This is a genomic window from Streptosporangium sp. NPDC051023 (assembly GCF_040689595.1).
Taxonomy (GTDB): Bacteria; Actinomycetota; Actinomycetes; order Streptosporangiales; family Streptosporangiaceae; genus Streptosporangium.
Genome location: NZ_JBFBCE010000018.1, coordinates 1 through 115,343, shown reverse-complemented (window position 1 = coordinate 115,343; position 115,343 = coordinate 1). Strand labels below are relative to the sequence as shown.

Below are 115,343 nucleotides of genomic sequence, written 5' to 3'. Positions count from 1 at the left end.
GGGGAGCGGCCAGGGCTGGGTCACCGCCGAGTACGCCATGCTGCCCCGGGCCACGAACACCCGTAACGACCGTGAGTCGGTGCGCGGCAGGATCGGCGGCAGGACGCATGAGATCTCCCGCCTGATCGGCCGCTCGCTGCGGGCCTGCGTCGACTACAAGGTTCTCGGCGAGAACTCGATCGTCATCGACTGCGACGTGCTCCAGGCCGATGGCGGCACCCGTACCGCCGCGATCACCGGTGCCTACGTGGCGCTGGCCGACGCGGTGCGGTGGATGCGCGAGCGGAAGATGTGCAACGGCGATCCGCTGATCAACTCCGTTGCGGCGGTCTCGGTCGGCGTCGTCGGCTCGACGCCGCTGCTCGACCTCTGCTACACCGAGGACGTCGCGGCCGAGACCGACATGAACGTGGTGATGACCGGGTCCGGCGAGTTCGTCGAGGTTCAGGGCACCGCCGAGGGCAAGCCGTTCAACCGGGCCGCGCTGGACGAGCTGCTCGACCTCGGCGCCGCCGGGTGCGCGGAGCTGACCCGCCTGCAGCACGAGGTGCTGGCGTGAGCGCCGCCCGCCCTGAGGGTGTGACCGCGAACAGGCTGGTCCTGGCCACCAGGAACGCCGGGAAGATCACCGAGCTTCGCCAGATCCTGGCCGACGCCTCGGTGCCGGTCGAGATCGTCGGCCTCGAGGATTTCCCCGAGATCGGCGACGTTCCCGAGACCGGCCTGACCTTTGCCGAGAACGCCCTGTTGAAGGCCAACGCGGTCGCCAGGCAGTCGGGCCTGCCCGCGATCGCCGACGACTCGGGCCTGTGCGTGGACGCGCTGAACGGCATGCCGGGCATCTTCTCCGCCCGCTGGGCGGGCAAGCACGGTGACGACGAGGCGAACCTGGAGCTTCTGCTTGCCCAGGTGTCCGACGTACCGAAGGAGCACCGGGGCGCCCACTTCGCGTGCGTGGCAGCACTGGCGCTGCCGTCCGGTGAGGAGCGGGTGGCCGAGGGCGCGATGCACGGTGTCATCGTCGAGGTGCCACGCGGCACCAACGGCTTCGGCTACGACCCGATCTTCGTGCCCGAGGGCGAGATCCGGACCACGGCCGAACTCCCGGCGGAGGAGAAGAACGCCATCAGCCACCGAGGCCGCGCCTTCCGCGCCCTCGCCCCCATCATCGCCGAAGTACTCGGCTGACCCCGTCCCGGCGTTCGTAATCGGCGCGTAAGAATCGGCCCCGCTCCCCAGGCGTAACGTCTGAAGCATGGAGAGCAACAGGCGCGTGCCCATGTGGGCGGCGGCGCTGATCGGTCTGGTCACCGGCGCGGTCGCGGTCGGGATTTCCCTGCTGGTCGCGGGGGTGGTGAAGGCGTCAGCGTTCCCCGTCCTCGCGGTCGGCAACGCCACCGTCGACCTCGCCCCCGCGGGGGCGAAGGAGTTCGCGATCCGGACCTTCGGCGAGAACGACAAGAACGTCCTGGTCGCGGGCATCCTTGTGGTCCTCACCGTGATCGCCGCCGCTCTCGGCCTCCTGGCCGTCCGGAACATCCGGTACGGCTTCGCGGGGCTGGCCGCCTTCGGCGTCGTCGGTGTCCTGGCCGCCCTGACCCGCCCCGACGCCGGTCTCGCGGACGCCGTTCCCACGCTGGCCGGTGTGGCCGCCGCCATGGTCGCCCTCCGGCTCCTGGTCAGGCGGGCACTGCCCGCCCCGGCCGCTCCACCCGCTGGCGCCACCGCCGCGCCCGCCGCTCCTGCCACCCCAGGTGTTCTCGGTGCTCCCGTCGCCTCCGACGTGCCGGTCGGTGAGGAGGCGGGAGCGGAAGCGGGCACGGCGGCCGTGGAGCCCGTCTCCGGCGCGGAGCCTCCGCAGGGTACGGCTGCCACACCCGCCGCGCCGGGCTCGCCCGGTACGGCGGAGCCGTCCGGAGCGGAGACCGGAGAACGGCACGAGCCCTCGCTGCCACCCGTCATGCGGACGGGGGAGGATCTTCACGCGTTCGACCGGCGCAAGCTGCTGATCGGAGCGCTCGGCGGCATCGCCGTAGCCGGGGCGAGCGGCGTGGTCGGGCAGATGCTGTCCGGGCGCTCCGCGGTGAGCGCGGCCAGGATCGGCCTCACGTTGCCCAGGGCCGCCGTTCCCGCCCGGCCGATTCCCGCGGGCGCCGACCTGAGGATCAGCGGGCTGTCGCCGTTCGTCACCCCCAACCACGACTTCTACCGGGTCGACACCGCCCTCGTGCTGCCCCAGGTCGACCCCCGCGCCTGGACCCTGAAGATCCACGGCATGGTGGACAGACCCGTCGAGCTGACCCTCGCCGACCTGATGAAGCGGCCCGTCATCGAGGCCGACGTCACGCTGTGCTGCGTCTCCAACGACATCGGCGGCCCGTACATCGGCAACGCCCGCTGGCTGGGAGTCAGCCTGGCCGGGGTGCTCCGTGACGCGGGCGTGCACAGGGACGCGGACATGCTGCTCAGCACCTCGACCGACGGCTGGACCTCGGGCACCCCGGTCGACGTCGTGCTCGACGGCCGCAACGCGCTGCTGGCCTTCGCGATGAACGGCGAGGCGCTCCCCGTCGAGCACGGCTTCCCGGTCCGCCAGGTCATCCCCGGCCTCTACGGCTATGTCTCGGCCACCAAGTGGGTCACGGACATCAAGGTCACCCGCTTCGACCGGGACGAGGCCTACTGGACTCCCAGGGGCTGGTCGCCCAAGGGCCCGATCAAGACCGAGTCGCGTATCGACCTGCCGCGGGACGGTGCCAGCCTCCCGGCGGGCCGTACGGTGATCGCGGGTGTCGCCTGGGCGCAGCACAAGGGGATCGACGCGGTCGAGGTCCGGATCGACCAGGGGCCGTGGCGCCAGGCCAGGCTCGCGGCAGCGCCGACCGCCGACACCTGGCGGCAGTGGGTGGTCGACGACTGGGACGCCACGCCGGGCGAGCACACCATCGCGGTACGGGCGACCGACGCCACCGGCTACACCCAGACCGAGGAACGCGCCCCGGTCGGTCCCGACGGCGCCACCGGCTGGCACACCATCGACGTCCAGGTCGCCTGACCGTTCGCTCCCGTGTGACCCCGCCCCGCCGGAGCGGCGCCCCGGCGTTCCGGGGGTCGGGCCCGCCTCGCGGGGATCGAGGTGAGGGCGTTCCCCGATCTGGTCAACTCGCCCGCGCCGCGCGGAGGATCCCCTTAGCATCGGGCCGCGACACGAGGTCGAGGGGGACCGGGTGACTCAGGTGTTTTTGCCCGCGGGGGTCTACAACCCCGTGGTGACCGCCGACGGGCAGCGGTGGCGGGACTTCGAGCTGGAGCATCAGGCGTCGGCCGTCGTGGCGGCGCCCCGGGAGCCGGAGCGGGGGCCGTGGCGGCCGCTCCGGCTGGACAGGTGCAGGCCGTACGGCGCGGGGGGAGGGCTGGCGCGGCCGGACCCGCAGATCCAGGAGGACATGGTCCGGGCCGTGCCGATGACAGGCCAGGGGGTGCCCAGGCGCTTTCCCGACCCGCGGGGCATGTGGATCAGGCTGATCAACGGCGCGGGGGACGCCGACGACCCGTTCCGGGCGACCAACTCGATGGACTGCGCGCTCGCCGTGCTGTCCACCTGGTACGGCGCGCCGACGGCCGCCGCGCCCAGGCGGCCCGAGTACGACCGGAGCGGCAGGCCGTTGCTCACCGGTGAGGCGGGCGGGGTCGCCCGGGCCGAACGGTGGCTCGGGCAGCGCTTCCAGTACGTCGGGCAGGGGAGGCAGGCCTACCTCCCGATCGGGCAGGTGCTGCTGGCGGGGGGACACGGCGCCGCGGCGATCATCGTCAACCGCTGGCCCGCGGGCGGCAGCCACGCCTGGAACGCGGTGAACGCCGCCGGAGAGGTGATCTGGATCGACGCGCAGCATGGTCACATGGCGGTCGAGCCGCTCTACGAGTCGGTGACCGGTGTCTTCTGCGTGGTGATCGACGGGGAGGGGCGGAGGCTGTGAACCTCGACCAGGCCAGGGCGGTCGCGGAAGACTACTTCAACGGGGTCCGGAGCTCAGGCTCCGCCATAGAAATCCGGATTTATGCCTTCAAGGAGGGCTATGTCGCTTGGGTGAAGGAGCCCGAGCCCGACGACCCCGGCGTGCTGCCGGACACGGTCGGCGGCGGATGCGTGGTGATCGACAAGACCATCGGGGAGATCGCCATCAGGCCCCTTCTCACCCCGGAGGCCGTCGCGGACCAGTGGCCGGGACACCGCCCCAGATAGCCGTGCGGCGGGCAGCCGTACCGGGCAGCCGTAGGAGCGTGCGAGACACTCGTGTCACCGGCACACCACCTCCACATGGTCAGGTACCGGGCAGCCGTAGGAGCGTGCGAGACGCCTTTATCGGGTCTCGGACGGAGTGCCGGGCGTTTGCGGACGGAGACCGCCCATGAGCACCGTGAGGTAACTCGCCGCCAGCTCGGATGAGTTCGCTCGTGATCTGGCGATCGCGTAGGTGCACTCGCCGATCAGTGTCATGGTGACGGTGGCGTCGAGGTCGGTCCGGATGGTCCCGGCGTCGCGCGCATGGGTGATCATCTCCAGGAGGACCTGCTGCACGGCCTCTTGCGCGGCTTCGGTGGCCGGTAGGTCGAGGGCCTCCACTTGGGGGTTCATGGTGTGGTGGGCGGCCTGGAAGGCGAGCAGATCGCCGAGGAAGGTCCGGAGCGCCTCGTCGGGGCGTAGGTCGGACAGCAGGTCGCGGGCTCGCTGGACGAGGGGTGTGAGCAGGCCGGAGACGGCGGCGTCGATGAGAGCGTCCTTGCCGCCGAAGGCGCGGACCACGGTCGCCGCTCCCACCCCGGCCTTCGCGGCAATGGCCTCGACGGTGATGACGGCGTTGGGGTCGGTCAGGAGTTCCTTGGTCGCCTCCAGCGCGCGCTGCCGGTTGCGGACGGCGTCCGCGCGGAGTCGGGGATGAGCGGTTGACATCTGGAATGCGTCTTCCATATCTTCTTAACTGAAACGAGCATTTCAGTTAAGTCTAGGGGGAACCATGCCGACGAACAAGCGGATCTTGATTTCCGGGGCGAGCATCGCCGGGCTGACCCTGGCGTACTGGCTGGCCCAGCGTGGCTTCCAGCCCACGGTGATCGAGCGCGCACCCGCTCTGCGCACCGGCGGCAACGGGGTCGACCTACGCCACGAGGCCATCGAGGTAGCCGAGCGGATGGGCATCATGGCGCAGGTCCGCGCGGCCGCGACCGATGTGCGGGGAATGAAGTTCGTCGACGCCGCCGACCAGAGCGTGGCGCGTATCGACATCCCGGACGCCGGCGGGGTGGAGATCATGCGGGGCGACCTGGTCGCCCTCCTGCACCGGGCGGCCGGAGACGGCGTCGAGTACATCTTCGGCGACTCCACCACGGCGCTGGAACAGGACGGCGACGGCGTCACGGTCACCTTCGAGCACGCTCCCACCCGCCGATTCGACCTGGTCATCGGCGCCGATGGCCTGCACTCCACGATCCGCAAGCTCGCCTTCGGCCCCGAATCTCAGTTCCTGCACCACAAGGACCACTACTTCGCCTTCGCCGGCACCGACGCCTCGCTGGGTGAGGGCCGCTGGATAACCATGTACAACCTGCCCGGCAAGATGGTCGGCATCTACCGCTCGGGTAACCACGCTCAGGCGATGGCGTACTTCATCTTCCGCAGTCGGGAGACGATCGACTACGACCACCGCGACGTCGAGCAGCAGAAGGACCTGATCCGTGCGGCCTTCGCCGGCGAGCCGTCGTGGCGGATACGTGACCTGCTGGAGACGGCGCTGGCCGACCCTGACTTCTACTTCGACGCGCTCAGCCAGGTCCGCATGCGGTCGTGGTCCACGGGCCGGATCGCGCTGGTGGGTGACGCCGCCTACTGCGCCTCGCCCGCCTCGGGCGCCGGGGCCGAGCTCGCCTTGGTCGGCGCTTACCGGCTCGCCGGCGAGATCGCGGCTGCCTACGGTGATTACGAACTCGCCTTCCGGCGCTACGAGGAAGGCCATCGCACGCTGGTGGAGAGAAAGCAGCAGATCGGCGCCAATCTCCGCCTCATGGTCCCCAAGACCCGCACCGGCCGATGGGTGCGCGACGCCCTGGTCCGGCTACCGCTGATGAGGATCATGGCGGCAGCGGAGGGCTTCACGCAGGGCAAGAACCGCACGTCTCTGCCCAGCTATCCGGCTTCTTCTCCGGCGGCGAGTTGATCTCGGCGGGAAACCCGCCCTCCGCGTCGGACGAAGCCGGATCGGAACAGGGCGGAAGTGATCGATAACCCGCCATGGGCAGGCACGTCAACGCGTTGACGTGCCTGCCCGGCCATGGACCGGGATCCCGGTCAGCCGCTGGCCAGCGAGTTCACGATCGAGGCGCGTGCCGCCTTGCGGGCCGGCAGTACGGCGGCGAGCACTCCCGCCAGGCCGGACAGCGCCACGAACGCCAGGATCTGCGGCACGGGAAGGGTGAACATGACCTCGGTCGTCGCGGTCTGCGCGGCGGCCCAGCCGAAGGTGATGCCGAGCACCACGCCGACCAGCGCCCCGATGAGCCCCAGGATCAGGGCCTCGACCGAGAGCATCCGCCGCAGCTGCGGCCGGGTCAGGCCCAGGGCCCGCAGCAGCGCCGACTCCCTGGTCCGTTCATGGACCGACAGGGAGAGCGTGTTGGCGATACCCAGCAGCGAGATCAGCACGGCGAGCCCCAGCAGGCCCGTGATGATCATCACGACCATGTCGAGCGCCTCGTCGAACTGGCTCCTGACATCCGTCGAGCTGGCCACCTTCGCCGTCGGGTACGGCTGCGCCGCCGCCTCGACCACCTTGCGCGCCGCATCCGGGCTGACGCCGTCCTTGGCGTTGACCAGGATCCGCCTGTCGTCGACCGCGCCGAAGTAGCGCTCGAACTCCTCCGCGGGCACGGTCACGCCCGCCAGGTCCGTCTTCTGGGAGTCGAAGAGGCCGACCACCGTGAGCTCGACCCGACCCGCCTTCGTCGTGCGCAGCGGGACCCGGTCGCCGACCTTGACTTTGAGTTCCTTCGCCACGTAGTCGGCCATTGCCACGGTCCCCGGCTTGAGGGCGCCGAACGAGCCCGAGGTGAAGTCCGGCGTGAAGTCCGGCGACGCGGTGAACGTCCCCGCCTCGTACGTGCCGCCCTTGCTCCCGACCCTGGCCTCGGTCTCGCGGAGCGCGACGACCGAGGCCAGCTCCGGCCTGGTCCGCAGGCTCTCGGCCAGGGCGCGCGGCAGGCCCGATTCACGGTCCTGGGCCTGGAGCATGTAGTCGACGGGAAACTGGTCGTCGAGCTTGTGGGAGTAGGTCAGCCGCAGCGTGCCGGTGAGGACCGAGATGAGCGTCATCAGCGTCACGCCCACGGTGAGCGCCACCGTCGTGGTCGCGGAGCGTCTGGGGTTGCGCCCCGAGTTGTCCAGGGCGAGCCTGCCGGGCACCCCGAAGACCTTGCCGGGCAGCCAGCCGACGAAGGCGCTCAGCGGTGTGACGATCACCGGGCCGAGGATCAGCACCGCGAAGAAGACCAGCGAGCCGCCCACCATGACCGTGATGAGCGGGATCTGGCCGGGGTCCATGCTCACCCCGGCCACGGTGGTGCCGACCCCCGCGACCAGGAACAGTCCGGCGAAGATCACTCGGACCAGGCCCGTCTTGAAGGTGTGCTCCTCGACCTGGGCGCGCAGCGCGGCGATCGGCGCCACCCTCGTCGCGGAACGGGCGGGCAGCAGCGCCGCGCCGACCGTGACGAGAACGCCGATGAGCATGGCCAGGATGACGGTGCGCGGGGTGAGGGTCGCGGTCGCCTCGGGTAGCGGCGCGCCGATCGAGCGGAGCACGGTGAGGGCTCCCCCGCCCAGGCCGTAGCCGAGCAGCAGGCCGAGGACCGACGACGTCAGGCCGACCACGACCGACTCGAGCAGGATGGAGCCGAACACCTGCCCGCGCGTCGCGCCGATGCAGCGCAGCAGCGCCATCTCGCGGGTGCGCTGGGCGACCAGGATGTTGAAGGTGTTGTAGATGACCAGCGCGGCCACGAACATCGCGACCAGGCCGAACAGCAGCAGACCCATCGTGAGGAACTGGCTGTCGGCGCCGTTGGCCTTCACCATGTCGTCGGCGTACTGCCTGCCGGTCTTGACCTGGTGTCCCGCCCCGAGGGCCGTGGCGATCGAGGTGCGCGCCGCCTCCTGCGTCACGCCCTCGGCGGTCGCGACGTCGATCTCCCTGAAGCCTTGCGCCCCGGTCATCATCCTGGCCGTGTCCGTGGTGTAGCCGACCGCGCCGGTGAAGCCCAGCTCCTGGTTGAGGCCGACGTCGAACAGGCCGACCAGGGTGAACTCGTGCTTGACGTTTTTCGAGTCCAGCACGGTGATGGTCTCGCCCACCGTGAAGCCGCGCGTCTTGGCCGTGTTCTTGTCGAGTACGGCCTGCGTCGTGGTCTTCGGAGCGGAACCGCTGGTGATCGAGGTGCGGTTCAGCCGCCCCTGGACGATGGAGATCCCCGCGGTTGGGTAGTCTCCCACGGCCTTGCCGTCCTTGCCGATCAGCGCGGACGTGCCCTGCACGAGACCCTGGGCGTCGGCAACGCCGTCGACGGCGCGGATCTTTCGCAGGGCGGTGTCCGACAGGAGCGCGGGGCTGTCTTTCTTGCTGGGGGAGGGGAGCACGGCGACGTCGATCTTGTCGGCGGCCGCGCCGAATGTCTGGGTGAAGCCGGCCTGCATGGTGTCGGTGAGCACGAACGTGCCCGCGATGAAGCCGACCCCCAGCGCGATCGCCAGCGAGGTGAGCAGCAGGCGCAGCTTGCGCGCCCTGAGCCCGGCCAGAGTCGTCCTGAGCACCTCAGGCCTCCAGCTTCATCAGCGTGTCCAGCACGCTCTGCGGGGTCGGCCGGAACAGCTCGCTGACCAGCAGGCCGTCCCGCAGGAAGATCACCCGGTCGGCGTACGACGCCGCGACCGGGTCGTGGGTGACCATCACGATCGTCTGGTTCAGCTCGCGCACCGACGTGCGCAGAAACGACAGCACCTCGGCACCGCTGCGCGAGTCCAGGTTGCCGGTCGGCTCGTCGGCGAAGATGACCTGGGGCCTGCTGATCAGGGCGCGGGCGACCGCGACCCGCTGCTGCTGGCCTCCGGACAGCTCGGTCGGCTTGTGCCCGAGCCGGTCACGCAGGCCGACGGTCTCCACGACCCTCTCGAACAGGGCCTGGTCGGCCTGGCGCCCGGCGATCTCCAGCGGAAGCCTGATGTTCTGCTCGGCGGTCAGCGTCGGCAGCAGGTTGAACGCCTGGAAGATGAAGCCGATCCGCTCGCGGCGCAGCAGTGTGAGCTGCTTGTCGTTCAGCCCGGTGAGCTCGACCTCACCGATGTGCACCTGCCCGTGGGTGACCGTGTCCAGCCCGGCCAGACAGTGCATGAGCGTGGACTTGCCGGAGCCGGAGGGCCCCATGATCGCGGTGAAGGCGCTGGTCGCGAAGGAGACGTCAACTCCCCGGAGAGCCTGGACGGCCGCGTCCCCCTGGCCATAGATCTTGGTCAGGCCTCTGGCCACCACGGCAGCCGCCGCGTCCTCCCGCGCGTTCCGCGCGCCGACCTCTCCGGTGATGGTCACGTCACTTCTCCTTGGCAACCGTGCGTCTATGACGTGACAAACGCTATTGCCGGGGGAAACACCCTCCATCAGCCTGCGGGACGGACTTCGCTTCAGCCACGGGATGTCCGCCGTGGGGGCGCTGCTACCTGCGATGTAGCCCCTCATCGGCCATTCGGCTGAGTCCGGGCTCGCGTAGGCGGGGGCCCCGAAAGGTCGGATCGTGCAGGCGGGTCCGTGAAAGTGGGGAAAGATCTTGTGAAGCTACGGCGGGCGGTGCCCCCGCCGTAGCCGAATTCCTCACTGAGCCCGCGAAAACCATTCTTTCTTGTGGGGCTCGGCCGTTGTCCGGCGATTCCCCGCCGGTCAGGGCGGGGGCGCGGTCACTTTTCCGGCGGGGTGACGGCCCGCCAGAGCTGGGCCAGCGACAGCGTGTCGCCCCACTGGCGGACGGGGACCACGTACACGTTGTTCAGCTCGTTGCTCCCCTGCGGGGCGAGGGCGTAGTTGGGGTAGATCTGGGGGACGATCGCGAAATGGTCGGCCCCGACGACGGGCCGCAGCAGGTACCAGACCTGCTTGGACGAGCCGTCGGGAGCCTGGAGTCTGGGGTAGTCCTGAGCCGTCACACCCGCGGTCAGGCAGCGCTTGTTCTCGTAGCTCTTGATCAGGTAGGTGTTGCCGAGAATCTGGGTCGGCTCCAGGTACCACAGATGCCCGAGAAGGCCCTTGGCCGTCTGCAGGGGATCGCCGTTCCACGTCTGCACGGCCTCGTTGGGGTTGTCGTTGTAGTTGTCGGTCTCCAGGTACGTTCCGGTGACCTGGTGGACGAGCATCAGAGCACCATTGAACGGCGTCGACATAATTCGCTTTTTCTCCCGCGTTAATCGGCTTCGATGGATTTACCTCCAGGACCGCCCGCCACGTGCGGCCGTCATGCGAAACACAACCTATATCAACGCTTTTGGTAAATGAAGAGGCGGGCGAAGAGGTTTGCGTCCGAATAACGGGAAAGATATTCACGAAAAACATTCATGAATTCGAGGGCTGCTTTCCTTGAATCCGTCGGCTGCCATGCCCGCGCGAGGTGACGCGTCTCGGCGCGCCGGACAGGCGGGTGCCGGGCGGTGACTGGCCTCAGCCCGCCGAATGAGGGGTGACGAGCCCGGACTCGTAGGCGTACACGACCACCTGGGCCCGGTCACGCAGGCCCAGCTTGGCCAGCACCCTGCCCAGATGCGTCTTGACCGTCGCCTCGGCCAGGTCCAGCCGATCGGCGATCTCGCCGTTGGACAGCCCCCGGGCGACGAGCACGAGCACCTCACGCTCCCGTGCCGTCAGCCCGCCGAGCGCGGCGGGCTCGGCCGTACCGGGAGAGGGAAGGTGCACGGTGAAGCGTTCCAGCAGTCGTCTGGTCGTGCTCGGCGCCACGACCGCGTCCCCGCTGTGCACCGAGTGGATGGCGCTGATCAGGTCGGCGGGCGGCACGTCCTTCAGCAGGAACCCAGAGGCGCCCGCCTTCAGCGCCGCGAACACGTAGTCGTCCAGGTCGAACGTCGTCAGGATCAGCACCCGCGGCCTGTCCGCCGCCGCGCAGATCAGACGGGTCGCCTCGACGCCGTCCATGACCGGCATCCGGACGTCCATCAGCACGATGTCCATCTCGATCGTCCTGGCCGCCTCGACTGCCGCCGCCCCGTCGCCCACCTCCGCGACGACCTGGATGTCCGGCTGCGCACTGAGCACCATGCGGAACCCGACCCGCAGGAGCGCCTGGTCGTCCACCAGCATCACGCGAATCACCGGTCGTTCACCACTTCTCGTTCGCCCGGCCGACGGCTCTCGTCCTTCCGCCGACGGCTCTCTCACCCCGCCGGGTCCACTTCGTCACCGGCCGCTCGTACTCTCTCACCCGTTACGGCGGAGCCTCCGCTCCGCTCACCCGTCACGGTGTCCTCTCCTCTCACCTTGCCATGGCGGGCCCTCCGCTCCGCTCACCTACGGTGCCGACCTTCTCCTCTCGCTCCGTCACGCCGCCCTGCTCTCCCGGGTCTCGCTTATCGGCAGCCGTGCCGTCACCTGGAACCCGCCTCCCGGATGGGGCCTGGCCTCGACGGTCCCGCCGAATATGGCGGCCCGCTCCCGCATGCCGACCAGGCCGTGCCCGTCCGGGCTCATGGGGGCCGCGGCGCCGCGGCCGTCGTCGGTCACCCGCAGCAGCAGCTCCCGCGCGCCGTACTCCATCTCGACCGTGGCTCGGCTGTCCGGCCCGCCGTGCTTGAGGGTGTTGGTGAGCGCCTCCTGGACGATCCGGTAGATCGTCAGCTGCTCCCCCTCGGGGAGGTTCCGCGGGGGACCGGTGACCCGGAAGTCGACGGGCAGTCCCGAGGCCCGCACCTGGGCGACCAGGTCGTCCATCTGCGACAGGCTTGGCTGTGGGGCGTACTCCTCGGGCACGCCCTCGGTCCGCAGGACACCCACCATCCTGCGCATCTCGGCCAGCGCCTGCCGACCCGTGTCCGAGATGGCCCGCATCGCCTCGCGGGCCATCTCCGGATCGCTGTCGATCGCGTAGCCCGCGCCGTCCGCCTGAACGATGATCACGCTCACGTTGTGCGCGACCACGTCGTGCAGCTCACGGGCGATCCTGGTCCGCTCGGCCGCCGCGGCCAGCCGTACCTGCTGGTCGCGCTCGTGCTCGGCCCGCTCGGCCCGCTCCTCCAGGCTCTCCAGATAGCGGCGGCGGGTGTTGGCGTAGATGCCCGCGATCCAGATCGCGATGACGAACACCGAGAGGCTGGCCCAGGTGATGAAGTCCGGGTCGATGACGATCTGCCCGAAGGAGAGGGCGAGCCCCAGCTCCGCCACCAGGCCCGCGGCGATCGCCCAGCGCAGCAGGCACCGCGACGCCACGCTGTACATGGCGATGAGCACGGCCACGTTGAAGGTCAGGGGTCCGATCCCGAGGAGCCACTGGCAGAAACTCCCCAGCGAGATGACCGCGAACACCGTGAGAGGACGCTTGCGCATCCAGAGCAACGGAACGACCGTCACCAGCCCGAACCCCAGGATTGCCCATGGTCCGACGCTCACGCCGGACCATGGGACAGTCCTTATCCCCGCGTCCACCCGCGTGGTGACGAACCACGCGTGTGCCACCGAGAGTGCCAGGAAGGGCGTCAGCCAGCAGGCGTCGACGACACCGGGATGACGCCGACTCCAGTCGAGTAATCTGCCGAACACGTCACCACAATACGTATGCGCAGATCAGTGCCCTTCCCCCTCAGGGGGGAACCGCGTATACGACTCAGGTCGCACGTTGTGCGCGGTTTACGCCCTGCTTACGCCCTGTTGGGCACCATGGTTTTCGGGAGCACCCTCCGGGGTGAGTAAAGGGAGAGATTGTTTGTGATGGCGGATCACAACAATGCCGGGTCGCGCGGTGAAGAGGACGCACCGCGCGACCCGTCGCCTCTCCGGAACGATACGGACTTCACCGTCGCCACCTCGCGATGGCGGCTGCGGCTGCCCAGCACTGATAGGCGCGGAGGTATGGGACACCCGGCGGTGCGGGCTGTCTCGGCTCAGCCCAGCCAGAAAGCGGCGAGTGACCACCTCTGGGCGCCGCTTGTGGAGCCATCGTGCGGCGCGAGCTCGGTTGGCGCGATATATCCCTGGCCGGGCTCCAGGCGGATGCGCAGGCACCGCAGAAGGTATCCGTCGGCGATGTATTGACGCACGTCGTCGGTGTGCGGGCAGTACTGCTCTTGGTCCTGACCCAAGGCGCGACAGATTTCCATGATGTCCCGGTCGCCGACCAGTAGATAGCGGGTGCCAGGTCCCAGGTTGAGGCAGAGGCGTCGGCGGCTGAGATGTCGCTCAGGGTAAGTCCGCCGGTCGAAGTTGTCGATGTGTAGCCCGATCCGGCGTTCGATTGCGGGGTCTTCGGTACTGGTGAGCTGTCCGGGTTGGCTGGCTGTGCAAGCGAGGCGCCTGCGCGGCCAGCGGCCTTCCAGCGGGTTGAGAACAGTCGCGGCGTCCAGGCGGCCCTGTAGATCATCGGAGGCGGACATCGGCAGGGGTTGGGTGACCAGCTCGATTACCATGCTGCTCGGGGTGGCGTCGTCGGGTCGGAGACATTCGGCGTCGTCCTCGCTGAGGGCTGCCCAGTTCCCTTGGGGGACGACGGCCACGCCGTCGTCGTAGCCTGGCGTGTCGCCCGCTTGCCTGACGTCCCCGATGTCGATGCGTTCCTGGAGGTCGCTGAATCGGTCGAATAGCAGCCGTACGCCCATGTCTCCGCCTCTTGTGCAGCCTTAACTAACGGTGATCTCCAGTTCGGCCGCGAACGCCTCGGCAAGGCCGTGGAGCTGCGGCCGATCAACGATGATCTTCTTGAGTGCGCTCACTCCACGAAGGCCGGACAGATCGTTGCCGCGCAGGTCGCAGGCACGGTAGGTGCCGCCGTCGAACTCGGTCAGATGCAGGTCGCACTCGTTGAACGCCACCCCGCTCAGGTCAGACCCGCTGAAACGAGCTTCCCGCAACGAGCAGTCGGCGAAGATCGCCGAACCTACGGTGCGGAGCCGGGTGAAGGCCGCGTAGTCCAGCTTGCACCGTTCGAAGGCCACGTCATCGAACGTGACGTTTTCCCACAGAGCGCCGAGCATCCTGCAGTTGGTGAACGTGACCCGGGAGAGCTTGCTGTCCACCCAGCGGAGGCCGGACAGGTCACAGTCGGAGAATTCCACCGAGTGCAGGCTCAGGTCGTCCAGGCGAGCACGCTGAGTGGTGAGGTCAGCGATGCGCCCGTCCATGAGCTGGGTTCCCGACAAAGACAGCTCGCGCAGACTGGCATTGGCGTATCGAAAGTCGCGCAACTGACCATGCTCGCCTTCCAGCGAATCGACCTCGTCCAGGTCCGCGTCGTCCAGGTCGGGCAGTGTAACGCTCGTCTGGCGTACAGTCCGTGTGTCCATCATCGTGCCTTCCAGGGGAGATGCTTGGTCTCGTCGTGGGCGGGGTGACCCCGCGCCCACGACGGTCATCTGCTACTTCTTCTTGCTCCAGTTGTCCCAGCTCGGCCTGTTATCGAACCCGCCCTTTTTGTTGTCCCAGCTCGGTTTGTTGTCGAACTTAGCGGCTTGAAGCGGATCGGGGTTCTCCAGGGAGCTGGTGCTGATCAGATCATCGATCACCTTCGCACCTGCGGTGGTCAGGTACTCCAACATGGTCATGCCGCGATCTCCTCTTTGGCTGAGGTGTACAGAGCGGTGATGAGGGCTTGACGGGTGAGTCGGCAGTAATCGGTCTCAGTAGTGGCGAAGCTGCCGTTCTCGAAGTAGCGGTTGCACGCCTGAGCACCTCGGCAGAAGTTCCAGAATTCGCATTCGGCTTCGCAGCGCCGCAGGCCGGCCATGAACTCGCGGACGTAGCGCAGCCGGTGGGCATGGGCCAGCATGCTGGCGATGCTCTGAGAGCAGACGTTCCCGGCGAGGAAGTCGCCGTAGGCGTCGTCACTGATGCCCGCCAGCTCGGGCGACATCAGCACCACGTCTCCATCCACCGACACGGTCGGAATCGGATCGAGGCCGTATCTGCACCACTCGTCACGTTGCCCGCTGCGGGCGAGGTACAGATAATCGGCGAGCCGGTCGAGCTCCCGCAGCGCGGGCCCCCCGCTGTGGGTCCTGCGCCAATCCATGACCCGCTTCCAGAACTGCTCGGCCTGGTCCTGGGGGATCCCGCACCGCCGATCGTTGACGCCTTCCATCTCCTCCACGTTCAGGCCGATGGTGTGCGCCTCCAGGTCGGCGAGAGCATCGAGGAGTAACTCCGGCTGTTCAATGCCCTCGGCCCCCACGACGGCGATCACGCTGAAGCGGATGCCGTGATCACGCAGGCGGCCAACGCCACGCACGATCCGGTCGAAGGCAGGCCGGCCACGTAGATCGACCCGCCGGGCGTTCAGAGCCGCCGGGCCGTCGATGCTGACGCCGACACGGACCTGGTGACGAGCGAGCAGATCGCACCACTCGTCGTCGATGAGGGTGGCGTTGGTCTGCACGCAGTGCTGGATCTGTCCCGCGTGACGGAACTGTTCGAACGGCGCGAGCAGCGCGCGGAACTTGCCCAGGCCCAGGGCCATGGGCTCCCCACCGTGCCACACGATTTCCAACGGGTGGTTGGGATCGACCAGCTCCGCAGCCGAGGCGGCAACGGCCTGGGCGACTTTGGGGGACATCTCATTGCTGATGCGCCGGTGCGGCAAGTAGCAGTACACGCAATCGAGGTTGCACAGTGTGGTCGGCTGGAGTACCAGGGTTCTGGCCTGACCGAACCACCGATCGAATTCTAATCCTTCCATTTCATGCCGTTCCTTTCATGGGGAAGGAACCAACCGTGCCTGTGGCCACGAGGGTTGTTGCCCTCCGCGCGCCCCGGGGAGGATGGTTCATTTCGTGGCCACACGTTCGTGCCCGGCGAGCATTGTCGGCCGGGTGAGCTGAGCGAAGATCTGCGTGATACCCCCTCCCATAGAGGAAGAAGCAGAAGGGGCATCACGCCGCGACCGAGGTTCCACGGCACCTCGCCCAGGGCCATGCGATCGCATCGCATCCCTGAACCCGCGGCGGGTGATGGCCGGTCCGACATACCCAAGGTCGCGCAGCATCTCGCCAATGGCGCGGTCAGCAACTTTGCCGACCCGACGGGGAATTCTGTGGCTGGATCTGAAGCGAATCACGACACACCGCCCATCGGGGCGGAGTCACCGCAGGCGCCGTAGCTGATGCCGGTCATCCCGGGGGTCGTGCCGAAGATGAAGTACGGCAGGGCGGTGAAGCGCGTTAGCTGGTCGGGTTCCTTATCGCGGAGTGCGGTTTCGCTAGGCTGCTCGGGGGTGGTCATGCCCACGCCCTCCCAGCACGCTCCTCCTGCTTGGCGATCAGGTCCGTCAATGCTTCGGGGGTGTCTGCGTCTACAGTCCGCCAGCAACCAGCTTTCTCCTGTTGAACGGTGAACCGACAGTCACGGCTGGCGTAGAGATGGTGCTCGTCGGACCAGAACACGTTCCAGCCCGGCACATCAGGCGTGACGACGCGCAGGACCGCAAGCAACTCGGCCAAGCTCTTGGCGCTTCGACGTACCTTTCCCCGCTGCGCCGTCCAGTTTCCCCCGGAGGAACTGAACCTCCAGTCTGGGAACTCGCATTGCGCCTCCTGCCGGACGCGGTCCACCACGACGTCTTCGCGAAGGGGGGGCGCTGCCATGACATGACCGTATGATCATCGTCTTCACACAGCCCGAACCGCTGTGTGCGAACTTAGAGTTCGCTCACTGAAGGATGTGGTGCCGTTCGGCGAGATGGCGCACTTCGGGCGCCCATGACGGACGGGCCCGTCGAGCTAGGGAACGCACCATCTCCCGCAGCAACCGCTTCTGGTCCAGTTCTTCAGGGCATTCCCGCTCGATGCGCAGCAGGTATACCAGGCTCGCCACGTCGTCCCCGATGTCTTCGCAGGCACGGGCGATCTGGGTCAGGTGCGTGGTCCGCCGCTCAACCGAGGGGGCGTGGGTGATGTCGATGTCGTCAGCGACGCGCAGTGCGTCTTCGGGGCGGCGGGTCTCACATTCGACGCTGGCCATGTGGATAGCCACGTTCGTCGGCCCGAACGCCAATCCGAAATGGTTGGTCCGCTCGTTGACTCGCTGCGCCATAGATAGGGTCGGGCCGCGCAGAAGCTCCCGCGCCTGCTGGTCGTCTCCAGATCGGGTCAGGGCGATTGCTGACATCAGGTTCAGCGCGCCGAAGACCGACAGGTGCCGGTCGTCGCCATCAGCGAGCGCGGGCTCAAATCGCTCCATGCCTCGACGGGCGACGTCGTAGGCAACTTCGTGCATGTCGTCGGAGAGCATGGACTGGCCGAGACACCAGTGGGCCCACGCGATCATGAGAGGGTCTTCGGTCTCCTCGGCATAGCGCATGGCCCGGTCGGCGGCCAGGTGTGCTAGGTCAATCCGCCCCAGGTGCTTGAGAACACCCCGACTCAGGATGTAGGCATCGCTGGCGACCCAACATGCGGTACGACGGTCATCCGGCCGACCGTCGGCTTCCAACACGAGCTGTTCAGCATCGCTGATCAGCCTTGGGAGGGTCCGCATGAGGATCGAGTACTTGTTCGGCGAGGTGAACCAGGCGTCACGGGCCGCGCTGATGCGTTCGGCGATCTGCTCGGCATCCGGCGGTTCGAGGTCAGGCGCGAGGGTCTTGTATGTGAAGATCGCCCGTTCGATGTCGCCGATCTGAGGGCGGCCAGGCTCGTGGGAGTCCCGAGGATTCTCGCCGAGGAGAACCGCGGTACGCACTCCGAGGACCTTGGCGATCTGCCGAAGCATCGGAAGGGATGGGGTGCGCTTGCCGTGCTCTATCAACTCGATATGACGAACGGTGCATCCCACCTGAGTTGCGAGTCCTGTGGTACTCAAACCTCTTCTCTCGCGCTCATGTCTGATCAGGTAACCCGTGTTAGCTTCGGCCATAGACCTTGCACCCTTCCGGTCTCCTCACCATCAGGCTAAGTCGCGGGGTCCTTATCGTGTGAGGGTTTCACCTCGCGGAGGCTCACTGGATGGTTCTCCCAGCGTCGCGAGCAGCGGCGAAAGCAGACCTCCCGAAGGGAGGATCCGCCGGGTCACGCCAGTACGGAACATGCGCCGGTACATTCGACGTACTGGCCCTCCAGCGATCGGAGAGCGGCGATCAGTTCGCGAGCCTGCTCGGGCATACCGGTGGACGACCTTGCCCTGAACCACCTAGGTGCCACGGTCAGTGGCGTACAGGGCGGGGCAGCCGTCCGAGCCGCTTGATGTGCCGAGCAGGGTGAGCCTTATGTTCACGTACCTTCCGTGACAAGGTTGGTGCGTCGCCCATGATGCGACGCTGTGCAGGGAAGTGCGTCAAGACGCTTCTTTCTCCCGCTCGGGGCCGAGGAGCCACCGCCACGTGCTGATCCGCTCCCGAACGGGCACTCCCCGGCGGCGACCGTGAGGCTGCCCGGCGTAACGCACACGAGTGTCCCCTCCCTGGCCGCGCCGGGCCATGTGGACCTGGAACAGGCCAGAGGTCTCCTGCAGGGGCTCGGTGCCCTCGCTACCCCGCCCTGGCGCCTGACCTATCGCTATCTGTGGGGCGGTTCCCTCGGCTCCCGCCGCGACGCCATCGTCGCCATCGTCTCCGGTCCGGGCACCCCGACCTTCCTCGCCGTCCAGACGACCTACACCGCCCCTGACGGATCAACAGAGCAGGACCGTCTCGGCCGTCTGGCGGGAGATTCCTCCCGCCCCGTCGGCTGGACCACGACCGTCGGCGGCTCCTCGGACTTCGCGACCGCCGCCGTTTACGTCCCCGGCGGAGCCGGGACCGGCGTCGAGCTACGGGAGGGGGGCAGGACGATCGCCATCGCGACCGCCGACGCCACCGGGCTCGCCGTCTTCTCTCCCGGCCTGCCGCAGGAACGGCTGCGCAGGTGCGAGTATCGCGTCCTGGACGCGGCGGGGAAGGTCGTCCATCGGGGAGGGCTCGACCTCGGTGCCCTCTACGCGGCCGTCATGGGAGGCTCCGACTGGTGAGAGCTCGCCGGGGGCTTCGGGTCTCCCGGCGGGGGCGCCGCGCTCCGCCCCAGGGTGGCTTCGCCCGCGTCACGCCCGGTTTCACCCGCGTCATGCCCGGCGGAGGCGTTCGCGCGGTCGCGTTCGAGGGCGGACTCGCGCAGCAGCCAGATCGCCTCACGTATCGCCGCGGATCTCGACGCTGCCTGTTCGCGGTTGACGTAATCTTCGAGAAAGAAAGCGTCTTGATTCGTCAGAGTGACGCTGACGGTCACGGATTTAAGCGTGACCGCGCTTTTGGTGATTCTATTGTGGGGCCGATGGGATTCGAACCCATACTGCGCGCCACCTAAAGACGCTGCCTCCTGCCGTTGGGCTACGGCCCCTTTGTTTTTCCCTGCGAAGTTCTCTGTCTGAGAATGGCAGTTCGGGCAGAGAAAACGCAAGTTGTTTATTCTGTTGTCGAGCCAGTCGCCGTTGAGGTGGTCGACATGCAACGTGAGCGGCTCGCCCTCCCAGGTGCCCTCGATCTTACAGGCACTGCACCGGTAGGGTACCCCGGCTTCCCGAAGTGCCCGACGCAGCATGGGGGGTTTGGTTCTGAGGGACCCCGGTGGCCGCACACGGAGAACCTGCTCCGGGGACAGGCGTCTGGCCGACCGTCGTCCGCGGTGGTGCGCCTGGCCGAGAAAGTGCGAGGTGCCGATCCCGAGGCGCTTCAGCTGGCGGCTGATGTGCGCGTGATTTCCGCCCGCGATCGTGATGCCGAGGCGGCGCAGGACGTCCGCGACGCTGAAGGAGGCCGCTGCGGCCTCGGCCAGCATTTCGGGGGTGTATTTGTACTTGGCCGGCATGCCCCAAGATTACGGAACGGCGCCGACAATTCCTGGGGCATGCGCAGGTCGTGGTAAATGGCGAAAAGGTAATCAGTCAACACCAAGTTCGCGGCGGAGGCGGGCCACGTGGCCGGTCGCCTTCACGTTGTAGAGGGCCTTTTCGATTTTGCCGTCCGCGTCGATGATGAAGGTCGAGCGCAGCACGCCGACGGTGGTCTTGCCGTACATCATCTTCTCACCGTAGGCGCCGTAGGCCTTGTGGACCTCCAGGCCGGGGTCGGACAGCAGCGGGAAGGTCAGGGCGTCGCGCTCGACGAACTTGGCGAGCTTGGCCGGGGTGTCCTTCGACACGCCGAGTACGGCGAAGCCCGCGGAGGTCAGGGAGGCGAGGCTGTCGCGGAAGTCGCAGGCCTGCTTGGTGCAGCCCGGGGTCATCGCGGCGGGGTAGAAGTAGAGGATCACACGCCTGCCGCGGTAGGCGTCGAGGGACACGGTGGTGTCGTCTGCGGCGGGAAGCGTGAAGTCCGGGGCGGCGTCGCCGGGCTCTAGTCTCATGGGTTTCCTCCGTGGAATTGTTCCCGGGTCAACTTACCGGCCTGCCCGAAGTGCCGTGGGTGGGGCGGACCTGACAGACTGATCAATGTCAAGGGCGATGAGAGGAGAGCCGATGACGGACACCGATCCCGCGGAGCTGGAGCGGCGAATCGAACAGACCCGCGCGGAGCTGGCCCAGACGGTTGACGCCATCGCCGACCGGGTGAGCCCGAAGAAGGTCGCGCGGCGGACCGTCGGCAAGGCCGAGACGAGCGCCAAGCAGTTCCTGGTCTCCGTCGGTGACAGGGTGAGCGACGCCGTGGGGATCACGCCGCGGCCGGTCAGGCTGGGAGACGAGCCGGACGACCTGTGGGCGGAGGAGCAGCCGAACCTGGCTCCGGTCCTGATCGGCGTGGGTGCCGTGCTGGCGGTCACCGCGGTGGTCATGCTCTGGCGGCGCCGCCGCCGCTGACGGGACGGCCGCAGCCAAGGGCGGCCGGAGAGGCGATCGCTTCAGCGGGGGAGCGGGGGCGTCGCCTCGTCCGGAGGCCTGCGGTGGTCAGCGGGGTACGGCCCTCCCCGCGGGTGGTCAGCGGAAGGTACGGCCTTCGCTGAGGGTGCTCAGAGGAAGGTACGGCCCTCGCCGCGGTAGGTGGGGACGGTCTCGACGACCTCGTCGCCGTCGACCAGGTGCAGGGCGGCGAACCGTTCGCAGAGCTCGCCCGCCTTGGCGTGCCGGAACCAGACGCGGTCGCCGGGGCGCAGATCCTCGGCAGCCTGGCCGATGAGCGGGGTCTGGACCTCGCCCGCCCCCTCGTCGGGGGCGTAGCGCAGCCCGCACGGTAGGTAGGGCTGGGGGAGGCGGTCCCGGCCAGGGGGGCCGGAGGCGTGGTAGCCGCCGCCGAGGACGGTGACGACGCCGGGGGCGGGGCGCCGTACGACGGGGAGGGCGAACAGGGCGGCAGGGCGGCCGGTGAAGCCGCGGTAGAAGTCGAACAGGCGCGGATGGAAGAAGCCGGATCCTGCGGCGATCTCGGTGACGACCCTCTCGCGGGCGGTTTTCTCGATGCTGCCGGTGCCGCCGCCGTTGACGAACTCCAGGTCGGTGATCTGAGTGACGGCCTGGACGATGCGGCCCCTGCGCACGACCAGCTCGCGCTGTGAGCGGGCCTGTATCCAGCGGATGGCCCCGGTGAGGGCGGGATTGCCACGCGGGTTGTCGCCGACCCCGGCGATCTGGGCCTCGTAGGCCATCATCCCGACCAGGCGGAAGCCCGGACGTTTGACGATGGCGGAGGCCAGGTCGGCGGCCTGGCCCGGCTCGCGTACCGGGGAGCGGCGGGCACCCACCCTGAACCTGCCGCCGAGCGCCACGAAGCCCGCATCTATATCAAGACATATCCGGATTTCGTGGCGATTGTTAACGGGGCTGACCGCGGCCTCGACGAGGTCCAGCTGCTCGGTGCTGTCGATCATCACCGTGATCTCCTCCGCCGCCCTGGGGTCGGCGGCGAGCTCGGCCAGTGCCGCGCGGTCGACGGTGGGATAGGCGACGAGCACGTCCCGTAGTCCGCGCCCAACCAGCCAGAGGGCCTCGGGCAGGGTGAAGGCCATGATTCCCGCGAAGCCGTTCATGGCGAGGATCCGTTCGAGGACGGCCCTGGACCGGACGGACTTGCTGGCGACCCTGATCGGTTTTCCGCCCGCCCTGCGAGCCATTTCGGACGCGTTCGAGCGCAGGGCCGCCAGGTCCAGCAGGGCGAAGGGGGGATCCAGGTGCGCGGTTGCCCGGTCGTAGCGCTGGCGGTCGTCCATGAACGCAGGATAACCTCACTCCGCTTAATATGAGTAGTGTTCATGTTAGTGGTCCGGCGGTAAATTCTCCGGACAGGGCGCTTCCAAGATCGTGAAAGTTGCCGCTTCGACCCCGCGCGCGATCACGCGGACGCGTAGACCTGACCAGGTGATGAGTACTCTCCAGGACATCATGGCGGGAACGGGCGGCACGACGGCCGGGGAGCACCTGCACGCGGTCCGCCGCAGGTCGGTGCGGTTGCTACGCCCAGAGAGGAACCCGGCGGGCCTCGCGGTGGCCCTGCTGGCCTCGGCCGGCCTCTCACTGGCCGCCGGTGTGACGGCGGGCCTGGCGATGGGCTCTCCTGTCGGGCGCGTGCCGTACCGGAGGTTCGCCGAGGGGATCGGGGTGGTCAGATGGTCCGACCCCGTGGTTTTCGCCGTGGCGCTGGCCGCGATGGCGGCGGGGGGCGTGCTGCTCATGCTCGCCGCTCTGCCGGGACGGACCCGGCTGGTGCCGCTCGAGTCCGCGGACTCCCGGATGGTGATCGGCCTGACCAGGGCCGGGCTTCGCCGTACGCTGCGGGCGGCGGCCGAGTCGGTCGACGAGGTCGGCAGGGCGCGGGTGCGTCTCGGGGCGCGTGACATCGAGGTCACCGTGTTTACCGACGCCGACCGGACCGGCAACTTGCTGCGCCAGGTGGGCACGGTCGTGGGGGACCGCCTGACAGCCCTGGGCGCGATGTGCGGGGGTGAGGTCGTCGTACGGCTGCGCAGACGGGGGGTCTGATGAAGGCGTATCTGGACAACAGGATCGGTCTGGCTGTCTTTGGGACGGTGCTGGCCGGGGCCGGGCTGTACGCGTTCCTGCGGGGGCAGGGGAGGTTCCACTCCCAGCCGCGCGGCGACCGGATCGCGGGCAGGGGCCTGCCCGCCTACCTGGCGGGGCACGCGTGGCTGGGATGGCTCCTCGCGCTGCTACTGGCGCTGCTGGCGTTGCTGGCGATCAGATGGCTGGTACGCACCCTGGGCTGGGGGCGCCTGGGGGGCCGCACCGGGGCCGGTGCCGCGATGCTGGGAGTCGCGGTTAAAGAAGTCGAAGGGCTCGGCCGAGTCAGCGTCAGGCACGTCAAAGGTGACCGTCTTCGGATCGCGATCACCTGCGGGCCCGCGGCCGACGTCGGCAAACTTGTCGCCCGGCTGAACAAGGACGCGGTCGGGAAGGTTCGCAGGACGGTAGGGGACGAGGACCTCGGGGCGGCCGTCCGCCTGCACGTCCGCTGTCGCTGAGCGGCTGTCGATCCGCCTGTCCATGACCGCTGAGCGGCCGTCCGTCCGCCTGTCCGGGGCTGCTGAGCGGCCGTCCGGCCGCCCGTCCGCTCGCCCGTCCGCTCGCCCGTCCGCTCGCCCGTCCGCTCGCCCGTCCGTGGTCGCCGGCCTCCGCTCCCGCGCCCCGAAGGCCAGCCCCGCCGCCAGGCAGGCGAACGGGACGGCCGGCACCACGTAGCGGTGGTCGAAGGCCGCGATGAAGGGCGGCAGGACCAGCAGCACGGTTCCCACCGCCCACGGCAGCAGCACGGCGCCGCCGAGCCGACGCCAGTTGCGCAGGACGCCGACCAGCCCGAACAGCGCGACCACGGCGAGGAAGGGCCCGCGCAGGAAGCCGAACTCCTGGTAGGCGCGCAGCCACCCGGCGTACGGCTCGACGAGACGGGTCTCGCCGGAGGCGCCCTGGTAGGCGACGGTCAGCTCCTCCGCGGTCTTTCCCTGGGAGGCGGCTCCGCTGGGGAAGGGCCTGGCGGCGTCGGGGAAGACGTAGGCGCTCTGCGGTCCCGGGGTCGGGTAGACCCGGCGGTCCCAGTCGAAGATGTGGGCCACGTCGGCCAGGCCCGCGTTGAGGAAGTCCAGCGGCTGGGCCCTGATGGCCTGGGTGGCGAAGGCACCCGCGAGCCTGTCGCGCTCGGCCCAGGTGCCCTTGATCCGGTTCAGCGGTGAGTTGCCGTCCCAGATGTAGACCGGCGGAGCCTTGCGCTCGCTCACCGGATCTGTCGGGCACAGAGCGGCCTCGGGGCCGGTCGGCTTGATCCTGGCGCAGTCGGCGAAGGTGATCGTGCGTGCCCATAGGAAGGCGTTCCCCCTGGTCAGCCCGTAGTTGCCGTACTCGGACCTGAACCAGGCCGCGTAGCCGCCCAGGCCGATCGCGCAGGCCAGCGCGGCGGCCGTGACCGCTCTCCACCCGGTCCGTCTGATCACCATGCACACCAGCACCACGGCGATCAGCGGCAGCCCGATCGTTCTGGTCGCGGTCGCCGCCGCGAGCAGTAACCCGGTGAGCAGCGCCGCCCAGACCGGCGGCCGCCGCCGCCACATCACCAGCGTGACCGCCGCGACCGCCAGGAACTCCAGCAGCAGATCCGCCATCACGAGGTGTTCGAGCTGGACCTGGTGGACGTCCAGCAGCACGGGGAGCGCGGCGAGCGTCGCCCCCCACCCCGGCAGCCCGCCGAGGCGGCGCAGCAGGAGGTAGACGCAGACCGCCATGGCGAGCCCGAGCAGGTGCTGGAACACGACCACCGCCTGGACGCTGGACAGCGGCCGCAGCGCCCACAGCAGCAGGGAGTAACCGGAGGGGCGCGACTCCATGGGCCGGGGGTCGAGCCCGGCGCCGAGGTAGACGAAGGAGTCGGCCCAGAACCACAGCGCCGGCCGGTAGCCGAGCACGGCCAGCGCGCGGACCCCGGCCCCGGCGAGCAGGGCGACCGCGAAGAGCACGTGGGAGCCGGCGAAGCGCAGCACACGGGGGCCGCGGTGATCGTGGGAGAGGGGGAGCGCGCGGTGGCGGGCACGGCTCCCCGGACGCGTTCCCTCCGGTTCAAGAACCTCCGTCGACACCGCGACCTCCCGAGTCTCAGCGACAGGGTCACCCAGCATAGGCGTGGCACGGGAGGTCACCGAGCGAGATGGTGAAATTTCGGGCTGATTGACTCATTTGTCCGATGGTGCTGGGCCCCCCGGTACGGCGGTCAGCACTCGATGACGTTCACCGCCAGGCCGCCCCGGCTCGTCTCCTTGTACTTGTCGAGCATGTCGCGCCCGGTGTCGCGCATCGTCCTGATCGCCTTGTCCAGGGACACGAAGTGACGGCCGTCGCCGCGCAGCGCGATCCTGGCCGCGGCGATCGCCTTGATCGAGGCGACCGCGTTGCGCTCGATGCACGGGATCTGCACCAGGCCGCCGATCGGGTCGCAGGTCAGCCCCAGGTTGTGCTCGATGCCGATCTCGGCGGCGTTCTCCACCTGCTCCGGGGTACCGCCCAGCGTCTCGGTGAGCCCGGCCGCGGCCATCGAGCACGCCGAGCCGACCTCGCCCTGACAGCCGACCTCCGCCCCCGAGATCGAGGCGTTCTCCTTGAACAGCACGCCGATCGCCCCCGCGGTGAGCAGGAAGCGCACCACCCCGTCGTCGTCGGCGTGTGGGACGAACCGGTCGTAGTAGGTGAGCACGGCCGGGACGATGCCCGCGGCGCCATTCGTCGGGGCGGTGACGATGCGCCCGCCCGCCGCGTTCTCCTCGTTCACCGCCAGGGCGAACAGCGAGACCCAGTCCATCGCGTGCAGCGGGTCCTTCTCCGTGGCCTCGCTCTGCAGCCTCCGGTGAAGCTGGTGGGCCCTGCGCTTGACCTTCAGCCCGCCGGGCAGCACGCCCTCCTTGGCGGTGCCGCGCCTGACGCACTCGGCCATGACGCGCCACAGCTCCAGCAACCGGTCGCGGATCTCCTGCTCCGAACGCCCGAAGGCCTTCTCGTTCTCCAGCATCAGGCCGGAGATCGACAGCCCCGTCTCCGCGCAGTGGCCGAGCAACTCGGCGGCCGTGGTGAAGGGGTACGGAAGGACGGTGTCGTCCGGCTTGATCCGATCGGCTCCGGTGGCGTTCTCGTCGACGACGAAGCCGCCGCCGACCGAGTAGTAGACCTTCTGGCGAAGGATGTCACCCGTTTCGGAGAAGGCGGTGAAGCGCATGCCGTTCGGGTGGTGCGGCAGTGAGATCTTGCGTTCGAAGACGAGGTGCTCGCCGACCACGAAGGGGATCCCGTGGGAGCCGTAGAGCTGGATCGTTCCCGAGGCGCGCATGGCGGCCAGCCGGTCGTCCACGGTGTCGACGTCGACGAGTTCGGGCTTCTCCCCGGACAGACCGAGCAGGACGGCTTTGTCGCTGCCGTGGCCCTTTCCGGTCAGGCCGAGTGAGCCGTAGAGGATCACCTCGACCCTGGCGGTCTTGTCCAGGAGCCCTTCCAGGTCGAGACCGCGGGCGAACTTGTGGGCGGCGGCCATCGGGCCGCCGGTGTGCGAGCTGGACGGGCCGATCCCGATCTTGAAGAGGTCGAAGACGCTGATCGCCATTGATCTGTCCCTGCCTTCATGCCATGTCACATCGCCGTGATCATGCGCGCCGGCGGGCGCGCATGATCACGACACAAGCCAAGAGATTTCAGGATTCGCCCGAAGTGAGCGCGGCGTACTCCTCGGGAGACAGCAGGTCGTCCGGGTCGCCCTCAAGGCGGACGCGGAACAACCAGCCCTCACCGTATGAGTCGCTGTTGACCAGCGAGGGGTCGTCCACAACCGCCTCGTTGACCTCGACGATCTCGCCGCTCACCGGCGCGAAGATGTCGCTCACCGACTTGGTCGACTCGACCTCGCCGACCGCGTCGCCCGCGGTGACCGCCGAACCGACCTCGGGCACCTGCACGTAGACCACGTCACCCAGCGCGTTGGCGGCGTAGGCGGTGATGCCCACGGTCAGGGTCAGGCCGTCGTCGATGCCCGAGATCCACTCGTGTTCCTTGGTGTAGTGCAGGTCCTCGGGAATGTTGCTCACTTTTTCCTCCTGTAGAAAGGCAGTTCAACGACCTCGACCGGCTCGTGGCTACCCCGGATGTCCACGGCCAGGCCTGTGGACAGGTCGTTGTCCACGTAGGCCATGGCGATCGGCCTGCCCAGTGTCTGGGAAGGCGCTCCGCTGGTCACCTCTCCGACGACGGCGCCGCCGTCGGAGAGCACCACCGGATACCCGTGGCGGGGCACCCTGCGGCCGGTCGCGATCAGTCCGACCAGGCGACGGGTCGGCGGGACGTCCTTGAGCGGTTCAAGGGCCTGCCTGCCGACGAAGTCACCGGGCTTGTCAAACCTCACCACACGGCCGAGCCCCGCGTCGAACGGAGTGAGCTCTGCGGACAGCTCGTTGCCGTACAGCGGCATCCCGGCCTCGAGACGGAGGGTGTCGCGCGCGGACAGTCCGGCGGGAAGCAGGCCGTACGGCTCGCCCGCCTTGGTGAGCGCGGCCCAGAGCGGCTCGGCGTCCTGCGCGGCCACGAACAGCTCGAAGCCATCCTCACCGGTGTATCCGGTGCGGGCGATGAGGGCCTCGCGCCCCGCCACGGTCGCGGGCAGGCCCGCGTAGTACTTGAGGTTGTCGAGGTCGGCCTCGGTGAGCTCGCCCAGGATGGCGCGGGCCTTCGGTCCCTGGACCGCGACCAGCGCGTATCGCTCGGAGCGGTCCTCGACCGCGGCGTCGAAGGTCCCGGCGCGCTCGGTGAGCTCGGCGGCGACGCGGGGGTAGTTGGAGGCGTTGGCGACGACCATGAACTCCTCGTCCGCCAGGCGGTAGACGATCAGGTCGTCCAGCACGCCGCCCCGAGGGTCGACGATCATCGTGTAGCGGGCGCGCCCCGGCTCGAGGGCGGAGATGTAGCCGACGAGCGCGTGGTCGAGGGCCTGGCCCGCCTGCGGGCCCGTCACGAAGATCTCGCCCATGTGGGACAGGTCGAACAGGCCCGCCGCCTGGCGGACCGCGTTGTGCTCGGCGGACTCGCTCCCGTAGCGGAGCGGCATCAGCCAGCCCGCGAAGTCGGTCAGCGTCGCGCCGAGAGCCTCGTGGACGCCGCGCAGCGGCGTGGGTCGGGACATGTTCGCACCTCAGACAGGGGTCAGATGAGAGCATCCTCCCCCTCTGTCATGGATGCCTGAGAGCTTCGCCCGTTTTTTGCCGGACTTTCACCTTCGGCGAGGCCTCGGGGCCTGCTTTCCAGAGGGCACCTACCCGCACGGTCCTTTGCCTTGAGAGGTTCGCGGGGAGGGCTTGCTCCTTCAGGGGTCCTGGCCTGGATGTCAGGACGCTCTCCCGCGCGGGATTCATCGGTGTCGTGGCCAGCCTAACCGTACGCGAGGGCCGAGCGAAATCCCCGCGCGGCCACAGTCCCTCGCCGATCTTCTCGCTTCGGTACCTTGCGGGGCCGTGACCGCCGCCGTTTCCGGTCACGGCCCCCGCTCGTTTCCGGTCAGGCTCCCCGTCCCCGCTGGTTCGGCGGCTCCCGTGGGACCGCCTCCTCGCCCACGAGTGACCGCGTTCAGGCGCGGGCGTGCCGTACCAGGGCCTCGAAGAGCGCGGACTCGTCGTCGGCCTCGGGGTGCCACTGGACCGCGAGGGCGAACGGGTGATCCCGCAGCTCGACGGCCTCGACCGTGCCGTCCTCCGCGGTCGCGGTCACGGTCAGGCCGGCGCCGACTCGGTCCACGGCCTGGTGGTGGTAGTGGGCCACCTCGGCCGGGCCGGTGCCAAGGATCTCCGAGGTCAGGCTGCCCGGGGTGGGTTTCACCGGCATCCGGCCGTACCTGCCCGGGGCCGGGGCGTGGTCGCGGCCGCCCACCACGTCGGGCAGGTGCTGGTGCAGGCTGCCACCGAGGGCGACGTTGAGGACCTGCAGCCCCCGGCAGACGCCCAGGAACGGCACGCCCCGCTCCAGCGCCGCCCTGACCAGGCCGAACTCGGCGGTGTCCCGGAACTCGCGGACGTAACCCGTCTGCTCGTGCTGGGCCTGGCCGTACCGTGCCGGATCGACGTCTCCGCCACCGGCCAGGATCAGCCCGTCCAGCCGTTCGACCGCCGTCGCGGGATCGCCCACCGGGGGCAGGATCACCGGCTGGCCGCCCGCGCGGGCCACGTGGTCGACGTAGTTGTACGGCAGGAGCGCGGCGGTCGTCTCCCAGACGGTGAACTTCGCGGGCTCGACGTAACAGGTGACGCCGATGATGGGACGGGACATGATCTCTTTTCTGCCTGATGCCGGGACGTGGGGCGCAGGTCCACGTCCCGGCACGTTCTCGATGACAGCCGATGGCTACAGGGGCGTGACGTAGGCGCCCGAGATGCCGCCGTCGACCAGGAACTCGGAGCCGGTGATGAAGCTCGCGTCGTCCGACGCCAGGAACGCGACCGCGGCGGCGATCTCCGAGGCCTCGGCGAACCGGCCGACCGGGATGTGCACCAGGCGGCGCTGCGCCCGCTCGGGGTCTTTGGCGAACAGCTCCTGTAGCAGCGGTGTGTTCACCGGCCCGGGGCAGAGCGCGTTGACCCTGATCCCCTCCCGGGCGAACTGCACGCCCAGCTCCCTGGACATGGCCAGCACCCCGCCCTTCGACGCGGTGTAGGAGATCTGGCTGGTCGCCGAGCCCATCACCGCCACGAACGACGCGGTGTTGATGATCGATCCCTTGCCCTGGCGGCGCATGTAGGGGATGGCGTGCTTGCAGCACAGGTAGACCGAGGTGAGGTTGACCTCCTGGACCCGCCGCCACGCGTCGAGGCCGGTCTCCAGGATCGAGTCGTCGTCGGGAGGCGAGATGCCCGCGTTGTTGAACGCGACGTCCACGCTGCCGTAGGTGTCGAACGCGGTCTGGAACGTCCTGGCCACGTCGTCCTCGCTGGAGACGTCGGCCTTGACGAACAGGCCTCCGGCCTCGGCCGCCGCCGCCGACCCGCTCGCCTCGTCCAGGTCGACGCACACGACGCGGGCCCCCTCCTCGGCGAACCTCCGCACGGTCGCCAGGCCGATCCCGCTCCCCGCGCCGGTCACGACGGCAACCCGGTCCTGCAAACGCCGCATGCTCTACTCCTCGGAAAAGAAGACGTTCTTGGTCTCGGTGAACGCGGACAGGGCGTCCGGGCCCAGCTCGCGGCCGAGCCCCGACTGCTTGAACCCCCCGAACGGCGTCCAGTAGCGGACGCTCGAATGGGAGTTCACGCTGAGGTTGCCCGCCTCGACCGCGCGGGCGACCCGCAGCGCGCGTCCCACGTCGCGGGTCCAGATGGAGCCGCTGAGGCCGTAGCGCGTGTCGTTGGCGATCCGTACGGCGTCCGCCTCGTCGTCGAAGGGCACGACCGTCACCACGGGCCCGAAGATCTCCTCGGTGAACGCGGGATCGTCCAGGCTGTCCGGGGTGAGGAGCGTCGCGGGATACCAGAACCCGGGCCCCGAGGGGCACGACCCGGTGGCGTGCGCCGTACCGGTGACGAACGAGGCCACCCGGTCGCGGTGCTCGGCGCTGATCAGCGGGCCCATCTCCGTGGCCTCGTCGCGGGGGTCGCCAACCTTGACGTTCAGCACCGCCCGGGTGAGCCGTTCGAGGAAGTCGTCGTGGACGGAGCGTTCGACGAGGATTCGGGAGCGCGCGCAGCAGTCCTGGCCCGAGTTGTCGAACACGGCGTACGGCGCGGTCGCCGCCGCCTTCTCCAGGTCGGCGTCGGCGAAGACCACATTGGCGCTCTTGCCGCCCAGCTCCAGGGTGATCCGCTTGACCTGTCCCGCGCAGGTGGCCGCGATCCGCTTGCCCACCTCGGTCGAGCCGGTGAACACGATCTTCGCCACATCCGGATGCTCGACCAGCCGGGCACCCGCGACCTCACCGGCCCCCGGCAGGACCTGGAGCACCCCCTCGGGCAGGCCCGCGGCCAGGGCCAGCTCGGCCAGCCGCAGCGCGGTCAGCGGCGTCTGCTCGGCGGGCTTGACGATCACGGTGTTGCCCGCGGCGAGCGCGGGGGCGACCCCCCAGGTCATGATGACCATGGGGAAGTTCCACGGCACGATCACGCCGACGACGCCGAGCGGCTCCTGGAAGGTCACATCGACGCCGCCGGGCACCGGGATCTGCTTGCCGTGGTTGCGCTCCGGCGCCCCGGCGTAGAAGTCCAGCACGTCGCGGACGTTGCCCGCCTCCCAGCGGGCGTTGCCGACGGTGTGCCCCGCGCTCGCGATCTCCAGTCCGGCCAGCTCCTGCGCGTGCTCGCCCACCAGGCGGGCGAAGGCGCGCAGCAGCCTGGCCCGGTCACCGGGGGCGACGTGGCGCCAGGTGGCGAAGGCCCGCCTGGCGCGCTCGACCGCCCGGTCGACCTCGGCCGCGTCCGCGAACTCCACGTCGGCGACGACCTCTTCCGTCGCCGGATTGATGATCTTCATCGTCACATCCGCTCGAATCCTCGGAACAGCTCCCAGTCGGTGACCGCCGCCTCGAAGGCGGCCAGCTCGACCCGGGCGTTGTTCGCATAGTGCGCCACGACGTCCTCGCCGAAGGCGTTCCCCGCCAGCGTTGATCCCTCCCACAGTCCCAGGGCGTCCCTGAGCGTCTGCGGCACGGTCTCCGCTCCCGATGTGTAGGCGTTCCCACTGAACGCCTCCTCCAACGGCAGCTCGTGCTCGATGCCGTACAGCCCAGCCGCGATCAGCGCCGAGACCGCCAGGTAGGGGTTGACGTCGCCGCCGGGCACCCGGTTCTCGACGCGCAGCGACTGCCCGTGCCCGACCAGGCGGAACGCACAGGTCCGGTTGTCCACCCCCCACCTGACGGCGGTCGGGGCGAAGCTGCCCGGTACGTACCGCTTGTAGGAGTTGATGTTCGGGGCGTAGAGCAGGGTCAGCTCGCGCAGGCAGGCGAGCTGCCCGGCGATGAAGTGCCGCCCCAGGTCCGACAGCCCATACGGCCCCGCCCCCGCCATCACCGGCTCCCCGGTCCCGTCCCGCAGGGAGATGTGGATGTGGCAGGAGTTGCCCTCGCGCTGGTTCGGCTTGGCCATGAAGGTGATCGACCTGCCCTCCTGGGCGGCGATCTCCTTGGCGCCGTTCTTGTAGACGGAGTGGTTGTCGCAGGTGGTGAGGGCGTCCGCGTAGCGGAAGGCGATCTCGTGCTGGCCGAGGTTGCACTCGCCCTTGACCGACTCGGCGTACATCCCCGCGCCCTCCATGCCGAGCCTGATCCTGCGCAGCAGCGGCTCGATCCTGGCGGTGCCGAGGAGGGAGTAGTCGACGTTGTAGAGGTTGGCGGGGGACAGGTCGCGGTAGCCCCTGCGCCAGGCCTCCTCGTAGCTGTCGTCGTAGACGACGAACTCCAGCTCGGTCCCGACGAACGCCTCCCAGCCCCGCTCGGCCAGCCTGCCGAGCTGCCCGCGCAGGATCTGCCGGGGCGAGGCGACCACGTCCGAGCCGTCCTCCCAGAGCAGGTCGGCCATCACCAGGGCCGTGCCCTCCTGCCACGGCACCCTGCGCAGCGTGGAAAGGTCGGGCCTCATCACGAAGTCGCCGTATCCCCGCTCCCAGGAGGACATCGTGTAACCGTCGACGGTGTTCATGTCCACGTCGACCGCGAGCAGGTAGTTGCAGCCCTCGGAGGCGTGGTGCAGCACCTCCTCGAGGAAGTACCGCGCGGACAGTCGTTTTCCCTGCAGACGCCCCTGCATGTCGACGATCGCCAGCAGCACGGTGTCGATCCGTCCCGCCGCCACCTCGTCACGAAGCTCACCGACGTCCACGCAGCCCTCCTCGCCGAAGTTCTATTGGGCTAGTGTCAGACCATTGATGTATACGGAGAATGTCTTGTCAAGGTTTGGAGGTGAATTGAACGAGTCGGTGCATCTGGCGGCCGTGCTGCGGCCGGTCCGCGCGGGCAACGCGTTCGAGGAGACGGTCGAGCGGCTGCTCCAGGCGATCAAGCTGGGCATGGTGACCGAGAAGCTGCCACCGGAGCGTGAGCTGGCCGCGCGCCTCGGCATCAGCAGGGTCACCCTGCGCGAGGCCATCCGCGCCCTGCAGGAGGCGGGCTACCTCGACGTGCGGCGAGGCAGGTACGGCGGCGCGTTCGTCACCTACACCCCGCCACGCCCGAGCCAGACGGACCTGCGCAGGGCCGTCGCCGACATGGGCACCGACGACCTGGCGGACGCGCTCACCTTCAGGATGGCGGTCGAGTGCGGTGCCGCCCAGGTGCTCGCCAGCACGCCGCTCGACCAGGAGCGGCGCGACACTCTGCGGCAACGCCTGCGGGAGGTCAACTCGGCCGGCCCCGACGACTACCGCCGCCAGGACACGGCCTTCCACCTGGCCATCGCGGAACTGACCGGCTCGCCGCTGCTCGCGGCGGCCTGCGCGGACGCCAGGCTGCGGGTCACCGACCTGCTCAACGCCATCCCGGTGCTCCAGCGCAACATCCAGCACGCCGCCGTCCAGCACGAGGCGATCGTGGCGGCCATCCTCGCGGGCGACCCCGACGCCGCGCGCAGGGCGGTCGCCGAGCACCTCGAGGGCACCGCGGCCCTGCTGCGGGGCTTTCTCGCCTGACGGGAGCGCTCTCCCGCCGGCTCGCTCGCGGGGACTCCTGGCGCGATCATGGGAGCCCCTCGCATAATCTGGGAGAGCAGTGGGGGATTTGTTCCAGCAACGGATCGTGGAAACAGGACGGCTACCGCTCTTCTGTTTCTTTGTCGCGCTGATCGGCGCCTTCGTCTTCACCCGGATCAACGTCCGGCTCATCCGCGCCAAGATCGGCTGGTTCGGCAACGTCAACGTCGGTGAGATGCACATCCACCACGTGGTGTTCGGCGTGGTGCTGACCATGCTCGGCGGGGTCTCCGGGCTGCTCGTCTCCGGCGTCTCCCAGGCCTGGTACGCCCTGACGGCGGCCGTCTTCGGCGTCGGCGCAGCCCTGATCCTGGACGAGTTCGCGCTGATCCTGCACCTGCACGACGTCTACTGGGAGGAGGAGGGCCGGACATCGGTCGACGCGGTGTTCATCGCGATCGCGGTCACCGGCCTGCTCCTGCTCGGGCTGCGCCCGCTTGGCTGGGAGAGGTCCGACGGCACGGCGCAGGGGGCGTGGGTGGCCGCGGGCTTCATCGTGCTCAACCTCGTGCTCGCCGTGGTCACCCTGCTCAAGGGAAAGATCTGGACGGGCCTGGTCGGCCTGTTCGTCCCGATCCTGCTGATCCCCGGCGCGCTCCGGCTGGCCCGCCCGGGATCCCCGTGGGCGCACTGGTTCTTCGCCCCCGGCTCCCGGAACCCGCAGCCCCGCAAGCTGGCCAGGGCCCAGCGCCGCGAGGACCGCTGGCGCCGCCCGGTGATCCAGGCCAAGATCGCCTTCCAGGAGTTCGTCTCCGGCAGGCACGACCTCCCCTCAAGCCGCCTGAGGCCACGACGGTAGGCGCGCCGTGCCGGGCCGCGCGCGGTGCTACGGCGGGGCACGTCGGCGTGGGCATACTGGAAGGCGTGAGTGTGCTTCCGTCCCGCTGGGACGGTGTGGAGCGGCGCGTCCCCAACTCCCTGGCCGACCTGCGCGGTCCCGCCACGGGGGTGGTCACCCTGCCCGTCCACCTGGGCTGGTCCGGGCTCATCGAGTTCGACCTGGCAAACCCGCTGCTGCGGATGAGCCTGTACCGCACCGTCATCACCGGCGGCGCCCGCGCGGACGCCGAGTCGTATTTGAACGCCGACCTCCTGGTCGCCGACTGGCCGGCTCTGCGCAGGGGGATCGGGCCGAGCTACCGGAGGGCCTGGGAGAGCAAGATCAGCGGTCTGGGGTGGGAGTGATGTTCCTGCCCCCTTTCCAGCAGCGGATGCTGCAGGCCGTGCTTCCCGCCTGCGACCGGTTCGGCTTGGTACTGGCGGGCGGCTACGCGATGAACGCCCACGGCTTCACCGAACGTCCCAGCGACGACCTCGACTTCGCCACCGCCGCCGAGACCCCGCTGCCGGAGGTCGCCGACGGCATCGCGGAGGCGTTCGAGGAGGCGGGCCTCGATGCCACCGTGGTCGAGGTCACGCCCCGGATGGGACGCCTGGTCGTGAGCGACCCGGTGACCGAGCAGAGCTGCGAGTTCGACCTGCTCAGGGAGGCCTTCCAACGCCAGCCGGTGATCGTCGGAGACGTGTCCGTGCTCTCCCTCGACGACGCGGTCGGCCTGAAGATGCGCGCCCTGCACGAGCGCAGCCTCGCCCGCGACGTCATCGACGTCGCCTCCGTCTCCCACCTGTACGGCTTCCGCGACCTGGAACACCTGGCCCGCCTGCACAACGAGGAGTTCTCCCTCGCCGAGCTGGTGATGCGCCTTGAGTTCGTCGAGCTGATCGCCGACGAGGACTTCGAGGCGTACGGGATCGATGAGGAGCGGATCGGGGAGATCCGCAGGTTCGCCGCCGCGTGGGTCGAGGACATCGGGCTGCGCAGGGCGGAGGAGGGCGACGCCGAGTACGACGACGTCCCGGAACCCGACTGAGACGGGTTCCGGGGACGTGTCCCGAGACGGTCGGAGAAAAGGCGGGGGCGGCCGAGCACGTCGTGAATGTCGGGGGCGTGCGACACCATACGGTCATGGAGCACACTCGATATCTCGATCTGATCCGCGCCGACAGCGACCGTCTGCTCGCGGTGGTTCAGCAAGGTCCGGACAACGCGGTGCCGTCGTGTCCCGGCTGGACCAATCATGATCTTCTGCGGCACGTCGGGGAGGTGTACGACCACAAGATCCTGTGCATGCGGCTGGGGCGCGCGCCGGAGAAAGCCGAGCGGGCGCCGCACGCGGCCGACGCCGCCGCGCTGCCTGCCTGGTTCGTCTCCCTGCGTGACGCGCTCCTCGACCAGCTCGTCGTCCGTGGGCCGGGGGCGACGTCCCACACCTGGTTCCCGCCGGACCAGACGGTCGGCTTCTGGTACCGCCGGATGGCGCACGAGACGGCGGTTCACCGTGTCGACGCGGAGCTGGCCTGCGGGCAGGAAACCCCGATCGATGCGGAACTGGCGGTGGACGGCGTCGACGAGCTTCTCGGGTTTCTCACCCACGACTTCGGGGACAGGACGGAGCAGCACCAGGGCGTCGACCGTACGGTGGCCCTGGGGTGCGGCGGGCGGCAGTGGGCGGTGACGCTGCGCAAGGACCATGTGGAGCGGGCGCCGGAGGGGGCGGTGCCGGACGCGCGGATCGACGGCGAGCCGGGAGATCTCCTGCTCCACCTGTGGGGTCGGCGTCAGGCGGACAAGGGGTCCCTCACGAGCTCGGGGGACGTGGCCGCGCTCGGCGGCCTGTGGGTTCGCCTCCGGGAGGAGACGCAGTAGGACATAGTAGGACACGGTAGCCCGGCCGCTCGTGCTCCGGGAGGAGGACGCCCCGTCACGCGGGGCGTCGCTGTGCCCGTCCCGCGTGACGGCAGGGCTCAGGCGGCTCCGGTGAGGCTCCGTACGGCCAGCCCCAGGCCGAGCACCATCACCACGACGGCGGTGCCGACCGGGACGAGTGCGGACAGGCGGGCCGCCATGCCGTTCCCCCTCGCCGTGAGACGGTCGAAACGTCCCGCGAGCTTGACCAGAAGCAGGCCGGTCGCGGTGAGCGTGCCCGCCATGCCGATGCCGTAGGCCAGGATCAGGGCGACTCCGAACCAGGTGCGGCCGAGCCCGATCGCGCCGAGCAGGACGACGAGCGCGGAGGGGCTGGGCACCAGCCCTCCGGCCACCCCGAGCCCCACCAGCCCGCGCCGCGAGCGGTCCTCCCCTGAACGTCGCCCTGTACGGCCCGCGGGGTTCGCGGCCTCGTCCGGTCCCGTGCCTTCTCGCTCCAGGACGGCGACCCGCGAGCCCGTAAGGGCCGGGTCGTCTGAGTCTTCGCGGGGCTGGGCGCCTGGTTCGGAGAGGTCGGGTCCGTGGCCGCGAAGGTGTTCGTGGCCGGAGCGTTCACGGTCGGAGGGGACGTGTTCACGGTCGTGCTCGTAAGGACGTCCGTTGCCGGAGTGGCCGGACCCATGACCGTGGCCGTGGCTGTGCCCATGACCGTGACCGTGGCCGTGGCCGAAGTGGTCGTGTCCGTGGGCCGAGGCCTCACCGGTGCGGTAGGTGTACCAGGCCGAGCGCAGGAGCCCGGCGCCGACGACGGTGATCAGCAGGCCGCTGACCAGGCCGAGCCAGGCCAGCACCGACTCGCCGCTGAGGGCGGAGAAGGCGGTCAGCAGTAGGCCGATCACCAGGACGCCCACGGTGTGGGTCGCGGTGACGGTCGCGCCGACGATCAGCGCGTCGCGGGGGCGGCCCCTCCTACCCGCCAGGTAGGCGGCCATGATGGTTTTGCCGTGCCCGGGGATGAGGGCGTGCCCCGCCCCCAGGGCGACGGCCATGAGCACCGCCAGCAGTCCCAGCGGCACGGTCAGCGACTCGGTGCCGACCAGGCCGGTGAACGTGCGGTCGAGCCAGGCCAGCGCGTCGCCGACCGGGCCTCCCGAGACCAGTGGCAGCGCGATCGCCGTCGGCCCGCTTCCCGGGACGACGCTCAGCTCCGCCGTACGCTGGTCGAGAGGGCTGGTCAGCAGGTCGTTCGGGTAGGTTCGCAGCTCCCGGCTGACACTCGTCCCCGAAACCGAGGAGCGTGCGAGGCGCATCCCTCCCGAGGCGACCGCGGTGATCTCCCGCCAGCCGATCCGGTCGGCGAGGAAGTCGTCGCTGAAGCCGACCGTCCCCTGTGTCCTCGCGGTGGCGGAGAGTCCGCACGTCAGGCGGCTGGTCCGCAGCCCGCCCTGTCCCTGGGCGTACCCGAAGGCCGCCTCCGTGACCCGCCACGCGACCGGGGCCCCGTTCACGGTCAGCCGCTGCGCCCCGGCGAGCGCGGCGCAGCGGGCGGTGCCGTACGCCGACAGCTCGTCGGCGGAGACCTCGCCGGAGCCGTCGGCGTCCACTTCGGCACGGGCCTGGAGGGTGGGCAGCTCCGCGCTGTCGACGATCGCCGTGTTCTCCACCTGGCCGGGGGTGATCCGCAGGCCGTTGTAGTGGTTGACCGTGAAGTTACCCAGCGGATGCGCGGCCAGGGCGGCCGCGGGCTGGGCGGGCAGTGCGAACGCCGCGCACAGCGCGACCGTCAGGCAGGACACGGCCGAGGCGAGGGCCCTGCGCACGGGCCGCGGGACTTTTCCCGATGTCATGACAACCTCCCGAGGGCGGGCAGATCGGGGGAGAAAGCGGGGTCGGCCTCGTGGGCGAGGGAGAAGGAGCGTTTCGACTCCCTCGTCAGGCCCAGTGCGCGTTCGATCTCGGCGCGGTGGTTGAGGAGCAGGGCGTTGCGCCAGCCGGTCGAGGTGGCCTTCCTGGCGTACGGCAGCGCCTCGCGGTCGCGCCCCTCGCGGTGCAGTGCCCAGGCCAGGGCGTCGGCGGCGACCACGTTGGGGTTGCGGCCGTACTCCGCTTCTGCGTGCCGTACGGCGAGCGCGGGGGAGCCGTGGTCGGCCTCGAACTCGGCCCAGGTCAGGTCGTCCCTGACCCCGGCCTGCTCCGTCAGGACCTGTTGCGCGCGCAGCAGTGTCCACTGCGGCGCGGGGTTCCCGCCCGCCTTGGCGAGCACCTCGCCGTACTCGGTCACGTACTGGGCCAGGGGGAGCCGGGAGACCACGGTCGCGTAGAGGTCCGCCGCCTCCCGCAGCCTGCCGCCGAGCGCGGCGGCCCGCGCCGTCCCCGCCAGGGCGGGGGTGAAGCCGGGGTCCGCCTTCAGCGCGAGACGGTACTGCTCGGTGGCGCCACGCAGGTCCCCGGAGTGCAGGGCCAGCTCACCGAGGTAGTGGCGGCAGTAGGCGATGTCCGAGGGGGCGAAGGCGTCGTCCAGGGCGCGTTCCAGCATCTCGCGGGCCAGGTCGCGCTCACCCCTGATCTCAGCGTCGTAGGAGGCCCGGGTGAAGGCCGTGACGCCGGGGCGAAGCTCCATCATCCTGTCGACCGCCCGGGTGGCCTCGCCGTACCGGCCGAGCTGGGTGTAGGCATCGGCGAGTACCGCCTGGGCGCCCTGTCCGTACGGGTTCACCTCGGCGGACCGCGTGGCCAGCCGCACCGCCTCGGCGAACTCGTGGCGGCCCGCGGCGAGCGCGGCCTGCCCTGTCAGCACGGCGAAGTCGCCGGGGCTCAGCTCGGCGGCCCTGGTCAGCGCCCCCTCCGCCTTGGGATAGAAGGAGGGGTCGGCGGTGACGCGTGCCTGCTGGACATAGGCCATGCCCAGCTGCGCCCAGGCCTGGTGGTCCCTGGGCAGCCTGCGGAGCCGGGCGCTCAGCGCCTCGATCGTGCCGCTGGGTGAGGTGGCCGGGAGCGAGGTCCCGGCGAGTCCCGGCCGGTCCGCCGGAGAGGTGGTGGCCGTGGGCGCCGGCCGCTCGCCGGGGACGAGGGCGGCTCCCAGGGTCAGTGCCACGGCCAGGCCGAGCACGCCGGTGGCGGTCCTGGCCTTCGCGGAAAGCTTCACGGTTGATCCCCCATGAACGGGCGCGGGGCCCGGAGAGACCGGGCCCCGCGCGTTTCGGGTCAGCTCGCGTTGACCGACGTGTTGCCGGGCAGCGGGATGTAGGGGAATCGGGTGTCGAACGGCTTGTCGTTGCCGTTCACCTTGTCCCCGGTGGCCAGCGCGTCGACGAGCTTGCCGGTCTGGGCCGCGCCCGCCATCGCCTGGATCGCGATGTCGATCACGTCGTCCCCGAGGCGGCGGCCGTTGGGGAAGCCCTGCAGGTCACCGGCGAGTACGCCGAGTCGGTTCGGGGTCGCCGCCGGGGGGATCGCCATGTTCAGCCGCAGCATCTCCGAGGGGCGGAGCCTGCCCGCGTCCTTGTTGAGGATCTGCGAGTTGAGGTCGGCCTTGATCGGGCCGTTGGCCTTGGCGATGCCGGTCAGGAAGATCTCGACCAGGTCCTGGCGGGGGGTCTTGGGAGCCTTGAGGCCGTAGATGGCCTCGAGCAGCCTGGGCAGTTCCGGGTCGGTGACGCGCTTGACGACGGCGGGCACGTCCGCGTCCTTGTTCGGGCTCAGCGCGTTGAAGGCGTCCTTCAGGCCCGCCGGGACCACGACCTCGTTGACCAGCGGCTGGCCGAGGCGCGAGACCTGGACGTAGCCTCTGGGGCTCCACTTGTCCACGGTCGACCACACGCCGATGACGGGGTTGCGCGTGGCGTCGCCCTTGAGCGCGACCTCGTCCTTCGGCACCTGCAGCGCCAAGGTGTGGACGTTGTAGCCCTTGAAGGTGTCCTGGCCGACCTCGGACAGGTTGCCGCCGTAGAGGAGGTCGAAGACCCGCAGGTCGGCGAAGAACGCCTCGTCCGACTGGCCGGCGAAGGCCTTGCCGCCCCCGGGCAGATCCTTGATCGACTGGGCGCGGAGCGTGGCGTAGTCGGGCATCGAGGCGGGGCCGGTGTTGCTCGGGGCGACGATGCCGTTCTGGACCAGGGTTCGCACTCCCCCGGACGTGATCCTCTTGAGCGTGTAGCGCTGCCTGAACAGCAGGTTCTCGTCACCCAGCGAGGTGACGGGGCCGTTGTCGTAGAGGAACGTGTCGGTGCCGCGCCTGTCCTCGTCGCGGAACGTCCACTGGTAGACGATGTTCGGCAGCCCGTCGCCGTCGCTGTCGATTTTCACGTTGTAGTGCGAATTGGTGTCGAACTGGTAGAAGTTCGGGCCGCCGTTCGGCTCCTCGAACGGGATGAAATTGGCCAGCAACGTGACCGTTTCCGCCTTGTCGGGGCTGACGAACGCGTACACGTCGGTGTTGTCGTTACGGGGGTCACCCGCGATCATGGGCGCCTCGCGGTGCGAGGAGGCGGTGCTGGGCGCGGCCTTGAGCAGGGAGAACGAGGAGGCGACCAGCACCCCCGCGACACCCAGGCCGATCAGGGCGCGCCGATTGATTCGGTGCTCCATGTCAGTTGGTCCTTTCGATGGCCGGTCGCGTGTGCGAGCGGCCCGTCGGTTCTGGGGAGACAAAGGATCCGGCCGGGTTCCCCGACCATCCATTCGCCGCTGGGATGCTCCTGGATTGGAGAAACTTTTTCCGCGTGGAATCGCCAACAAATGAGCAGAAAATTCAGGGATTTTGCCCTGCGTGAGACGGAAAGGGGACGCGTCTCCTCCTGGTCGCCCTTCCGGCGGGACGCCCATCTTCGTCAACTTCGGTTGACATCTTCGAGTGTGTCAACTTATGTTGACGTCATCGACTTTCGTCTACGAACCCGGGCGAAGTGCTCGAGGTGGGCGCGTGGGCGGTAGATAGGAAACACGTCGATCGGTGGCCGGTCATGTCATCTCAAAGGAGACAAATTTGTCAGAGACCGCGTCATGGCGCCCACTGGTCGCCTATATCCGGCCGCACAGGCCCGCATTGCTGCTCGGCGGAGTTCTCAGCCTGGTCGGTTCGTTCGCCGGGCTGGCGATGCCACTTCTCGCCAAGACGGTCATCGACGCCTTCGGCGAGCATCGGTCCCTGATCGGCCCGGTGCTCGGCCTGACGGCCGCCGTGCTCGTGGGGGCGGTCGTCGGCGCGGTCGGCAGATACGTGCTGGAGCGCATGGGGGAGGGGGTGGTGTTCTCCGCCAGGCGGAGCCTGGTGAGCCGCATGCTCAGGTTGCGGGTCTCCGAGGTCGACCGTCTCAAGCCGGGAGACCTGCTCTCCCGGGTGACCTCGGACACCACGCTGCTGCGCGCGGTGTTCACCGAGGGCGTCGTCGAGATGGTCAGCGCGCTGTTCATGCTCGTGGGCGCCGTCGTGATGATGGCGTTCATGGACGGGCTGCTGCTTGTCGTCACGCTGGCGGTCCTGGTCCTGGTCGGCGGGCTCGTCGGTCTGGTCATGCCGCGCATCCGGCGCGCCTCCACACAGGCGCAGGTGGCGGTCGGCGAGATGGGCGCGGTGCTCGACCGGGTGCTGCAGGCCTTCCGTACGGTCAAGGCCAGCGGTGCTGAGGACCGCGAGATCGCCACCGTGGACGCCGCGGCTCGTGAGGCGAGGGACAGGGGCATCGCGGTCGCCTGGTGGACCTCGATCGCGGGCATCTCCGCCTGGATGGCCGCGCAGCTCGCCTTCGTGGCCGTGCTCGGCATCGGCGGCGCGCGGGTCGCCTCGGGCGCGCTCGAGGTCTCCTCGCTGGTCGCCTTCCTGCTCTACCTGTTCTACCTGGTGGCTCCCATCGGCCAGCTGGTCCAGGGCTTCACCCAGATGCAGAACGGCCTGGCCGCGGTCAAGCGGATCAGGGAGATCGAGGACCTTCCCGCAGAGGAGACCGGAGGGCGGAACGAGGCCGGGACGGCGCCCGCGGGGGTGACCTTCCGGGACGTGGTCTTCCGCTACGGCGACGACCGGCCCATCGTGCACGACGGAGTCTCCTTCGAGATCCCGGCGGGCGGGATGACCGCCCTGGTCGGCCCGTCAGGAGCGGGCAAGTCCACGGTTTTCGCTCTCCTCGAACGCTTCTACGAGCACCAGTCGGGGACCATCACGGTCGACGGCCGCGACATCGGGCAGTGGCCGCTTTCCGACCTCCGCGCCGCTCTCGGCTATGTCGAGCAGGACGCGCCCGTGCTGGACGGCACGCTCAAGGAGAACCTCGTCTTCGCGGCGCCGGGGGCCGACGAGTCCGACATCTGGCGGGTGCTCTCGCTGACCCGCCTCGAAGACCTGGTCGCCCGGCTCCCCGAGGGCCTGGAAACCAAGGTGGGCCATCGCGGCATCATGCTCTCCGGCGGCGAGCGCCAGCGGGTCGCCATCGCGCGCGCCCTGCTGCGCAGGCCCAGGCTGCTCCTGCTCGACGAGGCCACCTCGCAGCTCGACGCGGTCAACGAGCTACGGCTTCGCGAGGTGATCGCCGAGGTGGCGAGGGAGACGACCGTGCTGGTGATCGCCCATCGCCTGTCCACGGTGACCGGCGCCGACCGGATCGTGGTGATGGAGGGAGGCGGTGTGCGGGCCGTCGGCACCCACGGGGAACTGCTCGCCGCCGACGACCTCTACCGTGAGCTGGCCGCCACCCAGTTCCTGCTGCCCACCTGACCCCCGTGCTGAGCCCCGTGGCGCGTCCGGCTGAGCCCCGTGGCGCGCCCGGGCCGGTGGGTGCGAGCGGTGCCCGGGGAAGGGATCGAACTGATCTCCCTCGTTTCGTACCGATCCCGCAAATTTACGTGGTGTGGAGAGCGACGGTTCGGACGGCGGCCCCATTCGCTGGTTGACGGCGCGGGAAACCGGGCATCCCGCCCTGTGCGGAGCCTCTTCTTCGCTCAGGAGCGTCCATCGGGCGCTTGTCGAGTTCGGCCTCCGGTCCAGTCCGTGCGGGGCGAGGGCCAGGACGCAGGTCGATGTGGCAATCGGAAGGATGGGGCGTCCCAGTCATGCGGCCTGGGACGCCCCCTTCCTGTCTGAGGGGCTCTTCCCCCGGACGCGCTCCTCCGGTCCGGCCCCGCCGGTGCTTCTCCGCCTCAGCCTTTCGCGGGAAGGTCGACGGGCGGGTAAGAATATGAATGTGCCTATTCACTTCTGATTCATCTCCGGACGGGGCGGCGCGGGGGAGCCCGGCCCGATCCTCGCCTGTGTTCCCGGCACGGGCGCGATCCGTCGAACAGGCGCGGCCGCGGGGCCGCTCGCGGCCGTCCGGCGGGCATGACGCCCGTCTCCGGACGGCGGGATCTCTGCCTTCCGGTGACCGGATCCCCGGCCGCGGCCGTCTCTTCCACCTCCCGGCGCGGTGTATGAACGACACCGGGGCGACGGGAGGGAGAGGGAATGCCGGTGGAGGATCGAGCGGTTGGAGGGGACGTGGGGGACGGACTCGATCGACTTCTGGAGGGGCGGCGGCTTTCACCCGTGCAACGGCGGATCGCGCGTTACCTGGACGAGCACCTGGCGGAGGCGGTCTTCCTGTCCAGTGTCGAGCTCGCGGAGCGGGCCGGGGTCAGCCAGCCGTCGGTGACCAGGTTCGCCATGCTGCTCGGTTTCGCGGGATATCCCGAGCTGCGGCAGGCGCTGCGGCCTTTCGTCGTGGGCGAGCGGCCCTCCTCGCGGGCCAACGACCTGCAGACCGCGATCGACTCGGAGATCGAGAACCTGCGAAGCGTGCGCGACAGGCTGGCCGACACCTCGGTCGTCGCCGAGCTGGGCGTCGCGCTGGCCGGGTGCGAGCCGTTGCCCGTGCTCGGGTTGCGGGTGTCCAGTGGCCTGGCCACCACGTTCGCCTACTTCGCCCGCCGGATCCACCCCGACGTCCGCCTGCTGACCCACGGCGGCTCCGAGCTGGCCGACGGCCTGCACGCCGCGCGCAGGGCGGGAGCCGCCTGGCTGGTCGCCGTGCTGCTGCCTCGCTACCCGGTCGAGGCCGTACAGGCCCTCAGGCGTGCCAGGGAGCTGGGCCTGCGGACCGCGGTGATCACCGACAGGCGCGACGTGCCGTTCGAGGCGGATGTGATCCTGGACGCCCCGGTCGGCGAGCGCCTGGTGTTCGACTCGCACACGGCGCCGCTCGCCCTGGCCATGGTGCTGGTCGAGGCCATGGCGGACGCGGCGCCGCTGCGGACGCAGGCCCGGCTTGAGGAGTACGAACGGATGATCGACCAGGCCGGGGTCTTCGCCGACCAGGCGGGCGCGGCTAGCCCGCCAGCTTCCTCAGTGAGCGGACCGACCAGCTGAGGGCGAGCGCGCCGAGCACGATGAAGAGGCCGAAGGCCACGGGGATCGCGCTGTCGGACAGGCGGCCCGCGAACAGGGAGCGTCCCGCCTCGACCGAGTAGTAGAGGGGGTTGAACCTGGCGGCCGTCTGCATCCACTGCGGCCCGAGGGAGACCGGCAGCAGCATCCCGGCCAGCAGGGTCAGTGGGAGGGCGAAGAACTGCACTATCTGCGACAGGCCGTTCTCGTCGCGGATGGCCAGCGCCAGGCCGTAGGAGAGACTGGCGGCGAACAGGCCGGTCGCGGCCATGAGCAGCAGCATCAGCAGCACCGCCGCCAGGCTCAGCCGCAGGCCCATGAGCACGGCCACGCCCATCACCAGCAGGGCCTGGAAGGCGAGCACGATCATGTCCTTCAGCACCCGGCCGAGGATGATCGCCGGTCGCCAGGCCTGGCTGACCGCGAGCCGCTCCAGCGTGCCGTTGCGGGTCTCGTTGATCATGCTGAAGCCGGTGAAGAGAGAGCCGAACAGGGCGATCATCATCATCGCGCCCGGGGTGAACATCTGCAGCGCCTCGCCCAGAGTCCCGCCGCGTGTTGTGCCCGTCAGCAGCGGGGCGAACAGCAGCAGGTAGAGCACGGGCTGCAGGATGCCGAACAGCGCCCAGACCGGGTTGCGGCGGACGTTGCGCAGCTCGTAGCCGAGAAACAGTGCGGTGTGTCGAAACATGGGGGGTTCCTATGGGTCAGGCGGCGTCGCGGAGGGAGCGGCCGGTGTGCCGCAGGAAGACGTCGTCCAGCGTGGCCCGGTCGAGGGAGATGGACCTGATGGCCAGGCCCCCGACCTCGAGGGCGCGCAACAGCGCCGCCAGGTTGTGCTCGCCGTCGTCGAGGTAGGCGCGCAGGACGCCGTCCTCCGCCCGGGTCTCCTTGATGTACGGCTGCGCGGAGACGAGCGTCCGCGCGGCGGCCAGGTCGTCGACCCTGAGGGTGACGACGTCCCCCGCGACCTCCTTCTTGAGCTCCTCCGGGGTGCCCTCGGCCACGACCTGGCCGTTGTCGATGATGACGAGCCGGTCGCACAACGCGTCGGCCTCGTCCAGATAGTGGGTGGTCAGCAGCACGCTGGTGCCCTGGTCACGCAGGGCGCGGACCTCGTCCCACAGGTTGGCGCGGTTCTGCGGGTCGAGGCCGGTGGTCGGCTCGTCGAGGAAGACCAGCGGCGGCCGGTTCACCAGGCCGATGGCCAGCGCGAAACGCCGCTTCTGGCCGCCGGACAGCGTTTTGACGGGACGCAGGGCGATCTCGGTCAGGCTGAAGGCCGCCAGCAGCTCGTCCGCGCGGGCGGCCGCCTGCTTGCGGGAGTGTCCCGAGAGCCGTGCGGCCAGCAGGAGGCTCTCCAGCCCCGGGGCGTTCTCGTCGACGCCACCCGCCTGGCTCACGTATCCGATCCGCTCCCTGACCTTGGCCGCCTCCCGCACCACGTCGTGCCCGGCCACGGCCGCCGTCCCCGCCGTCGGGACGGTGAAGGTGGCGAGCATCCTGACGGTGGTGGTCTTGCCTGCCCCGTTGGGGCCTAGGGCGGCGAAGATCTCGCCCTCCGCGACGGACAGGTCGATGCCCCTGACAGCCTCGACCTCCTCGGTCTTGCCTCGGCCGCGCCTCGCGGTGAAGGTCTTGCGTAACCCGTGCGCTTCGATGATCATGACGCTCCGTTTCAGTGATGTTCCGGAGAGCGGGGGTGTTCCCGGGGTTTTTCTGTGACGCCGGAATCCCGGGGAGTCCCGGGACGGAGACCGGGAAGGCGTTCAGGAACGGTGCGGAGAACCCGAAGGCGCTCCAGACGGCCAGGAAGGACTTCCCGGGGAGAAGACTGAACCCTCCAGTGGTGTGAGACTCAACCGGTTTTCAGGGAAGCTCCCCGTTCCGCACCTTCTCCTGCGCCTCCTCGACCCAGGTGAGCTGGGCCTGGAGCAGGAGGATGTTGAGCCGCAGGCACTCGTCGATGTGCCGGGGGGCGCCGAAGGCCTGCTTGCCGCCGATCGCGCGCTCGGTCATCGAGATGGAGAAGCGCAACTGCGCGGCCCTGGCCTCCATCGCCGAGGCCAGATCGCCCGGCGAGAGCCGGTCCATGAAGGTGAGTGCCACCTGGAACGGGTCCACGATCGGCTTGATCTCCCACCAGTGGCTCATCAGGTGCCGCGTGAACTCGGCACGGCCGATCTCGGTGATGCCGTAGACGGTCTTGCCTCCCTTGCCTTCCTCGACCCGCTCCAGCAGGCCTTCGTCGGCCATCTTGGCGAGGCCGTGGTAGATCGAGCCGTAGGCCACGTTGGCCCAGTGGTGGGTGCCCATGAGTTCGAGGTGGCGTCGTACCTCGTAACCGTGGAGAGGGCCGTCGAGCAGCACGCCGAGCAGTAGAACACGAGTGGAGGACATGTACAAGTTTTTATTAAAATTTGAGTATTGCGTCAAACATGTGCGAGATGCGATGTGTATGTCCTAACCCCAGAGCGTCCCGGGCCGGGGAGGCTGCGCCCCGAGTAGGGTGATCCACATGTCCGAACGTCCTGTCGCACTGGTGACCGGAGCCTCCAGAGGGGTGGGCGCCGCGGTCGCGCGCGCCCTGGCCCCGACGCACGACCTGCTGCTCGGCGGCCGCGATGCCGAGGCGCTGGCCGAACTGTCCGCCGAGCTGCCGGGGGCGCGTCCCTGGCCGGTCGAGCTCACCGCCGTCACCGAGGCGGACATCGCGGGGATCGAGCGGCTCGACGTGCTGGTGCACAGCGCGGGCATCGCGATCCTGGGGCGGATCGCCCAGGTGCCCGCCGACGTCTGGCGGCGCACCATGGAGCTCAACGTGATCGCGGTCGCGGAGCTGACCCGGCTGCTGCTGCCCGCGCTGCGCGCGGCCGAAGGTCAGGTCGTGCTGATCAACTCGGGAGCGGGCCTGCGGGCCAACCCCGACTGGGCCGCCTACGCCGCCAGCAAGTTCGCGTTGCGGGCCTTCGCCGACGCGCTCCGCCTTGAGGAGCCGCGTCTGCGCGTGACCTCGATCTACCCCGGGCGGATCGACACTGACATGCAGCGCGGGGTGCGGGAGCAGGAGGGCGCGGCCTACGAGCCCGACAGATATCTGTCGGCCGACTCGGTGGCACGGGCGGTGCTGACGGCGGTGACGGCGACGAGGGACGCCCACATCACCGAGATCACGGTTCGCCCGACCGCGGGCCCGGTCAACTGAGCGGGTCGTCCCGCGGCGCGGTGTGATCGGAATGTCCGTCGGGCGGAGTTAACCGCGTCTTAGGCGACCCTTTTGTGCTTCATGTGGAGAGCGCGGCCCTGTCGTGAATGAATCCATTCACATAATGGGAGGTGTTGGCCGAAGCGTCCGTCTCGTCACCGCCCTGGAGCACCCGTGCCGGAGATGAACTACTGGTGTGAGCTGGCCTGGCTGCCGCCCGGCGAGGTCGTCGCCGGGGTGCTTGTCACGGTCGCGGACTCCCGGATCGCCGAGATCGCCCCCGGCATCGCCGGCCCCCCGGCCGGAGCCGTACGGCTCGCCGGGCTGACCCTTCCTGGCCTGGCCAACGCGCACTCCCACGCCTTCCATCGGGCGCTGCGCGGTGTGACGCAGCGGGAGAAGGGCAGTTTCTGGACCTGGCGCGAGCAGATGTACGGCGTCGCCGGGACGCTGACCCCCGACTCCCATCGCAGGCTGGCCACGGCGGTCTTCGCCGAGATGGCACTGGCCGGAATCACCTGCGTTGGGGAGTTCCACTACCTCCACCACACGCCCGGCGGCAGGCCGTACGACGACCCGAACACGATGGGGCACGTGCTCGTCCAGGCCGCGCGGGAGGCGGGACTGCGCATCGCGCTGCTGGACGCCTGCTACCTGACCGGTGGCATCGGCGTCCCGCTGACGGGCGCCCAGCTGCGGTTCGGCGACGGAGACTCGGAGAGGTGGGCCGTCCGGGTCGAGAAGCTCCTGGACACCTACCGGGGGGAACACGACGTCGAGATCGGCGTGGCGCTGCACTCGGTGCGCGCGGTCCCCGCCGAGCAGATGCCTCTGGTCGGCGCCTTCTCCCACCACCACGCGGTTCCGCTGCACGTCCATGTCTCCGAGCAGCGCTCGGAGAACGCCGCGTGCGTCGAGGTGTACGCCGCGAGCCCCGTCCAGTTGCTCAACGAGCACGGCATCCTCGGCCCCCGCACGACGGCCGTGCACGCCGTACACCTTTCCGATGTGGACATCGCGCTGCTCGGTCAGTCCCGCACCCACGTCTGCGTGTGCCCGACGACCGAGCGGGACCTGGCGGACGGCCTCGGCCCGGCCAGGGCGCTGTTCGACGCGGGCTCGCCGATCACGCTCGGCTCCGACAGCCAGGCGGTTGTCGACCTGTTCGAAGAGGCTCGGGGGATCGAGCTGAACGAGCGGCTGGTCACCGAGCAGCGCGGCCACTGGACGGCCGCCGAACTGCTCCAGGCGGCGACCACGGCGGGCCACGCCTCGCTCGGCTTCCCCGACGCGGGCATGCTCGTGCCGGGCGCGTGGGCCGACCTGGTCTCCGTGCGCCTGAACTCGGTCCGTACGGCGGGCGCCTCCCGGGGCGACGTCGTGGAGATGACGGTTTTCGCCGCGACGGCCGCGGACGTCCACTCCGTGGTCTCCGGAGGCCGCAGGGTCGTCGAGGAGGGCAGGCACCTCCTGGGTGACGTCGGTGAGGCGCTCGGCGCGGTGATCGCCGAGGTGCGCGGCGATCACATCTGAGACGTGTGGTTTGAGCCGCTCCAGAGAGGGAACCGGGTGTCCTCATGACGTCACACCCGAGGGCATCCTCCTTGAGGAGGAAATCCAGAACCGTTCTCCCGGCGTACTTTTTTAGGGAATCTTTGCCCTGATCCGAGCGTTGATGAGGCAAGCGGCATGTCCGTGCGCATGGGGTCTTGAGTGAGCGCGCGGGCCTGCCATAAGCAGGCGGAGCGAGGTGCCATCGGATGGCAAGGCCGACGGGGAATCGGACGCAGGATCAGCACGTCTCTGATCGAGACCTGCTAGGGACATACCTGGCTGAAATCGGGCGGGTCCCCCTGCTCACGGCGGAAGAGGAAGTCGAGCTCGCCAAGCGGATCGAGGCGGGTCTTTTCGCGGAACAGCTGCTGGACGGCGGATTGCAGGAACCGCGGGTCGCGGACGCCGCCGACGAGGAACTCGAACGACTGGCTGTTTCCGGACAGCGGGCCAAGGACGAATTCATCCAGGCCAATCTACGTCTTGTGGTGGCGGTCGCGCGCAAATACTCGGGGCGCGGAATGCCGCTGATCGATCTGGTCCAGGAGGGGAACCTGGGCCTGGTGCGGGCGGTCGAGAAATTCGACTACCAGCGCGGCTACAAGTTCTCGACGTACGCGACCTGGTGGATCCGTCAGTCCGTCGGGCGCGCGATCCACGAGCAGGCCAGGCCGGTGCGCCTGCCCACCCACGCGGGCGAGCAGATGACCAGGCTGATGCGGGTCAGGCGCGACATGCTCGCCGAGTTCGACCAGGAGCCGACGGACGCCGACCTGGCCGCGGTGCTCGAGCTGCCGATCGAGCGGGTCCGCGAGCTCCGCCGCTGGGCCTCCGACCCGGTCTCGCTCCAGCTCGGCGTGGGAGACGAGGACGAGACCGAGCTGGGCGACATGATCGCCGACGAGACGTGGGCCGACCCCGAGCAGCAGGCCATGGACATCCTGGAGCGCGAGCGCCTCGAGGAGTGGCTGACCGGTCTCGAGGGGCAGACCCGTGAGATGCTCCGCTGGCGCTACGGCCTGATGGACGGTCGCGAGCACACACTGACCGAGGTCGGCGAGCGCTACGGCATCGGCCGCGACCGCGCCCGCCGCATCGAGCGCGACGCCCTGGCCCGCCTGAGGAAGATGGCCATGGCCGCCTGACCACCACGATCCGGTACGGCCCCCGCAAGCCGTACCGGATCACCCCCACTCCCAGAGAACCCCCTCCCCGGGAACCACCCCGGAGAGCCCACCCTCCCCGGGCACTCGCCCTCCCGAGAGCCCATCTCCCTGAAAATCAACTACCCCGAGAGCCCATCTCCCTGAGAACCAACCCTCCCGAGAGCACCCTCCCGGGAGGCTTTCCCATGCCCGCCCGCACCGCGAGCCCCTTCCGCCGCGCCCGCATTCCCCCGGAGACCGGGCTGGCGAGGCCCACAGGCTCCCGTGGGCCCCTCGGGCCGGCCTCCCGGTCAACAATGTGCCCCCTCACGATTTCCGCCTCCACGCCCCCCACAGCCGCCCAGATCCACCCCTGTACCGTTCCATCCCCCCTTCTTCCGGCTCCCCTCCGCCCGCCGGATCCGACCCCCACCGGTGCCCCTTCCCTCCTGCGGCCCCCTGCGGCCCCTCTTGCGGCCCCTTGTCCGGGCCCCTCTTACGGTGCCCCGCCCTGCGCTCCTTCCCGCACGACGGCTTCAGCTACGGCGACCAGCCCTGAAGCGAACCCCACCCGGATCGCTTCAGCCTCGGGACGCACCCGGGCGGCCGGAAACGGAGCGGCTACGGCCCGTACGCCGTACGGCGGGATAGAACGGCGCGGAGGTGGGGGGTGGTCCGGCCGGCGTATCAAAGGACGGAAACCCCCGCGCCCGCCAGGCCGAAGGCCTGAACCATCCAGAGATCAACCAACGACGGCCGGCCGGACCACCCGCCCGCCGCAGCGCGAACAGCCGCGCCTAGTAAGTCCAGACAGTGATGGACGGCGCCAGATGGTGCAGGGCCACACCAAGTAAGTCCAGACAGGGCGGTACCACGCGGAACAGGGCCAGGCGGCGACGGACGGCTCAAGCAGCTCCAGGTAGCACGGGTCCGCATAAACAAGGACAGGCAGTCGAAGACAGCGCCAAGCAAAGCCAAGCCAGACCAAGCAAGGCCAAGCGTGGACGAGCCAGGCGAGGTCAGGTCAGGTCAGCCCCCAATTGGGAGTGTCCGCCACAAAACCAAGTTTCGGTCCCCGAAGCAGCGCGCTGAAGCGGGCAGACACCACCTCAAGGCTGGTTTTGGACACAAGCAAGCCCAAGAATCCCCTGTCCGAAACACGCCCGAAACACCATGCGGTGGAGTTTCACAGACCCGAAACACACCGAGCAACGCCTTGAAACCGCGGAAGAACACGCTGAGGCGCATCGTTAGTGCGCGGCCGGTCGACGGAGCCCAGGAAGCGTTCACTGCGACCTGAAACAGGCACTCGCCATCTTGTAAGGAGGGTCGCTTCGGATGAAGATCGATAGCGGCACCACTGCCTGGATGCTCACGGCCACCGCGCTGGTGCTGCTGATGACCCCGGGTCTCGCGTTCTTCTACGGCGGCATGACCAGGGCCAAGAGCGTCCTCAACATGATGCTGATGTCGTTCGTCAGCATCATCACCGTCACCATCGCCTGGGTTCTCTACGGGCACTCGCTGACCTTCACCGACAACGGCAGCAGCCTTGTCAACAAGTTCATCGGCGGCTTCGACGCCCTCGGCCTGCAGAGCCTGGTGGACACGGCGACCAAGGCCGACGGCACCGGAATGCCGAGCCTCGTCTACTCCGCCTTCCAGCTGACCTTCGCGATCATCACCGTCGCCCTGATCAGCGGAGCCATCGCCGACCGCGCCAAGTTCGGCGCGTGGGTGCTGTTCACGGTCATCTGGGCCACGGTCGTTTACTTCCCCGTCGCGCACTGGGTCTGGGGCAACGGCTGGCTGTTCAGCCTCGGCATCGAGGACTTCGCGGGCGGCACGGTCGTCCACATCAACGCGGGCGCCGCGGCGCTCGCGCTCGCCATCGTGCTCGGCAAGCGCGCGGGGTGGCGCAAGGAGCCGATGCGCCCGCACAACCTGACCCTGGTGCTCCTCGGCGCGGGCCTGCTCTGGTTCGGCTGGTTCGGCTTCAATGCGGGCTCCGAACTGGCCGTCGACGGGACCGCGGGCCTGGCGTTCATGAACACCCAGATCGCCGCCGCCGTCGCCGCCGGAGCCTGGCTCGTCGTCGAGAAGATGCGCGACGGTCACGCGACCAGCCTCGGCGTCGCCTCCGGCGCGATCGCGGGCCTGGTCGCGATCACCCCGGCCTGCGGTTTCGTCGCCCCCTGGGCGGCGATCCTCATCGGCGCCGTCGCGGGCACGGTCTGCGCCTACGCCGTGGGCCTGAAGTACAAGCTCGGTTTCGACGACTCGCTTGACGTGGTCGGCGTCCACATGGTCGGCGGCGTCCTCGGCGCGGTCTCACTCGGCTTCCTGGCCGCCTACCCCTTCCTGGATCAGCAGAGCAAGGGCCTGTTCTACGGCGGCGGACTCAAGCAGCTCGGCCTGCAGGTTCTCGGCCCGGTCGCGGTCGCGGGCTACTCGTTCGTCGTCACCTGGGTCATTGCCAAGATCATTGACAGGGTGATGGGCTTCCGGATCAGCGCCGACGAGGAGATCGCCGGCATCGACATCACCTCACACGCCGAGACCGGCTACGACCTCGGCACCGTGCACGCGTCGGGCGTCGCAGCCAAGGGCCCGGCGGTCCCCAGCACCGCGAAGAAGGTGAACGCATGAGACTCATCACCGCTGTCATCAAGCCCTTCAAGCTCGACGACGTGAAAGCGGCCCTGGAGCAGTTCGGGGTCAAGGGCATGACGGTCAGCGAGGCCAGCGGGTACGGCCGCCAGCGCGGTCACACCGAGGTCTACCGCGGCGCCGAGTACCAGGTCGACCTGGTCCCCAAGGTCCGCCTCGAGGTGCTCGCCGAGGAGGACGACGCCGACGACGTCATCGACGTCATCGTCAAGGCGGCGCAGACCGGCAAGATCGGGGACGGCAAGGTCTGGTCCGTTCCCGTGGACACGGTCGTTCGGGTCCGTACCGGAGAACGCGGACCCGAGGCGCTCTGACCGGTGAGAGGTGAGACTCGCTCGTACGCCGCGGCCCGCAGGGAACGGGCCGCGGACGTCGACCGCTGGCTGACGGATCTCCTCAGAGCGGCCTGCGGCACGCCGTACGGGCGCGGCGGGGAGAACGCCCAGGAAACCGAGGACGACACCCCCAGCACCCCCAGCACCCCCAGCACCCCCAGCACCCCCAGCAGCCTCAGTGCCCCCAGAAACCTCAGCCTCCCCAGGAGCCAGGGCGCCCAGGGAGGCTCCCACAACGGCGCCGCTGGGGCACTCAGAGGGGCTTCCCGCGGGGTCGCGCTCGTCGCGGTGGGAAGCTTGGGCCGCGCGGAGCTGGCGCCGGGAAGTGACCTGGACCTGGTCCTGCTGCACGACGGCCGCCAGGACGTGGCGCGTATCGCCGACCGCGTCTGGTACCCCATCTGGGATTCCGGCGCGGGCCTCGACCACTCGGTGCGGACCGTCGAGGAGGCCGCGACGGTCGCGAGGGACGACCTGAAGGCGGCGCTCGGGCTGATCCAGGCTCGGCACGTGGCGGGCGATCCCGAGCTGACGCGGGCCGCCAGGGAGAGTGTGCTCGCCGAGTGGCGGACCGACTCCAGGCGCCGTCTGTCCGAGCTGCGGGACGCCGCGGACAAGCGGGCGGGGGCGAGCGGCGAGCTGGCATTCCTGCTTGAACCCGATCTCAAGGACGCACGCGGCGGGATCCGCGACGTGCAGGCGATGCAGGCCGTGGCCGCGGCCTGGGTCGCCTCGGCTCCCGGCCCCCGGGTCCGTGAGGCCTACGAGCTGTTGCTCGACGTCCGGCACGGCCTGCACCTCGTGACCGCGAGGGGAGCCGACCGGCTGGTGCTCCAAGAGCAGGACGCGGTGGCGGGCGCCCTGGGCCTGCTCGACGCCGAGACGCTGATGCGCAGGCTCGCCGAGGCGGGGCGGACGGTCGCGCACGCCTTCGACGCCACCTGGCGCACCGTCGACCGGCTGGTGTCCGGCCCCGCGCCCAGGGGGCGCCGCCCGCTGGCCGACGGCGTCGTCGAGCACGGCGGTGAGGTCGTGCTCGCCCGCGGCGCCGACCCGCGCAAGGATCCCGTTCTTGTGCTCCGCGCCGCCGCCGCGGCGGCGGAGGCCGGGCTGCCGCTCGCGCAGGCCACCGTGAACGCACTGGCCGCCCAGTCGCCGCCGCTCCCGGTTCCCTGGCCCGACGAGGCGCGCGACGCCCTGGTCGGGCTGCTGGGCGCCGGGCGGGCCGCGGTCCCGGTCTGGGAAGAGCTGGACCAGGCGGGCGTGTTGGTCAGACTGCTGCCCGACTGGGAGCGGGTACGGCACCGCCCGCAGCGCAACCCGGTGCACCGCTACACCGTCGACCGGCACCTGATCGAGGCCGCCGCGGGAGCCGCCTCGTTCACCCGCGAGGTGTCCCGTCCCGATCTGCTCCTCATCTCCGCGCTGCTGCACGACATCGGCAAGGGCTGGCCGGGCGACCACTCGACGACCGGCGCGGTGGTCGCCCGGGATATCGGTGCCCGGATTGGGCTGTCGACGCCAGATGTGGAAACCCTGGAGACCGTGGTCCGCCACCACCTGTTGCTGCCGGAGACGGCGACCCGCCGCGATCTGGACGACCCGGTGACCATCTCCCGGGTGGCCGAGGCCGTCGGTTCGCGCGAGGTTCTCGAACTGCTGGCCGCGCTCGCCGTCGCCGACGGTCACGCCACGGGACCCGCCGCGTGGAACTCGTGGAAGGCGTCCCTGGTCGCCGACCTCGTGCGCCGGGTGCGCTCGGTGCTGTCCGGCACGCCGCCGCCGCCCGCGCCCGCACTCTCGGCCGCGCAGGCCTCCCTGGCCAGGCACGGTGGCGGCGCCGTACGGGTCAACGGGGGAGCGGTCACCGTGGTCGCCCCCGACAGGGCTGGGCTGCTGTGGAGTGCGGCGGGAGTGCTCGCCGCGCATCGGATGGTGGTCCGCGCGGCCTCGGCCGCCTCCGCCGGGGCGACCGCCGTGATCGAGTTCTCGGTCACCCCAGAGTACGGCTCGCCGCCCGATCCGGCGACGCTTGAGGCGGATTTGCGGCTGGTTCTCGCTGGCCGTCTCGACATCGAGCAGCGCCTGGCCAGAAGGGCGAGGTCGCTGCGTCCGCCCCGGGTCCCGGTCGCGCCACCTCGAGTCACTCTCGTTGACGACGCGTCTAATACGGCAACGGTCATAGAGGTACGCGCACGTGACCGTCCGGGGCTATTGTGGCGAATTGGTAGAGCATTTGGAGAGTGTGGTCTTGACGTGCGAGCCGCACGTGTGGAGACTCTCGGCGCAGAGGCGGTGGATGTCTTCTACGTTGTCGATAGAGCCGGGCGTCCTCTGACTGACGAGGCCCAGCGGGCACTGGTGCGGGACCAAGTGCTTGCCTCCTTGCGATAACCATAGGAAATCGTTCTCTCGTCACCTTCGTAACGATTACGTCCGGTTTGTCGGCTATGTCGATTGCGTCCCGTGACCTTGTGGTCTGATGAGGGCCACCTATGTCGTGATGGTGAGAGGTAGAGCGAGAGCGGTGACGACGGCGACAACCGAGGGCGGCAGTGCTGCGGCACATGACCGCGGCAAGCGCTCCGCCGCCCGGTTCGGCTTGCGGAACTGGCGCGTCCGATCGCGCCTCACCGCCCTGATCCTGGTGCCGACCGTGGTGGGCGTGGTGCTCGCCGGGACGCGCGTGGTCGCCTCCATCGACAGCGTCGCCGGATACCAGCGGACCGCCTCGGCCGCCGAGTACTCCGGTGGGTTGCGAGAACTGGCACAGGCTCTCGGATTGGAACGTGACCGAGTCGCCTGGGCCGCGTTCCAGCCCTCGAACCAGGGGCTCCAGGAAGCGGCCAAGGCGCAGGAGAAAACCGTTGACGCTCTGGTCAGCCGGACCCTGCTCGACCTGCAGGGCATCGACGACAGTTACGGCCAGCGCGCGGCGGAGGCGGCCAAGGACGTGGGCTATCAGCTCGCGGGCCTGGACGAACTACGCCAGCTCCCCGGGACGAACCGGGCAGAGCGCTACAGCATCATGATCGCCCCGCTGCTCCAGCTCCACGAGGAGCTCACGCTGGTCAGCGACGACCCGGAGATCATCGGCAACACCCGCGCGCTCAGCGCGCTGGCCCGAGCCAAGGAGGAGGTCTCCAGGCAGCGGTCGCGCCTGCTGGCGGGCTACTACGCGCCCTCGCTGGTCACCGCGCAGGAGATCGAAAAGTTCATCGCCTCCCGGTCGCGCATGGAGGAGTACAGGGCCGACTTCACCATCGAGGCGAGCCAGGCCTACCGCCAGCTCCTCGTCAAGGCCCTGATGGACGAGAAGGTCTACCGGGCCGAGCTGACCAAGGCCAGGGCGATCGTGCTGGCCGGCGGCTCGCAGCCGGCGGGCCGCCTGATCTCCGACTTCGCCGCCCTCAAGCAGTGGTTCTCCGACAACAGCGCGATCCTCGACCGGATGAAGAAGGTCGAGACCCAGGTCGCCGGGGGCGTGATCACCCGGGCCCGTGAGCTGGAGGACACCGAGCAGCGCAACGCCATCATCGCCTCGGGGTTGATCCTGCTCCTGCTGATCCTGGTCCTCGGCCTCACCGTCCTCATCGCCCGCTCAATGGTCCTGCCGCTGCGCCGCCTGCGGGTCGAGGCGCTGGACGTCGCGGGGTTCAAGCTGCCCGAGGTCGTGCGCAACCTCCGGGTCTCCGGAGACACCCAGGCGCCGGACATCGCGCCGATCTCCGTCGAATCCAAGGACGAGATCGGGGAGGTCGCCAAGGCCTTCGACGAGGTCCACCGGCAGGCCGTACGGCTGGCCGCGGAGGAGTCCGAGCTCCGCTCCAACATCAGCGCGATGTTCGTCAACCTCTCCCGCCGCACCCAGACCCTGGTCGAGCGGCAGATCTCGCTGATCGACGGCCTGGAGAAGGGCGAGGAGGACGGCGGACGCCTCTCCGACCTGTTCAAGCTCGACCACCTCGCGACCCGCATGCGCCGCAACTCCGAGAACCTCCTGGTCCTCGCCGGTCACGAGCCCTCCCGCAGGCGCAGCCAGCCCGCCAAGCTCGTCGACGTCGTGCGCGCCTCGCTGTCGGAGGTCGAGGACTACGAGCGGGTCCAGGTCAAGGTGCACCGCACGCTCTCGGTCGCGGGAAGCGCGGCGAACGACATCGTCCACCTGGTCGCCGAGCTGGTGGAGAACGCCATCCAGTTCTCCCCGAGGGCCAGCCAGGTCGTGGTGTCCAGCAGCATGATCGAGGGCGGCGGCGCGCTGCTCGCGGTCAGCGACGCGGGCATCGGCATGACCAACGAGGAGCTGATCGAGACCAACCGCCGACTGGCCGACCCGCCCGTCGTCGACGTCTCGGTCTCCCGGCGGATGGGCCTGTTCGTGGTCGGCCGCCTGGCCCTGCGCCACGGCGTCCGGGTCCAGCTCCGCCCCCAGGAGGCGGGCGGCCTCATCGCCATGGTCCTCTTCCCGCCCGCGCTCATCGTCGAGGCGAACCAGCCGAGCCACACCCCCTCGTGGGGTACGGAGTCGCAGTCCCAGCACACCTCGCAGGGCTCCTTCGGGCAGACCTCGTTCGGCCAGACGTCCTTCGGGCACACCTCCCTCGGCCGGACCTCCTTCGGCCAGACGTCCTTCGGGCAGACCTCGATCTCGCAGGGCTCCTCCGGGCAATCCTCGGTGTCGCAGCCCGCGTTCGGCCTGACGTCGCTCCCCGACGACTTCCCGGTCCCCTCCCCGGGGCAGCCCGTCCCCACAGGGTCGCTCGCCGCTCCGCTGCCGAGCACCGAGTACCCCCTGCCGAAGCGCCGAGTCCCGGGGGCGAACGGCGCCGCAGCCGCAGCCGCCTCCGAGTCCACGAGCGGCTTCTCTGCCTGGGGGCACACCTCGAACGACGACCCGGCGACCGCGTCGATGCCGGCCGTACGGCTCTCCCCTCTCGAGACCGAGCAGGAGGAGTACCTGCCGATCTTCGCCTCCATCGAGTCGGCCTGGTTCCGCAGGGCGGACTCGAGAGGTGATCACAGGGGCGCCGACCAGGACGCGGACGACTCCGAGGGGCAGGCGGAGTCCTTCTCGCTGGAGACGCCGGACGAGTCCGGCTCCGTCGCGGTCGCACAGGCCGAGAGCGCCGGGGAACTCGAGGGCGCGGTCGAGCCCGCCCCGCAGCCGCTCAGGCAGCAGGCGCAGGACAACTGGGAGACCGCGGCCGACGCGGGATGGCGCGCGGCCCAGGCGGCGAGCGACCCCACTCTCGGCGGGATCACCGCGGCGGGCCTGCCGAAGCGCACTCCGAAAGCCAACCTGGTGCCGGGTACGGCGGCAGCCGCACCCTCGACCCCGATGCCGATGCCACCCATCTCACCCGAGCGGGTCCGCAGCCGCCTGTCGAGTTTCCAGCAGGGAGTACGGCGAGGGCGTGCCGAACTACACGAGGACACCGCCAGGACCCTGGCGGACAGGGAGGAGAGCTCGTGACGACCCTGAGCCATGAGGCGCGCAGGTTCGACTGGCTGATCACCGAGTTCGTCCGAGGCACCCCGGGGGTCGCGCACGCCGTGTGCGTCTCGGCGGACGGGCTGCGGATCGCCAGCTCGGAGGGTTTTCCTGACGACCGGGCCGACCAGCTCTCCGCTGTCGCCGCGGGCCTGCTCAGCCTGACCGTCGGGGCGTCCCGCGTGTTCGAGGGCGGGGCCGTCACCCAGACCGTGGTGGAGATGGAGCGCGGCCTGCTGCTGCTCATGGCGATCAGCGACGGTTCCGTGCTCGCCGTACTGGCCTCTCCCGAGTGTGACATGGGGTTGGTGGCCTACCAGATGACGCTGTTGGTCGACCGTGCGGGCCAGGTGCTGACTCCGGCCCTCAGGGCCGAGCTACAAGCCTCCCGGGGGCGATGACGATGTTCTTCACAGGAGAGGGCTGTGCTCGGGAGTGATGGAAGCGGGGATGAGGAACCCCTGTTCCGTCCCTATACGGTCACCGGCGGTCGTGCCGAGCCGCGCTATCACATGGCGATCGAGACGCTGGTCTCCTCCTCGTTCATCATGGACGAGGAGCTGGCCCTGCTCACCCCTGAGCAGGAGGCCATCATCAGGATGTGCAGGGCGTTCCGGTCGGTCGCCGAGATCTCGGCGCTGCTGAGGGTCCCACTCGGCGTGGCCCGCGTGCTGGTGGCGGACATGGCGGACGAGGGGCTCGTCCGCCTCCACCAGCCGAGCCTCGACAAGGGACAACCGGACCTCAACATGCTCGAAAGGGTTCTCAGTGGACTTCGCAGGCTCTAACCATGGAGGCCTGACGTCGACGAAGATCGTCGTCGCTGGCGGGTTCGGCGTCGGCAAGACCACGTTCGTGGGTGCCGTGTCGGAGATCCTGCCGCTGACCACGGAGGCGGTGATGACCGATGCCAGTGCCGGCATCGACGACCTTGGTCTCACCCCGAACAAGGCGACCACCACGGTCGCGATGGACTTCGGCCGCCTGTCACTGGACCGGGACCTGATCCTGTACCTGTTCGGAACGCCGGGCCAGCATCGGTTCTGGTTCATGTGGGACGATCTCGTGCGCGGCGCCATCGGCGCGGTGGTTCTGATCGACACCAGGCGTCTGGCCGACGGCTTCCCGGCGATCGACTACTTCGAGGAGGCCGGCCTCCCCTTCGTGGTCGGCGTCAACGGCTGGGACGGGCATTTCGCCCACTCGGAGGAGGAGGTGCGGGAGGCCCTGGCGCTCGCCCCACACGTTCCCATCGTGCGCACGGACGCCCGCTCCCGCGACTCCGTCAAGGGCACGCTCATCACGCTGGTCGAGCACGTCCTGCGCGTCCGCGCGGCCTACGGCATGTCCGTCTGACCTTCGGGGCACCGCGCGCGGCGAGGCACCCCCCGGTGTCCCGCGGACGTCCGCCTCTACCGGACACCCGCGGAACGTTTCAGACGTGCGGGACACGCCGTGTGCGTGGAACGGGCCGTGCCCGCGAGACGAGCCGGGCGCGACCACGTGTCAGCCGGGTAGCCAGTCCTTCCAGACGATCTTGTTCGCCTCGATCCACTTCCTGGCCGCCTGCTCGGCGCTCATGCCGTTGTTGGTCATGTCGTTGGCGACCGCGTTCTGGTTGTCGTTGCTCCAGGTGAAGTTGCGCACCAGCTCGTAGGCCCTGCCGCCGGTGTCGGCGAACCTCCTGCTCACGATCTTGTCCAGTAGGTAGGGCGGGTAGTCACAGGCGACCTTCCCCGGGACGGCGTCGCAGCCGATCGCGTAGGGAGGAAGGTTGATCTTCACCATCTTGATCTGGGTGAACAGCCACTGCGGTTCGTAGAAATACATGAGCAGCGGGGTACGCCGTTCCGTCGCCAGCTTGGCGGCGCTGATCAACGCTTTCTCGCTTCCGGCGTACACCACCTTGTAGTTGAGGCCGAGATTCCGGACCAGAGCCTCGTCGTTGGTGACGTATGAGGGATCCCCGTCAAGGAGCTGGCCGAAATTACCTGATTTATTGGTTTTAAATAGGGGGGCGTACTTATTGAGCTGTTGCCAGTCGGTGATGTCGGGATATCGCTCCACCATCCACTGGGGGACGTACCAGCCGATGACACCCTTGTTCCCGTTCCGCCCGGCAGAGACCGCGACTTTCCGCTCCTCGATATAAGTCTTCTTCTCCGCCTCGCGGCCCCAGTTCTCGACGATGACGTCGACCGTCCCCTTTTCGATTCCCTCCCAGGACTGGGTTTCGTTGAGCTTCACTTTCTGCACCTGGTAGCCGAGCTCCTTCTCCAGCAGCAGGCCCAGGACCGCGGCGCTGGCCTCGTAGCCGACCCACGGGTTGACGGCGATCCGCACGGTTCCGCCAGTCGTCGGGCGCCTCGGCTGCGGCTCAGCGCACGCGGAGAGCGGGGCGAACAGGACGGCGATCGCGGTGATCCCGGCGAGCCGCCTTCTCAGGGGAGGTCTCATGACAGTCCTCATGTCTCCTGGCGGGGTCGCCGGTCAATGGGGCATCCAGGCGGACCAGACGGACTCGTTGGCCTCGACCCACTTCCTGGCGGCGTCCTGCGCGCTCATGCCGTTGTTGGTGATGTCGTCGGCGACCGCGTTCTGCGCCTCGTTCGTCCAGGAGAAGTTCTTGACCAGCTCGTAGGCCTTGCCGCCGGTGTCGGCGAACCTCCTGCTCACGATCTTGTCGAGGTCCAGCTCGGCGTAGTCGCAGGCGACCTTCTTGGGGTCGGCGTCACAGCCGTCGGTGTGCGGGGGCAAGCCGACCCGCGCCAGGTCGATCCTGTTGAACAGCCAGTGCGGCTTCCAGAAATAGAACAGCAGTGGCTTCCGCTGTCTCTGGGCCTGGGTCGCGGACTCGATCAGCGCCGCCTCGCTACCCGCGACGACCACTTTGAGGTTCAGCTTCAGGTTCTTGATCAGGGCGTCCTCGTTGCTGACGTAGGACGGGTCGCCGAAGAGCAGCTGTCCCTTGTCGCCCGACTCCGAGGTCTTGAACAGGGCTGCGTACTTGTTCAGGTTCCGGTAGTCGGTGATGCCGGGGTACTCGTCGGCCATCCACTGGGGGACGTACCAGCCGATGACGCCCTTGTTGCCGGTCGAACCCGCCTCGACGGCGACCTTCTTCTCCTGGATGAAGGTCTTCTTCAGGTCCTCGTGGCCCCAGTTCTCGACGATGATGTCGATGTCGCCCTTCTCGAAGCCCTCCCAGGAGACCTGCTCGGCGAGCTCCTTCTTCTCCACGGTGTAGCCGAGCTTCTTCTCGAGCAGATAGGTGATCACCGCGGCGCTGGCCTCGTAGCCGACCCACGGGTTAACGGCGATCTTCACGGTGTCGTCCGTTGACGGCGGCGCCGGGCTCGTGCCGGTCTCCACTCTGGCGCCGCCACAGCCCGCGGCCAGCGCGAGCGCGAGAACGACACCGGTGAGCAGGCGGACCTTACGTCCGATCCTCATGCGATCCTCTTCTTCTCTTTCCGGGAAACTTTCGAGGGACCTTCCGGGAGGGGCGCTCGTCGGCGCCCCGGGTGATCCGGTCGAGCGTGATTCCGACCAGTACCGTCGCCACTCCGGCGGCGAATCCCATGCCGAAGTCGGCACGCCGGGAGAAGCCGGAGACGACGTCGTAGCCCAGGCCGCCCCCGCCGACCAGGCCACCGACCACGACCATGGCGAGCGTCATGACGATGCCCTGGTTGGCGGCGAGCAGGATCGCCCCGCGGGCCATCGGCAGGCGGACCTTCCACAGCACCTGCCGTTCGGTCGAGCCGCAGGCCCGCGCGGCCTCGACGGCGGCAGGGGAGACACCGCCGATCCCGTCCTCGACGAGCCGGACGACCGGAGGGACCGCGTAGACCACGGAGGCGAAGACCGCGGTGAAGCGGCTCGCGCCGAACAACGCCAGAGCGGGCAGCAGGTACACGAAAGGTGGCATGGTCTGCGCGGCGTCGAGCAACGGGCGCTGCACCGCGGAGAACCGGGGGGAGCGGGCTGCGGCGACGCCGAGCACGAGCCCGGCGGCCAGCGCGGGCACCACCCCGGCCAGCACGGTGGTCAGCGTCTCCATGGTGTGCTGCCACACCCCCAGCAGGGCCGTGGTGAGCAGGCAACAGACGGCGGTGACGGCGGGGCCGAGGCCGCCGCTTCGCCACGCGGCCACGAGCACCACCCCGGTGACGAGCCACCAGGGGGCGGTGGTCAGCACGTTCTGCACCGGGTTGAGCACCGTCTCCGTCGCGATGTTCCTGGTCGCCTCCGTGACGCCGTACCAGGAGAACTTCGCCCAGTCCACGACCTCGTTCACCGGGCCCGCGAAGTGGAGCACCCAGTTCTCGGGGAACTCCGCGGGTAGGAACCTGGCCGCGGCCAGGCCGCAGATCAGGAGTGTCGTGGCGGTGGCGATCCCGAGCCTCGTGGAGGAGGCGTCCCGCGCCGCGGGCTCGCGCGTCGCGGCGGCCGCGGTCATCCGGTCCAGCACGACGGCCATGACCACGATGGCCATGCCCGCGGGGAGCATGAGGCCGACGTTGGCCCGTGACAGCCCGGCGACGATGTCGGAGCCCAGCCCGGGAGCCGCGATCAGTGCGGCGATCACCACCATGGACAGCGCCATCATGAAGGTCTGGCCGACGGCCAGCGCGATCGTCGCGCGCGCCATGGGGAGATGGACCTTGCGCAGCGTCTGCCACCGGGTCGCGCCGAGCGCGGTCGAGGCCTCGACCGCCGCGGGGGAGACCCGCTCGACGGCCAGCGCGGTGATCCTGATCGCCGGGGGGATCGAGTAGACCATCGTGGCGACCGTGGCCGAGGCCGGGCCGATCTGGAAGAACAGCACCATCGGCGCCAGATAGGCGAACGTCGGCATGATCTGCATCGCGTCAAGAAGGGGGGCGAGCAGGCGGCGCAGCCGTACCGAGCGGCCGGCCCATACACCCAGCGGCAACCCGACGAGCAGGGAGAGCAGGACCGCCGCGAGCACGAGCGCGAGCGTGTCCGCGCTCTCCCGCCACACACCGAGCACTCCGAACGCGCCGAACCCCGCCAGGGTGGTCACAGCCCCCCGCCAGCTCCCCGCCAGCCAGCCGAGCGCTCCGGCGAGGCTGATCGTCCCGGCCCAGCCCAGGATCAGAAGAGTCAGGTGAAGGGCGTCGTAGAGGCCGCCGACCAGCAGACGCACGTAGTTGACAAGGAAGAGGAAGACCGGGCTTTCGTTGCGGTTGGCGTCCATCCAGTCGCGCACGTCGCCGATGAGGCGGAACGGCGCCGCGTCGTCGTTGTGGGGGAGGGTCGCGCTGCCCCGGAAGAGCAGATAGACGGCCACGGTCAGCGCCATGCCCGTGAGCCACGCCGTCAGGGGCCGCGCCCGTCTCACGGCGCGGGAAGCGGTGGAGGGGGCGGTGCGCGGGCCCGTGGGTCGGGTGGTCCGCACCGTGGCGGGCGCACCGGAGAAGCAGAGGGACGCGGAGGACCTGGAGAAGCGGGAGGACACGCAGGACCAGGGGAATCCGGGACGTTCGGGAGGTGTAGAGGGTTCCGGGGAGGTGGGGAACCCGCAGGGCGAAGGGGGGCCGGGGGGTGCGGGGGCTTCTGAGGAGGTGAGGGATCCTGAGGGCGGAGGGAATCCGGGAGGTGTGGGAGACCCGAGGGGCTGGTGGGGTTTGACGGGCCGGGGGGATCCGGGCCGCGTGGGCGGCGAGGTCATGCGTGGTTCTTCTCCGCCCTCGGTTCCCGCGCCGGGACGCCGGTCATCGCAGCCAGGATGTCGAGCCGGTCGATCACGCCTATCGGCCTGCCGTCTTCGACGACGATGATCGGCTGGGCCGAGCGCATGGCGGTGGGCACCGCGTCACGGATGACGGTCCCCGCGGGGAGGGCGGGACCGTCAAGGCGTTCGCCCTCCCGGGGCCTGCGGCAGATCCAGCGCAGGGAGAGCACCTCGCCCCTCGGCACGTCCCTGACGAACTCGGCCACGTAGTCGTCGACGGGGGCACCGACCAGTTCCTCGGCGGTGCCGAGCTGGACGATCGCGCCCGCCCGCATGATCGCGACGCGTTCGCCCAGCTTGAGCGCCTCCGACAGGTCGTGGGTGATGAACACCATGGTCTTGCCGACCTCGCGGTGCAGGCGGATGACCTCGGCCTGCATGTCCCTGCGGATCAGCGGGTCCAGCGCGCTGAAGGGCTCGTCGAACAGCAGGACCTCGGGGTCGCAGGCCAGCGCCCTGGCCAGGCCGACCCGTTGTTGCATGCCGCCGGAGAGCTGGTCGGGCCGGGCGTCGGCGAAGCCGTCCAGGCCGACGAGGGAGAGGATCTCCCCGGCCCGTCTGTGCCGTCTGGCCCTGGGGACGCCCTGGACCTCCAGACCGTAGGCGACGTTGTCGAGGACTCCTCGATGCGGCAGAAGGCCGAAGTGCTGGAAGACCATGCTGACCCGGTGCCGTCGCAGGTCCCTGAGCTGCGCGGAGGAGGCGGCGCGCACGTCTTGGCCCGCGATCGAGATCTCTCCCGCGGTCGGCTCGACCAGCCGGGTCAGGCAGCGGACCAGGGTGGACTTGCCACTCCCCGACAGGCCCATCACGACGAACACCTCGCCGGGCCGTACCGAGAAGCCGACATCCCTGACCGCCGCGACGCAGCCGGTCCGTTCCCTGAGCGCGGCAGGGGCGAGCCGCGCGTCGGGGCCGCGGAGGACGCGTTCGGCACGGGGGCCGAAGATCTTCCACAGCCCGCGCACCTCGATCGCGGCACCGCCGGATGGGGCCACTGTCTCCTCCAAAGCTGGACGCTCGGATTTGGTAGGGCTAAGACGTATTGAGTCAAGATATGGGGGAAATATCGTGAATCTCAATGATGTGACCTTTTGATCATCTCCCGACTTTCGGCTCACTGTCCTTATTCGTTGTGGTGGAACGATGTAAACGGTCACACGGCACCGAAAAACGTAATGGATATATAAGGATGTCCGTAACGATGGTTCCGGGACCGAAACGAGGGGGTGGAGTCCCACCTCTGTCGCCCCGTAAGTAGACATTTATGAAGCTGTGTTCGATTGGCCCCACAGGTTGAGATGTGCTCGAATTGCCGGAAGCCATGGGAAATTCGGCCAGTGATTCGTCCACCGAGAGGCAGTGTTCGGTGAGTACACATAAGATCCAGGGGGCGGGAAGCGGCTTTCGCCTGCGGAACTGGCGGGTGCGCTCCAGGCTTATCGCGCTCATCCTGGTCCCCACGGCGGCGGCGGTGCTGCTCGGCGGGATCCAGGTCTTCACCTCTTTGCGCGCCGCCGCCGACTACCATAAGGTCAACGACCTCGCCCGGCTCTCCGACCACATCGGAGCCCTCACCCACGAACTAGCCCAGGAGCGCGACCGGACCTCCTGGTACATCGCCCTGGGGCGTCCGCAACGGGAGACGCAGGCCGTACGGCGACAGATGGGCGCGGTCGACACCGCGGCGACGCACGTCCGCGACAGCGCCACCCTGCTCAGGGCCGTGGTGAGCGGCAGGACCAGAGACGAGGTCGAGACCGTGCTCGCCCGGCTGAACGACCTCGGCCCGCTGCGGGAACAGGCACTCGGGCCCTCGCTGCTGCCGGATGCGGCGATCGATGCCTACTCCCTCGTCATCGACGACCTGCTCTCCCTGCATGACGAACTGGGCAAGGGCAGTGACGACGACCTGCTGTTCGGCCAGGCCCTGACCCTCGGGGCGCTCGCCAGGGCGAAGGAGGCCGTCTCGCTGCAGCGGGCGCTGCTCTCCGTCGTCCTGGTCGCGGGCCGATTCGAGCAGGAGCAGATGGAGAACTTCCTTGGCGCGATCTCCGAGGAGCGCAATGAGCGCCGGAACTTTGCTACGGATGCCGGAAGTGAGGAGCGCCGTCTCTTCGACGAGACCGTCAACGGCCGGACTGCGGACCGGGCCGAATTCCTCCGCGAGCTGGTCCTGCTCCGCGCGGACTCCGGGGCCTCGCTGAGGAGGCTCGACCTGGCGAAGAAGGACGACGCGAAGGACTGGTATGACGCGGTGACGGTCACGATCGACCGGATGCGCGAGATTGAGCGGCGGCACACCCAGGCCATCGTCACCCGCAGCCAGCAGCTCGGCGACGCCGAGCAGAACCGCGCCCTGCTGATTGCCGGAGCGGTCGCGGCCCTGCTGCTGCTCGTGCTCGCGATCACCACCGGGGTCGCGCGCTCGCTGGTCAAGCCACTGCGACGGCTGAGGAGGGAGGCGCTGCTGGTCGCGGGAGACCGGCTGCCCGCCTACGTCCAGCAGGTGCGCGAGTCACACGACGAAGAGGTTGTCGCGGACATCGCCCCGATTGGCGTCCTGTCCCGCGACGAGATCGGCGAGGTCGCCCGGGCGTTCGACGAGGTCCACCGGGAGGCGGTACGGCTGGCGGGTGACGAGGCGAGACTGCGCACCACGGTCAACGCGATGTTCGTCAACCTCTCCCGACGGAGCCAGACCCTGGTCGAGCGTCAGCTCACCCTGGTCGAACGGCTCGAACGGGGCGAGCGCGACGACCGGCGTCTCGCCGACCTGTTCAAGCTTGACCACCTCGCGACCCGGATGCGCCGCAACAGCGAGAACCTCCTCGTCCTCGCAGGTCAGGAGGTGGCGCGGCGCTGGAGAAACCCCGTCGAGCTGATGGACGTGGTCCGGGCCTCGCTGTCCGAGGTGGAGAACTACGACCGGGTGGTGACCAGGGTCCAGTCCGAGGTCGCCGTCATCGGCCCCGCGGTGAGCGACGTGGTCCACCTGCTTGCCGAGCTGCTGGAGAACGCGCTCTCCTTCTCGTCGAAGGAGACCAGGGTCGTGGTCTCCAGCAGTCGGATCGACGGCGGAGGTGTGATGGTCTCGGTGACCGACCAGGGCATCGGCCTGATGCCCGACGAACTCGCCCAGGTGAACTGGCGTCTGGCGAACCCACAGGCCGCCGACGCCTCGGCCGCTCGTCGCATGGGCCTGTTCGTGGTCGGCCGCCTCGCACTCAAACACGGCGTCCGCGTCCAGCTCCGTCCCCAGGAACCCGGCCTGACCGCCATGGTCCTGTTGCCCGAGGCCCTCCTGACCTCGGTCGCATCCCAGGACGGTGCGCAGAAGGCGATCGGATCTCCGCAGTCCACGGGGTTCCCACCGCCCACGGAGCCTGCCTCCCCGTTCCCCAGCGGCCCCTTCTCCTCCTTCCCCGCCGAGTTCGTTTCCTCCTTTTCCGTGGGGCCGGACGCCGTACCGGGCTCGGCGTCGTCACAGGATTGGGGGATGGCGCCCGCGTCGTTCGAGGTACCGCTCCCCGGAGCCTCCGTCATGTCGGCGCCCGTCGCGCAGGACACACCGACCGTGCTCGGGCGCCCCCCCGCCACGGGACCTGCTTCGAGGGAGGCAGATGCCATCGGGCCGTTGCCCGAGGTCGGAGCCTCCGCGCTGGACGCGGAGGAGTTCCTGCCGATCTTCGCCTCGGTCGAGTCCGGCTGGTTCCGCACCGGTGCTCCGGGCTCCATCGAAGGGCCCGGCGGGCGTGGTCTCGCCGAGAGACCCGGTCGGTACGCCGGGCCCGGGCGGCGGGATCGGCAGCCCGAGGCGGGTGAGCCCTCCGCCGATCCCGGATCGTGGTCGTCCCCGGCCGACAGCGGCTGGCAGGCCGCCAGGGCGGCGAGCGACCCGGCGCTCGGTGGCACGACGTCCTCCGGCCTGCCGAAACGCACTCCCAAGGCCAACCTGGTGCCCGGTTCGGTGACCCTTCCACCGGATCTGTCGGGCTCCTCGGCCGGGGCGGTGTTCTCCCAGACCCCTCGGTCGGCCGAGCGGATACGCAGCCGGATGTCGAGTTTCCAGGAGGGTGTCCGCAAAGCTCGTAACGAACTTCCGAAGCAGGAGAACTGAGCCGTGCGAGGGGAACGCCGGAGCGGCCACGAGCGGGAAGACGGATACGGCGGCGAGCGCGCGGAGTCCCAGGGCGGGCGTCCTGAGCCGTACGGCGAGCGGTCCAGACCGTATGGCGAGCGTTCCAAGCCGTACGGCGAGCACACGGAGCTCCACACGGAGCGTTCTGTGTTCCAGGGCGAGCGTTCCAAGCCGTACGGCGAGCACACGGAGCTCCACACGGAACGTCCCATGTTCCACAGCGGGCGTCCTGAGCCGTACGGTGGCCCCGCCGAACTCCGCAGTGACCTTGGCGATCTCGGCGACCCCGCAGATCCCTACGGCGAGCCGCCGCCGGAGGAGGAGAGTTCGCTGGTCAGACTGTATGCCGTCACCGGAGGGAGGACGGCGCCCGCCACCCGGCTCGCCATGGAGGCCCTGGTCTCCTCGGCCACGTCCTCCCAGCTCGGCCTGTCCTATGTCCGTGAGTACCGCGCCATCAGCGAGATCTGCCACCAGGTCCGCTCCGTCGCCGAGATCTCTGCCCTCCTCGGCGTCCCCCTCGGGGTGGCCCGTGTCCTGATCTCCGACATGGAGTCGGAGGGCCTGGTCCGTGTCCACCACCCGCGAAGCAGCGCGGGCGGTCCTGACCTCACCACCCTTGAACGCGTCCTCAGTGGCCTGCACCGCCTGTGACCTGCGTCTGGGCCAGCCACCAGCGTGCGGCGATCAGCTCGGCCACGAGGGTCTCGGTGAGCAGGGCGACATCGGGGTCGTCGTCGTGACGGTAACGGACGGCGGCCCTGGCGCCCGGAAGCTCGCCGCCGACGGCCAGGACGACCGAGCCGCGCTGCCGGATCCAGTCCATGGCCTGGTCGTCGTATCGGGAGCCGGGGAACATGAGGGCGCGGTAGTCGAGGGTCTTGGTGAGGTAGACGTCCACGTGGGACCAGTCACCGGTCTCGCAGGCGTCGGCCGCCCTGCGGGGCCCCTCGCGGAACATCAGCGCGGACTGCTCCGCGGAGGACAATCGCTCGGCGGGGGCGACCGTGTAGACACCGTGCGGCCCTTCGAGCAACTCCACCGCCCGCCCCAGCCACCGGTCCCTGCGTTCGAGTAGGTCACCGGTTGCCTCCGCGGTACGGCGCAGCAGCGCGGGAACACCCGTCTCCGTGTTGGTGAGACGGTCCCGCAGGGCCAGGAGCAGGCCGAGGGTGTGCTGGAAGGTCCGGCAGGACACGCCGCCGCGCTCCTCGCCCGCGACCATCGGCACCACAAGGTCGGCGCCCTCGGTGACCGCGGACCCCGGCCTGTTGGTCATCGCCAGCACGAAGGACCGGCCGCGATAGCGGGCGACCGCGTCGAGGGTCTCCCGGCTGCCGCCGGTCGCGGAGATCGCGACGACCAGGGTGTCCGGGGTCGCCGGGGGCAGGAGCGTGGCCGAGGCGTACGCGGCGACCGCGTCGACGCCCGCGGCCCGCAGTCGCAGCGCGGCGGCTCCCGCGGCGTACCGGGAGCTGCCCATTCCTAGGAAGACCACCCGCCTGACGTGCGCGGGGAGCCCACAGAAGGGATTCTCTCCGTCCAGGAAACCCGCCAGCTCGGCCAGCGCGGCGGGCTTGGCCTCCAGATCGGCGAGGTACAGCTCGGGGTTCACCGGTTCTCCTTCGTGGGGATGCTTTCCCGCTCGTGCGGGCGTCGGCCGGTCACCGGTACCAGGAACGCAGGACGCCCAGCGGGGCGTAGCGCCAGCGGGGGAGGTGCCGGGCGGCGTAGATCAGCTCCCGGCACTCCTGTTCGATCTCGAACGGGCGGACCAGCGAGAGGTCCAGCAGGGCCGCGTGGCCGCGCTCCGCCAGCCGGGTCCGGTAGGCGGTCTCGAGGGCGGCCCTGGCGGCGGCGGCCCACTCGCCGATCGCGAGCGGATCGGCGCCGCGACGCCTGACGGCGACCTGGCCGACGTGCTCCAGGCTGGTGATGAGCTGGGCGAAGTCACGGGCGGCCGGCTGGAAGGGATCGGCACCCGCGACCGTGGGGTTCCCGTCGAAGTCGATCACCGCGTAACCATCGCGCCAGCGCAGGACCTGGCCCACGTGCAGGTCGCCGTGGATGCGGATGAGCGGTGTCGTGCCCGCGACGGCCAGCGGGGCGAGCCCGGCGCGAAGGGAGTCCGCGACGGTCGAGAGCCACTGCCCCGCCTTGCCGCCGGTCAGGGCGAGCGCCTCGCGCACCGCATCCTCCGCGCGGGCGGACCAGTCGTCCCGGGACCCGTCCTTCGCCTCCCGCGAGTCACGCGTGTGCCGTACGGGCTCGGGGAAGACGGAGGACGGGGTGGCCAGCGCCACGTGCAGGTCGGCGGCCAGGACGCCCAGCTCGGTGGCGAAGGCCGTGCCGCCGGAGGCGGCCTCGTCAACGCACCACTGCCAGCCGTCCCTGGCGTCCGGCAGATAGGCGGTGACCAGGGCGAGCAGTAGTTCGCCGCCGTCGCCTGCGCGGGAGACGGCCGCGTACGGCGTGGCCGTCGCGGTGAAGCCGACCTCCGTGAGATGGGCGAACACGTCAGGGGCCGGATGGGGGAGCGGGGCGGGCGGAGTGAGCCACTTGACGACCACGCTCTCGCCGACGATCACCGAGCGGTTGGTCTGGTCCACCCCAAACCCCCGCTCAGAGGCCTGAAACGCCCACGGCGGGGGCTCTAATTGAACCTCTGTTGAAAAGCCGGGGGTGGCGGATCCAGGAAGCGGGTGGAAGCGGCGGACCGCGAACGGCTCGGGGATATCGCTGCTCAGAGCGGCGACCAGCTCGCCGGTGCGCCCGTCGCCGATCTGTGGCACGGGGGACAGCCGAGTCCAGATTGAACTGGATTGCAAGAAGCGGACCAAACTTTCCAGGGGTGATGTCGCGCAAAGTCTTGCCCAAGTTACGGTTGGCTGCAACACTCCTGCTTTGGTCTGCCGTGTCCGTAACGGTCGGTCTATACCACTTGCCCTGAATATTGAAGGAGTAGCGGCCGTGTCCCGTGCCCGGTACCCCCGTCGTCTTCCGGCTGTCGCCCTGGTGGCTGGTCTCGCACTAGCCGTTTCGGCCTGCGGGGGAGGGACCACAGGCACCGTTGTTCCCGAGGCCGCCCCCTCGGCCTCCGCCGAGCAGCTCAACCCGAACGCGAACCTGTCCAAGCAGAACCTGACCATCTCCGTCTGGCCGGGCTACACCCCGGAGGACCTGGCCGCGAGGGTCGAGGAGAAGCTCAAGGTCAAGGTCAAGGTGGCGACGCACGACACCAACGAGATCATCATGGGCAAGTTGACCGCCGGCGCCGACAGCGGCATCGACGTGGCCTTCGTCTCCGGCCAGTACGCCCAGGCTCTCAACGAGGCAGGCCTGCTCGAGCCGATCCACCCCGAGCTCATCCCCAACCTGGCCAACCTCTACCCCGAGGCCAAGGAGCTCGCCTACGACCCGGGCAACACCTTCTCGGTTCCCTACACCTGGGGCACCACCGGTATCTGCTACCGCACCGACCTGCTGAAGACGCCGCCGACGAGCTGGAATGACCTCCTCGCCCCGCCCGTTGACGCCAGGAAGAAGGTCACCATGATGACCACCGAGCGCTGGCTGGCACTGCCCGCCGTCAAGGCGCTCGGCCTGTCGGTCAACACCAAGAGCGAGGAGGACCTGGCCAAGGTCAAGGAGAAGCTGATCGCGGCCAAGCCGTACCTGCTCGGCTATGACGACGTCACCTTCGGGGACCGCCTCAAGAGCGGCGAGGCCGTGATGGTCGAGGCGTGGGACGGCTGGTGCCCCACCTCGGAGAAGAACATCAAGTTCGTGGTGCCCAAGGAGGGCAGCGACCTGTGGGTCGACACCATGGTCGTGCTGAAGAGCTCCAAGAACAAGGAAGCCGCGCACGCGTTCATCAACTTCATCCTGGACCCGAAGATCCACGGCTGGGCTGCGCTGAACATCCTCTACAAGGTTCCGAACAAGGCCGCCATGGACAAGGTGCCCGCGGAGCTCAAGCAGAAGAACGCGCCGCTGCAGATGTCTCCTTCGGAGCTGCTCGCCGGTGAGTCCATCATCGACCTGGGCGAGGACTCGGCCAAGTACACCCGACTCGCCACCGAGGTCAAGGCCGCGCAGTGACGGACTCCGCCGTCTCCGGCGCGCCCGCGAAGCCGCGGTCGCGCCGGTCGCGTCTACCGGCGGGGCGGCTGCTGGGACGACTGGTCTTCCTCGGCCCGGGGCTGACGTACCTGATCGTCCTGCTTCTGGTCCCGCTGGCGCTGGTCCTCAGCTACTCGTTCTTCCACCGGGGACGTTTCGGCGGAGTCATCTATCAGGCGAGCGGGGAGAACTTCACCCGCCTCGTCGACCCGGTCTATCTCGACGTCGTGCTGAGCTCGCTGAAGCTCGCCACGATCGCCACGTTGATCGCGCTGCTGGCCGGTTACCCGACGGCGTACCTGATCGCCAGGCTTCCCCGGAAGTGGAAGACGATCGCGCTGGTGGCGATCGTGCTGCCCTTCTGGACCAATCTCCTGGTCCGCATCTACGCCTGGATCGTCCTGCTGAGCGGTCCCGGCCTGGTCAACAGCGCCCTCGGTAAGCTCGGCCTCGGCCCCTTCGAGTTTCTGTACAACCAGGGCACCATCGTCACCGGGCTGGTCTACTCCTACCTGCCGCTTATGGTGCTCCCGCTGTACGCCGCGATCGAGAGGCTCGACCCGCAGCTTGGGGAGGCCTCGGCCAACCTCGGTGCCAGGCCTGCCCGCACGTTCTTCTCGGTGACGCTGCCACTGACCCTGCCGGGTGTCGTGGCCGGATGCATGTTCGTGTTCGTCCCGAGTTTCGGTAACTTCGTCGTCCCCGAGCTGCTCGGCGGCGGGCGCTCGATCATGGTGGGCAACCTGATCAGGGACCAGTTCCTCACGGCGCGTGACTGGCCGTTCGGAGCCGCCCTCACGCTGGCGCTGCTCGCCGTGCTGATCGTCCTGTTGCTCCTGCAGGCATGGAGCGCCCGCCGTGCGTAGATCGCGTCTGCTGTACGTCCCGTTCTGGGCGACCTATGTGTTCCTTTACACGCCGATCGTCGTGCTCGTCGTCATGTCGTTCAACTCCGGCAAGTCGCCCTACTCCTTCACGGGCTTCAGCCTGAAGTGGTACGGCAAGCTCGCCGGGAACGCCATGGTGCGAGAAGGCCTGGTCAACACGCTGATCGTGGCCGCGGGATCCACGGTGCTCGCCACCGTGCTCGGCACCCTGCTGGCCGTCGGGCTCGCCCGGCACACCAGGTCACGGCTGCTGGACGCGCTGGGCGTGTTGCCCGCCGTACTGCCCGACCTGGTCCTGGCCATCGGCCTGCTGGTGTTCTACTCGGCGATCAGGATGACGCTCGGCCTGCACTCGGTGCTGCTGGCCCACACGGTGTTCGGCATGGCGTTCGTGACGGCGGTCGTCCGCACCCGGCTCACCCACGCGGACGACTCGCTGGAGGAGGCGTCCAGGGATCTCGGTGCGACACCGTTCACCACGTTCGTGCGCATCACGCTGCCCCAGCTCGCACCGGGTATCGCGGCGGGCGCGCTGCTGGCGTTCACGCTCTCCATCGACGAGTTCGTGATCGCCTTCTTCACCGCGGCGCCGACCACGCCGACCCTGCCCATCGTCATTTACTCAATGGTCCGTTTCGGGGTCACCCCGGAGATCAACGCGCTGGCGACCCTGTTGCTGGCCGTGAGCTTCACGGTGGTGATCGTGGCCCAGCGGATGACCCGACTGACGGAGTCGCTGTCCTAATGCTGCAGATCACAGGTGTCAGTCGCCGGTTCGGCGACGTCACGGCGCTGTCGGAGGTCTCCCTGGAGATCCGGCAGGGCGAGTTCTTCGCGTTGCTCGGTCCGAGTGGCTGCGGCAAGACCACCCTGCTGCGCATCCTGGCGGGCTTCGAGACCCCCGACGCGGGCACCGTCACCCTCGACGGCGACGACCTGCTCGGGCAGGCCGCGCACCGCCGCCCGGTCAACCTCATGTTCCAGTCGTACGCGCTGTTCCCGCACATGACCGTGGCCAAGAACGTCGCCTACGGCCTGGAGCGGGAGAGACTGCCCAGGTCCGAGATCCGCGAGCGCGTCGCCGACGTCCTGGAGAAGGTCGGCCTGACCGCCATGGCGAAACGCAGGCCGCAGCAGCTGTCCGGAGGCCAGCGGCAGCGGGTCGCGCTGGCCCGCGCGATCGTGAAGCGGCCCCGCCTGCTGCTGCTCGACGAACCGCTGTCCGCCCTGGACAAGAAGGTCCGCGCCGAGATGCAGCTCGAGCTCAAGCGGCTCCAGCACGAGGTGGGCATCACCTTCGTCGTGGTCACCCACGACCAGGAGGAGGCCATGTCGCTGGCGGACCGGATCGCCGTTTTCAGCGCGGGCAAGGTCGAGCAGGTGGACGCGCCGGTCGCGCTGTACGAGCGACCGGCGACGTCCTTCGTCGCCGGTTTCGTCGGGGCGAACAACCTCTTCGAGGGCACGGTGCGCGCGGGCGGACTCTCTTGCGAGGGGCTCGGCGTGCTTGCCGGGGTTTCCGACCTACTCGAGGGGGCATTGGCGCTGCTGGCCGTACGGCCTGAGCGGATCGGACTGGACGACGTGACCGTCACGGACGATGAGGTCATCGCGGGCGAAGAAGGCGTTGGGGACGGCGAGGCCGAGGGGCGGGCGCAGGAGGCCGCTGAGGGCGCTGAGGCGGTCGCTGACGGCCAAACAGCGGCGCCGGATGACAACAGTCCAGTGTCACATGGCACGGCTGTGGTCGACGGTGAGGTCGTGGTGCCGGGGGAAGAGCCTGAAGGGGCCGGGCTGGACGAGGCGGCCGAGCCGCTTGAGACGGCCGGGTTGGACGAGGCGGCCGGGCTGGTTGAGGAAACGGGGCCGGTCGGAGGCGCAGAGGAGGCCGAGCCGGACGGTGTGCGGGCGTTGCGGGGAAAGGTCGTCGACGTCAGCTTCTACGGTGGCGTCTCACACGTCTCGGTCCTCGTGACCGGACGCTCGGTTCCGGTCCTGGTGGCCACCCAGGGGGCGACCCAGGTCCAGGTGGGGGCTTCGGTGACCCTCACCTGGACGGCCGAGGACGGGGTGCTGATCCCTCAATGAGACGTCTTGAGCGGGTTGTTCGTGGCGGTCCTGGCGTAGGCCAGGATCAGCTCCGCCGCCTCATCCGGGCCGATCACCGGGTGGCGGGCCGTTATGCGATAGCCGTACGCATCTTCGAGGGCGACGAGGTTGCGCGCGATGGTGAGGGAGTCGCCGGACAGCGTGAAGGTTCCCAGGGCGGCTCCGGTCTCCAGGATGCTCTGGTACATGGAGACCTGGCGGTCGTAGAGCGTGGTGAGCAGCAGGGCGTACATCCTGTTGCGGGGCGCGGCTCCGCCCAGCTCGTTGAGCAGCCGCACCTCCGGGTCGTCAGGTCCGTGTGGCAGTCCGGAGCGGATGGTCACGACGAGCTTCTCGATGGGATCGCGCATGCCGCTGATCCGCTTGAGCCGCTGCTCGTAGAAGCGTTCCATTCCGGCGTGGTGGGCGTCGACCAGCAGCTCACTGAGCTGGGGATAGTGGTAGAGCACGGCGCCGGAGGTCAGACCGGCCTCCTCGGCGACGTGGTTGAGGTGCACTCCCTCGGTGCCGTGCCGGATGATCGCCCGGTGTGCGGCAGCGATGAGATCGAGGCGCCGATCCGCCCGCCTCTTGCGCGTCATATTCCCCCACTCGTTCAGGACCCCGCTCTGTACCGGGGTCCATAGTGACCGTTTTTTGGCGTTTTAGCTAGAGCAAGAATTGAACCATTCTTCAAGCCGCATAACTCCCAGTCACATGGAGGCGTGATGTCCCTCACGATCCTGTTCATGCCGGAAAGCGCCTACGGACCTACGAACAACTGCATCGGTATCGGCGACATTCTTCGCAAGCGTGGCCATCGGGTTGTTTTCGCAGCTGAGGCCTCATGGAAGGGGAAATTGGCGGATCTCGGATTTGAAGAGGACCTCGTCGACCTCGCGCCGCCGTCCGAAGAGGAGCAGGACCCGGGACAGTTCTGGAAGGACTTCATCCGGGATACCGCGCCGGAATATCGTAAGTCCACCGTGGAGCAGCTTGAGACGGTGACCAAGCCGATCTGGGAGGCGCTCGTCGACGGTGTGAAGTACTGCGAGCCGCAGTTGAAGGCGATTATCGAGCGTGTCCGGCCGGACGTGATCGTCGAGGACAACGTGATCACCTTTCCGGCGCTGCTCACCACGGGCAAGCCGTTCGTCAGGATCGTCTCCTGCAACCCGCTCGAGGTGCGCGGCGAGGACGTGGCCCCGGTCTTCTCCGGGCTGCCCGCCGACGACCGTTCCGAGTGGGACGCCTTCCGTGCCGAGTACGACAGGACCCACCGCGAGGTCTGGACCGCCTTCAACGAGTGGGTCGTCGCCCAGGGCGCCGAGCCGCTGCCCGACCTGGACTTCATCCACCGGGGTGACCTGAACCTCTACGTCTTCCCCGAGATCCTCGACTACACCGGCGCCAGGCCGCTGGACGGCGGCTGGCACCGCCTGGACTCCTCGGTCCGTGAGACCGACGGAGGCTTCGAGCTGCCCGAGTCGCTGGCCGTGGGAGACGGCTCGCTGGTCTACTTCTCGCTCGGCTCGCTCGGCTCGGCGGACGTCTCGCTGATGCAGCGGGTGATCGACGTTCTGGGCACAACTCGGCATCGTTTCATCGTCTCCAAGGGCCCGTTGCACGAGGAGATCAAGCTCGCGGACAACATGTGGGGCGCCGAGTTCCTCCCACAGACCAAGATCATTCCCCTGGTCGACCTGGTCATCACCCACGGCGGCAACAACACCACCACGGAGGCGCTGCACTTCGGCAAGCCGATGATCCTGTTGCCGCTGTTCTGGGATCAATACGACAATGCGCAACGAGTCGCAGAGCTCGGCTACGGTGTGCGCCTGGCCACCTACTCGTTCACCGACGAGGAGTTGACCGGCGCGCTTGAGAGGTTGCTCGGCGACACCGGGCTCCGTGAACGTCTCGCCGCCGCCGGCGAGGAGATCCGCCGCCGCGACGGTCTACGCAGGGCCGCTGACCTGATCGAGCGGGCCGGAGCCTGAGGGCTCCCAGCACCACGATGAAAGAAGTTTCATGGGCAAGTTGATCAACCCGGCGAGCGGGGAGTTCCTGCGGGAGGTGCCGGACACCCCCGTCGGGGAGGTGGGCGCCGCCGTACGGCGGGCACGGGCGGCCTACGAGGAGTGGAGCCAGGCGACCCCGGCGGAGCGGGCCAGAGTGATGCTGCGCTTCGCCGACCTCGTCGAGGCGGACGCCGAGGAGCTCACCCGCCTCGAGGTCGAGGAGACGGGCAAGCCCGCCGCGGTGTTCCGCGACGGCGAGCTGCCGTTCGCGGCCGACAACCTGCGCTTTTTCGCCGGGGCGGCCCGCTCGCTCGAGGGTACCGGGGCCGGGGTGCTCAGCTCCGGCTACACCTCGGTGCTGGTGCGTCGCCCCGTCGGCGTCGTCGGGTCGATCGCGCCCTGGAACTTCCCGCTGGTGATGGCCGTGTGGAAGATCGGTCCCGCGCTCGCCGCGGGCAACGCGGTGGTCATCAAGCCCGCGCCGCAGACGCCTGGCACCACGCTCAGGCTGGCCGAGCTGTTCGCGGCGGCGGGAGCGCCCGAGGGGCTGCTCCAGGTCGTTCTCGGCGATGCCGAGGTGGGCGAGGCCCTGGTCACCGACCCCGGTGTGGACATGGTGAGCGTCACCGGCTCGACCGAGACGGGCCGCGCCGTCATGCGCGGCGCCGCGGGCTCGCTGAAGCGGGTCCATCTGGAACTCGGCGGAAAGGCCCCCGCGTTGGTCTTCGGCGACGCCGACCTGGCCGAGATGGCCAGGGGCGTGGCGATGGGCGCGACCTACAACACCGGTCAGGACTGCACCGCGGCGACCCGCGTCTACATCTCCCGTGAGGTGTACGGCGAGGCCGTCGAGGCGCTTCGCGCGACGCTGGCGAAGATCAGGGTGGGTGACCCGTGGGACCCGGCGACCGACATCGGCCCGCTGATCTCCGCGGGGCACCGGGCCCGCGTGCACGGCTTCGTCGAGCGGGCGGTCGCCGCGGGAGCCTCCGTGCTCTGTGGCGGTTCCCCGGCCGAGGGGTCGGGATTCTACTATCCGCCCACCCTGATCACCGAGGCGACCCAGGACAGTGAGATCGTTCAGGGAGAGCTTTTCGGGCCGGTCCTTCTGGCCCTACCGTTTGACGGTGAGGACGAGGCGGTAGGGCTGGCCAACGACACCCCCTATGGCCTAGCCTCCTCGATCTGGTCCACGGACGTGGCGCGGGCGTTACGCGTCTCCCATCGCCTCGACGTGGGTGTGACCTGGGTAAACGACCATCTGCCCATCGCCTCGGAGGCTCCGCACGGCGGAGTCAAGGGCAGTGGCTTCGGTAAGGACATGAGTCAGGAGGCGGTTCAGGAGTACTCGGTGACCCGCCACCTGATGATCAAACACCGGCCTCCGGAGGCTAAAGAATCTTTCCGGCCATCATGAGGTTTGTCGCCATATATCCCTTTTGTGGGGATCTGTCGGCACACACTCCATTCGAAGTGACATAAAGGATGTGCTCAAATTGCTACCGCCGTATCCAAAACCGGCGAGGGGTTACGTAGGCCAGTGATGACACAAGACCGCCGCAGCCACCGTGAGTCAGCGGTGGGCAGCCGACTCCTGCCCTCGAACTGGCGCGTGCGTCCCCGTCTGGTCGCCCTGATCCTGCTCCCCACGGCCGCGGCGGTGGTGCTGAGCGGCCTCCAGCTCACCAACTCGCTGACCAGCGCGACGGAGTATCGCAAGAACGCCGAGGTCGCCTCGCTCATCGAGCAGCTCACCGACATCTCCTACGAGATGTCCGACGAGCGTGACCTCACGGCCTGGTACATCGCCGACAGGCGCAGACCCGCGCGGCTCGCCAGGGTCAAGGACCTACAGGGCCGGGTCGACCTGACCCGCACGAAGGTGCTCACCGCGATCGACGCCCTGGGCGACGACCAGGATCCCCGCATCGTCGCCGAGGTCTCGCAGGTTCGTAACTGGCTGAACGGTCTGTTCAGCCTCCGCAAGTCCCTCACCGGGGGCGACGTGCTCCCGCGTGCGGCTCTCGGCATGTACTCGCGTATGATCGCCGACTTCATGACCCTGCACGACGACCTCGGCCGTAGCGCCCGGGACGAGCGCCTGGTCGGTGACGTCCTCGCGCTCGGCGCGCTCACCCAGGCCAGGGAACAGGTCGCCAGGCAGCGAGGCATCCTGCTCGTCGCCCGGATCGAGGGACGCTTCGACTTCGACGACCCCGCCGACTTCCTGGGCGCCTACAAGAGCCAGCTCAGCGAGCAGGCCACCTTCCAGTCGACCGCGTCGGCCGCCGACGCCAAGCGCCTGAGCGACGTGCTCACCGACCCGAAGATCGCCAAAGCCGACGCCATGCGGGCTCTGGTCATCTCGCGGATGCGTGAGAACCTGGGCCTGCCCCGGGAAATGGGGATGAACGCCTGGTACGACGCCTCCTCGGCGCTCGTCGACGGCATGAACGCCGTCGAGCGAAGCCTGGCGGCCTCGGTCGTCTCTCGCAGCCAGGAACTGCAGGCCGCGGAGGAACAGAGCGCCATCATCACCGGTGCCACGATCCTCGTCCTGTTGATCATGATCCTGCTCATCACCGCCTGGGTGGCGGGAACCCTGGTCAGGCCGCTGCGCAAGCTGCGCAGCGAGGCACTTGAGGTGGCCGGCACCAGGCTGCCGGAGACCGTCCGCGTGCTGCGGGAGACCGGTGAGGCCGATCCCAGCATCGAGGTGTCCTCCATCGACGTGGACTCTCGCGACGAGATCGGAGAAGTCGCCAGGGCCTTCGATGAGATCCACCGCGAGGCCATCCGGCTGGCCGGTGACGAGGCCAAGCTGCGAAACAACGTCAACGCGATGTTCATCAACCTTTCCCGGCGTACCCAGTCGCTCGTGGAACGGCAGATCGACCTCATCGACGACCTGGAGCAGGGCGAGCAGGACGACTCCCAGCTGGCCAGCCTCTTCAAGCTGGACCACCTGGCCACCCGCATGCGCCGCAACTCCGAGAACCTCCTGGTCCTCGCGGGCCAGGAGCAGAGCCGCAGGTGGAGTGAGCCGGTCCCGCTGAGCGACGTCGTCCGCGCCTCGCTGTCGGAGGTCGAGAACTACGAGCGAGTGGGCCTGCGGGTCGAGTCGGGCACCATGATCGTCGGCTCCGCCGTCAACGACATCGTCCACCTGATCGCGGAGCTCGTCGAGAACGCCATCTTCTTCTCGCCGCAGGACACCAAGATCATGGTGAGCAGCAACGCCAACGAGACGGGCGCCATCATCCTGGCGGTCACCGACGCGGGCATCGGCATGAGCGACGAGGAACTGGTCGAGGTCAACCGGCGGCTGGCCGAGCCTCCCGCGGTCGACCTGTCGGTCTCCCGCAGAATGGGCCTGTTCGTGGTCGGCCGGCTGGCCATGCGCCACGGCATCAGGGTCCAGCTCCGCCGTCCCGAGACCGGCGGTCTGAGCGCCGTCGTCCTGCTCCCCGCGCAGGTGGTCGCCCAGTCCCCGCTGATGCCCCAGCTGGCCATGGCGGCCCAGAACGCCCCCACCGGCCTGCCGGGCAACGACCCGTTCAGCTCGATGCCGAACCCGAACCCGTTCGGAAGCACCTCTATGCGGGAGGCCTCGAACGGGGTGCCCTCGATCCCGGAAGCCCCGGTCGTCCCGCAGACTCCGGCCCCTTCGGTCGCGGACCTGTGGTCGGCGCCCGTGGTCTCCGCCTCCGCGGTCGAGGATCTGTGGTCGTCGCCGCTCACGCCGGCTCCGCCGTCATTCCCGATGGCGCACCCGTCGTTCCCGGTCGGAGACCCGTCGTTCCCCACCGCGCAGCCGTCGTTCCCCGCCGAGTCGTCGTTCCTGGCCGAGCCGTCGTTCCCTGCGGCGCAGCCGTCCTTCCCCGCTCAGCCGTCCTTCCCCGCGGAACCGTCCTTCCCCGCCGCCCAGCCGTCCTTCCCCGCGGATTCGTCGTTCCCGTTGGGGGGACCGCGCAAACCCGCCGGGCAGCCGCCGGTCCCGCCCGCGTGGCCGGAGATGCCGCCGGTCGACCCGTGGACGCCGCCGCGGCGCGAGGTCCCGGACCACACCCAGGCCCTGCCCGCGGTCGAGGTCTCACCGACCGAACCCGAGCCTGAGGAGTTCCTGCCGATCTTCGCGGCGGTAGGATCCGATTGGTTCCGCAACAGCGCCTCCGCCGAGCTCGTGGCCGACCCCGAGGTCGTCCCCGTGCCGGAGGAAGCCGAGCCCGAGCCCGGGCCCGGAATGCTGGAGCAGCCGCTTGCCGAGGATCCGCCCGTGCTGCCCATCCGGCGCCCCGGGCGCCAGGGTCCGCTTGAGAGGCAGCCGTGGAGCACCCCGTCCGACCAGGGGTGGACCGCGGCCGAGGTCGCCAAGAAGCCCGTCGAGGGTGGCGTGACCGGGGCGGGACTGCCGAAGCGGGTGCCGAAGGCCAACCTCGTCCCCGGAACGGCCGCTTCGGCGCCGGCCGCTCCGGCAGCCCCGCTGCCTCCGATCTCGGCGGAGCGGGTGCGCAGTCGTCTGTCCAGTTTCCAGCAAGGCATACGGCAGGGCCGCGCCGAGATGATCGAGCGGTTGAACGCCGCTGAGGGAGAGAACCAGTGAACCACCAACTCAGTCAGGCCGCCCGCGGCTTCAATTGGCTGATCACCGAGTTCGTCAAGGAGATGCCCGGTGTGGCGCACGCGGTGATCGTCTCCGCGGACGGTCTTCCGCTGGCCTACTCGCAGGGCTTCCCGAGGGACCGCGCCGACCAGCTCGCCGCGATCACGGCCGGTCTGATCAGCCTGACCCAGGGAGCCTCCCGGGTCTTCGAGGGCGGTCCGGTCGCCCAGACCGTGATCGAGATGCAGCGGGGTCTCCTGCTGACGATGTCGATCAGCGATGGTTCCGCGCTGGCCGTACTGGCCTCGCCGGACTGTGACATGGGCCTGGTGGCCTACCAGATGACCATGCTGGCTGAGCGTGCGGGACAGGCGCTCACGCCTGCGCTCCGCGCCGAGTTGCAGTCGGCTCAGCGATAGGGAGGTGATATATGGACGCACCAGGTTGGCGTGGCCCAGGGGAGGAGCCCCCTGGTACGCCTCAGGCCAAGAGCGGGCGTAATCGTCTGATTCGTCCGTACGCTGTGACCGGAGGCAGAACAGCCCCGCGGATGCAGCTCGCGCTCGAGGCGCTGGTCTCCTCGGCGACGTTCGTGAGCGTGGACACCTCCACGCTCTCCACGGAGTACCAGGCGATCATTTCGTTGTCCCAGCAGGTGCGCTCGGTGGCGGAGCTCTCCGCTCTGCTGCGTATGCCACTGGGCGTGACCCGGGTACTGATCGCGGATATGGCGGCCGAGGGCCTGGTGCAGATCCACCAGCCGTCGCTGGATGCCGGAAAGCCGGATCTCAACTTGCTTGAAAGGGTGCTCAGTGGGCTTCGCAGGCTCTGACGCCGGAATGACGTCAACGAAGATCGTTGTCGCCGGAGGATTCGGTGTCGGCAAGACGACCTTCGTCGGCGCGGTCTCCGAGATCATGCCGCTGACCACGGAAGCGGTGATGACGGAGGCCAGCGCGGAGGTCGACGATCTCTCGCACATCCCGACCAAGCGGACCACCACGGTGGCCATGGACTTCGGCCGGGTTTCGCTGGACCGGGACCTGATCCTGTACCTGTTCGGTACGCCGGGTCAGCACCGGTTCTGGTTCATGTGGGACGACCTCGTGAAGGGCGCGATCGGTGCGATCGTGCTGGTCGACACCCGGCGGCTGGCTGACAGCTTCCCGGCGATCGACTACTTCGAGGAGGCGGGACTGCCGTTCGTCGTCGCCCTCAACGGCTTCGGCGGCACGCACATCCACGGTGAGGAGGAGGTGCGGGAGGCTCTGACGATCTCCCCGCACATCCCCGTCGTCCGGACCGACGCTCGTTCGCGTGACGCCGTGAAGTCGACCCTGATCACCCTGGTCGAGCACGTTCTCACGCTTCGCGTCTGATCCTCGTCTCCCGGTGCGGGCCCCGCAGTTCCCGCGGGGCCCGCACCGGGCCGGCTTCACCGGCGAGCCGGCCCGGTCACACCGGCGCTACTTCTCGGGGCGCACCCAGATGTCGCGTTCGTGCATCAGCTCGATCTGCTTGTCGATGACCTCGGTGCGAAACTCCGCGTGGTTGTACGGCTTGCGGTCGAGGTAGAGGTTCTTCGGGTAGATCGGCTTGTCGTAGATGAGCTGGTACTGCTCGGTCTTGAGATCCTTGATCCAGTTGTCCCACTGCGCGTTGGCGCGGAACCTGCGCAGCGCCTCGATGTCGATGGTGCCGGACACCCACGACGAGGCGCCGCCGTAGTCGTGGCGCCCGACGATCTGGCCCTTGTAGTCCACGACCATCGAGTGGCCGCCGAAGGTGTCGATCGGGATGTCCGACTCGGCGGACAGGTAGTAGGTCCCCACGTTGCACGCGATCAGGTAGCAGTTGTTGTCCAGCGCCCTGGCCTGGTTCTGGATCGCGTAGAGCCCGTTGCCGACGTGCGGGTGCGGGTAGGGGCCCCGGTAGATGATCTCGGCACCGTTCATGGCGAGCCCGCGGGCGTTCTCGGGATACGACGCCTCGTTGGCCATGAGGATGCCGATCCTGCCGATCGCGGTGTCCGCGACGGGGTAGAAGGCGTCGAGGGTCTGGCCGTACAGCTCGATCCAGCGGTCCCAGACGTCGTGCGGGGTCACCGAGTGCTCGACGGGCAGCAGCGGGACCGTCTTGTAGTGCGTGAGGACGATCTCCCCTTCCGGGTCGATGACCAGGCCGACGTTGAAGAAGCGGCCGGGGAACTCCGGATGCAGGGCCTTGGCCTGGGCGATGATGTAGGTGTCCCACTGCCGCGCCAGTGCGCCGAGCCGGTCGGTCTCCGGGCCGGGCACATGGATCGCGCACTCCCTGGCGAAGTCCTCATGGTCGATGTCGAGGACCTCGTCGTTGAACCCCTGGAGAGCGCCCTCGGGGATCGCGATCAGGCGGACGGGAAGGTCGAGGCTGGACAGCCAGGAAGCGGCCTTGACCAGGTGTTCGATGTGCTCCAGGTTGGTCTGGATCTCGTCCCGGTTGCGGACGCCGCGCATGGTGGGGACCAGGCCGACCGCCTGGTACGCCTCGATCATTTCTGGTCTCCCAGCAACAGGGAGTTGGCCTCGAACGGCTTCTTCAGGTAGCCGTACTCGAGCATGAGGTCGGAGACCCGCTGCAGCCGTACGGCGTTCGTCGTGATGGGGAAGCCGGGGAGTTGCATGATCTCCGCGGTCTCTGGCTTGATCTTGGTGTACTGGGGGAGGACCTCGGCGACCGCCTTGCGGTCGCTCGCGGCGACCGACTGCGCCTTCAGCAGGGCCCGCTGGAAGGCCGCGACCGTCTTCGGGTTCTTGCTCGCGAAGTCGGAGGTGACGAAGTAGCCCGCGATCGGGAAGCTGTCGGTCGGGCCGGTCATGAGGTCGGCGAGCTTCACGCCGCCGTCGGCGGCGGCCACGCTGACGAAGGGCTCAGGCAGGAAGGCGGCCTGCACCTGCCCGCTCTTGAGGGCCTGCCACATGTTGGGGAAGGGCACCTCGACGAAGCTAATCTTGTCGCGGTTGATGTCCAGGCCGTGTACCTTCAAGGTCACGCTGCTGGTCAGCGTCGCCACGTTGTTCAACGTGTTGACGCCGATCTTCTTGCCCTTCAGGTCCTCGACCTTGGTGACGTGCGAGTTTGGCGCCGTCATCAGGACGAAGCTGCCGGGGGTCGCCACGGTCGCCTCGGCGATCACCTTCAGGTCGGCGACGTTCTGCGAGGTGGCGGTGATGGCGGAGACGTAGTTGCTGTGCAGCACGTCGAAGCCGCCGCTCAGCAGTGTGGGGAGGGCGGCCGCGCCGCCTTCGATGAGAGTGTGCTTGACGTTCAGGCCCTCTGCCTTGAAGAAGCCCCGGTTGATGGCGATCTGCACCGGTGCGACCTCGGGCAGCGGCAGCATGCCGATGGTGAGGTCGGTCTTTTCCAGACCGTTCGCTGCGACCTTGGTCTCGGCGTTTCCACTACTGCACGCGGTGGCGAGAACAGAGAACGCGGCGATGACGAGGCAGGCTCGTACTAATGGACGGAACCTCATATGTGGCTCCTCGAAGAGGTGAGGGAATGCGGCATGGCTTGCACGCCCCGGAATCGGGGGGAAGAGATCAAGGAGCGATCGTAGATGCTCTCAAATCCAGCAGCAACCCTTAATGTCGGGTTTAGTGGCAGTCCATAATTAATGTCCTTGTATGCTGCGTTTTGATGACATCAGAGTAGATTTATCGGGTTACTCAAGTACTTACTTGACGGAATTGTGGTGTTCCTGGGGGCGTGGTGCAGCTTTCCGGCCCTCTGTGTGTGTCGGGATGGCGATCCAAGATCGAACATTCCGTCTGTTTCGGGCCACCGGAATGCAGTGCGGGGTATCCGGCGTCCGCGGTCGCATTCATTTGCTTCCATGTGAAAACAATATGGAACGCTCTAATTGAGCAATGAACGCCGTGGTGGTTTTACCGGGGTCTCGAAAAGTTTTTACAGGAGGCTTCAGGGGAGCTGTCCTGCGTGGCGTCCGCCGCGGCAATGACCGCATGTCAGCGGCCTGCCGGCCCGCCGTGCCCGTCCCGTTCCTGTCATGTGCCGGTCTGAATCGGTGTTCAAGGCGGCCCCCGCCGCCCGCCCCGGTTCCCCTGAACGGCCTGGTACGGCGAGGCCGGGAGACTCAGGTGGCGGGGGTGGCTCGGGTGGCGGGGGTGGGAGGTGCTGGGGGCCGGGTCAGGAGGCGGAGGCCTGCGAGGTCCGCATGCCGCGCACCAGACGGCCGACCTCGGCGCGCAGGCGCACGAAGTCGGGGTGTTCCCGGGTGCTGATCTGATCGCGGGGGCCGGGAAGGTCGACCCGCAGGTCTTCGACGACCCTGGCCGGAGCCTTGGACAGCACCACGACGCGGTCGCCGACGTACACGCTCTCGTCGATGTCGTGGGTGATGAGCAGGATGGTCATGTTGTGGTGGCCGCGGACCCGAAGCGTCAGGTCCTCCAGGTCCTCGCGGGTCTGGGCGTCGACGGAGCCGAAGGGCTCGTCCATCAGCATCAGGGAGGGACGGTAGGCCAGGGCCCGCGCGATGGACACGCGCTGCTGCATGCCGCCGGACAGCTCCCAGGGATACTTGCCCGCGGCGTCGGCCAGGCCGACCTGTTCGAGCGCCTCCATGGCGGAGCGCACGCGCTCCTTTTTACCCTGTCCCTTGCGCCGCAGCGGCAGCGAGATGTTGTCGGCGACCGACATCCAGGGGAACAGAGAACGGCTGTAGTCCTGGAAGACCACGGCGAGGTCGTCCGGTGTCTGGGCCACGGGGGTGCCGTTGAGCACGACCTGGCCGCCGGTCGGGCGCAGCAGCCCGGCGATGGAGCGCAGCAGGGTGGACTTGCCGCACCCCGAAGGGCCGACGATGCACACCAGTTCGCCCTCGGCGACGCGCAGGTCGATGCCGCCGAGCGCGTTGTGGGCCGAAGGCCCGCTGCCGTAGGTGTGGGTCAGGTTGGAGATCTCAAGCACAACAGGTCCTCAGGTTGTCTGCTTCGCGGCGCGGTGCCAGGACAGCACCCGCCGCTCGACCGTGAAGAACGCCAGGTTCAGCGCGTATCCGAGAAGGCCGAGCACCACCAGGGCACCCCACAGGCCGGGCGGGTCGAAGGCGCGTTCCGCGGCGCGGAGCTGGAAACCGATCCCGTTCGTGCTGCCCACCAGCTCGGAGATGACCATGAGGATCAGGGCCAGGGACAGGCTGAGCCGCAGGCCCGCGAAGATCTTCGGCATGGAGGAGGGCAGGATGACCCGCCACAGTCGCTGTCCCCGTGAGAACCCGAAGACCCGGGCGGTCTCCACGTGCTGGCGGTCGACATAGCGGGCGCCGTCGACGGTGTTGAGCAGCACGGGCCAGACGACGCCGAACACGATGGTGGTCAGCTGCATCTGCGTGCCGATGCTCATCAGCGCGATGAGGAGCGGCAGGAGCATCGGTGGTGGGATCGCCCGCCCGAAGTGGACGAGCGGGTCGACGAAGCGAGCCAGGACCACCGAGCGGCCGAGCATCACGCCGAGCAGGATTCCGATGACGCCGGCGATGGCCCAGCCCGCGAACAGCCTGCCCAGGCTGGGCGGGAAGTTCTCCAGCGCGGAGTCGCTCAGCCAGAGGCGGCTCGCGGGGCCGGTGAGCCACATGTCCCGCATCCTGACCACGATCGTGGTCGGCGGCGGGAAATAGGGGTTGGCCGCGGCCCGGGTGCCCGCCTCCCACAGCACCAGCGCGACGGGGACCAGCCACAGACGCAAGACGGCACGGAGGAAGACGCGGGAGCCCGAGGGGGAGGCGGCGCGCGGGGCGGCGTGGGAGCCGGGACGTTTCACCTGGTCACCCCCGCGCGGGCGGCGTGCCAGCGGAACAGCCGCCGCTCGGTCCCGATGAACAGGCTGTTGGTCACGACGCCGAGGATCCCGGCCCACATGGTCGCGGCGATGATGAACTCCAGGCCGTCCGGGCTGCTGCCGGCTTTGATGACGTAGGCGCCGATGCCGTCAGAGCCGCCCGCGAGGAGCTCCGCGCTGATCGCCAGGATGAGGGCGATGCCGCCCGCCAGCCGTACTCCGGTGGCGATGAAGGGCGCGGTGCTGGGCAGTGAGACTCGCCACAGTACGGCGAGCGGCCCGAAGCCGAAGCTGCGCAGGGTCTCCTTCGCCACCGGGTCGACATCCTGCAGGCCGTACATGGTGTTGATCAGGACCGGCCAGCACGAGGCGTAGAAGATCACAGCGATCTTGAGGTCGAGCCGGTCGGGGAAGATAAGGATCGCCAGCGGGATGAGGGCGACCGAGGGGATCGGGCGGAGGAACTCGATCAGCGGCCGCACCGCCGTCTCCAGCTTCGGCAGGCTGCCGAGCAGCAGGCCGAGCGGGACTGTGACGGCGACCGTGAGGAGAAGGCCGAGCCCCCAGGCGGTCATGGTGGCTCCCACGTTGGCGAGGAACTCCCCGTCGACGGCGAGCTCGGCGACCCGGGTCAGGATCGTCGAGGTCAGCGGGAGGACGGCCGGGTCGACGAGTCCGGCCCTGCCGGCCGCCTCCATGACGAGGAGTAGCCCCGCGATCCCGAGGGCGCCGCAGAGCACCTTGTTGCCGGCCAGGGCCCGCCCGGTCACCCGACCGGCCCTGCGGGGAATATCCGGGTCGTGAGTCCGAGGCGCATGGGGTCTCCTTAGGGGCGTTTGACCGTCCGGCAGGGGGGTCGACCGTCCGGCCCAGTCCGCCGGAAGCCTTTGTGTGACATGGAGAGGGGCTCAGGAAGCGCAGGATGAAGGGGCTCCCGGCCGTGAAGCAGCGTAGCGGAGGGGGCCAGCTTAATCATAAGTATTGGCCAATAAGGGTAAATCGGACAAATAAGGACTTTTGTTCTGTGAATTTAGGGCCGGGTCTTGTGAATTAGAGCGTTCCAGACTTGTCTGGTGAAGGACTGGTGACAAGTCGAAAAAGTCGCGTCGCCGCACCGGATATGGCCGTATAAATCTGCTCGGTGGGCACCGTAGGGGCTGCCCGGTTGTGGGTGCCTAGTCCGAATTGCCCATAAGTTGCGACTTATGGGCTATTGGCCGAACTCTTCCGGCTATGCTCCAATAACCCTCGCCCCAAGGATGCATCCGCGTCACGTGAAGATCAGATGCATGACAGGATCCCCTCCAATCAGACAAACCGAGGAGAGGTAGCGGAGGCCAGTGAGGACAGCGTCAATCCCCAGTGAACGCGAATCCGGGCTGGTTGCTGCCCAGGTCTTCGGCGAAACGGAGGCGCAGGAAGGCAGCGCCGTCCGGGCCGCGGAGCGTGAAAAGACCAGGAAGAACGGCAGCAGGTTCGCGTTCAGGAACTGGCGCGTGCGGTCGCGGCTGATCGCGCTCATCGTCATCCCCACGACCGCGGCGATCGTCCTCGGCGGGTTCCGCGTGGTCGCCTCTGTCAACAACGCCGCCCAGTACGAACAGGTACGGGTGACCGCGGAGCTGTCGGCCGGACTGAGCGGGCTGGTGCACGGCCTGCAGCTCGAGCGCGACCTCGGCGCCAGGTTCGTGGCGCAGGGACGTCCCCGTGGCGCCCGCGCCAAGCTGGACGACCAGTACGGCGTCGTCGACAGGCTCACCGCGGACATTCGCGAGCGGATCCGTACCGCCGTGGCGGGCAACTTCGCCCCCCGCGAGCAGGAGGACATCGCGCAGATGAGCACTCGCATCGACGAGCTCGTCACCGTGCGCGAGGCCGTCGTCGGCAGCGCGCTGCCCGCGCAGCCCGTCATCCAGACGTACTCACAGACGATCAGCGACCTCATGGCACTGCACGAGAAGATCGTCCAGGTCGACGCGGACCAGAGTCTCAGCAGCAGCGCGGCCGCCTTCGCCGCCCTGAGCAGAGCCAAGGAGCAGGCGTCCAGGGAGCGGGCGGAACTCGCCGTCGCGCTGGCCAGCAGGCAGTTCACCACCGAGGGCCTGGACGACTTCATCGTCGCCCGCGCGCAGCGCGACAGCGAGCTGGCCTCCTTCAGAGGTGAGGCGTCGCTCGAGCAGCGCCAGTTCTACGGTGACACCGTCAGCGGCCAGAAGATCGACCGTGCGGAGTTCATCCGCCTGAGGTCGCTCGTCCTGGCCACCGCGAACGCCCCGCTCGTCGGCGTCAACGTCGCGAACACCGGCGCGGGCGACCAGACCCAGTGGTTCGACGCCTCCACCGTGATCATCGACAAGATGCGCACAGTCGAGAAGACCATCGCCGACGAGGTCATCACGCAGAGCCGTACGCTCCAGGAAGCCGAGCAGCGCGGTGCGATGGTCGCCGCGGTGGCGAGCGGACTGCTGCTCCTCCTCGTCCTCGTCATCACCACGATCATGGCGCGCTCGCTGGTCAGACCGCTGCGCAGGCTCCGCACCGAGGCGCTGTCCATCGCCGGGGAACGCCTGCCGGAGACCGTCCAGGCCCTGCGGGAGAGCGGGGAGTCCGACACGGTCGACGTCCCGACCATCGGTGTCAACTCGGACGACGAGATCGGTGAAGTCGCGCGCGCCTTCGACGAGGTCCACCGCGAGGCCATCCGGCTGGCCGGTGACGAGGCCAGGCTGCGGAGCAACGTCAACGCGATGTTCGTCAACCTCTCCCGGCGAAGCCAGACCCTGGTCGAACGCCAGCTCTCCCTGATCGAGAGCCTGGAGCAGGGTGAGCAGGACGAGCACCGTCTCGGCAACCTGTTCCGGCTCGACCACCTCGCGACCCGCATGCGCCGCAACAGCGAGAACCTCCTGGTCCTCGCTGGCCAGGAGCCCGCGCGCAGGTGGAGCCAGCCGATCCAGCTCATCGACGTGGTCCGTGCCTCGCTGTCGGAGGTCGAGAACTACGAGCGGGTCAACCTGCAGCTCGCCGCAGGCGTCTCCGTCGTCGGCACCTCCGTCAACGACGTCGTGCACCTCGTCGCCGAGCTGGTGGAGAACGCGATCTCCTTCTCCCCCAAGGAGACCAAGGTCGTCGTGTCCAGCAACCGCATCGACGGCGGCGGCGTGATGGTCGCGGTCACCGACGTCGGCATCGGCATGACCGCCGACGAGCTCACCCAGGCGAACTGGCGCCTGGCCAACCCGCCGGTGGTCGACGTGTCGGTCTCCCGCAGGATGGGCCTGTTCGTGGTCGGCCGCCTCGCCCTGCGGCACGGCATCCGCGTGCAGCTCAGGCAGCAGGACAGCGGCGGCCTCACCGCCATGGTCCTGCTCCCGGAGAATCTGCTCTCCCCCGCCGACTCCCGCCAGGCACCGGTCACCCAGGGCGGCGGCGACTGGGCCGCGACCATGGGGCCCGCGGACCGGGCGGCGGCGGACCGGGCGGCCATGCTCGCCAGCCCGACCGCGCTCGATCCCGCACAGGCCGCGTTCGCCTCCTTCGAAGCCGCGCAGCAGGCCTTCAACCACTTTGACGTGAGGCAGCAGCTCGCCTCCTTCGAGGCGCCGCAGGCTCCCGCCCCGGCCGACCCCTTCAGCCAGTTGCCGGCCGACCCCTTCGGCCGCTCCCCGGCCGATCCCTTCGGTCAGTCGCAGTTCGACAACGGGTGGCCGGGCCATGTGCCGCAGCAGGGCGGAAGCCCGAGCTGGTCGAACGTCTCCTCCGACACGGGGGTCTGGCCCAGCGTGCCGGTGCGTGGCGGCGACTCGGGAGGCTGGCCGAACAGCTCCCAGACGGGCACAAGCGTGTGGCCGGACGCCCCCGTGCACGGCGACTCCGGGGTCTGGTCGAGCACGCCCGCCCGCGACGGCGACGGCGTGTGGCCGCCTCCGATGGGGAACGGCCCCTTCGACAGTCGTGCGTTCGACGCCGTGGACAACACGGGCCCGCTGCCCGTCGTCCCCGAGCCCTCGCTCATGGAGGAGGCGAAGGAGGAGTTCCTGCCGATCTTCGCCGCGGTTGAGTCCGACTGGTTCAGGAAGGTCGAACCTGGCGCCTCCGCCCAGAACCAGGCGGAGGAGGCGAAGCGCAGTGACACGCCTTCCGTCACCCCGGTCTCCGACGTCTGGTCCTCACCGGCGGACGCGGGCTGGCAGGCGGCGCGAGCGGCGAGCGAGCCCACACTCGGCGGAATCACCGGTTCAGGGCTGCCCAAGCGGGTGCCCAAGGCGAACCTGGTGCCCGGTACGGCCGCGCCTGACCTGGCGGCGGCCCCCCAGACCCCCGCGTTCAGGCCCCCCGTCTCCCCTGAAGCGGTGCGTAACCGCCTGGCGAGCTTCCAGCAAGGAGTACGGCAGGGCCGCGCGGTTGCGAGGGGCGAAGTCGGCGACGGGCAACCGTATCCCGACTTCGACCACGACGTTGAAGGAAACGAGGAAGACCGGTGAGCGAGCTCATCATGGTCGCCAAGGAGGATGACACGTGCGCGAAATGAGCCAGGCCGCCCGGGGGGTCAACTGGCTGATCACCGACTTCGTGAACAACGTCCCAGGCGTTGCCCACACAGTCGTTGTTTCGGCCGACGGCCTGCCGTTGGCGTATTCCGATGGATTCCCCAGGGACAGGGCGGACCAGCTCGCGGCGGTCGCCGCAGGTCTGATCAGCCTGACCCAGGGCGCCTCAAGGGTCTTCGAGGGCGGGGCGGTCACCCAGACCGTGGTGGAGATGCAGCGAGGCCTGCTCCTCATCATGTCGATCAGTGATGGCTCCTGCCTGGCCGTACTGGCCGCCGCCGACTGTGACATGGGTTTGGTGGCCTACCAGATGACCTTGCTTGTCGAACGAGCGGGCCAGGTGCTGACACCGGCCGTCCGCGCCGAACTCCAGGCCTCCCACCCCCGGTGATGGCGATGACCATAGGAGGATGCCGTGGCAGGCCGCGGCTGGCCAGGTGAGGGTGACCCGCTCGGCGGGTCGCCCTATCAGTCGATGGACGACCCCCACCGGCAACAGGGTGGTCCTTCACATCTCATGCAACCGGCACCCGCGGAGCAGAGCTCCCTGGTCCGTCCGTACGCCGTCACCGGAGGGCGGACCGCCCCCCGGACCCAGCTCGCCATGGAGGCCCTGGTCTCCTCGGCGACGTCCGTACATCACGATCTATCCACCCGCACCCCGGAGTATCAGGCCATCAGCGGCCTGTGCCGGCAAGTGCGTTCGGTCGCTGAGATCTCCGCGATGCTTCGCATCCCGCTCGGCGTTACCCGGATCCTGGTGGCGGACATGGCGGCCGAGGGTCTGGTCCAGCTGCATCAGCCGCAACTGGCCGCGGGCAAGCCGGATCTCAACCTGCTGGAAAGGGTGCTCAGTGGACTTCGCAGGCTCTAGCCGCGGCGGCGGCCTGACATCGACGAAGATCGTCGTCGCCGGTGGATTCGGTGTTGGTAAGACCACGTTCGTGGGAGCGGTCTCCGAGATCCTGCCGCTGACCACGGAGGCGGTGATGACCGACGCCAGCGCCGGCATCGACGACCTTGGTCTCACCCCGAACAAGACGACCACCACGGTCGCGATGGACTTCGGGCGTGTCTCGCTGGACCGGGACCTGATCCTGTACCTGTTCGGAACGCCGGGCCAGCACCGGTTCTGGTTCATGTGGGACGACCTCGTGCGCGGCGCGATCGGCGCCATCGTGCTGGTCGACACCCGGCGGCTGGCCGACAGCTTCCCGGCGATCGACTACTTCGAGGAGGCCAAGCTCCCCTTCGTGGTCGCGGTCAACGGCTGGGACGGAACCTACCTGCACGGTGAGGAGGAGGTGCGAGAGGCGCTCACGCTGGCGCCGCACATCCCGATCTCGCGCACCGACGCGCGTTCCCGCGACGCGGTAAAGGCGACACTCATCACCCTGGTCGAGCACGCGCTCACCATGCGGATGGCCGTCCCCGGCTGGGGCCGCTGACACGGCGTTTCCGCTCTGCACCCCCCAGGCGTCCCGGGGCTCCCGCCTGTCACCGCCCCGGGCCTTCGCCATGTCTGCGTTCCCTCTGTGTCCCCTCCCGTGGGTACCGGGAGACAGCGTTCCGCCGCACGGGTGAGATCCGCGGGACGGGTGGCCGCTGAGGCGTGATTCGTCCCCTCCAGCGGATAGGCTGGGAGGTCGAGTCGCAGACCTGATAGCGCAGAGGCTGGCCAATCACGTGTTCGAGACGCTTTCCGACCGGCTGACATCGGTCTTCTCCTCCCTCCGTTCCAAGGGTCGGCTGTCCGAGGCCGACATCGACGCGACCTGCCGCGAGATCCGCATCGCGCTGCTCGAGGCCGATGTCGCGCTGCCGGTGGTCAGGACGTTCGTCGCCCAGGTCAAGGAACGTGCTCGGGGCGCCGAGGTCTCCCAGGCGCTGAACCCGGCACAGCAGGTCGTCAAGATCGTCAATGACGAGCTGGTCGAGATCCTGGGCGGCGAGACCCGCAGGCTTCGCTACGCGAAGAACCCGCCGACCGTCATCATGCTCGCGGGCCTTCAGGGTGCAGGTAAGACCACCCTGGCGGGCAAGCTCGCCCGCTGGCTGCGTGAGCAGAACCACACGCCGCTGCTGGTTGCCGCCGATCTCCAGCGCCCCAACGCGGTCCAGCAGCTGTCGGTCGTCGCCGAGCGCGCGGGCGTCGCGGTCTACGCCCCCGAGTCGGGCAACGGCGTCGGCGACCCCGTCGCCGTGGCCCGCCAGTCGCTCGACCACGCCAAGCGCCAGCAGCACGACATCGTCATCATCGACACCGCGGGTCGCCTGGGCATCGACCAAGAGCTGATGAAGCAGGCCGCCGACATCCGCGACGCGGTCTCCCCGGACGAGGTCCTGTTCGTGGTCGACGCCATGATCGGCCAGGACGCCGTCTCCACGGCCCAGGCCTTCATGGAGGGCGTCGGCTTCGACGGCGTCGTGCTCACCAAGCTCGACGGCGACGCCCGCGGTGGTGCCGCCCTCTCCGTCCGGCACATCACCGGTAAGCCGATCATGTTCGCGTCGACCGGTGAGAAGCTCGAGGACTTCGATGCCTTCCACCCGGACCGGATGGCCTCCCGCATCCTCGACATGGGTGACATCCTCACCCTGATCGAGCAGGCGCAGAAGACCTTCGACGAGCAGGAAGCCGCCAAGATGGCGGGCAAGCTCACCTCCGGTGAGGGTTTCACGCTCGAAGACTTCCTTGAGCAGATGATGATGGTCCGCAAGATGGGCCCCATCAAGAACCTGCTCGGCATGATGCCCGGCATGGGGCAGATGCGCGACCAGCTCAACCAGGTCGACGACCGCGACCTGGACCGCGTCGCCGCCATCATCCGCTCGATGACCCCTGGCGAGCGCCAGAACCCGAAGATGATCGACGGTTCCCGCCGCGCCCGCATCGCCAAGGGCTCCGGTGTCACGGTGACCGAGGTCAACAACCTGGTCGTCCGCTTCTTCGACGCGCAGAAGATGATGAAGCGCATGGCGGGCGGAATGGGCATCCCGGGTATGCCGGGCGGGCGCAAGGCAGGCAAGGCCGCGCAGAAGAAGGCCGCGAAGGGCCGCAGGGTCAGCGGTGACCCGCGCAAGGCGGCGCTCGGCAAGGGCGCGTCCGCCGCGGCCGACGCCCACGACGGCGTTCCGAGCGCGGGAGGCGCCCTCGGCAGGCTGGGAGCCGGTCAGCTTCCGCCGGGTCTTGAGCTTCCGCCGGGCTTCGACCCCTCGAAGTTCAAGCTCCCAGGCCAGAAGTGAGCAACGACAGGTTCAGCGGGCGCGCCCGCTGGATCTGGCTGGCCATCATGGTCGGCTTCATCGTCCTGGCGACGCTGGAACTGCTGGGAGTACGGCCCAGATAGCCCGGTCAGCCAGGGGGTGGCGCGCAGCCGGCCTGCGCGGACAGCATCCGCAGCAGTGAGCCCAGTGACGGCGGCATCCCGCTGGGCTCAGCCCCGCACTCGTCCCGGGCGGGGAGGAGGACCTCCCACGAGGGAAGGCCTTGGCCGGTCGCGGTCGTCGCCCTCAGGGTGAGCGCGGTGCCCAGTACGGCGACGGAGGCGGTCGCGGTCAGCAACAGGGATCTCAGGGTGGTTGCCACGGCGGCCAATTAGCGCAGCGGAGCGGGCCACCCGCGCGCCGGACACACGCGGATTACCGAGATTTGCCCTCCGCCTGCCGTACGGTATGGGGCTTGGCAGACCAGGCACCCCCGTACGTCTGGCACAATGGCATGTTGGAACACCGTGACCACGTGGGTGCCCTCTCACCCCCGCGTGCCGCGCCTGTCCCTTGAACGGTCCTCTCCTCGTACCCCACTCGATGAGACGCCGCTCACCCACGCTCTAATGCAGGAGAGACCACACCAGTGGCAGTCAAGATCAAGCTCAAGCGGCTCGGCATGATCCGCAACCCGCAGTACCGCATCGTCATCGCCGACAGCCGCACCAAGCGTGACGGCCGGGCGATCGAGGAGATCGGCCTGTACCACCCGAAGGAGAACCCCTCGCGCATCGAGGTCGACTCCGAGCGGGCGGCTTACTGGCTGGGCGTCGGCGCGCAGCCGACCGAGCCCGTGCTGAAGCTTCTCAAGCTCACCGGCGACTGGCAGAAGTTCAAGGGCGAGGCCGCTCCGGCCCCGCTCCAGGTGGCCGAGCCCAAGGCCGACCGTCACGCCGCCTACGAGGCCGCGGCCAAGGAGACGCTGTCCCTGGACAACGCCACCACGCCGAGGAAGTCGGCCAAGAAGGCAGTGAAGGCCGACGAGCCCGCCGCTGAGGCCCAGGCCGAGCCGGTCGCGGAGGAGAAGCCGGAAGGCGAGGCCTGAGGTGCTCGAGGAGGCCCTCGAGCACCTGGTGAAGGGCATCGTCGAACACCCCGACGAGGTCCAGGTTCACGCTCGCCGCATTCGCAGCGGACGTGTGCTTGAGGTACGGGTCCACCCCGAGGACCTCGGCAAGGTCATCGGCCGTGGCGGTCGTACGGCCAAGGCGCTCCGCACCGTTGTGAACGCCTTGGGCGACGGCAAGTACGTCCGGGTCGACCTGCTCGACCTGAACGAGGCCCGCTAGGTCCTGCCCCAGGCGGAAGATCTGGGGGACAGGGCCTTGGCCGACACGAGATCCATCGAGTGACGGGTCACCCACCCAGCGTGGGTGACCCGTTCGCTTTCCCACATCACGACTATCTTGGGAGGCGGGCGTGCAGCTTGTCGTAGGCCGGATCGGCCGTCCCCACGGGCTTCGCGGAGACGTGTCCGTCGAGGTGCGCACCGACGACCCGGACCGGCGGTTCGCCCCCGGCGCGGTCATCGCCACCGACCCCGCGTCCGCAGGCCCGCTCGTCGTCCAGTCCCGGCGCTGGCACTCGGGGATCCTGCTCGTCAGGTTCGAGGGCGTGGACGACCGCAACGGTGCCGAGGATCTCAGGGGTACCATGCTCGTCATCGACTCGGCGGACGTTCCGCCGTCGGAGGACCCCGACGAGTTCTATGACCACCAGCTCATTGGCCTGGCCGTGGTCACCCCGGAGGGGGAGCGAGTCGGCGAGGTCTCCGACGTGCTTCACCACGGTCAGGACCTGCTCGTTGTACGGCGGGGCCGTGGCGCCGAGGTCTACGTGCCGTTCGTCAAGGCGCTCGTCCCCGTGATCGACCTGGACAAGGGCATCCTCGTCGTGGACGGGCCCGCGGGCCTGCTGGACCCGGACGCGGCCGTCTGACATGCGCGTCGACGTCATCTCAATCTTCCCCGAATACTTCGCCCCGCTCGACGTCTCCCTCATCGGCAAGGCCCGTGAGCGCGGCATCCTGGACGTCCATCTCCACCAGCTCCGCGACTGGGCCCACGACGTGCACCGCACCGTGGACGACACTCCCTACGGCGGCGGCCCCGGCATGGTCATGAAGCCCGACCCGTGGGGCGAGGCCATCGACGCGGTCCTGGCGGCCGATCAGAGCACGCGCCCCAGGATCATCGTGCCGACCCCGAGCGGGGTGCCCTTCACTCAGCGGCTCGCGATGGAGTACGCCGCTGAGCCGTGGCTGCTGTTCACGCCCGCCCGCTACGAGGGCATCGACTCCCGTGTCATGGCCGAGTACGGCTCGCGGATGCGGGTCGACGAGGTCAGCATCGGCGACTACGTGCTGGCGGGCGGTGAGGTCGCGGTGCTGGTGATGGTCGAGGCCGTCGGCCGGCTGCTGCCCGGCGTGCTCGGCAACGCCCGCTCCGCCGTCGACGACTCGTTCGCGCCGGGGGCGATGGAGAACCTCCTCGAGGGCCCGGTCTACACCAAGCCCCCCGAGTGGCGGGGGCACGAGGTCCCGGAGATCCTGCTTTCCGGGCATCACGGCAAGATCGCCCGGTGGCGGCGAGACGAGGCGCTGCGCCGTACCGCAAAGAACCGGTCCGAGCTGCTGGCCGCACTCGATCCGGAGAGCCTGGACAAGCACGATCTGCGGGTCCTGGCGGAGCTCGACCTCCCCGCCCCGCCCGGATCTGAGAACGGCTGACCGGGGCTTTCCCGGAAACGGGCGGCCGGGCCCGCGTCGTTTCCACCCCGGCGATCCCATGCGTCCTGACGCGTTGATTTCCGGTCGGTCGTGAAAATATGGCAGACTGAAGCGTTGCCGCTTACTGTCCACGGGTTGGCGCGCGCCGTCGGGCAGACAGGCCCGGCTCCCAAGACACATCCAATCCAGCACGTGTGTCCATCGCGATGTCGCCCCGTCGCGACCGGATGGACCTCCACGCGCTCGCCTAAATGAGGTACCACTGTCATGAACACGCTGATCAGAGAGCTTGAGAACTCCTCGCTCCGCACCGACATCCCGGCGTTCCGCCCCGGTGACACGCTTGAGGTTCACGTCCGAGTGATCGAGGGCAGCCGGTCCCGTGTCCAGGTGTTCAAGGGCTTCGTCCTGCGCCGCCAGGGCAGTGGTGCCCGTGAGACCTTCACCGTCCGCAAGGTCAGCTACAGCGTCGGCGTCGAGCGCACCTTCCCGGTGCACAGCCCGGTCATCGAGAAGATCGTCCTGGTGACCCGTGGCGACGTCCGCCGCGCCAAGCTCTACTACATGCGTGACCTGCGCGGCAAGGCCGCCCGCATCAGGGAGAAGCGCGAGGCCCGCTGACGCGTCCGCGCCGTACCATTCTGGCCCGCTCCGCCGCTGGTGGTGCGGGCCAGTCGTATGCAGGAGGGTTTGACCTCTTATGGCGGACCCATAGCTGTCAGGTAACCCGGCGGGCGCCTGACCGGCACTTCTCATCATCTAGGCTCGTCAACGATGACTAGCGAAGACCGGGAGTCCGGCGCAACCTCGCGTCGACCTGTCGAGGACGAGGTGGGCGTGGTCGCCGAAGAAACCCAGAAGACCACCAAGGACGGCAAGGACAAGAAGAAGGGCTCCTTCTGGAAGGAGCTCCCCGTCCTGGTCGTCGTCGCGCTGGTTCTCGCTCTCGTGATCAAGACCTTCGTAATCCAAGCGTTCTACATCCCGTCGGAGTCGATGGAGAACACCCTCCTGGTCAACGACCGGGTCCTGGTGAACAAGCTCGTCTACCGCGTCCGTGACATCGAGCGTGGCGACGTGGTGGTCTTCTCCGGTGTCGACTCCTGGGACGGCGAGGTGCAGTTCGAGGAGCCGTCCAACCCGGTCACCGGGTTCTTCCGCTGGGTCGGCACCGCGTTCGGCGTCGTCCCGGGCGAGAAGGACTACATCAAACGGGTCATCGGCGTGCCTGGCGACACGGTGAAGTGCTGCGACGCCAAGGGGCGCATCACGGTGAACGGGGTTCCCCTCGATGAGAAGGGCTACCTCTATCCCGGCGACGTGCCGGCACGGGACCCCTTCGAGGCCAAGGTCCCGCCGGGCCGCCTGTGGGTGATGGGCGACCACCGCTCCGTCTCCCTCGACTCCCGCCTGCACACCGACGACCCGGGCGGCGGGTCCATCCCGATCGACAAGGTCATCGGCCGGGCCTTCGTGATCGTGTGGCCGTTCTCCAGGGCCGAGGTCATCCCCATCCCCAGCACCTTCAACCAGCCGGCCCTCAAGGCCGCCGTCGCGGCGGGGGAGGCAGCCCCCTTCGCGGCCGGTTTCGCGGGGGCCGTGCCTGTCGTGCTGTGGTGGCGCCGTCGCCGGCGTTCGAGGCGGTAGCCGTACCCCATGACCGTGGAACCCGAGAACAGGCCCGCCACCTCCGAGGGCGAGCCTGCCCCCCCGCACACAGCCGAGTCCCCCGATAACGTCGAGTCCGGTGCGGGGGAGGGCGCGAAAGGTGGGAAAAAGAAGAGGTCGGGCAGGAAAAGCCTGGTCGAGTCGCTGTTCCTTCTGATGGTCGGCGTGGCCGTGGCGCTGCTGCTGAACCTCTTCGTCTTCGGCTCCTTCAGCATCCCGTCGGAGTCCATGGAGAACACCCTGCTCGTAGGCGACCGCGTGTTCGTCAACAAACTGCACGGCGGGACCGAGCGCGGTGACGTGGTCGTCTTCAAGGGCTGGCAGGGCGACGACACCATCAAGCGGGTCATCGCGGTCGGTGGAGACACCGTGAAGTGCTGCGACGCCAAGGGGCGCATCACGGTGAACGGGGTTCCCCTCGAGGAGAAGGACTACCTGTATCCCGACGACTTCCCCTCGGGCGACAAGTTCGAGAAGGTCGTGCCGAAGGGACGGCTGTGGGTGATGGGTGACCACCGCTCGGCCTCGGCGGACTCGCGCACGCACGAGGAGCAGGCGGGAGAGGGCACGATCTCGGAGAAGGCGGTCATCGGCCGGGCCTTCGCGATCTACTGGCCGTTCTCCAGGGCGCGCCTCCTCTCAACGCCGGAGACCTTCACCAAGCTGAGATAGCGGTACCGAATGGCGCGGATGGGGCGTACTCTCTGCTCATGGTCGCTATGTCTGCCGTGGTGCGATGACAGTTGCGTTCCGCCCCACGCCCAGTGTGGTCCGGCGAGACTCAGGGCTGTACGGCTATGAGCGGGCTCTCGCACGCCGTGGCCTGGGGCCCGTGGCCGGAGTGGACGAGGCGGGCAGGGGAGCTTGCGCAGGACCTCTGGTGGTCGCGGCGGTCGTGCTCGGGCGCCGGATCGAGGGTATGAATGACTCCAAGGTGCTGACGGCCTCCCGGCGTGAGGCGCTGTACGAACGGGTCATGGCGACCGCCAAGGCGTTCAGTGTGGTGGTGATCCCGCCGAAGGAGATCGACATCCGCGGCCTGCACAGGTCCAACATCGAGGGAATGCGCCGAGCCGTGGCACAGCTATCCTGTGATCTCGGTTATGTGCTCACCGACGGTTTTCCCGTCCCCGGTCTGCCTGTGCCGTCGCTGGGCGTGTGGAAGGGGGACCAGGTCGCCGCTTGCGTCGCGGCGGCCTCGATCGTTGCGAAGGTCACGCGAGACAGGATGATGACCGCGCTCCACGAACGCCATCCCGTGTACGGCTTCGCCGTGCACAAAGGGTATGGCACCGTGGATCATCGTAGGGCACTCGAGATGTACGGCCCGTGTCCTGACCACCGTTTCTCGTTCGCGACGGTGGCGAGGTCGGGGTCGGGTGAGGTGATGGGTGAGAATGAAGTGGGGGCCGGTGTCGCCTGATCGGGCGGCCCGGGAAGGGCGTGCAACAGGAGGACCGGTATGAGCGCAGAGGATCTCGAGAAATACGAAACCGAGATGGAGCTGCAGCTTTACCGTGAGTACCGCGACGTCGTCGGGTTGTTCACCTATGTCGTCGAGACGGAACGGCGCTTCTATCTCACGAACTCGGTCGACTTGGACGTCCGCACCGCCGAGAACGGTGATGTGTTCTTCGACGTGAAGATGCAGGACGCCTGGGTCTGGGACATGTACCGGCCGGCGAGGTTCGTCAAGAACGTCCGCGTGGTCACCTTCAAGGACGTGAACGTCGAAGAACTGGCCAAGCCCGACCTGGAGATGCCCAAGGAGGGTTTCTCGAACTGAACCTGTCCCGGCTTCTCGGCCCGGGAGCCTGTCCGGCCTCGGACGCCCGGGAGCGCGGGCTTTCTCATCCGGCGCTCTCCGGGGGCTTTCGGATGTCTTTCTGGTGCTCTCCGGGCGTCAGGGCTCCTTGAGCCGACGACGACGACCCGCGCCGACGGCCGGTCTCGGCGGCCCCAGGTCCGGTCATGGCGGCCAGAGGGCGCAGGGTTTCCCACCTGAACGCCAAACCGAGGATCCCTCCACCCCGGTGCGGGCCCCCGGGACCGGGTCCCTGGCCGGGACGTTCCCGGCCAGGGGGCTCGGGACCTGAGTTTTCCACAGGCGTGGCCCGAGCCCGTCTCGATATCCACAGAATCGGCTTCGGCTTCCCGGAGGCGGGGTGAGCTGCGCGAAGGTCTGGGACCGGAGGTGGTTCCATGGCCGCGAAGGACGAGCTGGGCAGGCACGGTGAGCAGATCGCCGTCGACTATCTGCTGGCTCACGACATACAGATCCTGGATCGCAACTGGCGGTGTCCCGACGGGGAGATCGACGTGGTCGCCCGCGAGGGGCACACGCTCGTCGTGGTGGAAGTGAAGACCCGTTCCGGGCGCACCCACGGCACCGCTTTCGAGGCGGTGACAGAGATGAAGCTCGCCCGTCTGCGCAGGCTCGCGGCCAGATGGCGGGGGGAGCGGTGCGAGCGATCCGAGAGGTTCGACACGATCCGCATCGACGTCATCGCCCTGGAACGGTTCGCCGGAGCCTTCACCATTCGCCACGAGCGGGGGATGTGCTGAATGTCTCCTGGACTTTCATGGACCGTTCGCCCTGCCCGGGGGTGGTGCGGGTGACCGTCGCACGCACACGCTGCGTCGCCCTGCTCGGAGTGACCGGCCACACCGTCGACGTCGAGGCCGACGTGGGCAGCGGCATGGCGGGCACGCATCTCATCGGCATGCTGGACACCGCGCTCAGCGAGGCGCGCGACCGGGTTCGCTCGGCCGTGGTCAACAGCCGTTACGCATGGCCGGACGCTCGCATCACCATCAGCCTGTTTCCCGCCAGCCTGCCCAAGCGGGGAAGCATGTTCGACCTCGCGATCGCCGTCGCGCTGCTGGCGGCGGCCGGATTCGTGCCTGCGGCCAAGGTCGCCAAGCCGTTCTTCCTAGGCGAGCTCGGCCTGGACGGCTCGCTGAGACCTCTGCGGGGTGTGCTCCCCGCCGTGCTGGCCGCCGTCGCCGCCGGAGCCCGCACGGTCGTCGTGCCCGCCCGTAACGCAGCGGAGGCCGGGCTCGTGCCCGACGTGACGGTCGTCCCCGCCTCCACTCTGAGCGAGCTGGTCGGCTGGTTGCGCAGCGACGATCAGGTCAACGTGCCCGTGATCGAAGGTCTCCGGCAGGACGGGACGCAAGAACTCGCGGACGCACGCCCGGCTTCTGCGGAGGGGAAGGGCGGAGCCGTCCCGGACCTGGGCGACGTGGCCGGTCAGCCCTTCGCCCGCCGTGCTCTGGAGGTCTGCGCCGCAGGAGGGCACAACCTGTGGATGCTGGGGCCGCCGGGCACCGGAAAGACGATGCTCGCCGAGCGCCTGCCCACCTTGCTCCCGCCCCTGGAACGCGAGCATGCCCTGGAGGTGACCGCGATCCACTCGATCGCCGGAGCTCTGCCCGAGGACCGTCCGCTGCTGACCCGGCCACCGTTCGTGGCACCCCATCACACCGCGACCGTCGCGGCCGTCATCGGCGGAGGCAGCGGGGCGATCCGGCCGGGCGCGGTCTCGCTCGCCCACCGGGGAGTGCTGTTCCTCGACGAGGCTCCGGAATATCCCGCGACCGTTCTCGACTCGCTCAGGCAACCCCTCGAATCGGGCACGGTGACGGTCTCCAGGGCGATGGGGTCCGTGAGATTCCCCGCGCGGTTCATGCTTGTTCTCGCCGCCAACCAATGTCCGTGCGCGCGTCCGTCCAGTCCCGAGGACCCGTGCCGATGCACTCCGACGACCCGCAGACGCTATCTCGCCAGGCTCTCGGGTCCGCTGCTCGACCGCGTCGACGTCAAGGTCACGCTCTACCGTTCGACTCGGCGAGAGCTCCTCGCCGACCGGCGGTTCATCGAACCGAGCCGGGTGGTGGCTGAGCGGGTGCTCGCCGCGCGCGAACGTGCCGCCAGACGGTTCGTGGGCACGCCGTGGCAGTGCAACGCGGAGGTGTCCGCCCAGGCCCTGCACACCGATTACCGACCGGCGTCGAAGGCGATGCTCCCCCTACTCAACTGCCTCGACAGCGGAGAGCTGAGCGCCCGGGGGCTGGACCGGACGCTCAGGGTCGCCTGGACGCTCGCCGATCTCGCGGGCAAACACGTGCCCGGGGTCACCGAGACCAACGCGGCACTCGGACTGTGGCTGGGAGAAGAGCGATGAACGACCGCCTCGCACGGGCCACGCTGATGCGGGTGGCCGAGCCCGGCGACGCCGTGATGGGCTGGCTCGTCGCCACCCGCGGCCCGGAGGCCGCTGTCGAGCAGGTCCGCAGGCCTCGCCCAGACCCGGAACTCACCCGCTGGTTCGCGAGCTTCCACCGCTCAGGCTCGGAGGAGGGCGCCTGCTCCGGGGTTCAGCGTGATCACAGCGGTTCGCCCGGGTCGCAGGACGCGCAGGGGGTCACGCCCGGAGCGCGAGACGATCGGGACGCGGCCAGGCTCGATCGGATGCTTGCCTCTTGGGCGGCTCGCCTTGAGATCGTGGACCCGGATCGGGACCTGATCGAAGGGGAGCGGTGCGGGGCCCGGCTGGTGGTTCCCGGAGACCTCGAATGGCCGACACAGCTGGACGATCTCGGGAACTGCAGGCCGTACGCCCTCTGGCTCCATGGAGAGGCGGATCTGCGGTTCTCCTGCCTGCGATCCGTCGCGGTCGTCGGTTCCAGGGCCGCGACGCCGTACGGCACGCATGTGGCGGCGGAGTTTGGCGCCGGGCTGAGCGAGCGCGGCTGGACCGTCGTCTCCGGGGGCGCTTACGGGATAGACGGGGCGGCTCATCGCGGCGCGCTCTCGTGCGAGACGCCGACCGTCGCAGTGCTCGCCTGTGGCACTGATGTCGCCTACCCCAGCGCACACCACGAACTGTTCGCGGCCGTGCGGTCTCAGGGGCTCCTGGTGAGTGAGTGTCCGATGGGGGCTCGCCCCACCCGCCAGCGTTTTCTGATCCGTAACCGGCTCATCGCCGCGCTGTCGCGGGGAAGCCTTGTGATCGAGGCCGCCGTGCGCAGCGGGGCGCTGAACACCGCCGGGCACGCCGTCTCGCTGAACCGCGTCGTGGCGGCTGTTCCGGGCCCTGTGACCTCGGACACCTCGGCGGGATGCCACCGGCTGATCCGTCAAGGCACAGCGACCTGTGTCACCACTCCCGAGGAGATGATCGAGCTTGTCGGTGTGATGGGCGACGACCTGGCTTCCGAACCCCGAGGCCCGGTGCTTCCCCGTGACCGGCTGAGCCCGGACACCCGCCGGGTTCTGGAGGCCATACCCATTCGCGCCGGGGCCGGTCCGGCCACGATAGCGGTGGCCGCAGGCGTCGATCTGGAGACGGTGCTGTCCTGCTTGGGCGGTCTGGCCGCCGCCGGATACGTCGAGCGCGTTCCCAAGGGCTGGCGCCTGCGCCCCGGCAGGTCCCTCGGAGACTGAAGGGATGAGAAACAGGCCATAGAACACTCCTGGGCTCTGCCCTTGGCCCATGGGCAGCCTCTCTTCGAGAGGAGCGTGGTTGTGGCTCACTCGTCGTTCGTTGGCCAGATGGGGAGCAGCCTCACCTGGCCGTGCCCCAGCAGGAGAAGCGGATCGAGGTAGAAGTGGTCGCGGAGCAGGCCCCAGTGCAGGCACATGGTCGAGCAGTGGCCGGGGATGTCCTGGACGACGCCGATGATCTCGCCCTGGCTCACCGTCTGGCCGTGCCGTACGGACGGCTGGACGGGGAGGTAGGTCGTCCGCAGCCCGCCTGGGTGGAGCACCGTCACCACACCTCGCTCGGCGAGTGGTCCCGCGTAACCGACCGTCCCAGCTCCCGCCGCGTGCACCTCCACGCCGGGCGTCGTGGCGAGGTCGACTCCACGATGACCGGCCAGCCACGGCTGAGCGGGAGGGGCGAAACTCCTGAGCAGGTGAGGGTGTCCTGGGAGGGGCCAGTTCCACCGGGGCAGGGGGGCGATGGTCTTCTGCAGGCGCGGCGAGGTGAGCGGGCCGGGTGCGCTTCCCGCACTCGGAAGGGTGAGCAGCAGGGCGGACAGCAGGGCTCGCATCGTGGAGGCGCGGAGGAAGTTCACGCGTCCGAGGATGGAAGACCTGAACCGATCCCGGCCGGGCCGAGCCGGATTCTGTGGACAGCCGGCAGGAGAGTCATGGAGCTGTGGACGACAGGAGTTCTGCCGATGAATTGTTTGCTCACAGGGGAGACAGTGCTCGCAAGGGGACGGCATGGGTGAGAAGGAACGGGGACAGAGGTTCAAGTCCGAGGAGTCTGTGCGGGAGCCGGTTGCGAGGGTGAGGGGAGAACTCGTGCCTGAGCCGGTGGTTGAGGCGGGGATTGGGGAGCTTGTGCGGGAGCTGGCCGTCGGGGTGGGGGTCGAGCTGCCAACGCTCCGGGTCACCGGGGCCGATCCCGTGCTGCCGTCCTTCTTCCGTGTCGGTACGGCCGCGGCCGTCGCCGTGGGAGCCGCCACCGCTGCCGCCGCGAAGTTCCGGGGAGACGTGAGGAACGTGGGAGAGATGAGGGAGGAGGAAGACGCCGGAAACTCGGGAGAGACGGGGAACACCAGGGAGGCGGGGGGTGATGAAGGCACCGGAGGCACCGGAGGCACCGGAGGCACCGGAGACTCGGGAGGCACCGGAGACTCGGGAGAGGTGGGAGACACGGGGGTGGCGGGGGTGGACGTACGGGAGGCGGCGGTTGCCTTCCAGGACGAGCGCCATTTCAGGATCGACGGGGCCGGGCCGGTCATGTGGGCCGCGCTCTCCGGTGACTACCGGACCATCGACGGCTGGGTTCGGTTGCACTGCAATTTCGACCATCATCGCGATGCGGCTCTCGCGGCTCTGGGACTGCCCTCCGGCGCGGGCGGTGACGCCGTCGCCCGGGTGTGCGCGGGCCGTACCGCCCTTGAGGTCGAAGATGCGGTGACACTGGCGGGGGGATGCGCGGCCGCGATGCGAAGTCGCGCCGTCTGGCGGGCGCACCCCCAGGGACGAGCGGTCGCGGGACTGCCGCTCGTCGGCATGACCCGCATTGACCACGCCGGCCGGGCAGAGGGGGCAGAGGGTGACGGCGGAGGGCGGCCGTTGGACGGGGTGCGGGTGCTGGATCTGACGCGGGTGATCGCCGGGCCGGTGGCCACGCGTACGCTCGCCGCTCATGGAGCGCGGGTTCTCAGGGTGGGGGCCGCTCACCTGCCCGAGGTTTCCGGCCTGGTGATCGGCACGGCGTTCGGAAAGCGGTCCTGTCACCTTGACCTGAGAACCCCGGCGGGGGGCGCCATGCTGCGTGACCTGGTCGCCGGGACGGACGTGTTCGTGCAGTCCTACCGGCCCGGCGCGCTGGAGGCGCTGGGCTTCGGCCCCCGCGAACTGGCCGCGATCAGGCCGGGGATCGTGTGCGTCGACATCTCCGCGTACGGCTCGCACGGTCCGTGGGCGGGCAGACGGGGCTTCGACAGCCTGGTCCAGATGGCGTGTGGCATAGCTCACGAGGGTGGGCAGGGAGTGCAGCCGCGTCCCCTGCCCGCTCAGGTTCTCGACCACGCGACCGGCTACCTGGCCGCCTTCGGTGCGATGGCCGCACTGCTGCGCCGGTCGGCGGAGGGGGGTTCCTGGAAGGTGGAGTTGTCGCTGGCCAGGACCGCGCTGTGGCTGGACTCCCTCGGCCGCGTCGACGGTGGGGACACGCCGGCTCCGGAGGTCACCGACCTACTCCGCGAGATGGACAGCCCGTTCGGGCGGCTCACCTATGTCAGGCCGCCCGGCACCGTCGACGGCGCCTCACCGTACTGGGCGAGCCCGCCGCCGGGACAGGGGGAACACCCGCTCGCCTGGTGGTGAGACCGCCCCGGGCAGGGATACCGCCCCCAGACAGGGATGTCGACGCCTCTTGGAAAGTCGACGCCTCTTGGAAAGAGACGGTCGGTTCCCACGCGCTCTTGGGAAGAGGCGGCCGGCGACCGGGTCTGGTAATGGTTTGGATACTGTTGGTTAGTTGAAAAAGCTGGTTTGGCCCTACTTTGCGGCCTATGCCGGTGGTGGAGTTCCTGACCGATGACGAAGCGTCCGCGTACGGCCAGTACACGGAGGTGCCGTCTCGGGCAGACCTGGAGCGAGTGTTCATCCTCGATGACGAGACCGGAGACTGATCGAGCGCCGCCGCGGCGCGCACATGAAGTTCGGCTTCAGTCTCCAGCTCGTCACCGCTCGGTGAGTGGGGACGTTCCTGGAAGATCCCCTGGACGTGCCTCACCCTGGCCTGCTGGGAGGGCATGGCCTACATGATCATCCTCGAGCCCGCTGTCTGCCTCCGCCGGCCGCTCCGCGCACACTGCGGCCACCCTGGGCGACTCCATGCCGCCGGAGCCGCCGCTGGACAAGGCGTGTTTCACCGGATGCTTGAGGGGATCGCGCGCCGCGGCTACATCCCCGCTAGTCCTCGGCCATCACGGTAAAGGTGAACCCGGCGCTCGTTGGACGGCGCAGCGGAATGTCGCACTTAATCCGGCGCAGCACCTCGTTCCTGCTGAGGCTGAGCCCTTGCGCGATGAGCCGCTCCGGGCGCACCGGCACCGGATCCTCGAAGACGACCTCCACCTGGACCGGCCACGCCTCGTCGAGCCATGGCGACGGAGTGTCCAGCCGCCAGGCCCCCTTCCAGTCCAGGGTGAAGCGGTTGCGCCGGGCGAGTAGCGGATCCAACAGCCTGGACGCCACCAGCTCCGGATCGTTGGCGTGGTAGCCGTCGAGCTCAGCCGGATCGAAGAATCTGACCGGCGCTCGCTCGTGCACGGTGAGCTTGCTCGTCCGATCGCAGGACACGCAGCGGACCAGCAGCCACACGTCCAGCAGCTTGCCGTTGGCGTTGACGCGGAACCTGCCCTCGCCGGTGGTGGCCGACTCCGACCGACAGTCCACGCACCGCAACGACAGCAGAGGCAGTCTGGTCCGACGAACGACCCAGGGCAGCACAGTATGAGGTTGTGAAGACATGATCTCTCTAGACCTGACACGAGGCCGATTGCGCGCGGCCTCAAACGCCGTATGACCGGGCGCACACGGGCAGCCCGGCAGAGCCGACGGGAGGGTCGGCTTGAAGGTGAGCGGAAGAAGGTGTCAGGTCTAAAGAGCAGGCGGGGTCACGCGGTCTTGTCCTCTGTCCTCACTGCGACGGGGCTGCAGACAACCTACGGGAACGCGGAAAGAAGGCTCAAACGGTTTGCCGGCGGCGGTGGTCCCTGTCGCTTGAGCTCACCCCAGCAAGTCCGCTATCTGCCACCCGCATCGGAGCGTTGGACAGCGGTAACGCACCATGTGCTGACTCGCTATGGCCACTGGCCGATTGGTTGCTGCTCAGGGGCCGAGGTCGCGGCGCGGTTCGCGTTGATGGAGTCGGCGGGCGTCGAAACGAAAAGTCACGCTAGGCGACTGGGCGGAGCTGGCTTAGCGGGACTTTCCGGTCCGATGTTCGTCAACCCCCGGTACCTCCGGGAGCGGCGGGTTTCCGGAGGGGAGCGGAGAGGAACCAGAGAAAAAGGGACCAGAGAGAGGGAAGAGGCGGTCGGAGAGAGGGGAGTTCCCGGAGAGGGCCGGTGCTCTTGTCCGGAGATCTGAAGAGGGGATGCGGGGGTACGGAAGGGGAAGTGTGGAACGTAGCGCTTGGGGATGGGACTTCCATGTTTCCGGGCGTTTCCATGTTTTCGGGGGTTTCTGTGCTTTCGGGGGTTTCCGTGCTCCGGTCAAGGAGTCGGATGTTCTCCTCCGGGGAGGGGCGGCGTGGAAGGACAGGCGGGGCTGCGCCGTACGCTCTCGGCTCGGGATCTGATCGTTTACGGGCTGCTGTTCATCGGACCTCTGGCTCCGGTCGGCGTGTTCGGAGTGCTCGACGCCAAGAGCGCCGGGGCGGTCGGGCTCGTCTACGTCGTCGCCACGATCGCCATGGCCTTCACCGCCCTCTCGTATGCCGAGATGTCGCGGGTCGTGCCAAAGGCCGGGTCGGTGTTCGCCTACGCCTCGGCGGGGCTGGGGCCGTCGGCCGGGTTCCTGGCGGGGTGGCTGGTCATGCTCGACTACATGCTCATCCCGAGCGTGGCGTACCTGTTCTCCGGGATCGCGTTGCACGCGCTCTTCCCTCCGATCCCCGCCTGGGCCTTCACCGCGCTGGCCTTCACCGCGACCACCGCGCTGAACGTCTCGGGAGTACGGCTGGCCGCCCGGGTCGGACTGGTTGTGCTGCTCGCCGAGATCGTGGTTCTGGGTGTTTTCGTGGTGATGGCGGTCGCGGTGCTGGTCACCGAGGGACCGGTCAGGTCATGGTCGTCGCCGTTCACCGGGGTCGGCGGGACCACGGTCGGCGCTGTGATCGGAGCCGTCTCGGTCGCGGTGCTGTCGTTCCTCGGGTTCGACGCCATCGCCTCGTTCGCCGAGGAGACGACCGGTGACTCCCGCCAGGTCGGCAGGGCGGTGTTGCTCTGCCTGGGAGTGGCCGGGGCGCTGTTCGTGCTCCAGACCTGCCTGGCCGGGCTGCTGGCCCCGATGAGCCCGGCGGAACTGGCGGCGGCCCCGGCCGAACAGGGCACCGCCTTCTACGACGTGACCGCCCGGTCGGTCGCGCCCTGGCTGGCCGATCTGATGAAGGTCGCCAAGGCGGTCGGGCCCGCGTTCGCCGCGATGACCGCGGTGGCGGCGGCGGGGCGGCTGCTGTACGGCATGGCCAGGGACGGCGGGCTGCCCCGCGCGCTGTCGTCGGTCGACGCGGGCTCGGGGACGCCCCGGGTTGCGCTGCTCAGCACGGGGGCGGTCACGCTGGCCGTCTCCGTCTGGGCGGCGAGCAGGCCGGACGGTCTCGACGTGCTGGTCTCGGTCGTGGACATCGGGGCGCTGGCGGCGTTCACCATGCTGCACGCGTCCGTGATCGGATATTTCAGGATTCGCCAGGGCAGCCGTGATCTGTGGCGGCATTTGGTCATGCCGGTCGCGGGCGGGCTCGTCGCGATCTGGATTATCGTTCTGGCCGCCCCCCTCGCCAAGCTCGTCGGCCTGGCCTGGCTGGCCGCCGGGATCATCGTCCTCGCGGTGCGGAGGAACGGCCCAGCGGGGAGAGCCAGATCCACGGGATCGTGAGCGCCACCCCGGCCGCGCCGATCCACAGCACGGGGCGCAGTCCCAGCAACTCGCCGAGCAGGCCGCCGGCCAGGCCGCCGAGGGCGAGGACGCCCTGAACGGTGAAGGTGTTCGTGGCGTTGACCCGGCCGCGCAGTTCGGCGGGGGCCTCGCGCAGGACGACGGCGCCGAAGCAGACGGCGAAGGCGAGGATGGCCGCGCCGGTGACCAGTCCGCTGGCGGCCATGAGCAGGGACGTGGCCCACAGTGGCCCCGAGCCGGAGGCGACCGCCGCGGTCACGTAGTTGAGCGGGAAGAACAGCACCGCGCAGCCCAGCACCCGGCTCTCACCGAATCGCCTGGCCAGGCGCGGGGTGACGGCCGCACCGACCAGGCCGCCGACGCCGAAGAAGGCGGTGAGGGCGCCGATCAGCCCCGCGGGCAGGCGTAGCTCGGTGAGCGCGTAGATCACGAACACCGCGCCGTACGCGGCGGCGAAGAAGTTGGTCACGACCCCGCAGCCGCAGAGCACCCTGAGCGCCGGGTTGCCCACCACCGCGCGCAGGCCCTCGTCGATCTCGGTCCACATGCCGCGGGGAGGAGCCGGGGTGTGCTCCTCCGGCGCCCCGATCGACCGGATCAGGAACGCCGAGACCAGGAAGGATGCCGCATCGACCACGATCGTGAACGGCGCGGTGAACAGCTGGACGAGCAGGCCCGCGAGCCCGGGGCCGCAGACGGAGGCGATGGAGTGGACCGAATGCATGCCCGTGAGGGCCTCGGTCCGCTGATCCTCGTGGACCACGACGGCCAGGTGCGGGAAGCTCGCCGCGCGAAAGACCGTGGTGCCGGTGCCGACGACGAACGTCACCGCGATCAGCCACGGCACGGTCAGCAGCCCGGCGACCCAGGCGAGGGGAACCGTGGCCATGGCCATCGCCGAAACCGCCTCGCAGGCGACCATGACCGGCCTGTGGCGTCTGAGCCGGTCGGCGATCGCGCCCGACTGGAGCCCGAACAGCAGGAAGGGCAGCGAGGACGCGGTGGTGAGCACCCCCATCTGGAAGGGGGAGGCGCCGAGCAGGGCGGCGGCGGTCAGCGGCACAGCCAGCCGGGAGACCTCGGTGCCGGTCTCCGAGGTGACGCGGGCGGACAGCAGTAGCCGGTAGTCGCGCTGCCTGCGCAGCGGGATGGTCTGGAGCACGGGGGATCACAGCGCTTTCCTGAGAGTGCTTCTGAAGGGAATCCTTCACAACTATGAAGGTAACCCTTCACATTTGTGAAGGCAATCCTTCAGATCTGGAGTGGGTACGGTTTGCACATGACCCAGGCACGCGAGCCGCTCACCGATCCCGTGGCGATGCGCGCGCTCGCCCACCCCGCGCGGCTGGCCATCCTGAACCGGCTCCAGGTCGAGGGGCCCGCGACCGCGACCGAGGTCGCCGAGGTCGTCGGGGTCACGCCCAGCGCGGCCAGCTACCACCTGCGCATGCTCGCCAAGTACGGCTTCGCGGAGGACGCGCCCCCTCGGGGCGACGGCAGGGAGCGGGTGTGGCGGTTCGCCTCCCGCAGCATGACCATCTCCCCGGACCCGGACGACCGCCCCGAGGTGCGGGCCGCCAAGGATCTGCTGATCAAGGCCGTGCGCGACCAGGCGGCCGACGAGGCGGCCCGCGCCAGGGAGAACTTCGACCGCGAGCCCCGGGAGTGGCGCGAGGCCTCGGTGTTCACCCGCACCGTCCTGCTGGTGGACGCAGAGGAGCTGAAGGTGCTCAACGCGCGGATCGACGAGCTGCTCGCCCCCTACGCGATCACCGCCAGGGACCGGGCGGAGGCTCCGGCGGGGGCCAGGGTCTCCGAGGCCCAGGTCGGCCTCTTCCCCAGGGCCGAGCGACGCCCGCACGGGCTGCCCCGGGACAGCTAACCGCCGGTTGAGACGCTGAGGTCAGCCCGAGGCCTCGCTGAGGGTACAATTTTCGATGGCCTGTGACTCACGGGCCGACTTCGCATGCCCCGTCAAGAACTGTTCCCTCGGTCCGGGTGAGAGCCCGGCTGGAGCAGGTTCGGAGCATCAGGGCGGCGGTCGCGGACCGCCGCGTCAAACCGAGAACAGCGCCCAGCGATGGGCGCTCCGATCTGGAGGACAATCACATGTCCACCCCCGTCGTCACCATGCGACAGCTGCTCGAGAGCGGCGTTCACTTCGGTCACCAGACCCGCCGCTGGAACCCGAAGATGAAGCGCTTCATCTTCACCGAGCGCAACGGCATCTACATCATCGACCTGCAGAAGTCGCTGGCCTTCATCGACAGGGCCTACGACTTCGTCAAGGAGACCGTCGCGCACGGCGGCACGATCATGTTCATCGGCACGAAGAAGCAGGCCCAGGAGGCCATCGCCGAGCAGGCCGCGCGCGTCGGCATGCCGTACGTCAACCAGCGTTGGCTGGGTGGCATGCTCACCAACTTCTCCACCGTGCACAAGAGGCTCCAGCGTCTGAAGGAGCTCGAGGAGCTCGACTTCGACAACGTGGCCGCCTCGGGGCTCACCAAGAAGGAGCTCCTCATGCGCCGCCGCGAGAAGGAGAAGCTCGAGCGCACCCTCGGCGGCATCCGCGACATGTCCCGCGTGCCCAGCGCGGTGTGGGTCGTCGACACCAAGAAGGAGCACATCGGGATCAGCGAGGCCCGCAAGCTCAACATCCCGGTCGTCGCGATCCTCGACACCAACTGCGACCCGGACGAGGTCGACTACCCGATCCCGGGTAACGACGACGCCATCCGCGCCGTCGGCCTGCTGACCCGCGTCGTCGCCGACGCCGTCGCCGCCGGCCTCATGGCCCGCGCCGGTGTCAACCGCGGTGACGACAAGCCGGCCGTCGCCGGTGGCGCCGAGCCGCTGGCCGAGTGGGAGCAGGAGCTGCTCGCGGGCGCCGAGAGCGCTCCGGCCGCCGCTGACGCCGCCGAGACCGCTCCGGTCGCCGAGGTCACTGAGGTCACTGAGGTCACTGAGGTCGCCGAGGCTGCTCCGGCCGCTGAGAACGACGCCGACGCCGAGGCTGCCGCTCCGGCCGCCGAGGACGCCGACAAGCAGGCCTAGGCCTCTCTCGTACGGCGCAGCCGTACGACCCGCAAGGCTCTTTCCGGGTGGGTGGGGCCCCGCAAGGACGCACCCCCCCCAAACACCCCGAATACAACCAGGAAGAA

106 protein-coding genes, 1 tRNA gene, 1 pseudogene and 2 riboswitches (1 of these 110 running past the window's edge) are annotated in these 115,343 nt (G+C 69.0%); of the genes and pseudogenes, 60 read left to right on the top strand and 48 right to left on the bottom strand.

All coding sequences use genetic code 11. The features are described from left to right. The 5 genes from rph to AB0395_RS14710 all read left to right on the top strand — a co-directional run. A protein-coding gene (gene rph, locus AB0395_RS14730; RefSeq protein ID WP_366280762.1) for a ribonuclease PH crosses the window boundary here: on the top strand, positions 1-559 show its 3' portion. Its footprint begins 158 nt before the window's first position; 559 of the gene's 717 nt are visible here — the last part of the coding sequence; the start codon falls outside the window, past its left edge; the stop codon is at positions 557-559. Beyond that, a complete protein-coding gene (locus tag AB0395_RS14725) occupies positions 556-1,188 on the top strand; it encodes an XTP/dITP diphosphatase (protein WP_366280761.1) in 633 nt (210 codons plus the stop codon). Before rph ends, AB0395_RS14725 begins: the two co-directional genes overlap by 4 nt. Before the next feature lie 67 nt (positions 1,189-1,255). Then, the gene (locus tag AB0395_RS14720) at positions 1,256-3,055 is read left to right on the top strand and encodes a molybdopterin-dependent oxidoreductase (protein WP_366280760.1); all 1,800 of its coding nucleotides are present in this window, start codon (positions 1,256-1,258) and stop codon (positions 3,053-3,055) included. A gap of 172 nt (positions 3,056-3,227) precedes the next feature. Continuing rightward, positions 3,228-3,977 (top strand): toxin glutamine deamidase domain-containing protein, encoded by a 750-nt coding sequence (locus AB0395_RS14715; protein ID WP_366280759.1) that lies wholly within the window; start codon positions 3,228-3,230, stop codon positions 3,975-3,977. After that, entirely contained in the window at positions 3,974-4,243 is a 270-nt protein-coding gene (locus AB0395_RS14710; RefSeq protein ID WP_366280758.1) for a hypothetical protein, read from the top strand. Before AB0395_RS14715 ends, AB0395_RS14710 begins: the two co-directional genes overlap by 4 nt. 117 nt (positions 4,244-4,360) lie before the next feature. On the opposite strand, the gene AB0395_RS14705 is transcribed toward AB0395_RS14710, so the two are convergent. Then, complete coding sequence (locus AB0395_RS14705) at positions 4,361-4,969, bottom strand: helix-turn-helix domain-containing protein (protein WP_366280756.1); 609 nt, start codon at positions 4,967-4,969, stop codon at positions 4,361-4,363. Between the two features lie 46 nt (positions 4,970-5,015). Here AB0395_RS14705 and AB0395_RS14700 point away from each other — a divergent pair, with 46 nt between their 5' ends. Beyond that, a complete protein-coding gene (locus AB0395_RS14700) occupies positions 5,016-6,212 on the top strand; it encodes an FAD-dependent monooxygenase (RefSeq protein ID WP_366280754.1) in 1,197 nt (398 codons plus the stop codon). A gap of 131 nt (positions 6,213-6,343) precedes the next feature. Here AB0395_RS14700 and AB0395_RS14695 read toward each other — a convergent pair whose 3' ends face one another. The 12 genes from AB0395_RS14695 to AB0395_RS14640 all read right to left on the bottom strand — a co-directional run bounded on the left by AB0395_RS14695 (position 6,344) and on the right by AB0395_RS14640 (position 18,149). After that, the gene (locus AB0395_RS14695) at positions 6,344-8,857 is read right to left on the bottom strand and encodes an FtsX-like permease family protein (RefSeq protein ID WP_366280752.1); all 2,514 of its coding nucleotides are present in this window, start codon (positions 8,855-8,857) and stop codon (positions 6,344-6,346) included. Position 8,858: 1 nt separating this feature from the next. Further along, positions 8,859-9,629: an ABC transporter ATP-binding protein gene (locus AB0395_RS14690; protein ID WP_366280751.1), complete on the bottom strand. Its 771-nt coding sequence runs from the start codon at positions 9,627-9,629 to the stop codon at positions 8,859-8,861. Positions 9,630-9,991: 362 nt separating this feature from the next. After that, positions 9,992-10,444, bottom strand: a complete 453-nt coding sequence (locus AB0395_RS14685) for a hypothetical protein (protein ID WP_366280749.1) — start codon at positions 10,442-10,444, stop codon at positions 9,992-9,994. Between the two features lie 301 nt (positions 10,445-10,745). Next, positions 10,746-11,411, bottom strand: a complete 666-nt coding sequence (locus AB0395_RS14680; protein ID WP_366280747.1) for a response regulator transcription factor — start codon at positions 11,409-11,411, stop codon at positions 10,746-10,748. A gap of 225 nt (positions 11,412-11,636) precedes the next feature. Next, complete coding sequence (locus tag AB0395_RS14675) at positions 11,637-12,851, bottom strand: sensor histidine kinase (RefSeq protein WP_366280746.1); 1,215 nt, start codon at positions 12,849-12,851, stop codon at positions 11,637-11,639. Positions 12,852-13,192: 341 nt separating this feature from the next. Next, positions 13,193-13,903 carry a hypothetical protein gene (locus AB0395_RS14670; RefSeq protein WP_366280745.1) on the bottom strand — a complete coding sequence of 237 codons (711 nt, stop codon included), beginning with the start codon at positions 13,901-13,903 and terminating at the stop codon, positions 13,193-13,195. Positions 13,904-13,924: 21 nt separating this feature from the next. Next, positions 13,925-14,656, bottom strand: coding sequence for a pentapeptide repeat-containing protein (locus AB0395_RS14665; protein ID WP_366280743.1), 732 nt, complete (start codon positions 14,654-14,656; stop codon positions 13,925-13,927). A 3-nt stretch (positions 14,657-14,659) separates the two neighbouring features. Then, a complete protein-coding gene (gene amcA, locus AB0395_RS14660; RefSeq protein WP_366280741.1) occupies positions 14,660-14,845 on the bottom strand; it encodes a multiple cyclophane-containing RiPP AmcA in 186 nt (61 codons plus the stop codon). Then, positions 14,842-15,975, bottom strand: a complete 1,134-nt coding sequence (amcB, locus tag AB0395_RS14655; RefSeq protein WP_366280740.1) for a cyclophane-forming radical SAM peptide maturase AmcB — start codon at positions 15,973-15,975, stop codon at positions 14,842-14,844. Before amcB ends, amcA begins: the two co-directional genes overlap by 4 nt. A 374-nt stretch (positions 15,976-16,349) precedes the next feature. Continuing rightward, on the bottom strand, positions 16,350-16,517 hold the full coding sequence (locus AB0395_RS14650; RefSeq protein ID WP_366280738.1) for a hypothetical protein: 168 nt from the start codon (positions 16,515-16,517) through the stop codon (positions 16,350-16,352). Further along, positions 16,514-16,879 (bottom strand): hypothetical protein, encoded by a 366-nt coding sequence (locus tag AB0395_RS14645; protein WP_366280736.1) that lies wholly within the window; start codon positions 16,877-16,879, stop codon positions 16,514-16,516. The genes AB0395_RS14650 and AB0395_RS14645 overlap by 4 nt, the downstream gene beginning before the upstream one ends. Before the next feature lie 64 nt (positions 16,880-16,943). After that, the gene (locus AB0395_RS14640; protein ID WP_366280734.1) at positions 16,944-18,149 is read right to left on the bottom strand and encodes a helix-turn-helix transcriptional regulator; all 1,206 of its coding nucleotides are present in this window, start codon (positions 18,147-18,149) and stop codon (positions 16,944-16,946) included. A 504-nt stretch (positions 18,150-18,653) separates the two neighbouring features. On the opposite strand from AB0395_RS14640, the gene AB0395_RS14635 reads away from it, so the two are divergent. Continuing rightward, positions 18,654-19,238 (top strand): hypothetical protein, encoded by a 585-nt coding sequence (locus tag AB0395_RS14635; RefSeq protein ID WP_366280732.1) that lies wholly within the window; start codon positions 18,654-18,656, stop codon positions 19,236-19,238. 291 nt (positions 19,239-19,529) lie between these two features. Here the strand turns inward: AB0395_RS14635 and AB0395_RS14630 are convergent. Both AB0395_RS14630 and AB0395_RS14625 read right to left on the bottom strand, forming a co-directional pair. Continuing rightward, positions 19,530-19,603, bottom strand: a tRNA-Leu gene (locus AB0395_RS14630). Between the two features lie 30 nt (positions 19,604-19,633). Continuing rightward, positions 19,634-19,804, bottom strand: a pseudogene (locus AB0395_RS14625) (HNH endonuclease); the annotation flags it as partial. An 84-nt stretch (positions 19,805-19,888) separates the two neighbouring features. Between AB0395_RS14625 and AB0395_RS14620 the strand changes: the two are divergent. Next, complete coding sequence (locus tag AB0395_RS14620; protein ID WP_366280731.1) at positions 19,889-20,128, top strand: hypothetical protein; 240 nt, start codon at positions 19,889-19,891, stop codon at positions 20,126-20,128. 15 nt (positions 20,129-20,143) lie between these two features. Here AB0395_RS14620 and bcp read toward each other — a convergent pair whose 3' ends face one another. Next, positions 20,144-20,608, bottom strand: a complete 465-nt coding sequence (bcp, locus tag AB0395_RS14615; protein ID WP_366280729.1) for a thioredoxin-dependent thiol peroxidase — start codon at positions 20,606-20,608, stop codon at positions 20,144-20,146. A 112-nt stretch (positions 20,609-20,720) separates the two neighbouring features. Between bcp and AB0395_RS14610 the strand changes: the two genes are divergently transcribed. After that, positions 20,721-21,059 (top strand): DUF3618 domain-containing protein, encoded by a 339-nt coding sequence (locus AB0395_RS14610; protein ID WP_366280728.1) that lies wholly within the window; start codon positions 20,721-20,723, stop codon positions 21,057-21,059. A 149-nt stretch (positions 21,060-21,208) separates the two neighbouring features. Here AB0395_RS14610 and AB0395_RS14605 read toward each other — a convergent pair whose 3' ends face one another. After that, complete coding sequence (locus AB0395_RS14605) at positions 21,209-22,402, bottom strand: amino acid deaminase/aldolase (protein WP_366280726.1); 1,194 nt, start codon at positions 22,400-22,402, stop codon at positions 21,209-21,211. Positions 22,403-22,553: 151 nt separating this feature from the next. On the opposite strand from AB0395_RS14605, the gene AB0395_RS14600 reads away from it, so the two are divergent. Then, positions 22,554-23,171, top strand: coding sequence for a DUF6286 domain-containing protein (locus AB0395_RS14600; RefSeq protein ID WP_366280725.1), 618 nt, complete (start codon positions 22,554-22,556; stop codon positions 23,169-23,171). A 188-nt stretch (positions 23,172-23,359) separates the two neighbouring features. On the opposite strand, the gene AB0395_RS14595 is transcribed toward AB0395_RS14600, so the two are convergent. The 8 genes from AB0395_RS14595 to AB0395_RS14560 all read right to left on the bottom strand — a co-directional run bounded on the left by AB0395_RS14595 (position 23,360) and on the right by AB0395_RS14560 (position 33,019). Then, positions 23,360-25,273 (bottom strand): hypothetical protein, encoded by a 1,914-nt coding sequence (locus tag AB0395_RS14595; protein WP_366280723.1) that lies wholly within the window; start codon positions 25,271-25,273, stop codon positions 23,360-23,362. A 131-nt stretch (positions 25,274-25,404) separates the two neighbouring features. Continuing rightward, positions 25,405-26,781 carry an L-serine ammonia-lyase gene (locus tag AB0395_RS14590; protein WP_366280722.1) on the bottom strand — a complete coding sequence of 459 codons (1,377 nt, stop codon included), beginning with the start codon at positions 26,779-26,781 and terminating at the stop codon, positions 25,405-25,407. Between the two features lie 88 nt (positions 26,782-26,869). Then, on the bottom strand, positions 26,870-27,259 hold the full coding sequence (gene gcvH / locus AB0395_RS14585) for a glycine cleavage system protein GcvH (protein ID WP_366280721.1): 390 nt from the start codon (positions 27,257-27,259) through the stop codon (positions 26,870-26,872). Continuing rightward, entirely contained in the window at positions 27,256-28,347 is a 1,092-nt protein-coding gene (gene gcvT, locus AB0395_RS14580) for a glycine cleavage system aminomethyltransferase GcvT (protein WP_366280720.1), read from the bottom strand. The genes gcvH and gcvT overlap by 4 nt, the downstream gene beginning before the upstream one ends. 33 nt (positions 28,348-28,380) lie before the next feature. After that, positions 28,381-28,475, bottom strand: a riboswitch (glycine riboswitch). Beyond that, a riboswitch (glycine riboswitch) is annotated at positions 28,476-28,574 on the bottom strand. 213 nt (positions 28,575-28,787) lie between these two features. Continuing rightward, entirely contained in the window at positions 28,788-29,483 is a 696-nt protein-coding gene (locus AB0395_RS14575; RefSeq protein WP_366280719.1) for a gamma-glutamyl-gamma-aminobutyrate hydrolase family protein, read from the bottom strand. A 75-nt stretch (positions 29,484-29,558) separates the two neighbouring features. Further along, positions 29,559-30,323: a 3-oxoacyl-ACP reductase gene (locus tag AB0395_RS14570; RefSeq protein WP_366280717.1), complete on the bottom strand. Its 765-nt coding sequence runs from the start codon at positions 30,321-30,323 to the stop codon at positions 29,559-29,561. Between the two features lie 3 nt (positions 30,324-30,326). After that, entirely contained in the window at positions 30,327-31,673 is a 1,347-nt protein-coding gene (locus tag AB0395_RS14565; RefSeq protein ID WP_366280715.1) for an aldehyde dehydrogenase family protein, read from the bottom strand. 2 nt (positions 31,674-31,675) lie between these two features. Next, positions 31,676-33,019: a glutamine synthetase family protein gene (locus tag AB0395_RS14560; protein ID WP_366280713.1), complete on the bottom strand. Its 1,344-nt coding sequence runs from the start codon at positions 33,017-33,019 to the stop codon at positions 31,676-31,678. Between the two features lie 85 nt (positions 33,020-33,104). On the opposite strand from AB0395_RS14560, the gene AB0395_RS14555 reads away from it, so the two are divergent. The 5 genes from AB0395_RS14555 to AB0395_RS14535 all read left to right on the top strand — a co-directional run bounded on the left by AB0395_RS14555 (position 33,105) and on the right by AB0395_RS14535 (position 36,591). Beyond that, on the top strand, positions 33,105-33,824 hold the full coding sequence (locus tag AB0395_RS14555) for an FCD domain-containing protein (protein WP_366280712.1): 720 nt from the start codon (positions 33,105-33,107) through the stop codon (positions 33,822-33,824). Positions 33,825-33,903: 79 nt separating this feature from the next. Continuing rightward, positions 33,904-34,683 (top strand): hypothetical protein, encoded by a 780-nt coding sequence (locus AB0395_RS14550; RefSeq protein ID WP_366280710.1) that lies wholly within the window; start codon positions 33,904-33,906, stop codon positions 34,681-34,683. Between the two features lie 65 nt (positions 34,684-34,748). Further along, positions 34,749-35,069: a hypothetical protein gene (locus AB0395_RS14545; protein WP_366280708.1), complete on the top strand. Its 321-nt coding sequence runs from the start codon at positions 34,749-34,751 to the stop codon at positions 35,067-35,069. Next, positions 35,069-35,755 (top strand): nucleotidyl transferase AbiEii/AbiGii toxin family protein, encoded by a 687-nt coding sequence (locus tag AB0395_RS14540; protein ID WP_366280706.1) that lies wholly within the window; start codon positions 35,069-35,071, stop codon positions 35,753-35,755. Before AB0395_RS14545 ends, AB0395_RS14540 begins: the two co-directional genes overlap by 1 nt. 95 nt (positions 35,756-35,850) lie before the next feature. Continuing rightward, positions 35,851-36,591, top strand: coding sequence for a maleylpyruvate isomerase family mycothiol-dependent enzyme (locus AB0395_RS14535; protein WP_366280705.1), 741 nt, complete (start codon positions 35,851-35,853; stop codon positions 36,589-36,591). A gap of 98 nt (positions 36,592-36,689) precedes the next feature. On the opposite strand, the gene AB0395_RS14530 is transcribed toward AB0395_RS14535, so the two are convergent. The 3 genes from AB0395_RS14530 to AB0395_RS14520 are packed head-to-tail and all read right to left on the bottom strand — an operon-like array spanning position 36,690 to position 41,178. Next, positions 36,690-38,438, bottom strand: coding sequence for a High-affinity nickel-transporter (locus AB0395_RS14530; protein WP_366280703.1), 1,749 nt, complete (start codon positions 38,436-38,438; stop codon positions 36,690-36,692). Next, positions 38,435-39,736 carry a hypothetical protein gene (locus AB0395_RS14525; protein ID WP_366280701.1) on the bottom strand — a complete coding sequence of 434 codons (1,302 nt, stop codon included), beginning with the start codon at positions 39,734-39,736 and terminating at the stop codon, positions 38,435-38,437. Before AB0395_RS14525 ends, AB0395_RS14530 begins: the two co-directional genes overlap by 4 nt. Before the next feature lie 59 nt (positions 39,737-39,795). After that, complete coding sequence (locus AB0395_RS14520; protein WP_366280700.1) at positions 39,796-41,178, bottom strand: DUF4331 domain-containing protein; 1,383 nt, start codon at positions 41,176-41,178, stop codon at positions 39,796-39,798. 397 nt (positions 41,179-41,575) lie between these two features. On the opposite strand from AB0395_RS14520, the gene AB0395_RS14515 reads away from it, so the two are divergent. After that, complete coding sequence (locus AB0395_RS14515) at positions 41,576-43,300, top strand: ABC transporter ATP-binding protein (RefSeq protein ID WP_366280699.1); 1,725 nt, start codon at positions 41,576-41,578, stop codon at positions 43,298-43,300. A 759-nt stretch (positions 43,301-44,059) separates the two neighbouring features. Further along, positions 44,060-44,926 (top strand): MurR/RpiR family transcriptional regulator, encoded by an 867-nt coding sequence (locus AB0395_RS14510; RefSeq protein ID WP_366280697.1) that lies wholly within the window; start codon positions 44,060-44,062, stop codon positions 44,924-44,926. Here the strand turns inward: AB0395_RS14510 and AB0395_RS14505 are convergent. From AB0395_RS14505 to AB0395_RS14495, 3 genes are all read right to left on the bottom strand, one after another. Beyond that, positions 44,886-45,635: an ABC transporter permease gene (locus tag AB0395_RS14505; RefSeq protein ID WP_366280696.1), complete on the bottom strand. Its 750-nt coding sequence runs from the start codon at positions 45,633-45,635 to the stop codon at positions 44,886-44,888. The genes AB0395_RS14510 and AB0395_RS14505 overlap by 41 nt on opposite strands. Before the next feature lie 16 nt (positions 45,636-45,651). Further along, on the bottom strand, positions 45,652-46,611 hold the full coding sequence (locus tag AB0395_RS14500; RefSeq protein ID WP_366280694.1) for an ATP-binding cassette domain-containing protein: 960 nt from the start codon (positions 46,609-46,611) through the stop codon (positions 45,652-45,654). 202 nt (positions 46,612-46,813) lie between these two features. Beyond that, complete coding sequence (locus tag AB0395_RS14495; protein ID WP_366280692.1) at positions 46,814-47,344, bottom strand: PadR family transcriptional regulator; 531 nt, start codon at positions 47,342-47,344, stop codon at positions 46,814-46,816. 118 nt (positions 47,345-47,462) lie between these two features. On the opposite strand from AB0395_RS14495, the gene AB0395_RS14490 reads away from it, so the two are divergent. The 10 genes from AB0395_RS14490 to AB0395_RS14445 all read left to right on the top strand — a co-directional run bounded on the left by AB0395_RS14490 (position 47,463) and on the right by AB0395_RS14445 (position 60,700). Next, on the top strand, positions 47,463-48,149 hold the full coding sequence (locus AB0395_RS14490) for an SDR family oxidoreductase (RefSeq protein ID WP_366280690.1): 687 nt from the start codon (positions 47,463-47,465) through the stop codon (positions 48,147-48,149). 183 nt (positions 48,150-48,332) lie between these two features. Then, positions 48,333-49,682 carry a formimidoylglutamate deiminase gene (locus tag AB0395_RS14485; protein ID WP_366280803.1) on the top strand — a complete coding sequence of 450 codons (1,350 nt, stop codon included), beginning with the start codon at positions 48,333-48,335 and terminating at the stop codon, positions 49,680-49,682. Positions 49,683-49,909: 227 nt separating this feature from the next. Further along, on the top strand, positions 49,910-50,848 hold the full coding sequence (locus tag AB0395_RS14480; RefSeq protein ID WP_366280689.1) for a sigma-70 family RNA polymerase sigma factor: 939 nt from the start codon (positions 49,910-49,912) through the stop codon (positions 50,846-50,848). Positions 50,849-52,186: 1,338 nt separating this feature from the next. Then, entirely contained in the window at positions 52,187-53,497 is a 1,311-nt protein-coding gene (locus AB0395_RS14475; RefSeq protein ID WP_366280687.1) for an ammonium transporter, read from the top strand. Further along, positions 53,494-53,832 (top strand): P-II family nitrogen regulator, encoded by a 339-nt coding sequence (locus AB0395_RS14470; RefSeq protein WP_271216486.1) that lies wholly within the window; start codon positions 53,494-53,496, stop codon positions 53,830-53,832. Before AB0395_RS14475 ends, AB0395_RS14470 begins: the two co-directional genes overlap by 4 nt. Before the next feature lie 3 nt (positions 53,833-53,835). Continuing rightward, complete coding sequence (locus AB0395_RS14465; RefSeq protein ID WP_366280684.1) at positions 53,836-56,247, top strand: [protein-PII] uridylyltransferase; 2,412 nt, start codon at positions 53,836-53,838, stop codon at positions 56,245-56,247. 133 nt (positions 56,248-56,380) lie between these two features. Continuing rightward, a complete protein-coding gene (locus AB0395_RS14460) occupies positions 56,381-59,326 on the top strand; it encodes a nitrate- and nitrite sensing domain-containing protein (protein ID WP_366280682.1) in 2,946 nt (981 codons plus the stop codon). 5 nt (positions 59,327-59,331) lie between these two features. Next, positions 59,332-59,745 (top strand): roadblock/LC7 domain-containing protein, encoded by a 414-nt coding sequence (locus AB0395_RS14455; protein ID WP_366280801.1) that lies wholly within the window; start codon positions 59,332-59,334, stop codon positions 59,743-59,745. A 24-nt stretch (positions 59,746-59,769) separates the two neighbouring features. Beyond that, positions 59,770-60,132 (top strand): DUF742 domain-containing protein, encoded by a 363-nt coding sequence (locus tag AB0395_RS14450; RefSeq protein WP_352009560.1) that lies wholly within the window; start codon positions 59,770-59,772, stop codon positions 60,130-60,132. Further along, entirely contained in the window at positions 60,113-60,700 is a 588-nt protein-coding gene (locus AB0395_RS14445; protein ID WP_366280680.1) for an ATP/GTP-binding protein, read from the top strand. The genes AB0395_RS14450 and AB0395_RS14445 overlap by 20 nt, the downstream gene beginning before the upstream one ends. 150 nt (positions 60,701-60,850) lie before the next feature. On the opposite strand, the gene AB0395_RS14440 is transcribed toward AB0395_RS14445, so the two are convergent. The 4 genes from AB0395_RS14440 to AB0395_RS14425 form a co-directional block, all read right to left on the bottom strand. Beyond that, positions 60,851-61,801, bottom strand: a complete 951-nt coding sequence (locus AB0395_RS14440) for an ABC transporter substrate-binding protein (RefSeq protein ID WP_366280678.1) — start codon at positions 61,799-61,801, stop codon at positions 60,851-60,853. A gap of 33 nt (positions 61,802-61,834) precedes the next feature. Then, complete coding sequence (locus AB0395_RS14435) at positions 61,835-62,797, bottom strand: ABC transporter substrate-binding protein (protein WP_366280677.1); 963 nt, start codon at positions 62,795-62,797, stop codon at positions 61,835-61,837. Beyond that, positions 62,781-64,673 carry an ABC transporter permease subunit gene (locus tag AB0395_RS14430; protein WP_366280675.1) on the bottom strand — a complete coding sequence of 631 codons (1,893 nt, stop codon included), beginning with the start codon at positions 64,671-64,673 and terminating at the stop codon, positions 62,781-62,783. Before AB0395_RS14430 ends, AB0395_RS14435 begins: the two co-directional genes overlap by 17 nt. Positions 64,674-65,038: 365 nt before the next feature. Continuing rightward, positions 65,039-66,115, bottom strand: a complete 1,077-nt coding sequence (locus AB0395_RS14425; RefSeq protein ID WP_366280674.1) for a glycine betaine/L-proline ABC transporter ATP-binding protein — start codon at positions 66,113-66,115, stop codon at positions 65,039-65,041. Positions 66,116-66,474: 359 nt separating this feature from the next. Between AB0395_RS14425 and AB0395_RS14420 the strand changes: the two genes are divergently transcribed. Together AB0395_RS14420 and AB0395_RS14415 are read left to right on the top strand one after the other, a co-directional pair. Beyond that, positions 66,475-69,225 carry a nitrate- and nitrite sensing domain-containing protein gene (locus AB0395_RS14420; protein ID WP_366280672.1) on the top strand — a complete coding sequence of 917 codons (2,751 nt, stop codon included), beginning with the start codon at positions 66,475-66,477 and terminating at the stop codon, positions 69,223-69,225. A gap of 351 nt (positions 69,226-69,576) precedes the next feature. Beyond that, positions 69,577-69,900, top strand: coding sequence for a DUF742 domain-containing protein (locus AB0395_RS14415; RefSeq protein ID WP_366280800.1), 324 nt, complete (start codon positions 69,577-69,579; stop codon positions 69,898-69,900). On the opposite strand, the gene AB0395_RS14410 is transcribed toward AB0395_RS14415, so the two are convergent. Both AB0395_RS14410 and AB0395_RS14405 read right to left on the bottom strand, forming a co-directional pair. Further along, positions 69,878-70,861, bottom strand: coding sequence for an SIS domain-containing protein (locus tag AB0395_RS14410; RefSeq protein WP_366280671.1), 984 nt, complete (start codon positions 70,859-70,861; stop codon positions 69,878-69,880). The two genes, AB0395_RS14415 and AB0395_RS14410, sit on opposite strands and share 23 nt — an antisense overlap. 49 nt (positions 70,862-70,910) lie before the next feature. Beyond that, complete coding sequence (locus AB0395_RS14405) at positions 70,911-71,855, bottom strand: hypothetical protein (protein ID WP_366280669.1); 945 nt, start codon at positions 71,853-71,855, stop codon at positions 70,911-70,913. Between the two features lie 361 nt (positions 71,856-72,216). Between AB0395_RS14405 and AB0395_RS14400 the strand changes: the two genes are divergently transcribed. The 4 genes from AB0395_RS14400 to AB0395_RS14385 are packed head-to-tail and all read left to right on the top strand — an operon-like array spanning position 72,217 to position 76,343. Then, entirely contained in the window at positions 72,217-73,347 is a 1,131-nt protein-coding gene (locus AB0395_RS14400) for a spermidine/putrescine ABC transporter substrate-binding protein (RefSeq protein ID WP_366280667.1), read from the top strand. Then, a complete protein-coding gene (locus AB0395_RS14395) occupies positions 73,344-74,234 on the top strand; it encodes an ABC transporter permease (protein ID WP_366280665.1) in 891 nt (296 codons plus the stop codon). Before AB0395_RS14400 ends, AB0395_RS14395 begins: the two co-directional genes overlap by 4 nt. Continuing rightward, on the top strand, positions 74,227-75,000 hold the full coding sequence (locus AB0395_RS14390) for an ABC transporter permease (protein ID WP_366280663.1): 774 nt from the start codon (positions 74,227-74,229) through the stop codon (positions 74,998-75,000). Before AB0395_RS14395 ends, AB0395_RS14390 begins: the two co-directional genes overlap by 8 nt. After that, positions 75,000-76,343 carry an ATP-binding cassette domain-containing protein gene (locus tag AB0395_RS14385; RefSeq protein ID WP_366280661.1) on the top strand — a complete coding sequence of 448 codons (1,344 nt, stop codon included), beginning with the start codon at positions 75,000-75,002 and terminating at the stop codon, positions 76,341-76,343. The genes AB0395_RS14390 and AB0395_RS14385 overlap by 1 nt, the downstream gene beginning before the upstream one ends. Here AB0395_RS14385 and AB0395_RS14380 read toward each other — a convergent pair. Continuing rightward, positions 76,337-76,945 (bottom strand): TetR family transcriptional regulator, encoded by a 609-nt coding sequence (locus AB0395_RS14380; RefSeq protein WP_366280659.1) that lies wholly within the window; start codon positions 76,943-76,945, stop codon positions 76,337-76,339. The two genes, AB0395_RS14385 and AB0395_RS14380, sit on opposite strands and share 7 nt — an antisense overlap. Before the next feature lie 258 nt (positions 76,946-77,203). On the opposite strand from AB0395_RS14380, the gene AB0395_RS14375 reads away from it, so the two are divergent. The 6 genes from AB0395_RS14375 (at position 77,204) to AB0395_RS14350 (ending at position 84,346) form a co-directional block, all read left to right on the top strand. Then, positions 77,204-78,343, top strand: a complete 1,140-nt coding sequence (locus AB0395_RS14375; RefSeq protein WP_366280657.1) for a nucleotide disphospho-sugar-binding domain-containing protein — start codon at positions 77,204-77,206, stop codon at positions 78,341-78,343. 31 nt (positions 78,344-78,374) lie between these two features. After that, positions 78,375-79,781, top strand: a complete 1,407-nt coding sequence (locus AB0395_RS14370; protein ID WP_366280656.1) for an aminobutyraldehyde dehydrogenase — start codon at positions 78,375-78,377, stop codon at positions 79,779-79,781. Positions 79,782-79,943: 162 nt separating this feature from the next. Then, entirely contained in the window at positions 79,944-82,967 is a 3,024-nt protein-coding gene (locus AB0395_RS14365; RefSeq protein WP_366280655.1) for a nitrate- and nitrite sensing domain-containing protein, read from the top strand. Next, positions 82,964-83,386: a roadblock/LC7 domain-containing protein gene (locus tag AB0395_RS14360; RefSeq protein ID WP_366280654.1), complete on the top strand. Its 423-nt coding sequence runs from the start codon at positions 82,964-82,966 to the stop codon at positions 83,384-83,386. Before AB0395_RS14365 ends, AB0395_RS14360 begins: the two co-directional genes overlap by 4 nt. 11 nt (positions 83,387-83,397) lie before the next feature. Further along, positions 83,398-83,799: a DUF742 domain-containing protein gene (locus tag AB0395_RS14355; RefSeq protein ID WP_366280653.1), complete on the top strand. Its 402-nt coding sequence runs from the start codon at positions 83,398-83,400 to the stop codon at positions 83,797-83,799. 7 nt (positions 83,800-83,806) lie between these two features. Further along, a complete protein-coding gene (locus AB0395_RS14350; RefSeq protein ID WP_366280651.1) occupies positions 83,807-84,346 on the top strand; it encodes an ATP/GTP-binding protein in 540 nt (179 codons plus the stop codon). 87 nt (positions 84,347-84,433) lie between these two features. Here AB0395_RS14350 and AB0395_RS14345 read toward each other — a convergent pair whose 3' ends face one another. The 6 genes from AB0395_RS14345 to AB0395_RS14320 all read right to left on the bottom strand — a co-directional run bounded on the left by AB0395_RS14345 (position 84,434) and on the right by AB0395_RS14320 (position 90,330). Then, entirely contained in the window at positions 84,434-85,501 is a 1,068-nt protein-coding gene (locus AB0395_RS14345; RefSeq protein WP_366280649.1) for a nitrilase-related carbon-nitrogen hydrolase, read from the bottom strand. Then, positions 85,498-86,481 (bottom strand): ABC transporter substrate-binding protein, encoded by a 984-nt coding sequence (locus AB0395_RS14340; RefSeq protein WP_366280647.1) that lies wholly within the window; start codon positions 86,479-86,481, stop codon positions 85,498-85,500. The genes AB0395_RS14345 and AB0395_RS14340 overlap by 4 nt, the downstream gene beginning before the upstream one ends. Positions 86,482-87,155: 674 nt before the next feature. Continuing rightward, the gene (locus AB0395_RS14335) at positions 87,156-87,938 is read right to left on the bottom strand and encodes an ABC transporter ATP-binding protein (RefSeq protein WP_366280645.1); all 783 of its coding nucleotides are present in this window, start codon (positions 87,936-87,938) and stop codon (positions 87,156-87,158) included. 9 nt (positions 87,939-87,947) lie between these two features. After that, entirely contained in the window at positions 87,948-88,790 is an 843-nt protein-coding gene (locus tag AB0395_RS14330; RefSeq protein ID WP_366280644.1) for an ABC transporter permease, read from the bottom strand. After that, positions 88,787-89,578, bottom strand: coding sequence for an ABC transporter permease subunit (locus AB0395_RS14325; protein ID WP_366280642.1), 792 nt, complete (start codon positions 89,576-89,578; stop codon positions 88,787-88,789). The genes AB0395_RS14330 and AB0395_RS14325 overlap by 4 nt, the downstream gene beginning before the upstream one ends. A 500-nt stretch (positions 89,579-90,078) precedes the next feature. Further along, entirely contained in the window at positions 90,079-90,330 is a 252-nt protein-coding gene (locus AB0395_RS14320; RefSeq protein ID WP_366280640.1) for a hypothetical protein, read from the bottom strand. Between AB0395_RS14320 and AB0395_RS14315 the strand changes: the two genes are divergently transcribed. The 5 genes from AB0395_RS14315 (at position 90,305) to ffh (ending at position 96,604) form a co-directional block, all read left to right on the top strand. Then, positions 90,305-93,292, top strand: a complete 2,988-nt coding sequence (locus tag AB0395_RS14315) for a nitrate- and nitrite sensing domain-containing protein (RefSeq protein ID WP_366280639.1) — start codon at positions 90,305-90,307, stop codon at positions 93,290-93,292. The genes AB0395_RS14320 and AB0395_RS14315 overlap by 26 nt on opposite strands. 43 nt (positions 93,293-93,335) lie before the next feature. Continuing rightward, positions 93,336-93,749, top strand: coding sequence for a roadblock/LC7 domain-containing protein (locus AB0395_RS14310; protein WP_197048434.1), 414 nt, complete (start codon positions 93,336-93,338; stop codon positions 93,747-93,749). Between the two features lie 126 nt (positions 93,750-93,875). Next, positions 93,876-94,232, top strand: a complete 357-nt coding sequence (locus AB0395_RS14305; RefSeq protein ID WP_366280637.1) for a DUF742 domain-containing protein — start codon at positions 93,876-93,878, stop codon at positions 94,230-94,232. Between the two features lie 13 nt (positions 94,233-94,245). Next, on the top strand, positions 94,246-94,806 hold the full coding sequence (locus tag AB0395_RS14300) for an ATP/GTP-binding protein (protein WP_031158879.1): 561 nt from the start codon (positions 94,246-94,248) through the stop codon (positions 94,804-94,806). A gap of 238 nt (positions 94,807-95,044) precedes the next feature. Next, positions 95,045-96,604, top strand: coding sequence for a signal recognition particle protein (gene ffh, locus AB0395_RS14295; RefSeq protein WP_366280636.1), 1,560 nt, complete (start codon positions 95,045-95,047; stop codon positions 96,602-96,604). Positions 96,605-96,713: 109 nt separating this feature from the next. On the opposite strand, the gene AB0395_RS14290 is transcribed toward ffh, so the two are convergent. Continuing rightward, on the bottom strand, positions 96,714-96,947 hold the full coding sequence (locus AB0395_RS14290; protein WP_366280634.1) for a hypothetical protein: 234 nt from the start codon (positions 96,945-96,947) through the stop codon (positions 96,714-96,716). Positions 96,948-97,214: 267 nt separating this feature from the next. On the opposite strand from AB0395_RS14290, the gene rpsP reads away from it, so the two are divergent. The 12 genes from rpsP (at position 97,215) to dprA (ending at position 106,473) form a co-directional block, all read left to right on the top strand. Further along, on the top strand, positions 97,215-97,673 hold the full coding sequence (rpsP, locus tag AB0395_RS14285) for a 30S ribosomal protein S16 (RefSeq protein ID WP_366280632.1): 459 nt from the start codon (positions 97,215-97,217) through the stop codon (positions 97,671-97,673). A 1-nt stretch (position 97,674) separates the two neighbouring features. Beyond that, positions 97,675-97,917 (top strand): RNA-binding protein, encoded by a 243-nt coding sequence (locus AB0395_RS14280; protein WP_012888562.1) that lies wholly within the window; start codon positions 97,675-97,677, stop codon positions 97,915-97,917. Between the two features lie 130 nt (positions 97,918-98,047). Then, on the top strand, positions 98,048-98,566 hold the full coding sequence (gene rimM / locus AB0395_RS14275; RefSeq protein ID WP_366280630.1) for a ribosome maturation factor RimM: 519 nt from the start codon (positions 98,048-98,050) through the stop codon (positions 98,564-98,566). A gap of 1 nt (position 98,567) precedes the next feature. After that, entirely contained in the window at positions 98,568-99,356 is a 789-nt protein-coding gene (trmD, locus tag AB0395_RS14270; protein WP_366280629.1) for a tRNA (guanosine(37)-N1)-methyltransferase TrmD, read from the top strand. Between the two features lie 267 nt (positions 99,357-99,623). Next, the gene (gene rplS, locus AB0395_RS14265) at positions 99,624-99,977 is read left to right on the top strand and encodes a 50S ribosomal protein L19 (protein WP_366280627.1); all 354 of its coding nucleotides are present in this window, start codon (positions 99,624-99,626) and stop codon (positions 99,975-99,977) included. Between the two features lie 153 nt (positions 99,978-100,130). Beyond that, positions 100,131-101,003 carry a signal peptidase I gene (gene lepB, locus AB0395_RS14260; RefSeq protein ID WP_366280625.1) on the top strand — a complete coding sequence of 291 codons (873 nt, stop codon included), beginning with the start codon at positions 100,131-100,133 and terminating at the stop codon, positions 101,001-101,003. Between the two features lie 9 nt (positions 101,004-101,012). Further along, the gene (lepB, locus tag AB0395_RS14255) at positions 101,013-101,696 is read left to right on the top strand and encodes a signal peptidase I (protein WP_366280623.1); all 684 of its coding nucleotides are present in this window, start codon (positions 101,013-101,015) and stop codon (positions 101,694-101,696) included. Positions 101,697-101,760: 64 nt separating this feature from the next. After that, a complete protein-coding gene (locus tag AB0395_RS14250) occupies positions 101,761-102,447 on the top strand; it encodes a ribonuclease HII (protein ID WP_366280621.1) in 687 nt (228 codons plus the stop codon). Positions 102,448-102,486: 39 nt separating this feature from the next. Then, positions 102,487-102,810: a DUF2469 domain-containing protein gene (locus AB0395_RS14245; RefSeq protein ID WP_012888569.1), complete on the top strand. Its 324-nt coding sequence runs from the start codon at positions 102,487-102,489 to the stop codon at positions 102,808-102,810. Between the two features lie 416 nt (positions 102,811-103,226). After that, on the top strand, positions 103,227-103,589 hold the full coding sequence (locus AB0395_RS14240) for a YraN family protein (protein ID WP_366280619.1): 363 nt from the start codon (positions 103,227-103,229) through the stop codon (positions 103,587-103,589). A 50-nt stretch (positions 103,590-103,639) separates the two neighbouring features. Further along, positions 103,640-105,211 (top strand): YifB family Mg chelatase-like AAA ATPase, encoded by a 1,572-nt coding sequence (locus AB0395_RS14235; RefSeq protein ID WP_366280617.1) that lies wholly within the window; start codon positions 103,640-103,642, stop codon positions 105,209-105,211. Continuing rightward, positions 105,208-106,473 carry a DNA-processing protein DprA gene (gene dprA, locus AB0395_RS14230; RefSeq protein ID WP_366280615.1) on the top strand — a complete coding sequence of 422 codons (1,266 nt, stop codon included), beginning with the start codon at positions 105,208-105,210 and terminating at the stop codon, positions 106,471-106,473. Before AB0395_RS14235 ends, dprA begins: the two co-directional genes overlap by 4 nt. 86 nt (positions 106,474-106,559) lie before the next feature. Here dprA and AB0395_RS14225 read toward each other — a convergent pair whose 3' ends face one another. Further along, positions 106,560-107,108, bottom strand: coding sequence for a M23 family metallopeptidase (locus AB0395_RS14225; protein ID WP_366280614.1), 549 nt, complete (start codon positions 107,106-107,108; stop codon positions 106,560-106,562). Positions 107,109-107,340: 232 nt separating this feature from the next. Here AB0395_RS14225 and AB0395_RS14220 point away from each other — a divergent pair, with 232 nt between their 5' ends. Continuing rightward, a complete protein-coding gene (locus tag AB0395_RS14220) occupies positions 107,341-108,876 on the top strand; it encodes a CoA transferase (RefSeq protein ID WP_366280612.1) in 1,536 nt (511 codons plus the stop codon). Positions 108,877-109,467: 591 nt separating this feature from the next. On the opposite strand, the gene AB0395_RS14215 is transcribed toward AB0395_RS14220, so the two are convergent. Continuing rightward, entirely contained in the window at positions 109,468-109,953 is a 486-nt protein-coding gene (locus AB0395_RS14215; RefSeq protein WP_366280610.1) for a DUF1062 domain-containing protein, read from the bottom strand. Positions 109,954-110,811: 858 nt separating this feature from the next. Here AB0395_RS14215 and AB0395_RS14210 point away from each other — a divergent pair. Beyond that, positions 110,812-112,158 carry an APC family permease gene (locus AB0395_RS14210; protein ID WP_366280609.1) on the top strand — a complete coding sequence of 449 codons (1,347 nt, stop codon included), beginning with the start codon at positions 110,812-110,814 and terminating at the stop codon, positions 112,156-112,158. Here AB0395_RS14210 and AB0395_RS14205 read toward each other — a convergent pair. After that, complete coding sequence (locus AB0395_RS14205) at positions 112,097-113,341, bottom strand: MFS transporter (RefSeq protein WP_366280607.1); 1,245 nt, start codon at positions 113,339-113,341, stop codon at positions 112,097-112,099. The genes AB0395_RS14210 and AB0395_RS14205 overlap by 62 nt on opposite strands. 117 nt (positions 113,342-113,458) lie before the next feature. Here AB0395_RS14205 and AB0395_RS14200 point away from each other — a divergent pair, with 117 nt between their 5' ends. Next, positions 113,459-114,061 carry a winged helix-turn-helix domain-containing protein gene (locus tag AB0395_RS14200; protein ID WP_366280605.1) on the top strand — a complete coding sequence of 201 codons (603 nt, stop codon included), beginning with the start codon at positions 113,459-113,461 and terminating at the stop codon, positions 114,059-114,061. A 227-nt stretch (positions 114,062-114,288) separates the two neighbouring features. Next, positions 114,289-115,236 carry a 30S ribosomal protein S2 gene (gene rpsB / locus AB0395_RS14195; RefSeq protein ID WP_366280603.1) on the top strand — a complete coding sequence of 316 codons (948 nt, stop codon included), beginning with the start codon at positions 114,289-114,291 and terminating at the stop codon, positions 115,234-115,236. The last annotated feature ends 107 nt before the right edge of the window (positions 115,237-115,343 follow it).

Bases quoted from the DNA above. Each gene is read 5' to 3' on its own strand.
- AB0395_RS14720 (WP_366280760.1), top strand. From the start codon at position 1,256: ATGGAGAGCAACAGGCGCGTGCCCATGTGGGCGGCGGCGCTGATCGGT.
- AB0395_RS14705 (WP_366280756.1), bottom strand. From the start codon at position 4,969: ATGGAAGACGCATTCCAGATGTCAACCGCTCATCCCCGACTCCGCGCG.
- AB0395_RS14700 (WP_366280754.1), top strand. From the start codon at position 5,016: ATGCCGACGAACAAGCGGATCTTGATTTCCGGGGCGAGCATCGCCGGG.
- AB0395_RS14685 (WP_366280749.1), bottom strand. From the start codon at position 10,444: ATGCTCGTCCACCAGGTCACCGGAACGTACCTGGAGACCGACAACTAC.
- AB0395_RS14670 (WP_366280745.1), bottom strand. From the start codon at position 13,903: ATGGGCGTACGGCTGCTATTCGACCGATTCAGCGACCTCCAGGAACGC.
- AB0395_RS14665 (WP_366280743.1), bottom strand. From the start codon at position 14,656: ATGACCGTCGTGGGCGCGGGGTCACCCCGCCCACGACGAGACCAAGCA.
- amcA (WP_366280741.1), bottom strand. From the start codon at position 14,845: ATGACCATGTTGGAGTACCTGACCACCGCAGGTGCGAAGGTGATCGAT.
- amcB (WP_366280740.1), bottom strand. From the start codon at position 15,975: ATGGAAGGATTAGAATTCGATCGGTGGTTCGGTCAGGCCAGAACCCTG.
- AB0395_RS14650 (WP_366280738.1), bottom strand. From the start codon at position 16,517: ATGACCACCCCCGAGCAGCCTAGCGAAACCGCACTCCGCGATAAGGAA.
- AB0395_RS14645 (WP_366280736.1), bottom strand. From the start codon at position 16,879: ATGGCAGCGCCCCCCCTTCGCGAAGACGTCGTGGTGGACCGCGTCCGG.
- AB0395_RS14640 (WP_366280734.1), bottom strand. From the start codon at position 18,149: ATGGCCGAAGCTAACACGGGTTACCTGATCAGACATGAGCGCGAGAGA.
- bcp (WP_366280729.1), bottom strand. From the start codon at position 20,608: ATGAGACTAGAGCCCGGCGACGCCGCCCCGGACTTCACGCTTCCCGCC.
- AB0395_RS14610 (WP_366280728.1), top strand. From the start codon at position 20,721: ATGACGGACACCGATCCCGCGGAGCTGGAGCGGCGAATCGAACAGACC.
- AB0395_RS14605 (WP_366280726.1), bottom strand. From the start codon at position 22,402: ATGGACGACCGCCAGCGCTACGACCGGGCAACCGCGCACCTGGATCCC.
- AB0395_RS14600 (WP_366280725.1), top strand. From the start codon at position 22,554: ATGAGTACTCTCCAGGACATCATGGCGGGAACGGGCGGCACGACGGCC.
- AB0395_RS14590 (WP_366280722.1), bottom strand. From the start codon at position 26,781: ATGGCGATCAGCGTCTTCGACCTCTTCAAGATCGGGATCGGCCCGTCC.
- gcvT (WP_366280720.1), bottom strand. From the start codon at position 28,347: ATGTCCCGACCCACGCCGCTGCGCGGCGTCCACGAGGCTCTCGGCGCG.
- AB0395_RS14575 (WP_366280719.1), bottom strand. From the start codon at position 29,483: ATGTCCCGTCCCATCATCGGCGTCACCTGTTACGTCGAGCCCGCGAAG.
- AB0395_RS14570 (WP_366280717.1), bottom strand. From the start codon at position 30,323: ATGCGGCGTTTGCAGGACCGGGTTGCCGTCGTGACCGGCGCGGGGAGC.
- AB0395_RS14565 (WP_366280715.1), bottom strand. From the start codon at position 31,673: ATGAAGATCATCAATCCGGCGACGGAAGAGGTCGTCGCCGACGTGGAG.
- AB0395_RS14540 (WP_366280706.1), top strand. From the start codon at position 35,069: ATGTTCCTGCCCCCTTTCCAGCAGCGGATGCTGCAGGCCGTGCTTCCC.
- AB0395_RS14535 (WP_366280705.1), top strand. From the start codon at position 35,851: ATGGAGCACACTCGATATCTCGATCTGATCCGCGCCGACAGCGACCGT.
- AB0395_RS14530 (WP_366280703.1), bottom strand. From the start codon at position 38,438: ATGACATCGGGAAAAGTCCCGCGGCCCGTGCGCAGGGCCCTCGCCTCG.
- AB0395_RS14520 (WP_366280700.1), bottom strand. From the start codon at position 41,178: ATGGAGCACCGAATCAATCGGCGCGCCCTGATCGGCCTGGGTGTCGCG.
- AB0395_RS14505 (WP_366280696.1), bottom strand. From the start codon at position 45,635: ATGTTTCGACACACCGCACTGTTTCTCGGCTACGAGCTGCGCAACGTC.
- AB0395_RS14500 (WP_366280694.1), bottom strand. From the start codon at position 46,611: ATGATCATCGAAGCGCACGGGTTACGCAAGACCTTCACCGCGAGGCGC.
- AB0395_RS14495 (WP_366280692.1), bottom strand. From the start codon at position 47,344: ATGTCCTCCACTCGTGTTCTACTGCTCGGCGTGCTGCTCGACGGCCCT.
- AB0395_RS14490 (WP_366280690.1), top strand. From the start codon at position 47,463: ATGTCCGAACGTCCTGTCGCACTGGTGACCGGAGCCTCCAGAGGGGTG.
- AB0395_RS14485 (WP_366280803.1), top strand. From the start codon at position 48,333: ATGAACTACTGGTGTGAGCTGGCCTGGCTGCCGCCCGGCGAGGTCGTC.
- AB0395_RS14480 (WP_366280689.1), top strand. From the start codon at position 49,910: ATGGCAAGGCCGACGGGGAATCGGACGCAGGATCAGCACGTCTCTGAT.
- AB0395_RS14475 (WP_366280687.1), top strand. From the start codon at position 52,187: ATGAAGATCGATAGCGGCACCACTGCCTGGATGCTCACGGCCACCGCG.
- AB0395_RS14470 (WP_271216486.1), top strand. From the start codon at position 53,494: ATGAGACTCATCACCGCTGTCATCAAGCCCTTCAAGCTCGACGACGTG.
- AB0395_RS14440 (WP_366280678.1), bottom strand. From the start codon at position 61,801: ATGAGACCTCCCCTGAGAAGGCGGCTCGCCGGGATCACCGCGATCGCC.
- AB0395_RS14435 (WP_366280677.1), bottom strand. From the start codon at position 62,797: ATGAGGATCGGACGTAAGGTCCGCCTGCTCACCGGTGTCGTTCTCGCG.
- AB0395_RS14430 (WP_366280675.1), bottom strand. From the start codon at position 64,673: ATGGCGCTGACCGTGGCCGTCTATCTGCTCTTCCGGGGCAGCGCGACC.
- AB0395_RS14385 (WP_366280661.1), top strand. From the start codon at position 75,000: ATGCTGCAGATCACAGGTGTCAGTCGCCGGTTCGGCGACGTCACGGCG.
- AB0395_RS14380 (WP_366280659.1), bottom strand. From the start codon at position 76,945: ATGACGCGCAAGAGGCGGGCGGATCGGCGCCTCGATCTCATCGCTGCC.
- AB0395_RS14370 (WP_366280656.1), top strand. From the start codon at position 78,375: ATGGGCAAGTTGATCAACCCGGCGAGCGGGGAGTTCCTGCGGGAGGTG.
- AB0395_RS14355 (WP_366280653.1), top strand. From the start codon at position 83,398: ATGGACGCACCAGGTTGGCGTGGCCCAGGGGAGGAGCCCCCTGGTACG.
- AB0395_RS14350 (WP_366280651.1), top strand. From the start codon at position 83,807: ATGACGTCAACGAAGATCGTTGTCGCCGGAGGATTCGGTGTCGGCAAG.
- AB0395_RS14345 (WP_366280649.1), bottom strand. From the start codon at position 85,501: ATGATCGAGGCGTACCAGGCGGTCGGCCTGGTCCCCACCATGCGCGGC.
- AB0395_RS14340 (WP_366280647.1), bottom strand. From the start codon at position 86,481: ATGAGGTTCCGTCCATTAGTACGAGCCTGCCTCGTCATCGCCGCGTTC.
- AB0395_RS14320 (WP_366280640.1), bottom strand. From the start codon at position 90,330: ATGAGCGCGATCAGCCGCGACCGCACGCGCCAGTTCCTGAACGCGAAC.
- AB0395_RS14310 (WP_197048434.1), top strand. From the start codon at position 93,336: ATGAGCCAGGCCGCCCGGGGGGTCAACTGGCTGATCACCGACTTCGTG.
- AB0395_RS14305 (WP_366280637.1), top strand. From the start codon at position 93,876: ATGCAACCGGCACCCGCGGAGCAGAGCTCCCTGGTCCGTCCGTACGCC.
- trmD (WP_366280629.1), top strand. From the start codon at position 98,568: ATGCGCGTCGACGTCATCTCAATCTTCCCCGAATACTTCGCCCCGCTC.
- rplS (WP_366280627.1), top strand. From the start codon at position 99,624: ATGAACACGCTGATCAGAGAGCTTGAGAACTCCTCGCTCCGCACCGAC.
- lepB (WP_366280625.1), top strand. From the start codon at position 100,131: ATGACTAGCGAAGACCGGGAGTCCGGCGCAACCTCGCGTCGACCTGTC.
- lepB (WP_366280623.1), top strand. From the start codon at position 101,013: ATGACCGTGGAACCCGAGAACAGGCCCGCCACCTCCGAGGGCGAGCCT.
- AB0395_RS14250 (WP_366280621.1), top strand. From the start codon at position 101,761: ATGACAGTTGCGTTCCGCCCCACGCCCAGTGTGGTCCGGCGAGACTCA.
- AB0395_RS14245 (WP_012888569.1), top strand. From the start codon at position 102,487: ATGAGCGCAGAGGATCTCGAGAAATACGAAACCGAGATGGAGCTGCAG.
- AB0395_RS14240 (WP_366280619.1), top strand. From the start codon at position 103,227: ATGGCCGCGAAGGACGAGCTGGGCAGGCACGGTGAGCAGATCGCCGTC.
- dprA (WP_366280615.1), top strand. From the start codon at position 105,208: ATGAACGACCGCCTCGCACGGGCCACGCTGATGCGGGTGGCCGAGCCC.
- AB0395_RS14200 (WP_366280605.1), top strand. From the start codon at position 113,459: ATGACCCAGGCACGCGAGCCGCTCACCGATCCCGTGGCGATGCGCGCG.
- rpsB (WP_366280603.1), top strand. From the start codon at position 114,289: ATGTCCACCCCCGTCGTCACCATGCGACAGCTGCTCGAGAGCGGCGTT.